Genomic DNA, 111,951 nt, shown 5'->3' with positions numbered 1-111,951 from the left:
CGATTGTCGAGGTCGAACGCACCGACGGCGCCTGGACCGGGGCCGGGCAGACCGAACAGCAGCACGGCGTACCAGACGAACATCTGGAGCAGCAGCGGAATGTTGCGGACCAGCTCGATATAAAGACCAGAGAGGCTCGCAAGCAGCCAGCTGGAAGACAGGCGCGCCATACAGACCGCGAGGCCGAGGAGGGTCGAGAAGATGATGCCCAGCGCCGCTATCAGAAGCGTGTTGAGCAGCCCCACGGTCAGCGCAGCGGCATAGGAGTCGCCCGGCGCGTAGCTGATCAGCGTTTCACCGATCGCGAAGCCCGCCCGGTCGAACAGGAAGCCGAATCCCGTCCGGATATTCCGGTCCGCCAGATTGTCCGCCAATGTCGCGAACAGGCCGTAGGCGGCCACAAGCCCGCCCGCCAAAAACAGCCAGGGCAGCGCAGCGATCGCGAGCCGTCTCGGCGCCGCGATCATCGCATCGGCAGCGGGTAGATCAGCCCGCCGTCCCGATAGAGCTTATTCTGCCCGCGCTCGACGCCGAGCGGCGTAATGTGCCGGTTGAAGATCTCACCATAATTGCCCGTCGCCTCGATCGCCCGATATGCCCAGTCATCATCGAGGCCGAGTGACTTGCCAAATCCCGGCAAGCCGCCGAGCATCTTGCGAACTTCAGGGTCGCGCGAGGTTATGCGCATGCGCGCCGCATTCGCCCGGGTGACGCCCATTTCCTCAGCCGCGAAGAGCGCGTTCAGCACCCATTTGTTAATCTCGAACCATTGCTCGTCGTCGCTGCGCACGACGGGGCCGACCGGCTCCTTGGTAAGCCGCTCGGGCAGCACCACATAATCGTCCGGACGCGCGGCATCGGCGAGGCGGATCACGGTCAGCGTGAAGGCGTCGGTGGTCATCGCGTCGCAGCGCCCGGCAAAGAAGGCAAGCTTTGCTTCCTCGGGATTCTCGAACACGACCGACTGGAAGCGCAACCCCTTGCGCTCGAAATATTCAGCGGTGTTGAGTTCGGAAGTCGTCCCCTTGGTGATGCAGATCGATGCGCCCTCGAGATCCGCTGGCAGCCGCACGCCCGATCGCCGGGGCACCAAGAAGCTCTGCCCGTCATAATACATGGTGCCGACGAAATTTACCCCGAGGTCGGTATCGCGGGTCAGCGTCCATGTGGTCGTCCGCGAGAGGACATCGGCCTCGCCCGTCTGCACGATCGTGAAGCGCTTGTTCGAGGCGACCGGCATGAAGCGGACCTTGCGGGCATCGCCGAGGACCGCAGCGGCGAGCGCCCGGCAGTAGTCGACGAAGAATCCCTGCCAGCGTCCCCGTTTGTCGAGGTAGGACATGCCAAGCTGACCCGTATGAATGGCGCAGTTAAGCGTTCCGCGCGAGCGAATCCGCGCGAGCGTCGATCCCTTCGCCGCGGCAATCTCGTATCCGCCGGTAGCCGCCGGCTCGCTGTCGCAGCCGGCAAGTAGCACGGCGCTGGCGGCGAGCAGCGCCGGAAGCCAGTGGCGCCGAGCATGCGACCTATTCATGAACAAGGCTTTCGATGCTAGTGCCATAAGAAATAGCTATAGGGAGCAATGTCCGATGAACCTCCGTCACCTCGAAGCCTTCAGGGCCGTGATGCTCTCGGGATCGGTCACCCAGGCCGCGCAGTCGCTTAACCTGTCGCAACCCGCGGTGAGCAAAATGCTTGCCGAGCTCGAGCATCAGCTGGGCTTTCAGCTCTTCCTGCGCTCGCGCGGCAGCGCGCTCACCGTGACGCCGGAAGCCGATGCCTTTTTCTATGAAGTCGAGCGGAGCTTCTCGGGAATTGCGGCCTTGAAACGGGTAGCGGAAGACATCCGCAACATGGCGACCGGCACGCTCCGGATCGCCGCTCTGCCGGCGCTCGCGGTCAGTTTCCTGCCGCGGGTGATCGCCGCCTTTCGCGAGACGCATCCCGGCGTCACCGTCCAGTTGCAAACCCGCAGTTCCTCGACGGTGCGGCAATGGATGGCAAACCAGCAGTTCGACATCGGACTCGCGACGCCGGCGCGCGAATTGCCCGGAATAAGTATGGAGCGCTTCCTGCGCTGCCCGGGCGCCTGCGTTCTCCCTGCCGGTCACCGACTGGCCGCCAAGGACGTCATCCGGCCGGCCGATCTCGAAGGCGAGCCCTTCATTTCGCTCGCGCTCGAGGACGGCGTGCGCCACCGCATTGACCGCATTTTCGAGGACGCGGGCGTTCAGCGCGAGATGGTCATCGAGACCCAATATGCGATGACCATCTGCGCCCTTGTCATGCAGGGCGTCGGATGTTCGATCCTCAACCCCGTGACCGCCGCTGATTACGCCGAGCGGGGCCTTACGGTCCGTGATTTCGCGCCGGAGGTCCATTTCGAATATATGCTCTTCACGCCAAAGTTGAGGCCGATGTCCCAAGTCGCTGCGGCCTTCATCGCGGTGCTCGTATCGCACCGCGACGCGATGTTCGGCTCCGACGCCGGTTGAAGACGCAAGACGCCGCACGGCGGTCACGGCCATCAATCAGAAGGAAGCGGTCGCGCGGACGTACCAGAAACCCCCGTTGAACCCGGTCGGCGCGAAGCGGAGATAACGGATCCCGTTGTTGATCTGGGATTGCCGCGCCTCGACGTCGGGATAATTGTCGAAGATATTCTCGCCGCCGACCGCGAGCTTGAGCATATCGCTGACGCGGTAGGACAGCTCGAGATCGACCAGCAGTTCGGCGCCGCCCGTCTGGTCGGCAGTCGGCGCCGCGCCATAATCGGTCCATTTGCCATAATAGTTGGCGCGCGCGACGAAGCCGAAGCGCTCGCCCGCATAAGTGAAGGACGCATTGCCCTTCCACTTCGGAACAAAGCCCTCAAGTTCAAGCAGCCGCTCACGGTCCGCGGTGATCACCGGCGAGGCCTTAATCACGTCGGTCTTGGTATAATTGCCGTTGAGGCCCAACGTGGCCTTGCCGCCGCCAAGGTCGAAGCCGACTGTCAGCACGGCATCGACGCCTTGGGTGCGGCTGTCGAAGGAGTTGGTGAAGAAGCTCACCTGCTGGAAGGAGTCCCCGCCGGGAATGCCGAGCGCAGCAAGCTGTGCGCGCTGCGCCGGGGTGAGATTGAAATTGCCCGACACCGCGATCCGGTCTTCGACCTTGATGTTGAAATAGTCGAGCGTGAAGGTGATGCGATTGGAAGGCTTTACCACGAGGCCTCCGGCGAAATTGAACGAATTTTCGGGCTTAAGCGGCGTCGCGCCAAAGAATTGCGCCACCGGATTGTTCGGCGCGATAATGCCCGCCGTCAGCGGCGCGCCGGTTACGGAGTCGATGTTGGTCTGGACTTGCGAAGCGTTCGACTGGCCAGGCGTCGGCGCACGAAAGCCGGTGTTGACCGATCCCCGCACCGCGAAAACGTCCGAGAAATCATATCGGCCATTGACCTTCCAGGTGAATTTCGAGCCGAAGTCGGAATAATTCTCGTAGCGGCCCGCGAGACCGAATTGGAGCGCGTCGGTGAGATTGCCTTCAAGCGACGTATAGGCGGCCCAGTTGCTGCGCGCGAACTCACCCGCCTGGATGGGGCTGAAGCCCGGGAACCCGTTAGCGCCGACCGGCAGTCCCACGCGGTTCCCGGTATCGGGATCGATAACCGAGGCGAAGGGTCCGACCTGCCATGATGCGATATCGCCGGCCGTGATCTCATAGGTCTCGCGCCGATACTCGAGACCGCCGGCAAGAGTCAGCGGATCAGAGGTGCCGATCGCGATGGGGTAGGTGAGATCGAGATTGAAAGCGAGTTCGCGCTGCTCGAGCTGCCCCGGCTTGAAGGACGTCGGCGACGCGAGGCCAAGTGACGGATTGACCGTATTGTCGATCCGGTAGGACGCATGATTCTGCCCGTAGGAAGCGCTAAGGTCATAGGTCAGGCCCGAGGAGAATTCACCCTTGAGGCCGGCAGCAAGCGCGGCATCGGTCACTGTCGCGCCGAACTCCGGGGTAAAGCCGCCGGGAAAGAACTGGCGGAAGCTGAATCGCTGTCCGCCCGGCGTATTGGTGAGCGGAATCGAGGTGGAAATGAAACTGGCATTGGGATTGCGGTAGAAGAAGGCCGTCGTGCCGCGGCTCCAGCTGTAATTGCCGAAGGTGTAGAACTCCATCTCGTCCGACAGATCGATGCCCGCGTTGACGAAGATACGCGCCGCCTCGCTCTCGGGATTTCCCCAGCGCTGCGCCGGAACCGGGACATCCTGAACGCCGGCGTCGATAAGCGCCTGCGCGTCGGGACGCTGGATGCCGCGCGATGTCGTGCTGGCGTTCACATACTCGCCGCTGATGTTGACGAAACCCGCATCGGTGAAGGGGAGCCCGACATTGCCCTGGACGAGAAAGTCCTCGCCATCGCCCTTGTAGAATTGACCATAGCGGGCGATCAGCAGGCCGCCCTCGCGGTCGCGGCGCAGACCGAAATTCAGGACGCCCGCGATCGCATCCGACCCATAGAGTGCCGACGCCCCGTCGCGCAGGACCTCGAGCTGGCCGATCGCGATCGACGGGATCGCCGAGAGGTCGGGCCCCTGCGATCCGCGAATATAGGGTACATTGGTGAACTGGACCGTCGCGCCGCGATGGCGCCGCTTGCCGTTCACGAGGACCAGCGTCTGGTCCGGCGGCAGGCCGCGGAGCGAGAAAGGCCGGGTAAACACGGCGCCGTCGTTGCTGACGAGGCGCTGGACGTTGAGCGACGGGACCTCGGTGCGGAGAAGGTCGTTCATATCGGCGGTGCCCTTTTCGAGCAGTTCGGCGCCGGTGATGATGTCGATCGGCTGGGCGGAATCGGCCGCCTTGAGGTCGTTCCGCCGCGTGCCCGTCACGACGATTTCGCCCTGTGTCGTTTCCGCTCGCGGCGCTTCTTCGGCGCTATCCTGTGCGATGGCGGCGCCGGCCGACATGGCTGCCAGGACGGCGATAATCGAGCCACTCGTGCGAAGCAATTTCCTCATGGTCCCCTCCCATTTGCGAAAGCTCTCGGCTTCAATACCGAGCTATCTTCACGGCATCGGCATGACCAGAAATAATCACTACTCATCGCTATAAACGAGATGGTTATTCCATATGGTTATATCTCACTTCCATACGCCAAGGCAGGTTCGAACCGCTCTCACCCCGTCAGCACCGCACGCGAAGACGAACGCGTCGGCGCTTCTGTCGTCCTTTTGTGCAGCGGCTGCCGGGCATGGCGATACCAAACAAATCGCGAAGCTTGCCCAAGCAGCGGGGCGACATGCCGTATCGGCACATGCCCTCTTACATTTTGTCCACATCATGCCCGGCATGGGGATCGGTCTCGGGTTCAACAGGTTTGGGCGCGTCCGGCACGACCTTTGCCCGCGGCGGCACAGTCGCTTTCGCGGCGGGTTCCTGCTTGGGCCGGGCTTTCTCCGGAGGCCTTGCCTTTTGGGTCGCTATCGCCGGGTCGGATGCGGTTGACGTCTCTTCCGCGACAGGCGCGGGCTCGACCATGGCCGGGGTCTGAGTGGCAGGGACCTCGCTCGGTTCCGGTGTGGCGTCGCTCTCCTGCGCCGGTTCGGCGCCGCATCCCGCGAGAGCAAGCATCAGCGCGGTGATAGCCGCTAGGGGAATGAATCTCGTCATATCTGTCTCCTTATCTTGCCGGCAGGTCATGCGCGGAATTCAGAAATCTCGCCGTCGCCGCTGAACTGCATCACTTCGAATGCGTCCACGCTTCCATCTGGCATTTCCATCCCCGGAGACCCGCGCGGCATGCCGGGCACGGCGATTCCGCGAATGTCGCGTGGTTTGTCGCGGAGGAGTTTCGCCACATGCCGCATCGGCACATGACCCTCGATCGCATAGCCGCCGATAACGGCCGTGTGGCACGACGCCAGTCGCGCCGGCACGCCATATCGGACCTTGACGGCAGCCATGTCGGCGCGGTCCTCGACGACCACCCGATAGTCAGCTTTGCGCGCAATGTCCGCCCAGGCTTCGCAGCAACCGCATTCGGGATCGCGATAGACGAGCATCTGCCTCGCATTCGCCGTATCGACGCGCGGCGCCCGGGCGGCGTCTTTCTCGCCGGTCGCACTTGGTCCCGACGAAGGTTTGCAAGCCGCAAGCGCCATCCCCGATCCAGCCGCAACCAGACCGAGAAGATGGCGTCGGGTCATCGGGCTTGTCATGTCATTTCCTCGCGAGAATGGTCTTCATCTGTTCGATTTCGGCTGCCTGTCCCGCGATGATGCCACGGCAGAGCTCGCGTATTTCGGCGTCCTTGAGCGATGCCTGTTCGCACATGAGAATGGCGCCCGAATGGTGCGGGATCATCGAACGCAAGAAGGCCGTGTCACCGATCGTCGTCTGCGTCCGGATGAGCGCAAAGCTCCCGAAGAAGGCGACCGCCGATCCCAGCAACAGGACCGCGTTGAGACGCTTCGACGGAAACATGTCGCGCATCGCGACGATCATCAGCACGACCATCGGCGAGACCATCATCAGCGTCATGTAGAGCATGTTGAGATTGTTGTAGAAGCTCGAGAGGCGGTCGATCATGACGAACATCACGAGATACATGATGATCCCGCTGACGATCGTCTGCAGCGCAAGGCTGCGATAGGCTGGTTTCACGGCATTTCTCCTCAACCTGTCGCCACCCCGCGAAACTTCTAGAACCAGGCCCGCACCCCCATCACGAAGCTGACACCATTGGTGTCCTCGCCCGCTGCCCGCGCGAAGCGCGCGGTGTCGCCGACCTTGCGTGCCCATTCGACACCCACATAAGGCGCGAACTCCTTCACGACTTCGTAGCGAAGGCGAAGCCCGAGTTCGACGTCCGAGAGGCCTGAGCCGATGCCGGTCTCGGGCACGTCCTGCAGCGCGAAATTGACCTCCGCCATAGGCTGGAGGATCAGTTTTTGGGTGATGCGCTGGTCGTAATAGCCTTCAAGCCGGGCGAGCAGGTCGCCCTTGTTCGAAAGGAACAGCGCGCCCTCGACTTCGAACCAATAGGGTGCGAGCCCCTCGAAGCCGATGGTCGCATAGGTGCGGTCGGGGCCGGGTCCGAGATCCTGCCTGATCCCTGCCTGCGCGTTGAAATAGGGGCCGATCGCCCGGCTGTAGAGTGCCTGCACCTCGGCGCCCTCGATGCCTTCGCCGAAAACGCCCTCGCCTTCGCTCTTGAGCGTCAGCCGGTTGATGTCGCCGCCATACCAGGCCTCTCCGTCCCAACGGAACCCGTCACGGCCCTTGCGCGCCTGATATTCGGCGAGATTGAAGCTGATAAAGGCGATGGTCTGAGCGCCATTTTCCTTCATCATGTCGTGGCGCGAGTGGTCCATTTCGGCTTTGGGGTAGATGCGATCGGCGTACCAGTCGCCCGGGGGCGCCGGCGCGGTGGCATCGCCCGGCGGCAGGTCGGTGCCGCTCTTTCCGGTCGTGCCCTCGATTCCCCCCATGGCATCCGCGGGTGCTGTTTTCGGTGTGCAGTGGCCCATCTTGGCGTGCTCGGGCGGACAATCCGGATCGGCCGCCGGGACCATGTCATGATCCATAGCTCCCTTATCGGGTTCTTTCTTGTCGGGAGCATCCGCCTCCGGCGTGCAATGGCCCATCGCCGCATGCTCGGGCGAGCATTCCGACGCCCGCGACTCCATGTCCATGCCCTGCATGCTGCCCTGATCCATCTGCTCCATCGGCTTTTCGGCGGGCGCTTCAGGCGCGGGCTGCGCTACCGGGGCAGGGGCCGGGCTGGTTGCGGGAGCAGGCGTCGAGCCGTGCATCGAATGATCCATCGACTGGGCTGCGGCGGGGACTGTGAAAGCGAGCGGCGCGATGCTCGAAAGAAGGAGCGCGATGCGGGTCATTGCATGTCTCCCTTCGGGCGAACGCTGACGACGCGCATCATCCCGGCGTGCATATGGTAGAGAAGGTGACAGTGGAACGCCCAATCACCGACCGCGTCGGCGGTGAAATCGAAGGTCGCGATTCCCCCGGGCTGGACAAGTACGGTGTGCTTGCGCGGCGAACGGTCGCCCTTGCCCGTCACCAGTTCGAAGAAATGACCATGCAGATGGATGGGGTGGCTCATCATCGAATCATTGATGAGCTTGATCCGCACCCGCTCGCCTTCGATGAAGGGAATAGGCTCATGATGGTCGGACATCTTCACGCCATCGAACGACCACATGAAGCGTTCCATATTGCCGGTCAGATGGATGTCGAGCGACCGCTCGGCGGCGCGCACGTCGGGATTGCGTTCGAGCGCCACAAGATCGTGGTAGGTCAGCACCTTGTGCCCGACATCCTCGAGCCCCTGCCCCGGCTCGCCCATGCGATCGACCGGCATAGGCGAGATCGTCTGGACGCTGGGGTCACGCTTGACCTGCGGCGCAACGCTGAAGTCGCGCATGCTGTGCTGCATGCCACCCGATCCATGATCCATGCCCGCCATCGAGCCGGCTTCGCCCGCGGGCGTGCAATGGCCCATCTTGGCATGTTCGGGAGAGCAGGAGGGGTCGCCCGCCGGCATGGGCATGGCGCCCATGTCTTCGCCGCCTGAATGGTCCATGCCGGCCATCGAGCCGCCCGACATATCCATATCGCCCATCCCCATGTCCTTCATGGTGGCGAGCGGCCGTTCGCGGAGCGGCGGAACCTCGGCGACCATGCCGGCGCGCGGCGCGAGCGTCGCACGCCCCATGCCCGACCGGTCGTTCGCCTCGGCGACCAGCGTGTAGGCGCGGTCCTCCACCGGGGTCACGACGACGTCGTAGGTTTCGGCAACGGCAATCTGGAATTCGTCGATCTCGGTCGGCACGACATTGAGCCCGTCGGCCTGCACGACGGTCATCCGAAGGCCCGGAATGCGGACATTGAAGATCGTCATCGCCGAGGCATTGACGATGCGTAGCCGCACACGCTCGCCCGGGTTGAACAGCGCGGTCCAATTGTCGCGCGGGCCGTGGCCATTGACGAGGAAGGTGTATGTGGATCCGTTGACATCCGCGACGTCGGTCGGGTCCATCCGCATCGCGCCCCATTCGACGCGTTCCTTCAGCGACTGGTCCTTGCCCGCGAGCAACCCCGACAGAGTCTGGCGCTGCATATTGAAATGGCCGGGATTGACCTTGAGCTTGCGGAAGATCGCCTCGGGCGAAATCTGGCTGTGGTCCGACAGCACCACAACATGCTCACGGTCGTAACCGATCGGGTCGCCGCCGGCGGGGTCGATGACGATCGGCCCGTAGTGGCCGAGTTGCTCCTGAAGCCCCGAATGGCTGTGATACCAATAGGTGCCCGACTGAACGACCGGGAATTCATAAACGAATTTGGAGCGCGGCCTGATGCCGGGAAAACTGACGCCGGGTACGCCGTCCATCTGAAAGGGCAGGATCAGGCCGTGCCAGTGGATCGAGCTGTCTTCGTCAAGATCGTTGACGACGGTGAGGCGTGCGGTCTGTCCTTCCTTCAGCCGGACAAGCGGCGCCGGCACCGTGCCGTTGATCCCGATGGCACGACTGAGCCTGCCGTCGATCCGCATCGTCTGCCGCGCAATGCGCAGGGTGATGTCGTTGCCGGATACGGTGGGCAAGGGCGCGGTGATCCCCGACGAGACCGGCTGTGCCCAGGCCGGGAACCATGCGGCCATCGCCGCGGCCGCGCCGCCGCCTAAAGCTCCACTGACGAACCGACGCCTTTCCATCTGCATATTCTTTCCGACCGTTGCTGACTGTTCCTAAAGCCATACGCAGGCGAGACGGTCGCCCCTCAATAAAAATGCCACGATGAGGGGCCACCGCCTGAATGAGCGGTCCAAATATCAACCCCGCGCATTCGCGGATGTTCCGGCGAGCAATTCCCTGAGCTTGGTGCGCGCACGGTAGAGGCGGGTCTCGACGGTCTTCTCGCTGACCCGCAGAATCACTGCGGTTTCAGCTTGGCTCACATCATCGACACCGCGGAGAAGAAGTACCTCGCGTAAATTCTGCGGCAGCAGATCAATCGCCCCGCGAACTCTCGCAAGCTCGCGCTTGTCGGTCGCCTCGGAATCGGGTGTGGGGCCATCGCTCGCCACATGCTGCGCGCTTTCGAGCGGAAGCGCGCGGGAGAAAAAGGCACGCACCTTCCGTCGGCGAGCCCAGTCGCGACATTTGTTGAGCGCGATGCGGGCAATCCACGTCCGGAACGATCGATCGCCATCATAGCGATCGAGCGCCGAGAAGCCGGCTACGAAGCTTTCCTGCGTCAGGTCCATCGCCTCGTCGGCATCGCCGATCTGCTTGACGATGAGCCGATAGACGCCTGTCTTGTACCGGCGCAACAATTCGCGACAGGCTTCCTCGCGGTGCGCGCGGGCGAGAATCGCCAGTTCCTGGTCGCTACACTGCGATAGGTCGGCGGTCACCGCGCATCGGCGGTCAGCGCCTTGACCACGCTCTTGTCGAACATTTCCGCCTGATCGGGGGACAGGACCCCGCGCATCGCGAAAAGATGCTGGAGCGTTTCCTTCTGCAAAGTCCCCATCACCTCATGGGTATGGTCAATCGCCTCGGTGACGCGCGGCCCATAGCCATGTTCGGCTTCGATCGCCTGCGCGAGACGGACATTGGCGGCGCGCATCTCGAGCTCGAGCGCCCGGCGGCGCCCTGCGAAGTCGGCCTCGATGCGCTCAAGCTTCGCTTGCTGCTCCGTCGTCATATCGAGTTTGCCGTGGAGAAGCGCATGAAGTTCGGTTTCGCTCGCTCTGGGCGCGTCCGATACGATGCGCCCGACGAATACGCCGGCGATGGCAGCGGCGAATGCAATGAGACCCACGAGCAATAGGCGGCGCGACGGCATCGCTACTGCGTTCCCAGCAAGGTGGAGGGTGCCAACGCGCTAGGCGGACCGAACGGGGTTAGGGGGCTCGCCGCGACCGCTGGCTGGGAGACCGCGCTGCCCACGATAATGCCGCCACCGAGCGAGACAAAGGCCGCCAACGCCATCAGGCGGCGCGTCGCCAACGCTTCGCGCCCGCGGATCGCCAATGCGCCCATGATGCGATCGTCCAGCGCGTCGAGCGCTGCAGGCAGATCGATCCTGTCCAAAATGCGAAGCTCCTCATCCATCGATCGTCTCTTCAAACCTTTCCATCAATGTACATACGCGCCGAAGCGCTCCACCCCTCACAACAGAATATTATCCCAGAATATTTGAGGGCCATGCCGACATGCTGCGTATTAGCAGGACAGACACGCAATTGGAGGTGGTTATGTTCAAGTCTCTTCTCCCCTCAGCAGCGGCGGCTTTCGCCCTGCTCCTCATGCCGGCCGCGGCGAGCGCGCACACCAAGCTCATCGGCTCGACGCCGGCCGCCAATTCGACCGTTTCGAAGGTCACGTCGGTCAATCTCAAGTTCAACGAAAAGGTGGTCGCCTCGACCCTCAAGACCGAGCTTGTCATGACCGGAATGCCCGGCATGGCCAATCATGCGCCGATGAAGGTGCCTTACTCGTCGATGATGGGCAAAGACGGCAAGTCGGCGACGCTCATGCTCAAGCGGCCGCTGACGCCCGGGACCTACAAGGTCAAATGGTCGGCGGCGGGTGCCGACACCCACCGCATGGGCAGCGAATTCAGCTTCACCGTCAAGTAAGACGGTGGGCGATCCCGTCCTGATCGGCATCAGGTTCGCGCTCTATGCGGACCTGATGCTTGTTGCCGGTCTCGCTGCGTTCCCGCTTTATGCGCTGACACGAAGCGAACGCCTTGGGCCGCAACCGATGGCCGCGATCTGGCGCGCCGAGCGATGGCTCTGTGCCGCCGGTCTGCTTCTTTCCGCTCTCGGGATGGGCGTGCTCGCGGCTTCGATGCAGGGCGTGGGCCTATTATCTCTGGAGTTTCAGCCCTTCTGGGATCTCGTTCGTGAGACAGATGTCGGGTGGGGCTGGATCTACCGGAGCGCTGCGCATTTGCTCGCGCTGGCGGCGGCCATCTGGATGACCCGGTGGCCGACAACGGCGGCGGCCATAGTCGCGGCCGCCGGCTCGGTTGCCGTCGCAACGCTGGTATGGTCCGGCCATGCGGGCGCGACCGAAGGCACTGCGGGCACCGTCCACCGGATCAGCGACATATTGCATATGATCGCAGCCGCCGTCTGGGTCGGCGCGATCGGCGCCTTCCTTCTGCTGATTTCGCCGCAGCGCATCCGCGAAATACCGGGCGGACTGAGCATTACCGCGCGGAGCCTCGAGCAATTTTCGCTCGTCGGCACGATCTGCGTCCTCGTCATCGCCGCGACCGGCCTCATCAACAGCCAGTTGATCGTCGGCGTCGATAATGTTGGCCGGTCTCTTGGCTCCCCCTATGGACAATTGCTCCTTGCCAAGCTCGCGCTGTTCGCACTGATGCTTGCGCTCGCAGCGGCCAACCGCTGGCGGCTGACACCTGGTCTTGCGGCGGCCATCGCCAACGCCGATACCGAAAGCGTCGATGCCGATCCCGACCGGGCGATCGCGGCCATGCGCAAGAGCTTGGTCCTCGAAGCAGCGGCAGCACTTTCCATACTCGCGCTGGTCGCCTGGTTCGGCACGCTCGAACCTTTCCCGGTTTGACCCCCAACAACGTTTCCTGGACCGGTTCGATCATGCTCGGGACCGGCTGGGCGTTGATCGATGCGCGCATTGGAAGCAGCCGTCCCCATAACCATCTGGCGCATCAGATCAGCCTCGCTGTCGAGTGCGATCTGGAGATTTCCGGCGACGCCGACATCACGGTGCCGACCGGGCATGCGGTCGCCATACCCTCGCATGTGCGCCACCGCCTGGGACCCGAGGGTGCCGTCGTGCGATCTTTCTATCTCGATCCGCTATTTCGCGCCGATGCGCGCCTATCCGCCGGATCGGCACCCGTGCTGCTGGCGCCGGCGGAAACGGCCGGCCTCGGCGGGATCGCAGGCGCCGCGGATGCGAAGCGCTGGGCGTCCGACTATCTCGCCCGGTCGCAGGCGAATCCGGTAGATGCACGCCTGTCCTTAGCGCTCGCGGACCGCGGCGATGTGTCGACCGCGCGCGCTCTTGCCGATGTCGCCTGCCTCTCGCCCTCGCGCCTTCGTGAAATCGTCAGCCGGGACTTTGGCGTACCTCCAGCGAAATTGCTGCAATGGCTCCAGCTCCAGCGGGCGATGCGAGCGCTGGTCGGCGGCGGGGGCCTCGCCGACGCGGCTGCGGCGGGAGGCTTTGCCGATCAATCGCACTTCACGCGTCGCTGCGCCCAATGGCTCGGGGTGACGCCCTCTGCCGGCCTCGTGGGTTTCGCATTCGAAATCGTGCCCTGAGCAAGTCCCGCGTCGAGTCGCCTTGTTCCGGCGAAACGTTCAAGACGGTGTCCTTGCCTGACCCTATTCGGCTTCTCGAGGCCGGTACGCAATCGCAATCCCCGCGGCAGGCTAAAAGCCCAAAAGGAAACGGACCATGCCCGAAAGGAAACCCTCGCCGCGTTCCTACACGCCGGCGGCAGGCTATCACGTACTTACACCCCTTTATGATTTCGGCTTGGCCGTGACGACGCGCGAGCGCGTGTGGCGCGACCGCCTCGTTTACCACATGGCTCTCACCGAGGGCGAGGTCATTCTCGACATTGGTTCGGGTACGGGCAATCTCGCGCTGGCGATCGCACGCCATAGCCAAGGTGTGCGCTACCTAGGCATAGATCCCGATGAAGCCGCGACACGAATTGCCCGGGCCAAGACCGCGCAGCTTGTTCCGGCGCCGGAATTTCTCGTCGGTTTCCTCTCGGCTTCTACCGTCGCCCACTGGCCGGCACCGGCAAAGATCGCGATCTGTCTGGTCTTGCACCAGGTGGGGCTGACAGAGAAGGCACGCCTGTTGCGCGAGGCTTGGCACAAGCTCGCTCCCGGCGGCGAGCTTTATGTCGCCGATTATGGAGAGCAGCGCAGCCGCTTCATGCGTTTGCTGTTTCGACTGACGGTGCAGCAACTCGATGGCGTCCACGATACACAGCCCAACGCCGACGGGATGCTGCCAGTCCTGATGCGGGAGGCAGGTTTTGGAGATATTCGCGAGATCGAGACCTTTCCGACGCCGACCGGCACGATCGCTATCCTGCGAGCGGGCAAGTCCGACGCCTGATCGGGTATGCAAGAAAATCCGAGGGGCGGGGGCCTTTCTTGCGTATCGATAGAAGCGGCCCCATTTTGTGCCGCGAAGAGACGGCGTCGGTAGGGAGCGAACCCGATCGCAGCGCGGGTGCGCGTCCCCGCCGAAGGGCACGCTTTAGCGACAGGAGCGGTGACGATGCACGATCATCAGGATGCAGACAAAGGCAGCGGGAGCACGACCGATCCGGTCTGTGGCATGGCGGTCGACCCGGCCACCACGCCGCACAGCGCGACGCACGGCCGCGAGCATCATTATTTTTGCAGCGCAGGCTGCCTCGCCAAATTCGAGGCCGATCCCGATCGCTATACCGAAAAACGCGAGCCGACCGCAGCCAATCCATCCGAGGGCGCCATCTGGACCTGTCCGATGCACCCCGAAATTCAGCGTCCGGGACCCGGAAGCTGCCCGATTTGCGGCATGGCACTTGAGCCCGTCATGCCGACCGCATCGGACGGTCCCAGCGAAGAATATCGAGACATGCGCCGCCGCTTCTGGGTCGGGCTGCTTCTCGCCCTTCCCGTGGTCGCGCTCGAGATGGGCGGCCATATGACGGGCCTCCATCAATATGTCGGCCGCCAGACGAGCAACTGGATCCAAATGTTGCTTGCGACGCCCGTCGTGCTGTGGGCGGGCTGGCCCTTCTTCGAGCGCGCCTGGCTCTCGATCCGCAACAAGAGCCTCAACATGTTCACCCTCATCGCGATGGGGACAGGCGTCGCGTGGGGCTACAGCATGATCGCCGCGATCACGCCGCAGATATTCCCCGCCGCCTTCCGCGCCGCCGACGGCTCGGTCGCGGTCTATTTCGAGGCCGCGGCGGTCATCACGGTGCTGGTACTGCTCGGACAGGTGCTCGAACTGCGGGCGCGCGAGACGACAAGCGGTGCGATCCGCGCGCTTCTCGACCTGACGCCAAAGCTCGCAAGGCGCGTCCGCAGCGACGGAAGCGACGAGGAGATCGCACTCGACGCGGTCGTGGTCGGCGACGTGCTGCGGATCCGCCCGGGCGAAAAGGTCCCGGTCGACGGGATCGTCCTCGAAGGCCGCGGCACGGTCGATGAGTCGATGGTCACTGGCGAGTCGATGCCGGTGACCAAAGAGGCCGGCGCCGCCCTCATCGGCGGGACGATCAATCAGACCGGCGGCTTGCTCATGCGCAGCGAGAAGGTCGGGAGCGACACGATGCTCGCCCGTATCGTGCAAATGGTCGCCGACGCACAGCGCAGCCGGGCGCCGATCCAGCGCCTCGCCGATACCGTTTCGGGCTGGTTCGTGCCCGGCGTCATCGTCGTCGCTGGGGCCGCTTTCCTCGTCTGGTCCCTCCTCGGTCCCGCGCCCGCCATGGCTTATGGCCTGATCGCCGCGGTCTCGGTGCTGATCATCGCCTGTCCCTGCGCGCTCGGCCTTGCGACGCCGATGTCGATCATGGTCGGCGTCGGCCGCGGCGCTGAGGCCGGCGTGCTGATCAAGAATGCCGAGGCGCTCGAGCGGATGGAGAAGGTCGACACGCTCGTCGTCGACAAGACCGGCACCCTCACCGAAGGCAAGCCGTCGGTGGTCGCCATCGAAGTCGCGGACGGGTTCGAGGAGAATGACCTGCTCCGGATTGCCGCGAGCCTCGAACGCAGCAGCGAGCATCCGCTCGCGGCGGCGATCGTCAAAGCGGCCGAGGATCGCGGGCTCGCGCTCGTCGAGCCATCGGGGGTCGACCAGCCGGTCGGCAAGGGCATTGTCGGGGTCGTCGATGATAAGGCGATCGTTCTGGGCAATGCCGGCTTCCTCGAAGAATATGACATCGATTTGGGCGCGCTTGCGGAGGCGGCAGACCGCCTTCGCGCGGATGGCGCGACTGCGATCTACATTGCGGTCAATGGTAAAGCAGCCGGCGTCATCGCCATCGCAGATCCGGTCAAAGAGACAACCGGCCAGGCGCTCGCGGCGCTACGCGAGGCCGGAATCAAGGTCATCATGCTCACCGGAGACAATCGCGTGACCGCCGAGGCGATCGCGCGGCGTCTCGGCATCGATGACGTCGAGGCCGACGTCCTTCCCGACCAGAAGAGCATGGTTGTCCAGCGGCTGCGCGAGCAAGGCCGGATCGTCGCCATGGCGGGTGACGGGGTCAATGACGCGCCGGCGCTGGCGGCCGCCGACGTCGGCATCGCGATGGGCTCGGGAACCGATGTCGCCATCGAAAGCGCAGGTGTGACGCTGCTGCGCGGCGACCTTCTGGGCATTGTCCGGGCGCGGCACCTCAGCCACGCGACAATGGGAAACATCCGCCAGAATCTCTTCTTCGCCTTCGCCTATAATGTCGCGGGCATTCCGGTGGCGGCGGGCGTGCTTTATCCGGTCTTCGGGCTGCTCCTGTCTCCGATCATCGCCGCCGCTGCGATGGCACTGTCCTCGGTGAGCGTGATCGCCAATTCGCTGCGGCTGCGGTTCGTGAAAATCTGATCGAAACATCGCGGCGGGCGCGCATCGCGGCCGCCGCACGGAAAGGGAGAATGAGGATGAGATGTATCACATCTGCGGCGATCGGCCTCGCGCTGGTCATGGCGGTTCCCGTCGACGCGGCCCCGGCCCCGGATTATCAAGCGGCGAGTGCGACGCTGGCGCAATATAAGCAGGCGATCGAGAGCCGCGATCTGTCGGGGGTCGATGCGCTGTTCGCGCCCGACGCCCAGATATTCGAGTCGGGCGGCATCGAAGGGAATTTCGCGCATTATCGCGACCATCATCTTGCGCCCGAACTCAAGGCGTTCAAGTCCTTCGCCTTCCGCGACTACAAAGTTTCGGTCCGGGGCGAAGGGGACGTCGCGATCGCAACCGAGACCTATTCCTACACGATCGTCCTTCCGAGCGGCGAGACTGTCGCGCGCGATGGCGTTACAACAAGCGTCCTCAAATGGACCGACGGCAAATGGCAGATCATCAACCTCCACAGTTCATCCCGCAAACCGAAGGCTTGAGCGACCATAGTTGGCGCCGCCGGTCCGGCCGATGGACCGGCGCCTCATGCCCAAAAATCTGTTTGACGATGATTTCAGTAAGGATCATGCTTTCGTCATGAAGCGCTGCTTCTCCCTCCTTCTCCTCTTTGGAGCCCTGCTGGGTCTCCTGGCCCAGGAAGCTGCGTTCGCTTCCGCGCCGGCGATGCCGATGCAGGGCACGGAGATCGCCGCCCCGGTGATGAGCGACGAGTGCGCGGAGATGATGGGGATCGACAGGTTGCAAGACGAGGGGCCTTGTCAGGGGCTCACTCTCGACTGCATCGCCAAGATGGGCTGCGCGCTGCCGCCTGCCGTCGTATCGGCGGCCATACCGCTCACGGTCGAAGCTCATATCCCCGGTTTGCTCGATCCGCTTCCCGTCCGGCGGCTGAATGGCCGGACAATTGGCCCAGAACCCGATCCACCCCTACTTCTCGGCTGAATTGCGCGATGCGCGCCGGCCCGTTCCGGCGTGCATCTTCGAGCTTTTCAACTGAGGAATTCGACATGAAGACGATATTTGCCGTTGCCGCGCTCGCGGCAGCAACGCTTGCCGCCCCCGTTCTCGCACAAGAGGCGTCCGGCGGCCATTATGAATGGCAGACCCGCCAGGTGCCCGGACCGAACAAGGCCAACACGACCTCGCGGGTTCGGGTCTGGGTCAAGGACAGGCCGGCTCAAATGGCCGACTGCAACTGCGACATGATGAAGTCCAATCCGGCCGACTGTATGAAGAAGATGGCCGGCGACCACATGGCGCATCCCGGAGCGTAAAGCTCTCCGCCCCCGGCGCCATTGCGCCGGGGGCGGTCCTGCCCGGTCCACAAAAGGGGGACATCATGCGCTTATTCCTAGCGGCAGCTCTGCTTGCGCTGCCGACGGCCCTTCGCGCCGCACCCATATCGTTCGACGAAGCACTTCGGCTTGCCGAAATCCGTGCACCCGAATTGCGCGCCCGCGAAGCGAGCGTCGACGCGGCCACATCCGCGGCCATCGCGGCCGACCGCTTGCCCGACCCCAAGCTCGATCTTGCGATCAAGGATCTCCCGGTGACCGGCCCTGACGCGGGCCGGTTCAACCGCGATGACTTCACGATGCAGGTCATCGGCATAAGCCAGGAATTCATCAATCCCGCCAAGCGCCGCGCCCGCGCCTTGCGCGCGCATGCCGACATCGACGTTGCCGAAGCCGAGCAGGCGGTCGCAGCCCAGGATATCCGGCTGGCAACCGCGCTGGCGTGGATCGATCTTCACTATGCGAAGAGGCGGCTGAAGGAACTCGATCTGCTCGATGGCGAGCTCGACGATCTGCAGGCAACGGTAAGCGCCCGACTCGCCAGCGGCGCGGCACGTCCGGCGCAGGCGCTCGAACCCGAACAACTGCGCGCCCAGCTCGCCGACAGGCGCAGCGCGCTCACCGCCGATATCGCGCGATACCGGGCGCAGCTTACCCGGTTTACCGGCGATACCGCGGCCGATACGACGGGCGACTTGCCGCCGCTCGCCGTCGATGGCGACGCGCTTCGCGCCGGCCTCGCCGCCTTGCCGCTGCTGCGCGCCTATGACGCACGGACATTGGCCGCCGACGCCGAGACCGGGCTCGCACGCGCCGACAAGCGACCCGACTGGACGGTCAATGCCGCATACGGCCGGCGCGAACCAAATTTTGGCGATCTCGTCACGGTCGGGGTGACGATCGACCTGCCGCTGTTTGCGAAAAAACGGCAGGATCCCAGAATTGCGGCACGCGCGAGCGAAGCGACGCGCGCGCGCCTCGATCGCGAGGCGGCCGAACGCGAGGTCGCCGCGGCGCTTTCCGCCGACCTCGCCATGCACCGCATGCACGACGAGCAGCTTGCCAATGCCCGCACAAGACTGGTGCCGCTCGCGAAGCAGCGCGCCCAGCTCGATCTCGAAAGCTTCGGGGCGCGGCGTCTCGATCTCGGCACCGCGCTCCTGTCGACGCTCGCGCTTGCCGAAGCCGAGGTCGATGCACTGGCACGCGAAGGCGAGGTGGCGCGCGACGCGGTGCGGATCATTTTCACTTATGGGGAGGCACGGCGATGACCGATGCAACGACGGCGGCACGGTGGCGTGCCGCAATATTGGCCGCCGTGCTCGTGGCGGGCGGCGGGGGCTATTGGCTCGGACAGCGCGGGACCAACGAGATGGCGTCGGAGGCGGCCGGCACCGACGGCGGCAAGGTCCTCTATTATTACGACCCGATGTTCCCGAACCAGAAGTTCGACAAGCCCGGCAAGTCGCCCTTCATGGATATGCAGCTCGTGGCGAAATATGCCGACGAAGGCGGCACCGCGCCCGGCGTCGCGGTCGATCCCTCGGCGCGGCAAAGCCTCGGCATTCGCGCGGTTGCCGCCGAAATGGGCAGCCTCGCCGCGACGCTCGACGTCACCGGGACGGTCGATTTCAACCAGCGCGACGTCGCGATCGTCCAGGCCCGCTCGGGCGGTTTCGTCGAGCGCGTTTACCGGCTCGCGCCGGGCGACGTCATCGGCGCGGGCGCACCGATCGCCGACCTGCAATTGCCCGAATGGGGCAGCGCGCAGACCGAATATCTCAGCGTCAAACGGCTCGGCAGGCCCGACCTCACCGCTGCCGCCCGGCAGCGGCTCCGCCTGATGGGGATGCCCGAAGCGGTGATCGCGCAGGTCGATCGCAGCGGTCGCACCGGCGGCACGGTGACGGTGCGCGCGCCGATCGGTGGCGTCGTCCAGACGCTGGGTGCGCGCGCTGGCGTGACCTTGGCCGAAGGCCAGACCCTCGCCGAAATCTCGGGGCTGGGAACGGTGTGGCTGAATGCCGCGCTCCCCGAAGCCCAAGCGGGCGCGGTGCAGGTCGGCCAGCGCGCGACCGCCAAGCTCACCGCCTTTCCGGGCGAAGCCTTCGGCGGCCGTGTCGTTGCCATCCTGCCGACTGCAGCGGCGGATAGCCGGACGCTGACGGTGCGCGTCGAGCTCGCCAACCGCGGCGGGCGCCTTCGCCCGGGCATGTTTGCAAGCGTGGCACTGGGGGGCGATGCCAAGCCCGCGCTGCTGGTGCCGAGCGAAGCCGTCATCCGCACCGGCACCCGCAGTATCGTGATGCTCGAGACGGGCGACGGGCGCTATCATCCCGCCGAAGTCCAGACCGGGCGCGAGGGCGGCGGCAAGACCGAAATCTTGCGCGGCCTCGCGGCCGGCGAGAAGGTCGTCGCCTCGGGCCAGTTCCTGCTCGATTCCGAAGCAAGCCTGACCGGCATCGCGGTGCGGCCGCTGGACGGTGCGAAATGATCGAACGGATCATTCGCGCATCGGTCGCCGCGCGCGGGCTGGTCGTGGCCGCGGCGCTGATCCTGACGCTGATCGGGATCGCCGCCGTGCGGACGACGCCGGTCGATGCCCTCCCCGACCTCTCCGACGTGCAGGTCATCATCCGCACCACCTATCCCGGCCAGGCGCCGCGCATCGTCGAGGATCAGGTCACCTATCCGATCACGACGACGATGCTCTCGGTTCCCGGCGCGCGCGTCGTGCGCGGCTATAGCTTTGTCGGCGACAGCTTCGTCTATGTCCTCTTCGAGGACGGCACCGACCTTTATTGGGCGCGCAGCCGGGTGCTCGAATATCTCAGCCAGGTGCAGAGCCGCCTTCCCGAAGGGGCGAAGGCATCACTTGGCCCCGACGCCACCGGCGTCGGCTGGATCTATGAATATGCGCTCGTCGACAAGAGCGGGCGCCACGATCTGGCTGCGCTGCGCAGCCTGCAGGACTGGTTCCTGCGCTTCGAGCTCAAGGCGGTGCCCGGCGTCGCCGAGGTCGCGAGCATCGGCGGCATGGTGCGCCAATATCAGATCCTTGTCGATCCGCAGAAGCTCGCCGCGTTCGGCGTGACCGCGCAGGATGTGACCGACGCGCTGAAGCGCGCCAATCAGGAGAGCGGCGGCGGGACGGTCGACATGGCCGAAGCCGAATATGTCGTGCGCGCCGGCGGCTATCTCAAAAGTCTCGACGACTTTCGCGCCGTGCCGCTCCGCACCGCAGCGGGCGGCATTCCCGTGACGATCGGCGATGTCGCGACCGTCCAGATCGGCCCCGACATGCGGCGCGGGATCGCCGAACTCAATGGCGAAGGCGAAGTCGCGGGCGGCGTGATCGTGATGCGTCAGGGCCAGAACGCCCGCGAGGTGATCGATGGCGTGCGCGCCAAGCTCGGCGAGCTGAAGCGCGGCCTGCCGCCAGGGGTCGAGATCGTCACCACCTATGACCGGTCGGGACTGATCGATCGCGCGGTCGATAATCTCACCTCGAAGCTCGTCGAAGAATTTATCATCGTCGCCATCGTCTGCGCGCTGTTCCTGTGGCACGCGCGCTCGGCGCTGGTCGCGATCCTCACCCTGCCGCTCGGCATATTGATCGCCTTCATCGTCATGCGGTTCCAGGGACTCAACGCCAATATATTGTCGCTGGGAGGCATCGCGATCGCCGTCGGCGCGATGGTCGACGCCGCAGTCGTGATGATCGAAAATGCCCACAAGCATCTCGAGCATTGGGAAAGAGATCATCCGGGCGAGGAGTTGAAAGGCGCCGAACGCTGGCGCGTGATCACCGATGCCGCCGCCGAAGTCGGACCGGCGCTGTTCCTGAGCCTCCTCATCATCACATTTTCCTTCCTCCCCATCTTCTCGCTCCAAGGACAGGAAGGGAAACTGTTCGGGCCGCTCGCCTTCACCAAGACCTATGCCATGGCGGCGGCGGCGATCCTCTCGATCACGCTCGTCCCGGTCCTCATGGGCTGGCTCATTCGCGGGCGCATCCCGAACGAGCAGGCCAATCCGGTCAATCGCTGGTTGACACATGCCTATCGCCCGGCGCTCGATTGGGTTCTCCGTCGCCCCGGAAGGGCGCTGGCAATAGCCGGGCTGGTCTTTGCGACCAGCCTGTGGCCGCTGACCCAGCTCGGCGGCGAATTCATGCCCCAGCTCGACGAGGGCGACCTCCTCTATATGCCATCGGCGCTGCCAGGCATCTCGGCGGCCAAGGCCTCGAGCCTGCTCCAGCAGACCGACCGGCTCATCAAGACGGTGCCCGAGGTCGAGAGTGTGTTCGGCAAGGCCGGGCGCGCCGACACCGCGACCGATCCCGCCCCGCTCGAGATGTTCGAGACGACGATCCGCTTCAAGCCGCGCGATCAATGGCGCGCCGGCATGACCCCCGAAAAGCTGGTCGCCGAGCTCGACGCGCGCGTGAAGGTTCCGGGTCTCGCCAATTTCTGGATCCCGCCGATCCGCAACCGCATCGATATGCTGGCGACCGGGATCAAGAGCCCGGTCGGCATCAAGGTGGCGGGATCGGACGTCGCCGAGATCGACCGCACCGCGAAGCGGATCGAGGATGTCGTCCGCAAGGTTCCGGGCGTCGCCTCGGCGCTCGCCGAGCGGCTGACCGGCGGGCGCTATATCGACATCGACATCGATCGCGCCGCCGCCGCGCGTTACGGTCTCAATGTCGCCGACGTGCAGGCCATTGTTGGCGGCGTCATCGGCGGCGAGACCATCGGGCAGACCGTCGAGGGGCTGGCGCGATATCCGATCAGCGTGCGCTATCCGCGCGAACTGCGCGACAGCCTCGGCAAGCTCGAAAACCTGCCGATCCTCACGCCATCGCGCCAGCAGATCACGCTGGGCACCGTGGCAAGAGTGCGGATCAGCGACGGCCCGCCGATGCTGCGGACCGAGAACGCCCGGCCGGTAACCTGGATCTATGTCGACGGCCGCGACCGCGACCTGCAGACGCTGGTCGGCGATATCCAGCAGGCGGTCGCGCGCGACGTCAAACTGCCGCCGGGCGTCAGCATCTCCTACACAGGCCAGTTCGAATTCCTCGTTCGCGCGACCGAGCGGATGAAGGTCGTCGTGCCGGTCACGCTCGCGATCATCCTCGTCCTGCTCTACCTGACCTTCCGGCGCTGGGACGAGGCGCTGCTCATCATGGCGACGCTGCCCTTCGCGCTCACCGGCGGGCTGTGGCTGCTCTATCTGCTCGGCTATAATCAGTCGGTCGCGAGCGCGGTCGGGTTCATCGCGCTCGCGGGGGTCGCCGCCGAGTTCGGCGTCGTGATGCTCATCTATCTGAAGCAGGCGCTCGCGGCACGCGGCGACGGTCCGATCGTTGCGGCGGTCCGCGACGGAGCCTTGCTCCGGGTCCGCCCCAAGGCGATGACCGTCGCGGTCATATTGGCGGGGCTGTTCCCGATCCTCGTCGGCACGGGGACCGGCTCCGAGGTAATGAGCCGGATCGCCGCGCCGATGATCGGCGGGATGATCACCGCACCTCTGCTCTCGATGTTCATCATCCCCGCCGCCTATCTGTTGATGCGCCGGCGATGGCCCGATCAACAACCGTTGAAAACCCCGAAGACGTGACATGAAAACAAGGAGAATGAATATGAAATCGATGCGCATTCTGGCTGGCGGCATGGTGCTGCTGATCGCCGTTTCGGCGTGCAGCCCCGCAGCCGACAAACAGACCACCACCGCTCCCAAGGAAGCAGCCGGTGCGACAGCATCTTCCGAAGTGCAGCATGGCAAGGGCGAAGGAACGATCACCGCGATCGACGCAGCCAAAGGAACGGTTACGCTCGATCATGGCGAAATCGCCGCCCTGAAATGGCCGCCGATGTCGATGGGGTTCGAGGCATCGGCGGATTTGCGCAAAGGTCTGAAGGTCGGCGATCGCGTCGCTTTTGAACTCGACTGGAATGGCGCCACGGGCCGCATCACGCGGATCGAGGCTCTTCCCCCGTCCTGATAGCGGTTGCGGCCCGGGCTTCGCGCGTCGCGTCAGTTTCGCGTAGCGCCGCGCATCGGCTCGAGAGTCTGAATGATCTTGCAGTCGCCGACCTTTCCCAAGCGGCAGCCGCCGATGACGCGTGCGAGTTCGTCGCGCATTTGGGACAGGTCGGCGATCTTGCGCTCGATTGTCACGAGATGGCTACTCGCGACCGCATCGACGGCGCCGCAGGGCTGGTCGCGATCGTCGGCGAGCGCAAGAAGCTCGCGGACTTCGTCCAGCGAGAATCCGAGGTCGCGCGCGCGCCGGATGAAGGACAGCCGCAACAGCTCTTCGGTTCCATAGGAGCGATAATTGCCGCCCGTCCGTGCCGGCGGCGCCAGCAGGCCCGCTCCTTCATAGTAGCGGATGGTTTCGACCTTGGTGTCGGTCGCACGCGCGAGTTCGCCAATTTTCATCGCTTGACCCTATAGTTGCTAGAGGGTGCATATAGCTGTCCGACTCGCAACGGGAAAGGACGGATGACATGAGCGATTGTGGCTGCGAAGCCGACGAAAAGCGCGCGGGCGTCGACCCCGCCTACCGGCGCGCGCTCTGGATCGTCGTCATCCTCAACCTCGGCTTCGGCGTGATCGAACTGGCCGGTGGCTTCCTCGCGCGGTCGCAGGCGCTCAAGGCCGACTCGCTCGATTTCATCGGCGATGGCTCGATCACCCTTATTGGACTGATCGCGCTTGGCTGGACCGCCGTCGCGCGTAGCCGCACGGCGCTGGTTCAGGGCTGCTTTCTGGCTGTTCTGGGGCTCGGGATTATCGGATCGGCGATCTGGCGCTCCTTCCATGCCATCGCGCCCGAAGCCGACCTCATGGGGGGCATCGGCGTCGTGGCACTGCTCGTCAACATCTCGGCGGCGCTGGTGCTCAGCCGTTTCCGCAACGAAGGCGATGCTACGGCGCGCGCGATCTGGCTGTTTTCAAGGAACGATGCCCTCGCCAATGTCGCCGTCATCGTCGCGGCGGGTCTGGTTGCCGTGACGGGCGAAGCCTGGCCTGACCTTCTGGTCGCCGGTGTCATCGCGCTGCTCTTCCTCCATTCGGCCTATGATATCATCCGTGACGCGCTTGGTGAGATTTCTTCGCACAAGCCGGGACAGACCGCACAGTAGCGCAGGACGGAAACCCGCCCTTATCCATGCCTGCAATCACGCGGTTTCTTGCGGGGCGCCGCTAGGCCGCGTGCGGCGCCCTCGCCCGGTTGAACCAGAAACCCGCGGCCAAGACGATCGCGGCCGCCAATTGTGCGAGAAGCGTCTGAACCGTCGGGTACACCCCCAGTATCGGGAATCGCGGAAACGCTGCCAGCGGCGTGACGCCGAGCAGGCCCGCTTCCTGCAGCCCGCCAATGCCCTTGCCGGCCAGGACGATCGCCAGCACTGCGATCAGGGCCGCACTCCATGAGAAGAATTGCGTGATCGGCAAGCGGGCGCTGAAGCGGAGCATGGCCCAGGCGATCAGACCCAACAATATGGCGGCCACCGCCGCGCCTGCCAGCATGGCGCCGCCATTTCCCTGCGCCCATATGGCGGCGTAAAAGAGGATGGTCTCGAAGACCTCGCGATAGACAACGAGGAAGGTCAGACCGAAGAGGAACCACGCCGACCGGCGCGACAGGGCAGCGGAGATCTTCTCCTTGATATACCGCTGCCAAGTTTCGGCATTGCTTTTGCCGTGCATCCAGATGCCCACCGAGATCAGGATGATCGCGGCGAAAAGCGAGCCAAAGCCTTCGGTGAGCTCGCGCGACGCCCCGCTGATTCCGATGAAATAGGTCGCGACGAACCAGGTCGCCGCCCCGGCGGCTAGAGCGGAAACCCAGCCGCCATGGACATATCCCATGACGTCAGTTCGCCCGGTTTTGCGAAGGAAGGCCATCATGGCGATGACGATCAGCAGCGCTTCAAGACCTTCGCGTAGCAGGACTCCGAATGCGCCGAGAAAGCTCGACGATGCGCTTGCCTGTTCAGGCGCGAGGGCCGCCTCGGCTTCGACGAACAGGCGGGCCACTTCGGCATTCGCCGCCTTCACCTCCGTGAGCGGGCGACCCTTTCCTATCGCCGAGCGCAAATTCCCCATCGCCATCTCGATCTTCGCCATGAGGTCAGGATCGCGGGCCGCAAGGACCGGCTCGACGGGCTCGAAACCATCGAGATAGGCGGATAGTGCCAAGTCGGACGCGGCGCCACGGTCGCCGGCCGCATAGGCCTTTAGGCTCGCGTCGAGGCGCTGGCGCGACAGCGCCAGCGAGCCGACCGGCTTCGCAACGACGGCCGCCGGCTGGCGGCGCAAAAAGGCGGTCAGCGGCCCGGCCTTTCCGTCGCCCAGTTCACGGGCGATATCCGCGGGAGTCTTGCCGACGAGAGTCGCAAGATCGGGGATGGCGGCACGAACGCGCGCGTCCTTTTCCCATATCTGTCGGCCCTCCGATTGCGACGATTCCGGAAACGCGATGCTTCCGACGTAAAAGGACAGGGCCCAGCGGTCGCTGTCGGGGAGGGCTTCGAAGCTCGCCATCGACGTCCCCTCGAGCCCCTGCGAAATCACCTGATAGAGGGCGAACAGGCTGCGCTCGCGTGCGCGCGCCGCGTCGGTGAAGGCGATCGGGGGCGGATCGAGCCCCGCAGCGCCCGGACCGTTTCCGGCACCGGTCGCGCCGTGACACATGGCGCAGTTTTCTGCATAGAGCTTCGCGCCGCGCGCCAGATCAGGAGCCGAGCGCGGCGCGAGCGGAACGGGATAGCTTGCAAGCAAGGCCCCGGCGAGCCGCCGCGACTGTGTTTCGATGGTAGCCGGTGCAGATTTCGCGGCGATCGATTGGCGCAAGGCTGCGGCCTGGTTGACCAAATTCGGCTTGGCGGTCTTCTGCGGCAGGCGTTTCAAACGCGTTTCGACCTGCGCCGCGAATTCGGTCATCTCGGCATATTCCGCCGGACTGACGACCTTGCCGCCGGACACCGCACCCGGATAATCCACTGCGACATAGTCAAGCAGCCGCCAAATGGTCTGAACCTCGGGCTCGCTCGCGCGCGCTGGCTGGAGAGCGACCAGCGCCAGCAGCAGGAAAGCAAGCGCCCCCCTGCCCAGGGCACGCATCAACGCGAAGGAAACGCTTTTGGAGAAAATCGCCACGCCAGCTGCCTTTATTGAGAATGATTTGCATTGGCCGATCCGAGCGTGGCAATCAACGCAGAATCGGCTCTTGGCAATCTGGAAGTTGCCAGCGACAGCCTCACCCGCAGCAGGATTTGTCGCCGCTCTCCTGAATCGGCGGGCAAGGGATATCGCCGTAGGAACAATAGACGCAGCAGTCGCCAGGCTTGGGCTTGAGAACCGCACCGCAGCCGCGGCAATCGTAGAAATATTGGCACGCGTTGGTCGGCATGGTCTCGGTCGACTGGTGGCCGCATTTCGGACAGGTCAGGGTCGAAAACAGTTGGATCGCCGCGTCAGACATAGGTGTAACCCGCCCAGAGCAGCGCCGCGCCGAGAAGCAGGCCAAAAAATGTGAGAATGCGCATCCAGCGCGGCGTGCACAGGCCGCCGGGGCCGCAGCGCGCGGCAATCAGCTGCTGCCGCGTCAGCAACATGGCACCGACAATGAGGCACAAGGCGCCGATGACGAGCAAGGGCGTTCGATATGGAGCCGCCACGATGGCCACGCCGCCAAGCCACGCCGCACCGATGCCGACCGACGCGAAGAGAAAAGGCAGCGCGCAACAGGCAGCTACGCCGAACGCGGCGGCGAGACCCGCCAGAGTTACGGTGGCGGTAGCGATCCCCTTGGGCTGATTTGGCGGGTCGATCATGGGAGACTCCTTGCGAGGGGCATCGGAGCGCTCTACCATCTGTAGTAACTACAGATTCAAGAGGTATTTTTGCGATGGCGGCGAGCGGCGCGATCCAGATCGGCGAACTCTCGCGCCGCACCGGCTGCAACATCGAGACGATCCGCTATTATGAGAGAATTGGCCTCTTGCCGACGCCCTCTCGTCGGGGCCGTTTTCGCAGCTACGCACGCGAAGATGTTGCTCGCCTCGGCTTCGTGCGACGCGCGCGGGAACTGGGCTTCACCTTGGACGAAGTGCGCGCGCTGCTCGGACTCGCAAATGGCGGCGAGAGCCGCTGTGCCGACGTCCGCGACCTCGCGGCGTCGCATCTGAAGGACGTGCGCGAACGGATCGCGGACCTTGAGAGAATGGAACGCGTGCTGGCGGATTCGGTGCGTGCCTGCGACGCCGGTTTGGAGCCGGGATGCCCGCTGCTCGACGCGCTTGGCGCAGGATCGCGGGACGCAGAAGCCGCGTAGCCACCGCGCGCGCATCCGCTGCAATAAATGAAGAAATGAGGTAGGAACGACGGGGTTGACGGGCGACGGCTTGTCGCATTCACCGGGCGGCAAGGGATTACAAACAGGTATGGGGCGCGCAAATGAAGCTACGATCGCGATGCGGATCGTCATCGATCGGCCCGTCGTTGGCGTGACACACAGCCTTCAAACGAAGGATAATCAACCGATCGATGCAAAATGTTCGGCCGCCGGCGAATCCCTGTCGTTCGATTTTCCAGTCCGCATCGCCCCTGGACCGAAATTCCTTGGCGAGCATGTACGACGCGAAGGTGCCGAAAGACGGTTTGTCTATATCTGCATCGGACAATCGGCCGGGGACGAAGCCTCCCCTTGGACGCGCCGGATGAAGATCGACATCCATGACATGGAGCAGGAGCTTCTGGATCGTGCGCTACGGGGCGGTATCATCGAAATAACGGTCAGTGGAACGGGCAAAGATGGCACACCTGCCTGCGCCACGACCCGGCCGATCGGATGGCGGATCGCCTGATCAAAACTTAGCCCTTGCGCCCTTCATAAATCGAAATCGACCCGCTCGGGGTTTGAATGACCTTTGCCTCGGTCACGCCGGCAAACCCCGCCGCTTCGAAGATGCCGGGCATGCAGCCCTTGGCGTTGGGCTCGGTCATGTCGAAGCCATCGAGCAACTGCACCTGCCGGAATAATGTCCGCATGAGCAGGTTTCGCTGCAGGCCATAGTCGGCGACCAGCATCAGGCCGCCCGAGGTAAGGGCCCGATACATGGCGTGCGCGATCGCTTGCTTGGTTTCGATGGCGCATTGGTGGAAGACGAGGCTCGAGACGATGACGTCGCAGCTTCCCACTATAGCATCGGCCCGGTCGCCCATCGCCTGTTCCCATTGCACCGCGACCCCGGCCGCCTCGGCCTTGCCGCGGGCGAGGTCGAGCGCCGGAGGGTCGGGGTCGATCCCGATGACTTCGGCGTCGGGGAAGGCCTGCTTGATGGCGATAGCGAGCGTGCCTGTTCCGCAACCAATATCGACGATCCGCGCATCGTTTGTCGGCGGGACGCGGCGTATGAGTTCCGAGCGCCAACGCTTTTCGCGTGTCATGAGGGCGATCGCCCGATCATATTGGTCGGTGAGTTCGTGTCGTCCGAGCGGCGGGACATAGTCCTGCTCTTGCGCATTTGTCTGGGTCATGCCGACACGCTAGCGCGCACGCGGCGGACGGGCTTGAACGAAGCGGCTACGTCGCGCGAATTGCTGAGACGCCAGGCCTAGGCCGCGAACAGCTGGCTCGCATTGACGCCGAACATATGTTTGATCGTTCGCGCAAAATGCGCAGCGTCAGAAAAGCCGCCGCCGTGCGCCGCCTCTGTCACATTCTCCCCGGCCGCAAGCCGCTGTGCCGCAAGGCGCATCCTGCGCCAGAGAATATAACGGCGAAGCGGGATGCCTAGCTGCTCGACGAAGAGATGCCGGAAGCGATCGGGCGAAAGGCCTGCGGCGCCGGCGAGCGCTGCGAGACGAACAGGACCAGTCTCGAGCTGACTGTCGAGCAGCCACATAGCATCGATCAGCCGGCGATCGCGCTGCGCCGGCTCTTCCTTCGCCAGCCAGCCCTCCCAGAAGGCGATACCCGAAGGTTGCGAAACGAGCCGATACGGCCCAGCCGAAATCGCTGCAACGAGCTCGGGAAGCACCGCGTGCCTTGTCGGTTCGACGAAATAGAGGTCGGCTAAAGGGCGCGGACGAAGGCGATGCGGAACATTTGGTTCGATCAGGAGCGTCGGCGCTTCAATGACCGCGCCCGCATGCTCGACACTGGCCGATGGCGCGGCGATAACGGCCTGTGCGGCAAAATGACTGTGCGACAGAGAATCGCCGACCGCACCACGCCAGCGCGCCGAAAATTCGCCGATCTCGAGAGTGCCGGGCCAATTGCGCGCGTCCGTCACCGCCATGTCCCTTCCGATCAGTTTAGCGTTTGCTCGCTTCTACTTCGGCACGGACCTGTGCGTAGAGCGGCTCGGGACCGAATTCTGCCAAGGGCTTCCCGTTGACGAAGAAGGTGGGCGTTCCCTTGATGCGGAGCGTGTTCGCGTCGGCGATATCGGCCTCCATATTCGCGCGTGCAATATCGGTTGGCATCGCCTTCGCTTTCTCGACATCGAGGCCGGCCGCCTTTGCAGCCGCCCAGGCGCCGTCCATCTGGCCATCGTGCCATGACGGCTGGGCCTCTAGAATAGCCTCCATTACAGGCTCCAAAACCCCCTGCTGGCGCGCCGCCTCAAGAATGACGATTGCTTCCGCCGATCCCGGATGAAGCGGGAGGTAGCGCATCACGAGGCGGACATCCTTCGGATAGGTGGCGAGGATCTGCTTCACCGCAGGATAGAATGCGCGGCACGCTTCACACGACGGATCGAAGAATTCGACGATCGTCACGGGCGCCTTCTTGGGTCCGATCACGGGCGAGTGAGGCCGGACAAAGGTCTCGGCGGGCAAGGCTGCCGCCACAATCGGCGCCGGCTCGCCTGCGACTGACGCGCTGTATAAAGTGACGCCGGCCGCGAACGCCCCGGCGGCGATCAGTCCCATCAGGACGACAGCGGATTGTCTTTTCATGATTTCGAGTTCCGATAGCAAAATATGAGGAAAAGGATGATGGCGGTGAAGGCGCAGAGCGACAGCAGCGGTATGGGAAGGCTGCCGTATAGAGTCATGGCGCCCTCGGCGCACGATGGTCCGGTGCCGCAGGGCTGTAGCCCTTCAGACACGACGCCGAGATAGAGGAGCAGATGGTATAAGGCGACGACCCAGCCGATCGCGGCTAGCGGCGCGGCATAAACGATGACGCTTCGGTCGGAGCGAAACGCGGCAATGGCCAGGATGATTGCCAACGGGAACATGAAGGCCCGCTGGAACCAGCACAAGACACAGGGGGCCTGCCCCATTACCTCGCCAATAAAAATCGCCCCGAGACTTGCCGTCAGCGCCACAAGCCACGCCCCGATAAGTGCGAGCCATGCGGCAAGAGCGGTCGCGCGCCTTTCCCGGATGATCATGTTCATGGCCGCCGCCCCTTCTTCGCGCGAATGGCTTTCGCTGCCGGGTTGGTCCGCGGCCGCGCGAGATATTGCGTCAGGAAACGGTCGGTCTCGCTCAGAAGCACTTCGAAATTTCGGCGAGTCTTGGGCAGGCTCAAGCGAGCGATCAGCCCCTTGCATCTTATGCTATGGGTCAACCGCGCACCTTCCGGCACCCGCTCGATTTTGAAATGTTCCTCGATCGACAACAGCATCCCGCCGAGTTTCACGTCGAACGCGAGGTGCTCACCTGGGTCGCAATGTGATATGGTTGCCGTGACGCGCCAAAAGCGCGGGTTGGCCGGGTTCATTCGGAAGGCATATTCGACCTCCGCCCCGCGCTCGGGGAGGCCTTTGGGCCGGACATAGGGATTCCAGCGTTCATATTGGTCGAAGTTCGCCAACACCTCCCAAAGCTGCGCCGGCGATCGCGGCAGCAGCGTCTCCCTCGCAATCTCAAACACAGTCACCTCCCAAATTCACTACAGCACTCCGAGGGCGCAGCTACTCGCGGTACGCGAGCAGGCGAAGCGCGTTGGCTACGACGACGAGGGTCGATCCCTCGTGCGCCGCGACGGCGGGGCCGATACCGAGACCGAAGATCGTCGCGGGAACCAGCACGACGACGACGCCGAGGCTCACGACCATATTCTGACGGATGATCGAGCGGGTGCGGCGGCTGAGCCCGATCGCGAAAGGCAGATGCGCGAGATCGTCCGCCATGAGCGCCACATCGGCGGTCTCGAGCGCGACGTCCGAGCCGGCGGCGCCCATAGCGATACCGACAGTGGCGCTCGCCATCGCCGGGGCGTCGTTGACGCCGTCGCCGACCATCGCCACGGGCATCTCGGCGCGTAGCTTCTTGATCGCATCGACCTTCTGCTCTGGCATCAGGTCGCCCCAAGCTTCGCTGATGCCGACTTCGGCGGCGATCGATTCGGCGACCCGCTGATGATCACCGGAAATCATGATCATCCGCCCGATACCCAGTTCGCGCAGACGCGAGATCGTCTCACGCGCGGCGGCGCGCGGCGTGTCCATGAGCCCGATCGCGCCCAGGTCGCGCGAGCCCTTGCGGACTATCATCGTCGTGCGGCCATTCTCCCGCAATCGCTCGATCGCGTCGGCCATTTCGGGCGAGAGGGGGGCAATGCCGTCGGTCCCGAACATCTCCGCCTTGCCGATGCTGACCGTCTCGCCATCGACCTGCGCCTGGACGCCGCGCCCAATCAGGTTTTTGAGGTCAGCGGCAGCAGGAAGCGGCGCATCCTTGAGCATCTCGCGCCCGTCGCGCGCGATGGCCGCGGCGAGCGGATGATCGCTGAGGCTCTCGACCGCAACCGCGACCGCGAGCAGTTCGGTATCGGTCGCGCCGGTCGCCGGGACCACGTCAGTGATGCGCGGTCGTCCTTCGGTCAGCGTTCCCGTCTTGTCGAAAGCAAGCGCGGTCAGCGAGCCGAGGTTTTCGAGCGGCCCGCCGCCTTTGACGAGGACGCCGCCGCGCGCGGCCCGCGCCACCCCGGACAGCACCGCGCTTGGGGTCGCGATGGCCAGGGCGCAGGGACTCGCCGCGACGAGGACGGCCATGGCCCGATAGAAGCTATCGCGGAACGGCTCGTCGACAACGAACCCCGCGAAAAGCAGGAGGAAAACGAGCCCGAGGACGCTCGGCACGAAGATGCGCTCGAACTTGTCGGTAAAGCGCTGGGTCGGCGATTTCTGCGTCTCGGCCTCGTTGACCATCTTGACGACTTTCGCGAGCGTCGTGTCGGTGGAAAGCCGGGTCACCGCGATTTCGATGGCGCCTTCGCCGTTGATCGTGCCGGCGAACACGCGGTGTTTCGCCTCAAGCGCGTCGGCGCGCAACGCGGCTTCTTTCGCGTCGACGACCGGCTCCTTGTCGACAGGCACGCTCTCTCCGGTCACGGGAGCCTGATCGACGCTCGACCGGCCCAGGATCACGAAGCCATCGGCGGGAAGCCGCTCATTGGGCTTCACAATGACGATGTCGCCGACAAGCAGCTCCTCGACCGGCACCTCGCGCGGTTCGCCGTCGCGGCGAACGAGCGCGGATTGCGGGGCCAGTTCGGCCAGCGCCTCGATGGCGCGCTTCGCACGTCCCATGGCATAATGTTCGAGGGCATGGCCGAAGCTGAACAGGAAGAGCAGCAAGGCGCCCTCGGCCCAGGCACTGAGCGCGGCGGCGCCGGCAGCGGCAACGAGCATCAGCGTGTCGATCTCGAACCGCTTGAGCTTCAGATTCTCGATCGCCTCGCGCAGCGTGAACCAGCCACCGAGACCATATGCGGCGATATAGAAACCCAGCGGCACCCAATCGGGGAGCGCCGTCAGTTTCTCGATCGCAAAACCGATGCCGAGAACCACGCCGCACAGCAGCGCGACATAGAGCTCGGTGTTCGCACCGAAGATACCGCCATGGGCATGACCATGATCGCCCTCGCCATGCTCGCCATGATCATGGCCGCTATGGTCGTCTTTCTCGGAATGCCTCTGCTTCGCTAGCATCGGTTCGGCCGCTCCCACAGTCTTCTTCTGGTAGACGCCCATATCGGCGAGCGCCTGACGGATCTGGTCGAGTGAAATATCGCTCGTGCGGAACTCGGCGCGGATCACGCCCGCCGCGCTAGCCTCCGCCTCGACGATGCCGGGAAGCTGACGCAAACGATCGCTCACCGTGCGAGCGCGCCGCGTGTGTCCGAGCCCCTCGACGTCGGTCCAGAGAAGATGCTGATATTGCTCGGTCAGCGCCGCCCCGGCGCTCCGGGCGAGCTGGCGCACCCGTTCCAGCGGGACGATGTCGGGATCATAATGGATGCAAAGCTGCGCGGGCGCGTCGCCCTGCGCGGCTACGACATGCGCCTTTTCGACGCCCGGCCGGCCCTGCAATTCACCTGACAGCCGTTCGATACAGCGGTCCGCCTCGTCGGGCACTTCCGGGAGCAGGAGTTCGATATCGAGCCTGACCGTTTCCGTCATTGTTCAATCCTCAATATTCCAACCATTTGCTGGACCTTTTCTGATAATTCCCAGGCTCCCGGCAACAGCGCTGCCTTTTGTCCGCATGGCGATCGGTTTCACCTGACATCGGCTCATTCGTGGGAGGCGGGCCCGTTGTGTTACGGCAACCAGGTCAAGCATGTATCGCGTCCTCATCGCCACATGCGACGGTCTCGGTCTGAATTGTCGAGTGCTGGATATTGAACTGCGTGCCCAGCATCGCGGCGACCGCGCCGCGCAGCGCCTCGGGATCGGCGCCCGCCGCGAGGACGATATGGGCGGTCAGGCTGGCATCGTCGCCAGCGACCGACCAGACGTGCAGATCGTGAACGCCCGCCACGCCATCGACCGAGCCCATCGCAGCGCGCACGGTGTCGAGATCGATGCCACGGGGTACGCCCTGGAGCAGGATGTGCGTGGTGTCGCGCAAGAGCGACCAAGTGCGCGGCAGCACCCAAAGGCCGATGGCGATGGCCACGACCGGATCGATCCAGGTCTTGCCCGTGAGCCAGATCAGCACCGCAGCGCCGATTACGCCAATCGATCCGAGCATGTCCGCCCACACTTCGAGATAGGCGCCCTTCATGTTCAGGCTTTTCTCGACGCCGCCGGCGAGCAAGCGCATCGCAACGAAGTTCACGATCAGGCCGATGGTCGCAACGACCAGCATGCCCACCGATTCCACCGGCTGCGGATCGACGAAGCGCGACACGCCTTCATAGAGGATATAGGCGGCCACCACGAACAGCAGCACGGCGTTGAAGGCCGCAGCGAGAATCTCGAAGCGGCGGTAGCCATAGGTTCGCTGCTTGTCGGCTTGCTTCTGGCCGACCTTAACCGCCACGAGGGCGATCGCCAGTGCAGCGGCATCGGTAAACATATGCGCCGCGTCGGACAGCAGCGCGAGGCTGCCGAACCAATAGGCCCCGATCAGTTCGGCGACGAGGAAGGTGGAGGTAAGGCCGAGCGCGATGGCGAGCCGCCCCGAAGTCGCACCTGCGCCATGGCTGTGGCCACTCTCGCCGGCGTTCTTGGCGTCAGCGGCGTCGTCGGCATGATCGGGAGCCGCGGTCATGTCAATTCGCCTTCGGCGGGCTTTGGGGCATCGCCTTTTCCCGACGTTCCAACCAGCTTTGCATCACAGCGACCTCCTTTTCCTGCGCAGCTATGACCGATCGGGCGAGTTCGCGCACCTCCGGGTCTTTGCCATATTGCAGCGCGACCTTGGCCATCCCCACCGCGCCCTGATGATGCGGAATCATCGACCGCATGAAGTCGGTGTCGGCGTCGCCCGTCAGAACCACTGCCATATCCTTGTGCATCCTGTCGGCCGCCGCCTCGAACGCCTTGGCCGCCGGCGTCGAGGTGGCCGCAGCCGCATGCTGCATATCGCCATGTCCGGCGCTGTCCGCGTCGGTGCTCGGCTTTCCGGATGAACAGGCCGCAACTAAGAGTCCAAGCAGCAATATGGGGGTCTTCATCACCCTGCCTCCCGGGAAAGCCGATGGCGGCGGTGAGCCGCCATCGGTTTCGTCCTGCGTGGCATGAGGAGCTTGATGCTCGCTCATGCCGGTTTGCCGCCCGTATCGTCACCGGGCAGGAAGACCCGTTCTCCGAGCGCGGTGACGTCGGTGTAGTCGCCGGCAACATGCTTGTTGTGCCGGCCGCGAAGCAGCAGATGGCTGATCGCGGGCAGGACGAACAAGGTCAGCAAGGTCGAAGTGATCAGCCCGCCGATGACGACGATTGCGAGCGGCTTCTGCACTTCGGCGCCGGTCCCGGTCGCAAGGGCCATCGGTACGAAGCCGATCGCGGGCACGATGCCCGTCATCAGCACCGCGCGGACGCGTTCCATGACGCCCTCGCCGATCGCGACATCGACAGGTTTGCCTTCGTCGATGCGCTGGTTGATGCTCGACATCACGACCAGCCCATTGAGCACCGTCACGCCCGAAAGCACGATGAAGCCCACGGCCGCCGATACCGAGAAGGGCAGCCCGGTCAGCAGGAGCGAGAAGACGCCGCCAGCCAGCGCGAGAGGGATTGCGGAATAGACCGCGATCGCCTGGCGCACACCGCCCAATGCCATGAACAGGATGCCGAATATCGCCGCGAAGATGATCGGGATGACGATCGACAGCCGCGCCGATGCGGCTTGCAGATTCTCGAACTGCCCGCCCCATTCGATAAAGCTCCCTGTAGGAAGCTTGACCTGCGCATTCACCTTCTCCTGCGCCTCGGCGACGAAGGAGCCCAAGTCATTGCCGCGGACATTGGCTTGCACCACGACGCGCCGCTTGCCGTTTTCACGGCTGACCTGGTTCAACCCTTCGGAGAAGCCGAACTTGGCGAGTTCGCTGAGCGGCACCGATGCCCGCGATCCGCCCTCGCCGGGAAGGAGCACAGGAAGCGCCCCTACCGCGTCGAGATCGTCACGCGTGGCGCGGTCGAGACGGACGACGATGTCATAACGCCGGTCGCCTTCGAACACGATCCCGGCCTCGCGTCCGCCAAGTGCGGCGGCGACCGTATCGCTGACGTCCTGCAAGGTCAGGCCGTACCGCGCGATGGCATCGCGGTCGAACTGAACGTCGAGCACGGGGAAGCCCGCGGTCTGTTCGACCTTGACGTCGGCGGCGCCCGGAACGGTGTTCAGGATCGCTGCCACCTGCTGCGCAGCGCGGCCCATTTCGTCGAGATCGTCGCCGTAGAGCTTGATCGCGATGTCGCCGCGCACGCCGGCAATCAGCTCGTTGAACCTGAGCTGGATAGGCTGGCTGATCTCGAACGCATTGCCAACGAGCGGTTCAAGCTTCTTCTCGACCCGCGCGATCACATCATCCTTGGTGCTGACGCCATCAGGCCATGCGTCCTTTGGCTTCAGGATGATGAAGGTATCCGACGCGTTTGGCGGCATCGGATCGCTGGCGACCTCGGCCGTACCCGTCTTCGAGTAGATGAAGGCGACTTCGGGGAGAGTCGATACGGCCTTCTCGACCTGTAGCTGCATCGCCTGCGACTTGTTCAAGGATGTCGACGGGATACGAAGCGCCTGCATCGCGAGATTGCCTTCGCCCAGCACCGGGATGAACTCGCTGCCGAGCATGCCGAACACCAATATGGCCGCGGCAAAAGTACCGCCACCGGCACCGATCCACGGCCAGGGGCGCGCGATGACGCGCTTGAGCACGGGCTCATAGCGGGTCTTCACCCAAGCGATCGCGCGCACTTCCTTCTCGGCGACCTTGCCGCGAAGAAGCAGTGCGACCATCGCGGGGACGAAGGTCAGCGATGCAATGAACGCACCGGCCAGAGCCAGCAATACCGTGATCGCCATCGGCGAGAAGGTCTTGCCCTCGACGCCGGTGAAGGTGAGCAAAGGCACGAACACGAGGAAGATGATCGCCTGCCCGTAGATCGTCGGCTTCACCATTTCGCGCGAGGCTTCGAATACCTCGTGCAGACGTTCGCTCAGCGAGAGCAATCGCCCTTCATGATGTTGCCTCTCAGCCAGTCGCCTGAGGCAGTTTTCGATGATGATGATCGAGCCGTCGACGATGAGGCCGAAGTCTAGCGCGCCGAGGCTCATCAAATTGCCCGACGTGCCGGTGATGTTCATGCCCGTCCCCATGATCAGGAACGAGATCGGGATGACAAGCGTGGCGATCACCGCCGCACGGAAGTTGCCGAGCAGCCAGAACAAAACCGCCGCGACAAGCAAGGCGCCTTCGGCGAGGTTCTTCTCGACGGTGCCGATCGTCGCGTCGACGAGCTGCGAGCGATCGAGCACGGGTTTGACGACGATGCCCGCGGGCATGGATTTCGTGACGTCTTTCAAGCGTTCGGCTGCGGCCGATGCCACGATCCGGCTGTTGCCGTTCGCCAGCATCAAGACCGTGCCGACAACCAGCTCCTTGCCATTTTCCGATGCCGACCCGGTCCGCAATTCGCCGCCGATCTGCACGGTCGCAACGTCACGAACCATGACGGGAACCCCGCCGCGGCTTGCAACGGTGGCGCGACCGATCTCGTCGAGCGTGCGGATGCGGCCATCGGCGCGCACGAGAAAAGCCTCCCCGCCGCGTTCGACGAAGTTGGCGCCGACCGAGATGTTGGCGCGTTCGAGAGATTCAGCGAGCTCGGAAAAGCTGATGCCGTAGGTTGCCAATTTTGTCGCATCGGGCTGGACGACGAACTGCTTTTCATAGCCACCGATCGAGTCAATGCCGGCAACGCCGGATACCGAGCGCAGTTGCGGGCGGATCACCCAGTCTTGCACCGTCCGCAGGTAACCGAGCTTGGCCACCTCGTCGGTCAGGACTTCGCCCGTGGGCGTAATATAGGATCCGTCGGGCTGAGGTCCTGGCTTTCCCGCGATCTTGGGCGTTTTGGCCGTGCGGTCGAAATCGACGGTGTACATCAGCACCTCGCCGAGCCCGGTCGAAACCGGACCCATTTGCGGTTCGGCGCCGTCAGGCAGCGTGCCCTTCGCTTGGTTGAGCCGCTCGGCCACCTGCTGGCGGGCGAAATACAGGTCGGTGTGATCTTCGAAGATCACCGTGACCTGGCTGAACCCGTTGCGCGAGATCGAGCGCGAACTTTCCAGACCGGGGATTCCCGCCATCGCGGTTTCGACTGGAAAGGTTACCAGCCGTTCGATGTCGAGTGGCCCGAGATTGGGCTCGACCGTATTGATCTGTACCTGCTTGTTGGTGATGTCGGGGACGGCATCGATCGGCAGCTTCAGGAGCTGGGTAAGGCCATAAGCGGATATGATGAGGGTGAGGATGACCACACCCCAGCGAAAGCGTATCGACGCGTCGAGAAGTTTTTCGATCATCTCAATGCTCCGCCTCGCCCTTGCCGATTTCGGCTTTGAGCAGGAAAGCACCCTTGGTCGCGATGACCGCGCCCGGTTTCACCCCGTCGACAATCTCGATACGGCCGCCGCCGCGCTTGCCGGTAACCACCGTCATGGCCTGGAAGCCTTTGGCGGTCTTGACGAAAACGACCTCGCGGCCTTCGACGGTCTGCACCGCTTCCTCCGGCAGCGCGATCAGGCTCGACCCGGCAGCGTCGCGCGGCTTGATCCGCGCACGCAACCCCTGGCCGGGCGTCAGGCCGCCGATGCCATCGGGGACGAGGACAATCGTCGCCGTCTTGCTTTCCGCGTCGAGGCTCGGGGTTGCCGACCGAACCACCGCATTCACGGTCTCGCCGCCCAGCAGTTCGATGACCGCGGTATCGCCCGGGCTGATCCGCCGCGCATCTGCGGCGAGCACCGAGGCGTTGATCTGGATGCGGCGGGGATCGGAGACCCGGAACAATTCGGTGCCCGCAAGCACATAGGACCCGAGTTTCGCGTCCGACTTGGTGACCCGTCCAGAAATCAGGCTCGTCACCGCCAGCGTGCGGCCGTCGCCCGATACCTTGGCGGCGGCGGCAGCCGATTGCGACCGCCGTACTTCGGACTCGGCCTCTGCGAGCGCCGCCGCGGCGGCCTCGAGATCCTGCTTCGCCGTAATCCGCGCATCGAATAGCTTCTTTTCGCGGGCATAGGTCGAGCGCGCAAGCGCAAGTCGCGCCGTCGCCGAGCTGCGCTCGGATGCGATCGCCGCCGCGTCGCGGCTTTCCATCACCGCGACCGCCTCGCCGGCACGAACCTCGTCGCCGAGACGGCGGTTTATGCGGGTAATCGCGCCGTCGGCGCGCGCCGTCAGCACGGCCTCGCCTTCGGGGGTCGACGCGACGACGCCCTGCGCGAGGATTTCCGAGCCGAGGCCGCCGGCTTGGATCGTCTCGGTGACGATGCCCGCGCCCTTGGCGCGCGCCTCGTCCATCAGGATCTGGCCTTCGACATGGCCTTCCTCTTCTTCCTCGGCAGGCGCCGCAGCAGGTGCTGCGACGGGTGCGGTCATCGACCGGCCGATCAGGATGCCGCCGCCGCCGAGCACGAGTGCCCCGACCGCCACAGCGGCCATCAGGCGATTTTTATTTTCGAAGATTTGCATGTTGTGAGTCCCCTATTGCGCGTTCGCGCGGCCCAGCGCAGCCAAGGCGCGGGCGCGGTCGAGTTCGGCTTCAATGAGTTTGAGATTGGCGCTGGTCAGCGCCTCCTGGGCATCGATCAGCTCGATGAGCGTGAATTTGCCCTGCTGGTATCCGATTTCGGCAACCCGGGCCGCTTCACTCGCCTGGAACAGTCCGGCGCCCGACAAGGCCGTCACACGCTCTGTGGCGGCCGAGAGCATCAGCTCGGCGTCGCGCCGCGAGAAGCGGGTATCGAGACGCGTCTGGGCAAGCTGGGCTTCGGCGGCTTCGCCGCTCGCGCGCGCTGCATAGATATTGCCGCGATTGCGGTTGAAGACCGGAAGCGGGATCGATACGCCGACGATGAACGCGGTATCCTTGCTTTCGCGGAAGTTTCGGACGCCGCCCGACGCGGTGATGTCGGGAACGCCCTCGGCCTGAGCGAGCTGGATCCGCGCCGAAGCGGCATCGCGCTCTGCTGCCGCGAGACGTTCGTCGAGGCTCTGGGCATCGGCCGGCAAGGCGGGCGGCGTCGGAATATCCTGAGCGATGGCCGAGAGCACGGGATCCTCGCTGCCGATGCGCAAGGCCAGTTCCTGCCGCGCCGACAAAAGCTCCGATTTTGCGCGCAGGCTTTCAGCCTTCGCCTCGGCGAGCAGCGCGTCGGCGCGCAGCTTGGTCAGCGGCGGATCGCGTCCGACGTCGACCAGCGTCTCAGCGATGCGTGCGAGTTCGATCGCTCTGGCATAGACGCTGTCGGCGAGCTTCGCGCGATCCTCGGCCGCGCGCAACTCCGCGTGCGACACGATGATGTCATATGCGAGGTCGGCCTCGGCCTTTCGCAGCGCGATTTGCGCAAAGTCCCGCTCAGCCGCCGCGACCTCCTTGCGGGCGCGCCGCTTGCCGCCGAGCTCGAACGGCTGCGACACCGCGACTGTGGTCTCGGTCTGGCGAAAGGTTCGATAGGGTCCGGTGCCGCTGAAATTCTCGACTTCGGCGGATATGGTGGGGTTCGGACGCACGCCCGCCTGCATGGCGCGACCTTCGGCCGCCTTCAGTTCGGCTTTCGCTTTGGCAATTCGAGGGGAGACATCCTGTCCGCGCGCAAGCGCATCGGACAGGGAGACAGGCTCGGCGTATGCCGGTTGACCTGCCATGGCCAGCATCCCTGCGAACAGCAGGGTGCCCAATGATTTAGACATAAATTCTCCTGATCAATGCAAAACGACGCAGGCAAATGCCTGCGCGAAGCAGTGATCAGGCGGCTGGAGGTTGTGTTGGTGGCGCGGTCGCGCGCGACGCGAGCGCCGCAGAGGCACGCGACATATGGCTGTCCCGCGCAAGTACACCCGAGTCTGACAGCGCGGAATTTTCCGCGATCAGGCCGGCCGGGCAGTGATGATGATGGAGCAACTCGCTGCCGCTTCCGGTCGGCGAATTACCATCCGGCGCACCCTCGTTCGAGACTTCGACACAAGTTTGATGGTGCGCCTCAACCAATGTTGCCGGCACATTGTCGAAGGCCATGGCAGGCGTATCCACGCCCGCCAAGAGCGCCGCAATGAGCAACATAAACTGGATGAGGCCATTTCGCATCACCCGCCGGTTAGCAGCCGTGCGAGGCGCAGGCAAGTCGCCGTTCATGACGCATCCTGCAGCACAAAAGGCCGCAAATCCTCGGGCACCGGCATCGGGATGAAAGCACTGACGCGGGCACGCCCCGTGTTGCCGACGGGCAGGCGTCCGGTCAGCGCGCCGAACGGAACAAGCGCTAAGCGGAGCAGCTGACCCGACATTTCCCGCATATCGCGGCGCGAAAACGCAAATGCGAACATCCTCGTATGCGAACCCATGTGCAGCCATAATCTGCGCTGAGCGAGGATATGGGCGCGCTCAAGGTGCCGCCATGCCGCGGCGACCTCGCCGATTGCCCTCGCTGTTCGATATTCCCTCAGTTCGAGAAAATAAGCGGTGCGAACGGGGTCTTCGACTTTGCTTGATGCCTTTGCGATCTTAGCGGGGCGAAGGTCGTTTGCCATGCGCGTTCCTCTCGAATCACCTCGAGTCGGAACATGACCTACACCCTGTAGTCGCTACAGGGTCAAGCGCCTGAATCTAGGACAGTCCTGATCTTGAGGTCATACGCAACGGCTTGGAACGGACTATTGTGCCGACCGAATGGCGCCCGCCGCCGATATTCGACAGCGCAGATTGGGTTTGAATGGGCGTCACCGGCGCTGCGCAACTTCCGAACACGCGCAGCCTCCGTTCGGGCATTGGTTTCGATCCCTGCCGAGGCGGGTCGAGCTGCCGCTTGTCAACGGAAGGGACCGCAACTACACGCGTGGGTGTGCCAACATCTCCCGCCCGTGCAATTGACCGCATGATCGCGACGCTCTGCGTGGCGCTGATGATGTTCTATGCGGCGACAATGCCCGCCAAGGCGGCCGCCCAGATCCAGCATGCGCCGGCCCTCATGGTGGCGCACGATCATCAAGGGGCAGATAATTTCGCGATCGCCGCGGTGCACGACGACCATGCGGCGCCTCATGACGAGCCGGCCGATAGCGGTGATCAGTCCGACGACGATCTGGGTGGCAGTCACCATCATCATGGCGATAGCGGGCCGAACCTGCTCGTTCCCAATGTCGTTGCGGCACCCGCCATAGCGCCTTGGCGCTCACCGCATGGGACGCGGATCGAACGGCCGATTGCCGGCCTGCGATCTCTCGGGCCCGAGCGCCCTCCCAGAACCACCTCGCTGACCGTCTGAGTTCCCGCGCCGCCTGAGGCGTGGGATGTTTCCACGCCTTTCAGCGAGGCTGTTATCTCATGTTATCCCATCATCGCGCGCGCTTCGGCGCGCCTGCTGCCTGTAGAGCCTTGCTCTGCGGGGGCGCCCTGCTGGCCGCCTTCGCGCTGCCGGTCCAGGCGCAGAACCTAAGTCTCGACGAGGCGCTGTCGCGGGTCGCCACCAGCGATCCTGCGGTTGCCGCCAACGCCGCAAGGCTCGAAGCGGCCGATGCCGCCATATTGCAAGCCGACATCCGGCCGCGCGATGTCGTCGGGGTCGACTTCGAGGACTTCGCGGGCACCGGTCCCTATTCGCCGTTGAGCCAGTCCCAGACAACCGGCTGGTACGAGCGGACGTGGGAACGTGGCGGCAAGCGCGAAGCGCGGATCGGCGCCGCGCGCGCCGATGTCGCGATCGTCGGGCAGCAGAACCGCGTTCGCCTGCTCGATCGCCTCGCGCGCGTTCAAGCGGCGTGGGTCGAAGCGCTCGCCGCAGAAGCGGCGATCCCCGTCGCCGAAGCAAGGCTTACGGACCTGAAGCGCGTCGAACTCGACGTCGTCCGCCGGGTGACCGGCGCGCTCGATCCCTGGTTCGCTGCCGAACGTGCCCGCACCAATGTTGCGCAAGCCGAGATCGCGCTCGAACAGGCACGCGAGACAGCGCGAAACGCGCGAGCAAGCCTCGCCGCCTGGTGGGGCGGCTCCGGCGACTATCAGATCGACGCCGCTGTGTTCCAGGCGCTCGATCCGTCGGTGCCCGCTGCGGGCGACTCCGCCGATGTTGCGGTCCTCGCGGCCGAGATCACGGCGGCGGAGGCAAAGGTGAAGCTCGCCGAGACCGGCAATGTCGCCGATCCGAGCGCCCGTGTCGGCCTTCGCCATTTCGGGCAAGGCAATGATCTGGCGGTGATGGTCGGCGGCTCGATTCCGCTCGGCAGCAAGGCCGCCAATCGCGGCAATGTCGAACGCGCGCGCGCCGAACAGCGCGCACTCGAAGCCGAGGTTGCGGTCACGCGCGTCGAAATCGGCCGCGAGATCGACCGGCTGGTCGCCGACCGCCGGCTGATCGCCTCCGAAATCAAGCGTATCGACGAGGAGGTGCTTCCCAGCGCCAGTCGCGCCGTGCGCCTGATCAGCGACGGGCTGGCGCGCGGGGGCACCGCCTTCACCTTCCTCGAGTTCAGCCAGGCCCAGATCGCCGCGCATGACGCACGCTCGCGCCGCGTCGAACTCTTGCGACGCTTCCACCTGATGGGCGTGCGCCTCGACCGCCTGACCGGCCGCCACGCGGCCCTCATCCCGACCATGGAGAATGCTCGATGAGCAGAAAACATCTTATGTGGGCATTCCCACTTCTCACCGCCGCGCTTCTCGTTTCGTGCAGCGACGGTCCTCCGACGAAAGAAGGCGGCGAAGCCGCTGCCAAGGCCGGCGAATATGAGCGCGGCCCGCATCGCGGGCGGATGCTGCGCGACGGCGATTTCGCGCTTGAGGTCACCATCTTCGAGGATGGCGTCGACCCCGAGTTCCGCGTCTATGCCTTCCGGAACGACAAGCCGGTCAAGCCATCGGAGGTCAAGCTGACGATGGAGCTTGGCCGCCTCGGCGGCAAGATCGACCGATTCAGCTTCACGCCGCAGGAGGATTTCCTGCGCGGCAGCGGGGTGGTCACCGAACCGCACAGCTTCGATGTTCGCGTCGCAGCATCGGAAGGCGGGCGCAATCGCAAATGGTCCTATGCCTCCTATGAAGGGCGCACCACGATTACGGCCGAGGCCGCCAAAGCCGGCGGGGTCAAGGTCGAGGCGGCGGGCGGCGCGACCGTCAGCGACTTGATCGACATGGGCGGGCGGATCGAGATCACTCCCGAAGGCAAGGCCGACGTCCGCGCCCGCCTTCCCGGCCTGATCATGTCGCTGAATGGCAAGCTCGGCCAGCAGGTGCGGCGCGGCCAGGTGCTCGCACGGGTGGAATCGAGCCACTCGCTCCAGACCTACAGCGTCACCGCACCGATCAGCGGCACGATCGTCGAGAAGAATGTCAATGTCGGCGACACAACCGGCGACCGCGCGCTGTTCGTCATCGCCGATCCGACCAAGCTCCACGCCGAGTTCTTTGTCTATCCGCGCGACGCCGAACGCGTGCGCGTGGGTCAGCCGGTGAACCTGCGCAGCCTGTCGGGCGAAGCGCGCTTCGCGGGGGTCGTCGAGGCGATCCTGCCGACCGCCGACATCAGCAGCCAGACGTTGATGGCGCATGTCCATTTGCCACCCGCCGCCTCGCGCACATTCCGTCCCGGCATGGGCGTTGAGGGCAGCTTTGCGGTCGCGCAGGCCGACGTGCCGCTCGCGGTGCGAACCAAGGCGATCCAGCGCTTCCGCGACTTCGAGGTCGTCTTCGCCAAGGTCGGCAACACCTATGAGGTGCGGATGCTAGAGATCGGGCGGCGCACGCCCGAATGGACCGAAGTGCTCGGCGGGCTCGCGCCCGGCGAAGTCTACGTCGTCGACGGCGCCTTCCTGATCCGCGCCGACATCGAGAAATCGGGAGCCAGCCATGACCACTGACACCAGCCCCCCGCCGGGCAAGGTTCATTTGCTCGAACGGATGATCGCGGGCGCGATCCGCTTTCGCTGGGCGGTCCTCACCACTGTTCTCCTGCTCTGCGCGATCGGCGTCTGGAGCTTCCAGCGCCTGCCGATCGACGCCACCCCCGACATCACCAACGTCCAGGTCCAGATCAACAGCGAGGCGCCGGGCTTCTCGCCGCTCGAAGCCGAGCAGCGCGTGACCTTTCCCGTCGAGACCGCGATCGCCGGCCTGCCAGGGCTGCAATATACGCGCTCGGTCTCGCGCTATGGCCTGAGCCAGGTCACCGCGGTGTTCGAGGACGGCACGAGTATCTATTTCGCACGCCAGCTGATCAACGAACGGCTGCAATCGGCGCGCGAACAGCTCCCGCCCGGGGTCGCCCCAGAAATGGGACCAATCGCGACCGGCCTCGGCGAAATCTTCATGTACACGCTCGAAGCCGATCCCGGTGCGAAGAAGCCCGATGGCAGCGCTTATACGCCCGAAGATCTGCGCACGCTGCAGGACTGGGTGATCCGCCCGCAGCTTCGCAACACGCCGGGGGTGACCGAGGTCAACAGCATCGGCGGCTATGAACGCCAATATCATGTCACCCCGGTCCCGGCGCGGCTGTCGGCCTATGGGCTGACGCTCGACGATGTGGTTCGCGCGCTGAAAGCCAACAACGACAATAGCGGCGCGGGTTATGTCGAACGCTATGGCGAGCAATATCTGGTCCGCACCCCGGGCCAGGCGTCGGGGATCGACGATCTGAAGGCGATCATTGTCAGCAACCGGAATGGCATCCCGATCCGTATTGCCGACGTCGCCGACATCGACCTTGGCGAGGAGCTGCGCACCGGCGCCGCGACCGAGAATGGCAAGGAGGTGGTGCTCGGCACCGTCTTCATGCTCGCGGGCGAAAACAGCCGCATCGTCGCGCGCGCCGCGGCCGAACGGCTCGAAGTCGCGGCGCGGGCGCTGCCCGCCGGGGTCAAGGCGGTGCCGATCTACGACCGCACCGATCTGGTCGAACGCGCGGTGTGGACGGTGGAGAAGAATTTGCTCGAAGGCGCCTTGCTCGTCATCGTCATCCTCTTCCTGCTGCTCGGCAATGTCCGCGCGGCGTTGATCACCGCGGCGGTCATCCCGATCACGATGCTGATGACGATCACCGGCATGGTGCGTGGCGGCATCTCGGGAAATCTCATGAGCCTCGGCGCGCTCGATTTCGGACTGATCGTCGATGGCGCGGTGATCATTGTGGAGAATTGCCTCCGCCGCTTCGGCGAAGCGCAACACAAAGTCGGGCGCCTGCTCGATCGCGGCGAGCGGTTCGCGCTCGCCGCCTCGGCGACGTCGGAGGTCATCCGTCCGTCGCTGTTCGGCATGCTGATCATCGCGCTCGTCTATGTACCGATCTTCGCGCTCACCGGGGTCGAGGGCAAGATGTTCCATCCGATGGCGATCACCGTCGTGATGGCGCTGACCGCGGCGCTGATCCTGTCGCTGACCTTCGTGCCGGCAGCCATCGCGCTGTTCGTCACCGGCAAGGTCGAGGAGAAGGAAAGCCGGCTGATGCTCTGGGCGCGCAAGGCTTATGCGCCCGCGCTCGACAGCGCCTTGAAGCTGCGCACCGCGTTCGTCGCGGGCGCGGTGGTGCTTGTCGCAATCGCGGGGTTCGCCGCGACGCGCATGGGGTCGGAGTTCGTCCCCAATCTCGACGAAGGCGATATCGCGATGCACGCGCTGCGCATTCCGGGCACCAGTCTCAGCCAGGCGATTTCGATGCAGACGACGCTCGAAGCGCGGATCAAGCAGTTCCCCGAGGTCGACCGGGTGGTAGCGAAGATCGGCACCGCCGAAATCGCGACCGATCCGATGCCGCCCTCGGTCGCCGACACCTTCATCATCATGAAGGACCGCAAGGACTGGCCCGATCCGAGAAAACCGAAGACCGAGCTCGTCCGCGAGATGCAGGCAGCCGTGGCCCTCATCCCGGGGAACAATTACGAGTTCACCCAGCCGATCCAGATGCGCTTCAACGAGCTTCTCTCGGGGGTTCGCGCCGATGTCGCGATCAAAGTCTTCGGCGACGATCTCGACACGCTGCGCGAGGTCGGCGACGCGATCGAGACTGTGGCTTCGGGAATCGAGGGCGCGCAGGATGTCGGCGTCGAGCAAGTCACCGGCCTGCCGGTGCTGCAAATCACCCCCGACCGGGCGGCGCTCGCGCGCTTCGGGCTCAACGTCGGCGACGTCCAGAATGTCGTCGCGGTGTCGATCGGTGGCGTCGAGGCCGGGCAGATCTTCGAGGGCGACCGGCGCTTCCCGATCATCGTGCGCCTGCCCGAAGCGACGCGCGAGCGGGTCGACGAGCTCGGCCGGCTGCGCATCCCCTTGCCGGGTCCAGACAGCGAGATGCGCGGGTTCGTGCCGCTCGCCGACGTGGCGAAGGTCGAGGTGGTGATCGGTCCGAACCAGATCAGCCGCGAGGATGGCAAGCGCCGCGTCGTGGTGACCGCCAATGTCCGCGGCCGCGATCTCGGCTCCTTCATTGAGGAGCTGAGAACCAAGGTCGATGCCGAGGTCGAGGTGCCAGCGGGCTATTGGATCAGCTATGGCGGGACATTCGAGCAGTTGATCTCGGCGGCGAAGCGGCTCCAGCTTGTGGTGCCCGCGGCGCTGCTGCTGATCTTCGGCCTGCTCTATGCGCTGTTCCGCTCGGCGAAGGATGCCGGAATCGTCTTCTCGGGGGTGCCGCTGGCACTTACCGGGGGCGTCGCGGCGCTGCTGGTGCGCGGCATGCCGTTGTCGATCTCGGCGGGCGTCGGGTTTATCGCGCTCTCCGGGGTCGCGGTGCTCAACGGCGTCGTCATGCTGAGCTTCATCCGGCAGCTTCGCGAAGGGGGGAGCGGACTCGATGTGGCGATCCGCGAGGGTGCGCTGACGCGTCTCCGCCCGGTGCTGATGACCGCGCTGGTGGCGAGCCTCGGCTTCGTGCCGATGGCGTTCAACGTCGGCGCGGGGGCGGAGGTCCAGCGTCCGCTCGCGACGGTGGTGATCGGCGGGATCGTCTCCTCGACGATCCTCACCTTGCTCATCCTGCCGGCGCTCTACCGCATGGCGCACGGCCGCCGCGCCAAGGACCCAAATCCCGAGCCCCCAGCGGCCAAGCCTTTACCGGCTTGACCACTCGCCCCGCGCGCCCAGTCGGCGCGCGGGGCACCCATTCCCGACATTCTAGGAGTATTATGATGTCTTTCCGATCCATCGCTCCGCCGGGCGGCGTCCTGCGCGCCGCACTGCTCGCCGCGAGCCTCCTTCTTCTCTGTTTCGCGATCGGCGCAGAAGCCTGGGCGCACAATGTCGCCGAGGGCGACAAGGGCTATATCCAGGAAAGCAGCGGCATTCTCTTCTGGCCGTTCGTCTATCTCGGGGCCAAGCATATGGTCACCGGTTACGACCATCTGCTCTTCCTCTTCGGTGTGATCTTCTTCCTCTACCGGATGAAGGACATAGGGCTGTATGTGACATTGTTCGCGATCGGCCATTCGACGACGATGCTGTTCGGCGTGCTCACCGGCATCAGCGCCAACGCCTATATCATCGACGCGATCATCGGCCTGTCGGTCGTCTACAAGGCGCTCGACAATCTCGGCGCCTATCAGCGCTGGTTCGGCGTCCAGCCCAACACCAAGGCCGCGACCTTGATCTTCGGCTTCTTCCACGGCTTCGGCCTCGCGACGAAAATCCTCGAGTTCGAGATCGCGAACGAAGGCCTGATCCCCAACCTGCTCGCCTTCAACATCGGGGTCGAGATCGGGCAATTGCTCGCGCTCGGCACGATCCTCATCCTGATGGGATTTTGGCGCCGCACCCCGAGCTTCATGCGCCATGCCTTCGCCGTCAACACCATCCTCATGACCGCGGGCTTCGTGCTCGTCGGCTACCAGCTCGCCGGCCTCGCGGCCGCTTAATCGAAGGAAACCACATCATGTTCAATTCACAGCGCCCCCGCCCCGAAGACCTGCCGACCAGCAGCCAGCTGATCCGCGCGACCGCGCTCGCCGCCGTTGCCGCGGGCGCCATCCTCGTCGCCGTCGTGCTGCCCAGCGAATATGCGATCGATCCGACCGGGATCGGCGGCGCGCTTGGCCTCACCGAAATGGGCGAGGTCAAGCTGCAGCTCGCCAAGGAGGCCGCGGCCGACGCGGCCACCGGAAGTGCTTCGGCCGCTCCGGCTGCCCAGGTGGCATCTCCGACAGCAACCGCCGCCAAGGCGGACGCGCCGCAACGCTCGGAAACGATGAAGCTTACCCTGGCGCCAGGACAGGGTGCCGAGATCAAGGCGACGATGGCGAAGGGCGCACGCCTCAACTTCAACTGGTCGGTCGAGGGCGGGCGCGTCAATTTCGACACGCACGCCGACGCACCGGGCATCGCGTACCACGGCTATGCCAAGGGCAAGGATACGACCGGCGAGAGCGGCGAACTTGTCGCCGCCTTCGACGGCAAGCACGGCTGGTTCTGGCGCAATCGCTCGAGCGCACCGGTGACGATTACGCTGCGCACCGACGGCGCCTATAGCGACATCCGCCGCGTTGTCTGACAAGGCAGCAATGATTTGATGGACTCCGGCCCGGTCGCCGACCGGGTCGGAGACGATGCCCCTCTAATCGCCGACAGCGGAGTTCCACCTATGCTCGCCGTTCTTGCCAACCGGACCTACCGCCACCTGTTCCTCGCGCAGATCATCGCGCTCGTCGGCACGGGCCTCGCCACGGTTGCGCTTGGGCTCCTCGCCTTTGAGATCGCCGGCGCCGATGCAGGCGCGGTGCTCGGGACCGCGATGGCGATCAAGATGGTCGCTTATATCGGCGTTGCGCCGGTCGTCGGAGCCTATGCTTCGCGCCTGCCGCGAAAACCCTTCCTCATCGCAATGGATGTGGTGCGCGGCCTCGTCGCGCTGTTCCTGCCCTTCGTCGACCAGGTGTGGCAAATCTATCTCCTGATCTTCATCCTCCAGTCGGCGTCGGCCGGGTTCACGCCAACCTTCCAGGCGACGATCCCCGACGTGCTGCCCGACGAGAAGGATTATACGCGCGCCCTGTCGCTCTCGCGTCTGGCCTATGACATGGAAAGCCTCGTCAGCCCTATCCTCGCCGCCGCGCTGCTTGGCGTCATCAGTTTCCACTGGCTCTTCTCGGGCACCGCGATCGGCTTCGCCTGTTCGGCGCTGCTTGTGCTGTCGGTGACGCTTCCGCGCACCGCGGCCACGGGGCCGAGCGGCGGCATTTACGACAAGACGACGCAGGGCACCCGCCAATATCTGAAGACTCCGCGGCTTCGCGGCCTGCTCGCGGTGACGCTCGCCGCCGCCGCGGCAAGCGCGATGGTCATTGTCAACACACCGGTGCTCGTGCGCGGTCTGCTCGGGCTGGGACAGAGCGAGGTGGCAATCACGCTTGCAGCCTTCGGCGGCGGCTCGATGCTCGCGGCGCTGCTGTTGCCGCGGCTGCTCGATCGGGTCGCCGACCGGGCCGTGATGATTGCGGCAGCGATGGCCATGACCGCCGTCCTGGCAGTGCTTGCAGGGTCATGGTCGATGCACAAGGGGCCGGCCTATTGGAGCTTCCTGCTGCTTGGCTGGTTTGCGCTCGGCGTCAGCTATTCCGCCAGCATCACGCCGGGCGGACGCTTGCTGCGCCGATCGTCGGATGCCGGGGGGCGCCCGGCCCTGTTTGCGGCGCAATTCGCGCTCAGCCATGTCTGCTGGCTTGTCGCCTATCCGCTCGCTGGCCAGGTTGGTGCCCGCGCCGGAATGGGCACGGCCCTCGCCGCAAGCGCGGTGCTGGCGCTTATGGGAACGCTCATCGCCCTGCGTGTCTGGCCGCGCGAGGACCCGGACATCCTGACGCATCGTCATGACGATTTGCCGGCGGACCATCCGCATCTTCGCGAGGATCATGCGACGGGGGAAGCAGAACACGCATTCGTAATTGACGATCTGCACCCCCACTGGCCAGACCGATAGGGGTTCGCCTCTTAACGACTCACGTCCGATTAAGGAGACGATTGTCCTCGAAAAATGGAGCATGCCCTGACACTGTCGAGATCACCGCGCCAGCATGAAACACGGGGGGATCGACCGTCGGCGAGTTTTGTCAATTTTGCGCGCTGGCTTGCTTAACGAAGCCATTCCAACCGTGAAACCTACTGGCGGCTCGATGCGTAGAACATGGCCGCGATGATCCGCTCGCCGCGCAGTTCGTGGAAAAGTGCGCTGACAACATGCCCGATGAGATAAGCCCACATCAACGGGGCCACCGTTTCATGAACTTCCATGAGGGGGCTAGCCGAGGCCACGAAATAGCCAACGACACCGCTTAGCGCCATCACCGAGGCAATGATGAGTCCCAGACCATGAATGGCGCTGGCAAATGGCCGCTCCCTGTTTCCGTCCTCGATCGGTGCAAATAGTCTTTTGGCATCGGTAGCGACAAACCTGAGTTGCTTCGGCGAGAACCAAGGGAAAAACGCAACGAGGCGCGTCTCGCCCGAACGCAAGACACTCCAGATCCAGGATGCCGCGAGCAGCGACGTCGCAGCGATCCCAACCTTTTCATGGATTTCAAAAAAGCTATCTCCGGGACGGTTGCGAGTCGGGCTTTGCATCACCAAACTAAGGCCCAATTGCGTCATGATGGCGAGCGCCACCAACCAGTGCAGAATCTTGGTGGCGGTCGACCGTCTATTTTTCAACACGGCATCGGACATAAATACCCACTCCTGTGTTCGCGAGGTCACTGTTAGCGCCTTTCCAATTGTTCAGAAGCCTAACCGAAGCGCCACCCTCACGGTTCGCGGCCGCAGTGGCGTAATCTGCTTGCCCAGCGCCACGGTGAACGGATTTCCGTAGGAAAAGCTGTTCCCGCTAACATTCAGGAGATTTGTGGCATCGAGCGTCAGCGCCCAGTCCCTTGCCGCGAGCGAAGCGGAAAAATCGAGCTGGGTCGTTTCGCCATGCTCGAGGATGAGCGGCGCGGTCGTCCCAAGGCTCGATGCGCCGATTAGCCTTACGGTCCCGTCGAGTTTCAGGCTCAGCCGGTCGGACAGCGGGCTTTCCCAAGCCGCCGTAAACCGTCCACCGGTTCGAGCGACGTTGGGAAGCGGTCTTTCGTCGGCCTCTTCGAGCCCCTCCACGGGATTGGTCAGCGCGCTGCGATTGATGAACAGCGCACCGTCGAAAAACAGGTGATCGGTTACGTGCCACCGGCCGTTGATCTCCGCACCATAAACCGTGCCGCGTCCGATATTTTCGGTAAAGGGTAGCCCGTCGCTTCCAATCAGGTCGGCTTGGATACTGGTCCAGATCGAATAGAATGCTGTGATGCCGCCGGAAAAACGGGGCCTCGCGCTGTCAGCCTCGCTGCCGAACCGGACCCCGAGTTCGACGTTGTGGATCGAGTCCGAATCGAATCGCTGCGCGGAATTGATCTGTCCCCCCGTGATCGCGATGCCGCCACTGCGGAAGCCGCTTTGGTATCGCAAGAACGTCAGGAGGTCGGACGTCGGTTTCCATGACAGTGCCGCAGTCGGGAGGACACGAATTTGCCGACGCTTCGGTTCGAAATCCTCGCCGGAGCCGCCCATCAGCTCCCCGATCGTCTCGGCAAAGACGACACGCCCCCCAAGCGTTCCGGAAAGGCGTGGAGCGATCCGCTGGGTCGCCTCGCCGAAGATTGCGACTTCGGTCTTCTGGTTTCGCAATTGCGCCAGCGTGACCGGCGCTCCGAGAGGGCCGAGCCGACGGTCGATACGGTCGATATTGCGGACGAGGCTAACCCCTGCGACCCAGCTGTTGCCCGAAGGCATGCCGTGCGAGAGGCGCGTCTCGTGGGTCAGGAGGCGAATCGCCTCATGCCCTTGGAATATCTGGATTTCCGGATTTCCTCCATACCCGGTCGCATCGAAGGTGTCCGACAGGTCATGGTCCACGATCCCGGTGGAGGAGAGCAGCTTGAGATCGCCCCAGTCCTTGGCGATTTCCAGTCCTGTCGCCTTGAAATCATTGTCGTGCGGCTGGGCGATATTGGCCGCATGGGTGCGGAGTGGCTGATCGATGTCGGCATATTGGCCATCGCGCGTATCGATGTTCTGGATGACGGCGTTGAGGTCGATCGTCCAATTATCGCCAGGCTCCACGCGCAGGTTTGCGCGCGCGCCGTCTATGCGCGTCCGGTTGGTATTGCGCATACCGAGCGTCGCATTGTCGATGTAGCCGCCTTCGACTTGGTTGTAGCCGACCACGCGGAGCGCCATTCGGTCGGCGATGACGGGGATATTGAGCATTCCGCCGAGATCATAGCCGGGTTCGGCATCGCGCGTGACGGATCGCCCGACGGTCGCCGAAGCGTGAAACCCGCCATTGTCCGCCATCTTGGGGACAATCCGCACGATGCCGCCGAGCGCGCCCGCGCCATAGAGAGTACCCTGGGGCCCTTCGATCACTTCGATGCGGTCGATGTCGTAGAGGCGCAAATCGGGCTCGGGGGCGTTATAGGTGAGCCGCAGGTCGCCAAGGTAGAGACCCACGGTCGATTGGGTCGGTCCCGAGAAGCTGCTGTCGGCAATCCCGCGCACGAACAATTTGTTGCGGCCGGGCCCAAGATTGGTCGAGGTCAGCGTCGGAATACGGGCAATGAATGCTGCCGTACCCTGATTTTCACCGAGGCCGATCCCGCCGACCGACTGAATATGTGCGGTGCCGGGATAGCTGTCGAGGGCCTGACCCTGCTTGGTCGCGGTCACGACGATTTCGGCGGGCGCCGGGGCCGCGGCGCTGGCTCTCGGCGGCGGCACGGCGGGCCGCGGTGCGGGCCGCACAGGCTTGGACCGCGGCGCCAAAGCGACGATCCGCACGGTCTGCGTATCGACGATCTGGTAGGTGAAACCGGTACCGCGCAGCATCGTCGTCAGCGCCTGGGCGATCGTCATCCGCCCGTGAACGGCTTTGCTGCGCGCGCCGGCGAGCCTCTGATCGATTCCGCCGATCGAGATTTGCGCCGCGTTACCAAGCGTGATCAATGCATTGTCGAGGCGCTGGGCTGGGATATCGAAGCGCTGGCTTTCCGCAGCGGCCGCCGGGCTTGCCGTCCAGATGGCGATCGCCGCTACGGGTATCAAATGGGTCCAGGTCACCGGATCAACGCGTCAATTGCCATCCCTTGGCACTATGACGCGCACGGACACCTAGCAAGGATTCCAGTTGGCGGAAAAGGCGCGCCTCGTCGCGATCGACGCGGATGACCCCCGAGAATCTCCGACCTGCCAGATCCGGCGATATGGTCACAGACGTGCCGAGCGACCGTGACAAGTCAACCGCGATCGTGGCGAGCGGCGCGTCGCGATAGCTCAACCGCCCCTGTTGCCATCCCCCCACGGTGGCCGGATCGACCGCCGACACGAGGACCTTCTTGGTTCCGCGCCGAACGCGTAGCTGTTTGCCCGGCGTGAGCGTCACCGCATCGGAGCCCGGTTGATACTGCACACTGCCTTCGGACACCGCGACTTCCAGACCATCGGCAGATTGTCGCACGTTGAAGATCGTGCCGACGTCGCGAAGGGTGCCGTCGCCGGTGTCGACAACAAAGGGGCGCGCGCTGTCATGCTTGATCGTGAAGATCGCCTCTCCGCTCTCGAGGCGGGCGAAGCGTTCGGCTTTCCGGTCGAACGCGATCGTGGTGCCGCCGTTGAGAGCGATTTTAGACCCATCGGCCAGAGCGATTTCGCGCGTCTCGCCCGGCAAGGTCGTGATCGTTTCCATCCCCGGCGACCTGAAGAATGCAGGAGACAGGAACAGCGCGAGGACGAGGCTGGCGGCGATCGCCAGAAAAGCGCGGCCCCGATACCATGGCAGCGCTCCAGGTTCATTGTCGTTGGAGGCCGGGGACAAAGGCTCGATGACCGTTTCGGTGCCTGCCAGTTCGTCGGAGAGATGCTCGTCCGCCATGGCAACGGCATCATAAGCATCGGCGTGCGCCGAATCGGCTTCCATCCATGCCGTGAACTCGGCCCACAGTGCCCCGTCGGCTGCCGGACCTTGCAGCCGCACATGCCATGCAATGGCGTCGTCAGTGATGCTACCGGTCCCCATCATCAATTCCTTCGGCCCATTGACGTTGCGGCGCGTCGATTTCCACATCGAGCTGCTGCTTGAGGTCCAGGACCGCTCGATACCCCCGTTGCAAATGCTTTTCGACCGCGCTGAGACTGATCCCCATTTCGGCAGCGATCTGCTTTTGCGGAACACCGTCGATCCGTACGGCCCGAAAGGCAAAGGCAGTGCGTTCGGGCAATGTGTCGAGGACCGCATCGACCCGCCTCAGCTGGTCGCGCGCAACCAGCAAGCGATCGGCCGACGGCTGGGCGTCGCGCGGGGCGGCGATGCTGCCCTCGATATGACCCTTGGTCCACTCCTGCTCGCGCGCGTTACGGCGCTGCGCCGAGCGGCGGCGATCGAGGACGAGATTCTCGGCGGCGCGATACAGATAGGCGAGCGGCTCGGCGATCAGGCTCGCATCGATATCGGCGAGCTTCAGCCACAGGTCCTGCAATATGTCTTCGCCATCGCCATCGCCGCGGAGACGAACACGCAAATAGCGCAGCAAGGCCGCCCGATTGGCCAAGAACATCGCTTCTAGCCCAGGGGCTTCGGTCATCAAATGCTGCGCACTTCCATTTTCGCTCACGCGGCTGGGCATGATCACTGCCCGATATCGACGAAATAGGAAAGGCGTGTGACCGTGCGTCGGTGCAGAGGCGAGCGGAGACATCATGAGGCGCGGGCGGTAACCCGCCACAGCGCGGAGCCGAGCAGGGCTGCCGCGATCACGGCCTGCAATAATGCGAGATAGCCGGCGCCCGCCAATCCGGCGGAACCGGTGAAGAACGGCAGCAAGGGCAAGAGGCCCAGTCCGGCGACCAAATTTCCCCCGACCGACAGCCCGGGATGGCCCAATGCGATCAGCGCCGCACTTGTCGGGGGTCCGGCCATTGCCACGACTCTTGCCAACGTAAGCCATATCATGACTGTCGCAGCACCTGCATAGGCGGACCCTCCGATCAGCACCGCCACCTCGCGCGAGAAGAGTGCGAGGAGAAGAACCAGGGGTAGCGCTGTCGCAAGCGCGATACCGACGCAGCGCGCGAGGGCATGCCGAATGGCGATCCTCGCGCGGCCGTCCGCGGCGAGACGCGCCAGCTCGGCATAAGCTGCCTGTCCCAATATTTGAGCGGGCTGCGAGATGACGATCGTCGCGCGGTGCGCGATCGAATAGAGGCCCGCTGCGGCCGGGCCGAGCATTGCGCCGACAATGAGCGGCGTCAGCCTGCCGGTGAGGTCGCCGAGCATGATATCGGCATTGGCCGTCAGCATGAAGCGGCCCAGACCGTCATGCTCGCGCCGCGCGTCCGCAACGGCGCCGAGCAAAGGCTCGTCGAGCATATGACGACGCGCAAGGTAGATGGCCGCGACCCAGAGCGATATGCCCTCTACCAGCGCAGCGACGAGCCAAGCGACGAGAAAGGCCGTGAGCCCGAGATCGAAGGCGATGACCACCAGCGTACCGAGCAACCGCATCACTGGCGTCACGATATTGTGGAGCGCAAGGAGGTCGAAGCGTCGCAGGATCTGCAGATACCCGCCGGGGGTCGCACGCACGGTCGCGAGGACCGCGAAACAATAGGGTATCGCCAGCGCCTGCGCATCCTGCGACCACCCAAGCAGCGGTCCGACGATCGGCACCGCGATCGCCGCGACAATCACCGCGACCAGCCCCGCGGCGAGTTCGATCGCGCCGACAAAGCGGAGCAACCGGATGAGCTTGGCGTGGTCATTTTCAGCCGGCTGGACGCCGTAGCGGACAATCGCGTGCCAACCTGGAAAGGCGATGAGCCCGCCGACGAGCATCGCGAAATAATTGACGAGAACGAGCACGCCATATTGCTCGGGGCCGAGGATGCGGGCCGCGGCGACGACATAGATGAGACTGATCAGCCCTGCCGCCGCCTTGCCGCCGAGCAGCAGGCCGAGATTCTGGTAGATACGAAGAACCGGCCCTGCCGAACCTTTTGCGATGTCAGTGAACAAGACAGGTGTCGGACGATGCGCCCTCGGGCTTGCGACCGCTGGCGAGACAGACGATTGCGCGCGCGGCGCGCTCCGAAGACGGCTCGGCGGTGAGGTCGAACGTATGGTCGAAGAGCCGTCGCTGCACGGCGCGATAGCGCGCCGGATGCTCCGCTACCGCTTCCTCCAAGCCGCGACCAAGATCGACCGCCTTCGAAATGACCGGTCCCGACTGCCAGTGCGCGAAATTCGGATCCTGATCGGGATCGATGCCGTGGCTGTTGAGGAAGAGGCAAGGCCGGGGCGATTTGAGAAACTCATAGACCTGGCTGCTGACGTCGCCGAGATAGATGTCTGCCCCGTTGGTATAGCTCATGTCGGTCAGCGCGGCACTGCCGAGATCGATATGGATATTCGGGGCTGCGGCGTAGCGGCGGTGCAGCGTTCCGGGCAGACCGACGCAAAGCTTGTCGATCGTGACCGCCATTCGCCGCTCGAACATCATGATGTGGGGCGCGAAGATCAGGTTGTAGCGATCGGAGGCAAGGAAATAGTCGAGCACTGCCCTGCCCTGCTTGTACCAGGAGGAGAGATGCGGCGAGACATGCGGATTGTAGAGTACGATCGGCCGATTGCTCCCGCGAAACTTGAGCGGGCGCCCATCGCCGGCGGCGATATCGAACTTCGGATAGCCGGTGATCGTCAATCGCTCGGGACGGACTCCGGCTTCGCTAGTCAGTCGGTCGCGGATCTTCGGCCCAGCGGCCAAGATATGATCGAAGAGGGCGGTGGACGTGCCGAAACCGATCGCCCGATCGCCCGCGCCATGATCGGTCAGGACCATGCGGAGCGATGACAGGCCGTAACGGGACTTCAGGATCAGCGACGTGCGCTCGGTCACTACGAGCAGGTCGAGCGATCGGAAAAAGTCCAGATTGTCCCGGTAAACCAGCAATTTCGCAGCAGGGACGAGGGATCCGAGAGCCGCCTCGATGCCCCGGGATGCAAAAGAGCGCAGCCGGAGCGCGACGAGACGCAGGCCCGCCGGGACCGCGCCGCCCATCAGTCGGAGCGCTTCGCGCGCGAGAAGGTCGCTGGTCGTCGCAATGACGATATCAGCGCCGCTGCCCATTCGCGCCAGCGCTATGGCGACCGGCAGACTGTGCGCCATCTGGTGAATCTGGTCGTGGTTGAAAAGAAAGGCGATCCGCATGGGGGGAATGACGCCGCGGCGGCGCGATATCCGCATCAAGTGCGGAAAAAAGCTTCTGGTGGCGTCCTCGCTGCGGAGGAAAACGCTCATGCCATCGTCCCGTCCGCTTTCGGTCTTCGACCTCGACCGCACCCTCACCATCCACGGAACCTGGTCGCCGTTCCTGTTTTTTGCCGCGCGGAGGCGCAGCCCGTGGCGGCTGATCTTCGTGCCGCTGGTCGTCGCGCTCATGGCCGCTTACAAAGCGGGGGTTCTGACGCGCAAGCAGCTCAAGCAGGCGATGCACCGTCTGATGCTCGGAGGCGCCGTCGACCTCGACGCCGTCACTGACCTTGCCGACGCCTATGCCGAACACAGCCTCACGCGCAATGTCCATGCCGATGCTATTGCGAGCATCGCCGCCGAAACCGCTGCCGGACGGCGAGTGGTCATCGCCTCGGCGGCGCATCTCTTCTATCTTGAGGCAATCGCGTCGCAGCTTGGCGTCACCGATGTCGTCGGTACCGCGTCGATGTGGCGCCGGCGCGATCTCACGCCACGGATCGCCGGTGAGAATTGCTATGGCGAGAGCAAGCGGCGAATGCTGGAACATTGGCTCCGCGGCCAGGAGATCGATCGCACCAAGGTCCATATCCGCTTTTTCTCGGACGATCTGTCGGACCTTCCGACCTTCGAATGGGCTGACGAGGCCGTTGCGGTCAATCCGTCGAAGAAGCTGCTTAATGTGGCGCTCAGGCGCGGCTGGACTGTCTATGACTGGCGCGAGGCCAAGGCGGCGCGCGATGGGGCTCCGCAAGCGCAGGCCAGAGTGACCCCGACCTGACACCGCATCAATCGCTGCGGTTTCGTGTCGCGAAGCGCAGCAGGTTCCACCAGAGCGGCGCGCCCCGCTGCCAAACGAAACGGGCGCGATCGCGTGTCTTGCCTTTCGAAGGCGAGTGCGCCGCGCCCGATTGGCCGACCCGGTGGGTGCGCAAGGTCATTCAGGCGGCCGATGGCGCCGGCCGGCACGCGGCCGGCAACCGCATCATCAAACGATCGACCGGAATCCAGCGCGACAGGTGGCGCGCAGGCCGGCTCGCCGAGAGGAGCGCAGCCTCGATCGCGCCGGGACCCTGGCTGCGCTGAAAGCGAAACAAGGCGAGAGCCGCGAGGGCAAAGCCGAAGACGATCATCAGCTGAAAAAGCGGAGCCAGCGCATGGGCGCTATCTTCGATGGCCACGACGGCCTGAACGAAGCCGACGATGAGAAGGATTCCGGCGCCAAGTCCGAGCGCCGACGTCGACCGCTTCGGGGGAACGCCAAGCGCAAATCCGAAAAAGGGGACGAGGATGATGAAGGCGGCGGTGACAAACCGGCTGCCCAGGGCAGCGCGCGCCGCATTGCGTCCGGCGCCCGTTCGTCCGCCGACAGCGGCGCCGATCAGATCGCCCAGCATGAGGCGATCGTTGCGATGGCGCGCCGTCCCGCGGGCCAGCTTTGGGGCGAGCAGCTGGACGGGCATCTTCAATGCTTTGAAGGACGCAATTTCGAGCCGGCCGGCCGATCGGGTGACGATGACATGGCCGTCGGATAGCCGCAGCAGCACCTCGCCGCGCCCGCCGTTGATGACCCTTCCGGCCCGGGCAGCGACGGTCAGGTCCGGATTGCGAAGAAAAAGACCCCGAAATTCGCCGGTACGCCGATCGACGGCGTCGACGTGAAACACCGTGTCGGGGCGAGGACGAAGAAACTCGCCCGGCGCGATCGACAAGCCGAGGTTGCCGATCGCAATCGATGTACCGAGCGCATCGAGCCGCTGCTCGCCAGCCGGTTCGACATAGGCGCGTAGTCCGGCATGCAGCATGGCAACCGCAAGCGCCAACAGCAGCGGAACGCGGAGCAGCCGTGCAGGCGACAGACCGATTGATGCAAAGATATCGAGTTCGCCGCTGATGGCAAAACTCCGAAAGGCAACCGCCACCGCCACGAACACCGAGATCAGGAGGCCGATGCCGAGATATTCCGGAACGAGATAGACCATGAGCTTGATCAGGACCGCGACCGGCTGCTCGACATTGTCGAGCAAGCCCATCAGCCGCCGACTGTTCTCCAGGCTCAGCAGCAAAATGACCATTGCGCCGGTGGCGAGAAAGGGGCGCGCCAGCCGCCGCGCTATATAGAGATCGATGGCGGACATCAGGCGGCAGAGCGCAGAGGCATAGCGAGCAACTGATAATGGCGGAAAAGAGCCGCGAAATGATCGTCGATGCGCGGTGTGTCGGGCGCGCGCCGGGCGGCGGCCGCGCGTAGCCGGCTGCGATCGCGCGCGAGGAGCCGCCCGATCGCCCGCGCCGCGGCGCTCGCATCGCCAGCCGCGTAGAGCTCGCCGTTGTCGTCGCCGACAAAATCGGACGCGCCGCCCGCATCGGGCGCGATCAGCGGCAACCCCGACGCCGCAGCCTCCGCCGCCACGAGGCCGAAGGTTTCCGCCTCGCATCCATGAATCAGCGCGTCGGCGCTCGCCATGAGCTTGGCGAGAAGGAGACGATCGGCAATCGGGGCAAGAAGATGGACATGCGGATTGTTGCCGATGTGACGCACGAGCCGCCCCCGGTCGCGGCCGTCGCCGACAAGGACGAGACCGATCGGGCGATGTTGCGATGCCGCAAGGCATGCGTCGACGACGAGCGGCCAGCGCTTTTCGGCACTGTGACGGCCGACGCCAATGATCAGGCTCGCGCTTTCGGGAAGTGCGCAGCGCGCCAGAAGATCGCGGCGCAAGTCGGCATCGCGATGCACGGGAGAAAACAGGCCTGGGTCGACCCCCATTGGAATTGTCGCGACGCCTGCCACGCCGCCCGTGAGCAGCCGCGCCGAAAGATGACGATTGGCACTGACAACACAATCGAAGCGCTCGCCGAGGCGGCGCAAATGACGCCAGAAGAGGTCGAAGCTCCTGTCGATCGTTTCACGGCTGCCGAAGCGGCCGAACCAGCGATAGGGATAGGCCGCCAGTGGATCGGCGTGCATGACGAGGGACCGCGGTGCGCTCCCCTGCCAGCCGGCGACGATGCTCGCGGTGCGCCAGGGCGACGAGGCCTCGACGAAATCGGGGCGTTCGGCGTCGAGACGGGCATGCACTGCCGCCACATCGTCGAAATAGCGATAGCGGCGGTCGACGAGCAGTTGCGGGCTCGCGATATGGACGATCCGGCCGCCGCCGGGCCGCAGCTCGACATGATCGTGCGAGCCGGGGGCAATGACGACGACCTCGTGCCCCAGCGAAGCGCCGAGCGCGAGCTTGCGATCAATATAGGTTTTCACGCCGCCGCCATGCGGCGTGTAAAAGGCGCAGACATCGGCGATTTTCATTTGCGCTCCAGGGGGCGATATTTGAGCCCGCTCAGATAGGTCATGACGATCTGGGTGCGTGTCGGCCCCGCTCCCACCAAGACCGAAGCGGCTGCCGCCGTCGGTTTCGACCAGCCGAGCTTCGGATTGCCGCCAAAGCCAAGGCCATCGGATAATTTGTCCCATTTGAGATTACGGTTCCGGTCGTGCAGGACCGACAGGCTGTAGCGGCCGGGTCCCGGCACACGCAGACACAACGTCACCGGCCCGGATGCCGGCAGGACCAGATCGACCCGGCGGAACATTTTATGCGCGTTGATCAGGACAGCATCGTCGGCGAGAAAGTCGCTGTCATTGTCGGGGTAGAGCTCGGCCCGAACCAAGCCCTTGCGATCCTTGAGCCCGGTTATCCCGACAAGCAGGGCCGGGCCGGCCTCATTCGGCCGGCACGCAGCCTCGGCCTTGCCGAGCGACGCATCGGGTTGGACCGGCCCCGCTCCGGCAAGCAGCAAAAGCGAAAGCGGCGCGATTGCGTGTCTCATGCCCGGTGCGCCGTGGCCAGTTCGGTCAAAGTCAGGACGGCGCCGATCGCGAGATGCACGAGCAGCGTCAGGCCGGCGATCATCGCGATCAACGGGCCGAGCGCGCCGTCATGACCGATCAGGAAAATTGCAACGCTGGCGAAAACCAGATCCTTGTTGGGAACGAAGGGGAGCCGCGTCACGAGCAGTTGCAGGGTCGCGAGGATGAGCAGCCAGCCCATCGACACCATCGGCAGCGCGCTGTGCCACATGAGGCCCGACAGTAATGTCGTCAGCAGCAACCGCCCGATGTGAACGCCGAAGATCATGCGCAATTCAGCGCGCGGCAGCGAGAAGATGCGATGCCGAAAGGCGAGGAGCGCGAGCGACATTCCGATCATCAGAGCCGCCGACAGGGCTACCGTGCGACCATGGAATTCAGGGGCCATGCGGCCGATAGCAGGCCAAGCAAGCGCGAGCATGGCCAGGGTCATGAGGTTGCCCGCGACGGCCGACAGGATGCTGACATCCTTGATGGCGCCGAAGGGCGCCGCCGCCATCGTCGCGCGACGCCGCGCCCAGCCGTAGAAATAGGCCTCGCCGCTATAGCCGAACAGGATTTCGTTGCTGACGAGCTTGCGCAACAGGGCGGCAAAACCAGCGGTCGGGATATTCCACAAGCGCCGAAAGATCACCCATTCGGAGGCAGGCAGGGCAAGATAATAAGCCGAAAAGCCTATCCAGAACATCGGCGAGGCGGGCACGCCCCGCAACAGGTCAGTGACGCCGATACTGGCCAGCTTCGAGCCTAGCGCCGCGAGGAGCGCGAGCGACAGGCCCAGGGAGAGAAATTTCTGCCAGGGTTGTCGCTCCCGAAGCAGTGGCCGGAGGCGCTCGGTCCATGTCCCCGGGTTTGTGCGCAAAGCTCGAGAGGCCATCGATCACCTTTTGGCAGCGGTTCCTGGGGGAGTGACGCCAGGCGCGCGCATAATCCGCACCATGGGCTTCGAAAAATCATCCGGGCACAAGATCGCGGTATGGCGATGGCCGATGCGAGCGCGCAAAAGCCGCGAGAGCGCGCGCAATTTCGGCTAGGAGGCGCGGCGAATCGACATCATGCGGGTGGACCGCAAGGCGAACTGTTTGCGCCCGCGCGAGCAGCATCGTCGCAAGCCGAGACCAGAGGATCGAACTAGCGATGCGCACAGGAGAACGGCTGGCATAGGTGACCACCGGTCCCCTCGCGAGAACCGCCGAGGTTTGCGGGTTCCAGACCCGGAAATGATCCTCGATCATCCGTATGTTCTGCGCCGCGAGCGCAGCAATGCTGTCCTCGCTATAAAGCCAGGCTGGCGCGACAAACCCTGCGATCGACCGGCCGATGAGCTGTTCGATCATGTCTCGCCCCTCGGCAATCCTCGTTTCAGCATCGTGGGTCGATAATCCCAGAAACTCTCCTTCGCCGGCGGTCATGCGCGTGGCTTTCCACCGCGCGACGGAACTATCATGCCGGCTCTCGTCAAGATGGGTGAAGCCGTGGAGGAACATCTCGCACCCAGCATCCGACCAGCCGCGCAAGCGGCGCCCGAAACCGGGGTCGGCGGTCAGTAATCCTTGTTTGTGGAAATCGGGGACGACGAGCAGCGCAAAACGCCCTGGCCCGATTGCCTCCTCGACAAGCGGAACGAGGCGGTCGAGGCGCGCGGTATGCACAGGCGTGACGTCATGGATCGAGGCCAGCAGTCGGCGACGCCCGCTCATGCAGAGAGCCGATCGAAGAGCGCCAGATAATTGGTTGCCGATGCACCGAGTTTATGGCGATCGGTCACCTCGCGTACCGCACTGGACGTCGGGCGCGCCCGGCGTAGCCGTGCGACGATCGCCGCGGCGATGGCCTCGGGTTGGCGCTGCCGGACGACGGCGCCCAGCTCGGACGACCGGAAGATTTCGGGCAGAGCGAGCGAGCAATCGGTCGTCACGATCGGAACACCGGCCGCGATCGCTTCGACGAGGACCGCAGGATAACCTTCGTAATGTGAACTCATCAAATAGAGACCAGCTTGCGCCAGATAGGGTGCGATGTCAGGAACATGGCCCGGCATCTCGACCCGCGACGCGACCCCCAGCCGCCGCGCTTCGCGTTCGAGGCGGCCGCGCAGAGGGCCTTCGCCGAGAATGAGCAGCCGCGCTTTCAGCGCGACCGGCAGTTCGGCAAAAGCCCGGATGGCGGTGAGCAAATCCTTTTGCGGCGCCAGTCGCGCGGCGCACAGAATGAGCGGCGCGGGTTCATGGCCGGCGCGGCTTTGCGGTACAGCGATATCGTCCTCAAGGATGGGCTCGGCTATTTCGGCGAGCGCGTGGCCCGGAAACACCGATCGCGCCTCCGCGAGCAGCGACGGCGACATCGCGACCAGCATGTCCGCCGGGGCGGCGGCGAGGCGGATGGCGGCGTCGGCAAGTCCGCGCACGAGGCGCCGGACGCCACCGCGGCGAATCGGGTTGCTGAGCTTGCTGACAAAAACCGGTCTTTTCGTGAAACGCTGACGTCCGAGGAAGGCGAGAATGATGAGGTGAAAATTGCCCGGCGAGAACAGGATGTCGGGGGCTGCGGCGCGGACGAGGCGTGCCATGCGCCAGCCGAGTTGGGCGCGCGACCAGGGGCTGCGCCTTGTCTCGGGCGAACAGGATAGGACCGTTACGCCGGCTCCGACCAATGTGCGCGCCGCGCCTTTCTCGGTGCCGCAGATGATGGTGACGCGGCGCCCCATCTCCGCCCAGCGGTTGGCGAGGCGAATGGCGATCCGCTCGCTTCCTCCGGTCGAGAAATCGTGGAGGATGATCGCAATATGGCGGGCGTTGGTCATGTCAGAATTTCTGCCTCAGGAAGATCTGGACGCGCGCGTCCCGGTGCTGAACATCGCGGTCCTGCTGCTGTCGAAAGTCGATGCCGACCGACAGGCGCTCGGGGTCGCCCGCTGGATGCAAGCTGGCGGTCAAGCCCCAACCGCTTACAGCGTGGGGCGCGCCGCCAGCGAGGTCGGCGATACGCTCGACGGGGGTCCGGTTCTTCGCTGGACCGGCGTCGAACAAGCTCGCAGCGAAATCGAAGCGATTGTCGCGGGACCAGTGCAGCGCGATTGCGCGCTCGTCGGTGCGATAATTTCTGTGCGCGCTGACGATGAACGCGGGACGTCGGCGCTCAACCGCAAAGGTTGCGCCAAGCGACAGCGTGTCGCGCGCAGATATCTGCTGGGCCGCGCCCAGTTGAACCGCCAACAGCCCGAAATGCCGGTATTCGAAACTTTGCGCGGCAGATGTCGCGGGGAGCGAACGGGCGCGCATCGCAGTCAGCTTGAGCTCGCCGCCTGTCCACTCGGCGGTGGCCGACCGGTTCTTCATTGGTCCGAGCGCTGCGATATCGGAAACAGGCGCGGTCGAACCGGTCGGTAAGGACAACATCGACGATGTGGGGACCGGCGCGATGGGGAGCCGCGCCGAGCTAGGCAGTCGATCGCGGGCGATGAGCGTGGCGTGGGTCACCGCAATGCTCGGCGATGCCTCCTGCGCGGGCGCCGCAAAGGGAAGTATCAGCGCAGCCATCGCTGCAGCACGGGCCGCAATCACCGTCATCGCATATCCCCTCGGCAAGCTCGGGCGCCTGCCGGTCAGGCGTCCGGAAGGTCTGACGCCATCATGCCGCGATTCCCGCACCGGCTGCGCAAAGTGCGGATCGCCGCGCACCGCGGCGTCAATCAGCAATTCTCGAAGCGGAAGGGATCGCCAGGATGGAGACGAAGATCATGCGCGTGGGCGGGCTGATGGCGATGGCGCCGCTGCTACTCGGAGGTCTTGCCCCTCGTGCCGCCGCGAGCGAGCCGCGGCGTCCCGCTCCACCGGCGGCCTCCGCACTCTCGATCATGGCCTACAATGTGAAGGGCCTGCCCTGGCCGATCGCCTCCGACCGCACAGCCGACTTCACACGCATCGAGGCGCGTCTGCTCGCGATGCGCGCGCGCGACGCGCAGCCGCATGTGATCATCCTGCAGGAGGCCTTTACCGCGTCGGCCAAAGCGATCGCGCGTCGTAGCGGTTATCGCTATATTGTCGAAGGTCCGTCTCGCGATCTTCAGAGCATGGTGCGGCCGCGCGCGAGCGACCGGCCCTTCATCGACGGCGCGAGCTTCTTCAAGGGCGAGCGTTCGGGCAAACAAGTCGGCTCGGGGTTGATCCTGGCGTCGGACTATCCGATCCTGTCGGTGCATCGCGAGGCTTTCCCCGCCTTTGCTTGTGCGGGTTATGACTGCCTCGCCAACAAGGGCATGCTGATGGTGACGATCAAGGTGCCGGGCAGCGCAACGCCGGTGACGGTGGTCACCACCCATATGAACAGCAAGAAATCCTCCGGTGTTGCCCAGGCTCGTTCGCTCTACGCCTATCGGCGGCAAGTCGAGGCGATCGACGCCTTTCTTACCCGCTACCGCAATCCCGACCAGCCTGTCATTTTGGCCGGCGATTTCAACGCCAGCTCGGTCGAGCGGCGCTCGTACCTAACCGCGCACAGCGCGGCGAACTGGACCACGAAGCGGCGACTGCCGATCGACAATGCCCTCCAGCATTGCCTCAAGTCGGACGCGCCCTGCGGACGCGCGGTCCCGGCTATCGCCGCCACTGTCTTCCAGAAAGGGCGCGATTGGCAATTTTTCTCGCCCGGCTATCGCGCCTCGATCCAGGCGATCGCGATGGCGGTGCCGTTCGGCCGCGAGCACGACGGCACGATGTTTTCGGACCATGTCGGCTATCGCGTGACCTATCGCCTGACGCAGGCGTTCAGGTCCCCAGCACATCGGCGGCGCCCGCTCGCCTGATCGGCCCGGCGTCCGCGGTCAGCCGGCCGGTGCAGGCTCGCGCGGCGCCAGAGCCAGCAGGACGGCCGGCAGGAAGAAGAGCACCAGCGGCACCGCGGCAATCAGGCCGAAAATGATCGCCGTTGCGAGGGGTTGCTGAAGTCCGGCACCGCGGCTCAGCCCGAGCGCGAGCGGGGCGAGCGTCAGCACCGCGATCAACGCAGACATCAGGATTGGGCGCAGCCTCTTCTTCCCGGCTTCGAGCAACAGCGCCGCAGTGATCGGCTTGTCTCGTTCGATCTCGGCGAGGAAGAAGATGACGAGTTCGGCGACCATGCCCACCACCATCGTCAGCCCCATGAGCGCTGAGATATTGAGTTCGATTCCCATGACCCACAGTCCGATCATTACCGCCGCCGCCGTGAGGAGCACCGTCGCGATCGCGGCGGCCGTCCAGCCGGCGCGTTCGAACAGAAGGGTAATCAGCAACGCGCTGAGCAGCAGAGCAGCACCGAACACCAACGCAAGGTCGGCGAAGCTCTTCTGCTGCTCCGCATAAAGCCCGCCATATTCGACGCGGACCGAGGTCGGGAGTTTGAGCTGGCCGACCGCGCTCTGGATTTCTGTCATGGCCGAGCCGAGATCGCGGCCCTCGAGCCGCGCGGTAACCGCGATATAGGGGGCGAGATTTTCGCGCGTGAGCTGCTTCTGTCCGCTCTGGACCGAGACGGTGGCGACCGCCGCCAGGCGAATGCTGCTGCCGTCCGGTGCGACGAGCGGGAGGTTCTCGATCCGTGCGACATCGTTTCGCAGGTCCTGCGGCGCGCGCACCCGAACGTCGATCAGCTGCGCACCGATGCGGACCTGCGTCGCGGCCGTGCCGCCGATCGCGGTTTCGAGCTGCGCGGCGATGCTGTCGGGATCGAGCCCATATTGGGCGGCCGCGCCCGGATCGACGGCGATGCTGATCGCGTCGCCAGCGACGCGCAGGCCGTCGATCACCTCGACGACCCCCGATATCTTGCCGATGCGCTCGCCGATCGTCTTCGCCCCCGCTTCGAGCGCTGCGGTATCGTCGCCGAAGAGCTTCACCTCGATCGGCTGGGGAACGGCCGTCAGATCGCCGATCAGATCCTCCATCAGCTGGATCAGCTCGACCTCGAGCCCCGGCACCTCGGCTGCGATCTTCTCGCGCATACCGGTCATCACAGCCTCGATATCGCGCCGCGAGCCGCCCTTGAGCCGGATGAAATAGTCGCCCTCATCGGCTTCGGTCAGGCCGCCGCCGAGTTGGATCCCGGTACGCCGCGAATAGCTCGCCACTTCCGGGGTCGCGCTGATGATCGTCTCGACACGCCGCAGCAAGGCGTCGGTATCCTCGAGCGACGCACCCGATTGGGCCTTGTAGTCGAGGACGAAGCCGCCTTCATCCATCTTCGGCATGAATCCCGAAGGAACATTGCGCCAGGCGGCATAGCCGCTGACCGCCAGCAGCGCCCCGACGACCGCCGCAAACAGGACAGGCCGGCCAAAGGCGCGCGCGCTCGCGCGGCCGTAGCGGGCGAGCAGCGGGTCGAGGATAGCGTTGGCCCGGTCGGCGGACTCCGCGTCCTTCTGGCGCAGCCAATGAGCGGCGACCAAGGGAATGACGAAGCGCGCGAAGAGCAGGGAAATGAGCAGCGCAGCGACCATCGTGACGGCCAGCGCCTGGAAAAAGCCCCCCGTCACCCCGCTGATGAAGGCAAGGGGAAGGAAGACTACGATCGTTGCCATGGTCGATCCGAGCAGAGGCATGCCCATTTCGGCGGCAGCGCCGAGGAGCGACTGCGGATCGCTCAGCCGCTGCTCCTGCATCCGCCGCATCATATGTTCGAGCATCACCACCGCATCGTCGACGACAAGGCCGACGGCGGCGGCCATGCCGCCCAGCGTCATCATGTTGAAGCTCATCCCGAGCGCGAAGAGAAGCAGACAGGTTGCCGCAAGGACCGCGGGCAACATCAGCCCGGTGATGACCATCAGCCGTCCCGAGCGGAGGAAGACGAAGAGCACGATTCCGGCGAGCACCGCGCCCATCAGTATCGCATCCCGCACCGCATTGGCCGCGCCTACGACAAGTTCGGACTGGTCGTAGAAGGTGGTGACCTTGACCGACGGCGGCAGGCGGAGCGCGGCGAGGCGCGCATCGACCGCCCGCACGATCGCCACGGTATCGCCTTTGAGCGCCTGACGGACGTTGACCAGCACTGCCTGCTTGCCGTCCGAGGTCACCCGGCTGAACGCCGGAGCGGTCGAGGGCGTGATCGTCGCGATCTGCCCGAGGGTGACAACTCCCGAGCCGCCTGCCGCCGCCTTGACCGGGACCGCCGCGAGATCGCTTGCATCGGCGACGCGGTTTTCGAGCAGGACCAGATAGAGACGGTGCCGATCCTCGATCTTGCCGAGACCACGCACCATATTGGCCTTGCCGAGCGTCGCCACGACGTCGCTCAGGCTGATGCCGAGCGACTGCAGCTGCGATGGATCGACCTCGACCGCAAATTCACGGGGGCTGCTACCGAGGATATCGACGCCGGCAACACCTTCGACCGAGGTCAACGCCGGCAGGATCTTGAGTTCCGCAAGGGTCCGAAGCGCCTCGGGGCTAAGACTGTCCGAGGTCAAGGCAAAGCCGGTGACCGGAAAGATCGTGGGATCCGAGCGCCGGACGTTGAAGCGCGTCCCTGTCGGCAGGGTCGGCAGCAACGTGGCAAGCGCGCCTTGCGTCGATTGCGCCGCGGCGACCATATCGTCGCCCCATTGAAAGTTGAGTGCGACTTCGGCGCTGCCGCGGCTCGTGACCGAGCGGACCCCGGTCACGCCCGGGACGGCGCGCAGCCCGATCTCGATCGGGCGGGTGATCTCGGCTTCCATCTGCGCCGCGTCGCGATCCCCGGCATCGACCGAGACGACGACGCGCGGATAGTCGATGTTGGGGAAGAGCCCGACGGGAACGCGGGTCGCGGATACCACGCCTGCGAGGGTGAGCAGGATCACCGCGAGCCAGATCGACCGCGCATGTTTGCTGATGACGTCGGTCACTTCTTCGCGGCCTGGATGCGGACTTTCATGCCGTCCTCGAGCGCGGTGACGCCGACCGTGGCGACGCGGTCACCCGGCTTCAACCCGGACGTAACGGCGATCCGGTCGCCGGTGCGCGGACCGACAACGATATCGCGCCGCTTGGCGACATTCTGGACGATGACGAAAACGAACGGCTGGCCGCCATCGTCGAGCAAGGCAGTATAGGGTATGGTCATGCCGCCGGCGATATTGGCGAGGAGCACGCGGCCGGTCAGGCTCTCGCCCGCACCGACGCCGCTTTCATCGGGTATCTGGACATAGACCGAAGCCAATTTGGTAACCGGGTCGACGACGCTGTCGACCGACAATATGGGGACATTGAAGGCCGCCTTGCTGCCTGCCGCGGTGATTTCGACATAGCTGCGCTGGGGGATGCGCCGCGCGATCGCTGGATCGACGCCGAAGCGGGCACGCAGATCGCCCTCCTTGACGAGCGAGACGATCGTCGCACCGGCGGCGACGAGTTCGCCTGCGCTGGCACCGATGACCTCGACGGTGCCGCTCGCGGGCGCGCGAAGGACCAGTGCGCTATTGCGGGTGGCCAGGCTTGCGCGCGACGCATCGGCGGCCTGTTTGGCAGCGCGCGCCGTCTCGACCTCGGCGTCGCTCACCAGTCCATCAGTCCGCAGCCGCCGCGCGCGGGCATGCGCCAGATCGGCGGCATTGGCCGTCGCGGAAGCCGTCGCAAGATCGAGCCGAGCGGTCGGGCTGGGGCTCAGGCGCACGAGAATCTGGCCGCGCTCCACCTGACTCCCGACTGGCGCGTCGACCGCCTGGACCAGCGCCTCCATCGGCGCCGACAGCGTATATTTACCCGCGCCATTGGCCTCGGCGGCGCCATAAAGCGTTAGCTTTTCGTCGATGGCGCCGGTGATTACGGCGGCGACATCGATCGTCGCGACAGGGTCGGGCGCCGCGGTATCGGCCGGGGACTGGCAGCCACTCAGCAAGAGGCCATAAGCGAGCGGCAGGGCAAGAAGTTTGCGGCTGATCATAGGGTCCAAGCTTCCTGGGGGGCGCCGACAAGCAGTTCGAGCGCGATGGTCTGTTCGGCGATCGCCTGTTCGGACTGGAGGAGCAGCAATTGGCGGTCGCGCAGGCTCTGCTCGGCGACCTCGGCGGTCGCGAGCGCGAGATCGCCGCGCTGTGCGGCCCGGCGGCTCGCCAACGCGAAGGTCGCGAGCGCCGGCATCCCGGCGCGCAGGAGCGCATATTGCTGGCGCGCGATCGCAAGCCCCGATGCGGCGGCGGCGATATCAGCGCGGGTCTGGAACAGGCGCGCGTCATATTCCTGCCGCAGCGCCTCACGGGTGGCTTCGGCGACGGCGATGCCGCCGCGGTTGCGGTTCCACAGCGGCAAGGTGAAGCCGATCGAAGGGCCGATGAGCTTGTTGCCACCGGTATCGCGCGCGCCGCTGATGGTAAGATCCAGAGTGGGGAACTGGTCAAGGATAGCGCGGCGAACAGCCGCCTCCTGTGCATCATAGCCGGCGCGCAAGGCGGCCAGATCGTCGCGGTCGGCCAGCGCGAGAGCGAGGAGACGATCGGCATCGGGAACCGGCGCCGGGAGCGACGCGGGCGCCAGCCGCAGCGCGTAGGTCGGCGGCAGCCCGAGCAAGCGATGCAGTTCAGAGCGCGCGGTCGCGAGAGTCGTCTGGGCGCTGCGAAAATTGCTCTGGGCATCGAGCGCTGCAATGCGCGATGACTGGACCTGATCGGGGGCGATGTCGCCGCGGCCCGCCGCTTTCAGATAGCGCCCGAGCAGCGCCTCGCTGGCATCGGCGCTGGTGGCCGCATTGGCGAGCGCCTGCTCGAGCGCCAAGACGCGCACCGCCTGCAGCCGCGCGTTGCAGGCGGTCTGCCATTCGGCCCAGGCGAGGTCGAGCCGCACTTGCCGCGCCTCGGCGACCGCTTGGGCGCGCTGTACCCTTTGCGTGCGCAGCGCATTGAGGCTGAAACCGAGCGCGCCGGCGATATTGTCGAGCGGATCGGGACCCGAGAGGATATGATCGACGCCGAAACTGAAGCTGGGATCGGGAAGCAGCCCCGCAGCGAAGACTTGCGCGTCCCGCACGCCGGCGCGGGCGCGCTGCGCCTTGAGTTCCGGGTTGGCGATCACCGCGAGTATCGCGATGCCATTGGGATCGAGCGGGGCCGACAGGTCGAGCGCCACGGGTTTCAGATAGGGCCGGTCGATATGCGCGGCGTCGCGCGACAAGAGGTCGGCGATTGGCGCCTGTAGGGCCGGCGCGGACATGGGATCGGCAGCGAGTGGTCGCGGTTCAAAGTGGGCGCAAGCCCCCAGCGGCAGGAGCAGTAATAGGGGCGGTGACAGCCGAAACCATTTGGTCATGCTCGAACGATAGCCCCTTCGCTTCCGGCTGCCCACCACTAACGCCTCGACATCATGCGGGAATGCTGGAGCGTGCAGAGTGGACATTGGGCTGTTGACGCCGCCAGGCGAGAAAGCCCGCATCGGAAAAAGAAAATCCGCCGAAGTCTGAAGCCTCCGCCATTTGGCGCTTGCCGCGCGAGAAGCTGTTTGAGCGGCGCACACATCGATCAAGCGACGCGGAGGCAACCGCAGAGCGTCGCCGTTCGTCGACAATGGCCGCAAGGATTGCAACGGCGGGTGCCTCGTCCATGTTCAATATGCCTTCGAGCGCGACTCGTGCCGGCGGGGTGTGGTATAAGCCATTTCGCCCGCATTGGTTCGACCAGCCGAAGAGGAGCTCGGCTGTTTATATGGGGACATTGCGTATTACGCGCATCGCTTGCGGAATTTATCGACCGCGAGACAGCAGCACCCTCGCATCGCCGCCATCGAAATCCCCCCCACCCAAGGAGCATCCTCATGATCAAGCCCGGCTTAGCAATATTTGCGACAGCGCTTATGCTCTCGGCCTGTGGCGGCAAGAACAACACGGGCGGGAAGGCCGAGATGCCGGAATCGGCGCCAAGCCAGGCCATGGCAAGCAACCAAGCGAAAGTTGCCGCGGCCCTGTCGGCAGCGGGCGAACCCTTCGAGACATTGACCGAGACGGCATTTACCGCGACGCCGGCCGAGCTCGACACGTCGATACTGGCGGCAGAAGCGGCGGCTGGCACGTTGAAGCCCATGGTTCCCGCTGCCTTGTCAGCGAGCCTGCAAACACATCTTGCTGCGGTCCGCCGCGCGCGAAAGTCCGACCAGAGAGTCGATCTCGCGCTCGCCTCGATTGAGGGCTTTCGCAGAATTGTGAGCGCGGTTCCCGGCACACCTGCGGTGCCGATTGATGTCAGCCTGCTCGATTATGCCGGCTTTCGTTATGATGCCGATGCACAGGCCAAGCCGCCGCGTTGGGACGACATGGCAGCAGCCACCACTTATGCGCGCGAACGGTGGGCAAATATTTCCGGGTTGGCGCCTCTCGCCAAGCTGCGGACCCGGTTTGACGATGGGCTGACTGCGATGGAAGCGGCGGTCAAAGCGCACGATGTCACCCGGGCCCGGGCGGCGGCGAAGGCCGAGCTGGACATGGTCGATGAGCTGGAGACCGCATTTCAAGCACCCAATTGACTTTCCAGTACGGCCGTGATTTTTGCGTCCCGTTCAAACGCTGACAACGACCGTTAATCGGATCGTGTCGCAGTCAACTTCGCCAGACGTCGTGGCAGGTCTGATGCGATCTTCTGTTGCTGATGCGGCCGGGCCTTCTTCCAGCTCCGGCATTCCTGCTTGGTGCGGCCGCAGGCGCGGCACCAACCGGTGCGCCCGTCAAAAGAACAGATTTCGACGCACGGCGATTTCATCGGATCTCGACCGTGAGATGGGCGAGTTCATGCACCGGCTTGAGCCGCCCCCGGATCATTTCCTGATCAATCCCGGGTCCGGGCGCGACACTGACAATGCCGGCATGCGCTTCCGGTCCAATTCTCCAGACGTGCAAATCGGTAATGCGGGCACCGCCCGGACCGTCGTCCAGCAGGTCGCGCACCTCGCCCGCGACCTGCTCATCGCTTGCGTCAAGCAGCACCGACGCGGTGTCGCGCATGAGCGACCAGGACCAGCGCGCGATCACGATGGCACCGACAATACCCATGACCGGATCGAGCCAGATCCAGCCGAGATATCGACCGGCCAGCAGGGCCGCGATCGCAAGAACCGAAGTAAGCGCATCGGCGAGCACATGGGCGTAGGCCGATCGCAGATTATTGTCCTGACCTTTGCCACCATGCCCATGATCGTGCCCATGATGATCGTGATGCCCATGACCATGTGAATGACCATGGGCGTGGCCACCGGACAGCAGGAATGCGCTGACAATGTTCACGCCTAGCCCGACAATCGCGATCACCGTGGCTTCTCCAAACGCGACACGGATCGGCTGATACAGACGCAAGACGGATTCGATCCCGATCCCGAGCGCAACGAGACCGAGAATGAGCGCCGAAGCAAAACCGGCAAGATCGCCGACCTTACCGGTGCCGAAGCTGAAGCGACGGTCGAACGCGTGGCGCTTGGCGTAAGAATAGGCGACCGCCGCCACGCTCAACGCGCCAGCGTGGGTCGCCATGTGGAAGCCGTCGGCCAGCAGGGCCATCGAGCCCGTCACATAGCCTGCGATGATCTCGCCCACCATCATGACCGCCGTAAGCGCGACGACCCACAGGGTGCGCCGCGCATTCTCGTCATGCGACGCGCCCAGGAAGACGTGATTGTGCTCGAGAGTGTCGATGTTGCCCGTCTCTGCCATGGGTGGCTCTACTTCACGTACCGACGGATGACCGTCATCAGTTCTTCAGCGCCCTTTTTCCGCTCGGCGTCCGACAGGCCAGGCTTGGCGACATGCTCGTCGAGATGATCGACGACGATTTCGTCGAGCAGGCCATTCACGGCGCCGCGCACGGCGGCGACGAGATGCAGAATCTCCGCGCAACCCGCGTCCCGATCGAGCCCTCGCTCGACGGCCGAAACCTGGCCGGCGATCCGTTTGACGCGGGCCAAGAGGTCGCCCTTCTTTTCGATCATATGTCCCATAGGGTAGCCCCCTAGCCTATATGGGAACATGGCGCCAGCCGATATCGCTGCAAAACTCCACTAGGGCTGCGAATGCGCCGCGGCCCCGGCCCCGTCCGCAACAATGCCAGCAAGGAGCCGCGCGCTCAAAGTCCGAATGCTGCGCCGCAGCTTCCAAAGCGCGCAGCGTGTTTAGCAAGATTGATCGAGATCCACGGCATGTCCCTAAAAAAATTGGCCTCTGGCCCGAGAAATCATCCGTTGGTCAGCCGCTCAATTGGAGGTTAGATGCCGTCAGGAGAAATTTTCCGGTGGCGATCCGAGGTGAGGAAGCAGGACAATGCGGAATGCGGGGCGGATCGGAGTTTCATTGCGGCGAAGCCTGACTCTAGCAGGCCTTTTGTGCGTTCAAGGCTTCGTTGTTGGCTGCAGCGAGGCTGAGACGCTTATCTCTGACGCTAAGGGCCTGACAAAGGTGACCGAGGCGGCAAGCGTTGAGGGCAGGAAGGAGGGCGTGTGGCAACCCCCGGCGGGCCATCAGCAGACGCCATTGTGGCCTGGAGCCGCGCCGAACATGGAAGATGTCAAACTTCCTCCCGAGTATAGCGAAACGGCAACGAATCCGAAACGCTTCGCCGGGCGTCCGGTTACCGGCGTCTTCAACGTTACTGTGCCCACTCTCACGGTGTTTCCAGCCAAACAACCCGGCAATGGCGCCGCGATGCTGGTTTTTCCCGGCGGAGGATTTTCCAAGCTCGCGATCGATCTGGAAGGTAGTGAAGTTTGCGATTGGCTGACTTCAAGAGGCACTATCTGCGTGCTCGTCAAATACCGCGTTCCCAAAAGCAACCACCATTATGATGAAGGCTGCCATTGTGCAGTGACGCCCAAGCACCTCCTTGCGTTGCAGGACGCCCAGCGTGCGATACGCCTGGTGCGCTCGCGCGCCAGTGAGCTCAAGATCAACCCCCGCAAGATCGGTGTCATCGGCTTCTCGGCGGGAGGGTATCTGGTCGCGCAGACCAGCAATATATTCGAACCTGCCTATCAGCCAGTCGACGAAATAGACAAAGTGAGCAGCCGGCCCGATTTTGCCATCGCAATGTTCCCGGGCCACCTGTGCAGAGCGGGGGGCTCGCTTGATCCTGGAATCAAAGTCACCAAGATGACCCCGCCGACATTTCTTCTTCAGGCTTGGGACGATCCTGTCGATCCGATTTGCAACAGCACCGTCTATGCGCGAGCGCTGGACGAGGCAGGCGTTCCAGCAGAAGTCCATCTCTTTGCCAAGGGAGGTCACGCCTTCGCCATGCGCCCGCTGGGTCATCCCGTTGAGAGATGGCCGACGCTCGTGGAAGATTGGCTCAAGGACACAGGAATTCTTTGAGAAAATGGGGCAAGCAATCGTGCTCGATGAGCGCGCCTGCACTTCATCTCCCCGGAATGTTTGCTACTCAGGGAATTCGCTGGTCTTGGCCGATCGGAGATCACCGGGCTTCTGGCTGAAACCAATCGAACGCCGACATCGGTTTGAACTCCGGGGTATCTTTTGGCGCTGCCGTACAATTATCGGTCGGCTCGCGACGCTATCCGCGCCGTGCGACCCAGAAGAGCTCTTCCTTTCAGGGAACAGAGATCTTCATCTGACGCCCGCACGGTTTCGATCGCGCGGGCGTCTTTTTTGGCGCACAGCCGTCAGCGGTTTGAACGAACAAAATATGGGCGATCAAGCCTGACCGACGCGAGGATGACGCCGCCGTTCCGTCGCAAATCCACGATCGGTCGCGATAAAGCGCTCGATCATCGGCACCGCGATCTTTTCCGGCGCCATAGGCGCCGCGAGGCCATTGGCCTTCGCATGCACCTCGGCATAGACGAGCAATTCGCGATGGAGGGATCCCGGCAATTCGATCGTAAGCTTCACCGGCTTGTCGTCGGCGATCGGACCAAGTCTGAGCCTGCTCACGACGCGCCTCCTTCAGGCTCAAGGATCAGATCGCGGGTTACGAGGACGCGCAGCGCGAAGCCGGGGCGAATGGTGAGGGTCGGCGGGACATTCATCTGGCGCTCGACGAGGCGCCGGCCCGACTGGTTGACCGTATCCTGCGACCCGTCGCGAAGCGCACGCACGATCGCGTCATCGCCGTCGGAGCCAAGTTCGGCGCCGACACCGAGCAAAGTGGAAATGAGCGCGGCGCGCAGCATCGATCCCCAATGATGGTCGGTGCGATCGGCAACTCCTGCCATGCCGCGTGCATCGGCGCCGGGCTGGCGATCGAGCCGAATCGACCGGCCGCCGGGCAGTATCAGCCGGTCCCAGGCAAGCAGCACGCGCTCCTGCCCCGAAGCGATTTCGCTGTCATATTCGCCGATAAGCCGCGCGCCCTGGGGAATGAGCAGGATGCGACCGGTCGGGCTGTCATAGACATTTTGCGTCACCTGCGCGGTCACCTGTCCCGGCAGATCGGACCTTATTCCGGTAATCAACGCTGCCGGGATCAGGCTTCCGGCTTGGAGGATATTGGGCGAGCTCGGCTTGCGGATACGTTCGGCACTTTCGGCGGGCGTCCGGGCGCTGCCTTCGATAAAGGCGCGGCGTGCCGTCGTCGCGGTTCGCGCGCGCGCCTCGGGTGCCGCCGGGTCGCCGACCGGACGATCGATCAACCCCGGTAGCGCGTCGGCCACTGACGCAGGCGACGAACCGCCGCCAAGAAAGAGCCGGCTCGTCTGCGCGCTCTCACGCTCCTGCCGCGCGCGCTCGCGCGCTTCGTCGGCCAGCGACCGTCCGTCGGGCGGCGTCTGTCCGATCGGCGGCACGGGGACGATTTCCCCGTTCTGCTGCGCCGCCACGATCGGTCTGCCAAGGTCCCCGGGCAGCGGCGGCCCAAGCTTCGGCACCTTGCCATAGTCGGCGGGCGCGCCCGTGACGACCTCGGCGGGGTTGGCTGTATAGGCCGAATAGAGATTCTCTGCCGTCTTGGGCGCCGAGGGTTGCAGCGCCCAGAGCAAGGCGCCGCCGATCGCAATGCCGCCGACCGCACCGATGCTCGCCAGCGTCTTGCGCGACAGCCGCATCACCCGCGGCGGGTCGCCGCGCAGGCGGAAGGCGTCGATGCCCGGCGGCTGCGCAGCGCGATATTCGTCGCCCGGCTCTTCGGCGGGCGGCACGGCCGGATCCTCGCGCTCGGTCATGACCGGCCCCGGCGGCGCGGTATCTCGCGCTCGATCCGGACGGTCCGCGCCTGTTTCCCGGCCCCCAAGCGGAGTTCGCCGCGCTCGAACAGGCGGTCGACGATCATGTAGCGCCCCTGCACCCGGTAGTTGACGAGTTCGGCTTCGCCGCTGCGGCCGATGACGAACAGCGGCGGCATGTCGCCCGATGCGATATCTGCGCCAAACTCGATGAAGAGCTGGCGCGTGTCGTCGAACGCGCGGACCGGGCGCCAATCGACCTTGTCGCCCGCAATCCGGTAGCGGAAATTGAGCGCCGCCAGATCGATCGCCCCGGCTACGGGCGCGGCGCGCGCCGCCTCGGCCTCGGCGACTTGCAAGGCGATGAGCTCGTCGGCGGGATAGGTCCAGGAGACCGACGCCATATAGGATGCGGCGGTCGCGCGCAGTTCGACATGATAGGTGCGACGGTCGGTGTTGATGATCATGTTGGTCATGATGTCCGAGCGGGTTGGCTTCACGAGGATATGGACGCGGCGCCGCGCCCCCGCACCGCTCACCGTGTCGCCGATGATCCAGCGCACCGTGTCGCCCGAGGCGACTGGCCCCGGGCCGACGAGCTGCTCGCCTTCCTGCAGCACGATGTCGGTGATCTGTCCCGGCGCCGCATAGACCTGGAAGAGTGCGCCTTCGGACCATGCATATTGCTGGATGGCGTTGCGATAGCCTTGGCGATCGGGCTGGACACGGGCTTCGGCATTGGCACGGCCAACGCGCTGGCGGGGATCGGCCGGATCGCTTGCCGCGGCGGGCGCGGCGAGCACGACAAGGGCGGCCCCGAGCGCGATCGGGAGGGGAAGTGGCGTCGTCATTGGCTGAGTTCCTTTGACCAGTTGATGGCGGTGACAAAAAGCCCGAGCGGATTTTTCGTGATCGCGTCGGGGGTGCGCGGCGGATTGAGCGTGACGGTGACGATCGCCGACCAGCGCGAGCGCTCGATTAGGCTTCCGTCCTGATAGCGGCGCTCGGTCCAGGCGATGCGGAAGCTGTCCTTCGAGGCGCGAATGACGCTCGAAACATCGACCGCGACCTGAAATTTGCCGACCTCGGCGAAGGGATCGTTGGTCCGCGCATAGTCATTGAGCGCCTGCGCGCCGGTGGCACTCGCGAAATCATAGGCACTGAGCCAGTCGGCGCGGAGCACGACCGGATCGGCGGGGATCGAGCGGAAATGCTCGATGAAGCGCGCGAGGTGGAACGCGATCTGCGGATCGGTCGGCCGATAGTCGCCGTCGGCGGCCGCGACGGCCCGCGCGGCGCCAAGCTTGTCCACCTCGACGACCCAGGGCGTGATTGTGCCGCGCGCGGCCTGCCAGACGAGCCCGCCCGCTAGTCCGCCCGAGATCAGGAGCGCACCGAAGAAAGCGAAGCGCCAGTTCTTCGCCTGCACACGCGCCGACCCGATCCGGTCGTCCCAGACCTGCGCGGCGCGCTGGTATGGCGTGACCGGCTCGGGGGAGCGGCCATAATGATTGGAGGGCCTTTTGAACATGGGATCAGTCCTTTTCGCTGATGTCGGGCGCCGATCCGGCGCCATGGCTGTCGCCGCCCTTCAGGGTCTGGGCGCCGATCGTCGCGCCCTGCGTCATCGTCTGTCGCCGCCGCATCGCGGCCGCCCAGGCCGGGGGTCCGTCCGCGCCGCGCGCGGGCGCAGTGCTAGCGGCCGCGTCGTCGCGGCCGGCGGCGAAGTTGGATTTGATGCGCTCGGCCATGCTGCGAACCGGAGCAGCAGCGCCGCTGGCCGCGGTCCGCGCCACATTGGCGAGCCCCGCCCCAAAAGCCTTCGCCCCGCTCTTCCCGGCTGATCCCGCGGCATAGGCGGCCGAAGCACTGCCCGCTCCGCGCGCGCCGGCGGCAGTGGCTCCTCGCGCCGCCGTTGCAGCAGATCCTGTTGCGAGCGCTGCTCCCGCCGCCCCGGCAGCGAGCGTCGCGCCGGCCGCGACCGCGGTGCCTGCCGCCGCGCCAGCCCCAAGCTGCGGGCCGCCAGCGACGATGCCATTGGCGATCGAAGGACCGAAGATGCCGAGGCCGAGCAGGGTCAATGCGCCGAGTGCGATGGCCATGACCTGTTCGATGTCGGGCTCCGGCCCAAGCCCCGCCTGCATGAAGCGATCGAACAGGGTCACGCCGATGCCGGTGATGACCGCGAGCACCAGCACCTTGATGCCGGACGAGACGATATGCCCAAGCACGCGCTCGGCCATGAAGGCGGTGCGGCCGAAGAAAGCGAAGGGCAGCAACACGAAGCCGGCGAGGGTCACCAACTTGAATTCCAGGATGGTGACGAAGACCTGCACCGCGAGAATGAAGAAGGCGAGCACGACGATCACCCAGGCGATCAGCAGGATCATGATCTGCACGAAATTGGTGAACAGGCCGACGGGCCCGACCAGGTCCGCCGATGCATCGAGCAGGGGCTGCGCCGCATCGATCCCGGTCGCGGCGACGACGCCCGGGCGCATGAAGTCGCCGATCGCCATGGCGCCGCCACTCGCTTTCAATCCAAGGCCGGCGAAGCTTTCAAGCAGGATGACGGCGAGGGTCTGGAAATTGCCGATGATGAAGGCGAAGACACCGATGTAGAGCGTCTTCTTGACGAGGCGCTGGATGATGTCCTCGTCGGCGCCCCACGCCCAGAACAGCGCGGCGATCGTCACGTCGATGACGATGAGCGTCGAGGACAGGAATCCGACCTCGCCGCCGAGCAGGCCGAAACCGCTGTCGATATAGGTCGAGAAGACCGCCAGAAACTGGTCGATCACGCCGGTGTCTTCCATGCGACTAGTCCTTCTGTCCAAAGAAATGGCGACGCTTCGCCTCCCAGGCGGCGGCGCATTCGGTGTCGGCCACGGTCAGCGTTCGGCAGCGCTCCGAAACGGTCGAAGCGACGGGGCTTGCGTCTCCCCCAATCCTGGTCGGGGGCGATGTATCGGGCGCGGGCGGCGAAGAGAGGTGCAGGATCGCCAGCGCCATAAGCACGCCACCGAGCACCGCGACCGCAGCGATCTTTGCCGCCCGGCCCATTTCAGTCAGCCTTGCGGAAGCGGCGGAAGCGTTCGCGGCCTTCGGCCTCGGCGGCGGCGCTGCGCGCGGCGTCGAGCATTTGCGCGCGGCCCTGCGCCGAGATCGCGGCGGCGAGATCGGAGAGCTGCTGCGACTGGACCGCGAGGATCTGGTTGCCGGCCTGTGCCGCCTGCAAGGCACCGGTCGCCGACTGGCTCGCCGAGACGAGGGTGCCGATCGACTGGCGCGTGACCCCCATATTGGTCACGACGCCGGCCTGCACCTTCATCGCGTCCTGAAACGCGCCGACACTGTCGTTCCAGCGCGCCTCGGCATTGGCGACCATTGCGGCCTGCGAGCCGGACAGGGCCGCGCCCTTGTAGCGCGCATCGAAGGCCGTCTGGATATCGCCAACATCGAAGGCGACGCGCTGCGCCTGCCCAAGCAATTGGCGGGTGCGATCGACTTGACCCTGTAGTTCCTGCAGCGTCGAGACCGGCAGGCTTGTCAGATTGCGCGCCTCGTTCGCAAGCGAAGTGGCTTGGTTCTGCAGCATGCTGATCTGATTATTGATCTGTTCGAGGGTGCGCGCGGCGGTCAGGATATTCTGCGCATAGTTGCGCGGGTCGTGGACGATGCCGCCGACCTGCGCCGCGGCGGGGGCGGATGTACCGATCGCGGTCACGGTCGATCCGGCGAGCAGGGCGGCGAACAGCGCGCGGTTGATCACATTTTTCATGGCATTCACTCCTTCAAGTGGTCGGGGGTTTCGAGATTGGCGAGGAGATCGGCGGCCCAGTAGAGTCCGCGGTGGCGGAGCCAGAATTCGGCGAAATCGGCATGGCCGCGCGTCTCGACCAGCTCGCCGATCTTGATCTGGTCGGTTCTCGAGGAGGCGGCGGTAAAGGCGAGCGCCACATCGCCAAGGCCGAGTTCGAACAGTCGATTGCCGCGCCGCGACTGGCAATAATAGTCGCGCTTCGGGGTCGCCCGGCTCAGTATCTCGATCTGGCGATCGTTGAGCCCGAAGCGTTCGTAGATGCGCGCAATCTGCGGTTCGGCGGCGCGTTCATTGGGCAGGAAAATGCGTGTCGGGCAGCTTTCGACGATCGCCGGCGCGATGCGCGAGCCTTCTATGTCGGCAAGGCTCTGCGTGGCGAAGATCACGCTCGCATTCTTCTTGCGGAGCGTTTTCAGCCATTCGCGCAGTTGCGCCGCGAAAGCGGGGCTGTCGAGGACAAGCCAGCCCTCGTCGATGATGATCAGGGTCGGCGAGCCGTCGAGCCGGCCTTCGATGCGGTGAAACAAATAGGCCAGAACCGACGGCGCGGAGGATGCGCCGACCAGCCCCTCGGTTTCGAGCGCCTGCACGCGCGCCGTCCCAAGATGCTCGGCCTCGGCATCGAGCAGCCGGCCCCAGGGGCCGCCGACCAGATAGGGCGCGAGCGCGAGCTTCAATTCCTGCGACTGGAGCAGGACGGCGAGACCGGTCAGCGTTCGTTCCGACAAAGGCGCGCTTGCCAGCGAATTCAGCGCCGACCAGAGATGCTCCTTGGCGGCGGGATCGACATCGACGCCTTCGCCCGCGAGCAGGGCGGCGAGCCATTCGGCTGCCCAGGCGCGTTCGGCCGCTTCGTCGATGCGCGCAAGCGGCTGCAGGGCAACCGATCCGGCGCTGCCGGCATCGTGCAGCGCGCCGCCGAGATCCTGCCAGTCGCCGCCCATCGCGATCGCCGCGGCGCGGATCGAGCCGCCATAATCGAAGGCGAAAATCTGGCTGGCTTCGTAGCGGCGAAACTGGAGCGCCATCAGCGCGAGCAAGACCGACTTGCCGGCGCCGGTCGGCCCGACGACCAGCATATGGCCGACGTCGCCGATATGAAGAGAGAGGCGGAACGGGGTCGAGCCTTCGGTCTTGCCGTAAAGCAAGGGGGCATCACCGAAATGCTCGTCCCGTTCCGCCCCCGCCCACACCGCCGACAGGGGAATGAGGTGGGCGAGATTGAGGGTGGAGACCGGGGGCTGGCGGACATTGGCATAGACATGGCCGGGGAGGCTCCCGAACCAGGCCTCGAGCGCGTTGACGCCTTCGACCGTGCAGGTGAAGTCGCGGCTCTGGACGATTTTCTCGACGAGCCTGAGCTTCTCGGCCGCGAGCGCCGGATCGCGATCCCAGACGGTGATGGTCGCGGTGACATAGGCGATACCCGCCTCGTCGGCGCCAAGTTCCTGGAGCGCCATGTCGGCGTCGGCCGCCTTGTTCGAGGCGTCGCTGTCCATGAGAACCGACGCCTCGTTGGTCATCACCTCCTTGAGGATCGCCGCGATCGACTTGCGCTTGGCGAACCATTGCCGCCTTATCTTGGTGAGCAGCTTGGTCGCATCGGTCTTGTCGATCATGATCGCGCGGGACGACCAGCGATAGGCGAAGGCCTGGCGATTGAGTTCGTCGAGGAGGCCGGGAAAGGTGACGCTCGGAAAGCCGGTGATGGTGAGCGTGCGCAGATGATGGTCGCCGAGCCGCGGCTCGAGGCCGCCGACCAGCGCCTCGTCGGCGAGAAGCGCGTCGAGATAGGCGGGGGTCTCGGGGACGCGGACGCGCTGGACCTTGGTCGAGATGCAGCTGTGGAGATAGGTCAGCGTGTCGCCGTCACCCAGCCATTCGGCCTCGGGCATGAAGCCTTCGATGAGGTGGAGCATGCGCCCGGTGCGGTCGATAAAGCTTTTCAGCAATTCCTTGGGGTCGACGCCGGTCTTCGAGCGGCCTTCATAGAGCCAGGCCTCGGCGCGCGCGGCTTCCTCCGCGGGCGGCATCCACAGGAGAGTGAGATAATAGAAGCTCTCGAAATGCGCGCCTTCCTCGCGGAATTGCTCGCGGCGTTCGACATCGACCAGTTCGGACACCACATCGGGAAAGTCCGACACGGGATAGGACAGCGCGGGCACGCGCTGCGCTTCGACGAACACCGCCCATCCCGAACCCAGCCGGCGCAGCGTACTGTTGAGCCGTGCGGTCACCGCGACGAGCTCGGCGGGCGTCGCGCTGTCGAGATCTGGGCCGCGGAAGCGCGCGGTGCGCTGGAACGAGCCATCCTTGTTGAGGACGATCCCCTCGGCGACCAGGGCCACCCAGGGCAGGAAATCGGCGAGTGAAGCGGATTTGGTACGATATTCGGAGAGGTTCATCATGGCTGCATCCAGACGGGATATTTGAGATGACGCCGGGCGACGTCGACGAACTGCGGGTCGTGGCGCGCGGCCCAGACCGAGAGGGCATGGCCGATCGCCCAGATGGCGAGACCGGCGAGCCAGAGCCGAAGGCCCAGGCCGATCGCACCGGCGAGCGTGCCATTGACGATCGCGAGGCTGCGCGGCGCGCCGCCGAGCAGGATCGGTTCGGCCAGCGCCCGATGGACCGGAGCGAAGAAACCCGGCACCTCGCCGTCGCGGCTCATCAGACGAGCGCCCCGCCGCCGAAGGAAAAGAAGGACAGGAAGAAGCTCGACGCGGCGAAGGCGATCGACAGGCCGAAAACGATCTGCACGAGCCGGCGGAAGCCGCCCGACGTGTCGCCGAAAGCAAGGCTGAGGCCGGTGACGATGATGATAATCACCGCGACGATCTTGGCGACGGGCCCTTCAATGCTCTCGAGGATCGACTGGAGCGGCGCCTCCCAGGGCATCGACGAGCCGCCGGCGTGAGCCGGCGCCGAGAGGGTGAAGGCGATGGCGAAGGCGGCAGCGCCCAACAATGCGCGATTGGGACGGGCAAGTTTCATGACAGGTCTCCAGCGGGAACAGAGGGAATGAGGCGGTATTCGCCGGTCGCCGGATCGAGTCCGTCGACGCGCGTGAGTTCGGACAGGCGGCGGCCGGTGCCGTCGCGGACGAGCACCGCCACAAGATCGATCGTCTCGGCGAGCAAGGCGCGCGGGACGGTGACCACCGCCTCCTGGATCAACTGCTCCATGCGGCGGAGCGCGCCGAGCGCGCTGCCTGCGTGGATCGTGCCGACGCCGCCCGGATGGCCGGTGCCCCAGGCCTTGAGCAGGTCGAGCGCCTCGGCACCGCGCACCTCGCCGATCGGGATGCGGTCGGGGCGCAGCCGCAAGGACGAGCGGACAAGATCGGAGAGCGTAGCGACCCCGTCCTTGGTGCGCATCGCGACGAGATTGGGGGCAGCGCATTGCAGTTCGCGCGTGTCTTCGATCAGGACGATGCGATCGCTGCTCCCGGCGATCTCGGCGAGCAGCGCGTTGGTGAGCGTCGTCTTCCCAGTGCCGGTCCCGCCCGCGACAAGGATATTGAGGCGATCGCGAACAGCGGCGCGCAGAACCTCCGCCTCGTCGGCAAGCATGATGCCGGTCGCGACATAGTCTTCGAGCGAGAAGACCGCGATCGCGGGTTTGCGGATGGCGAAGGTCGGCGCCGTCACGACTGGCGGCAGCACGCCTTCGAAGCGCTCACCGCCCTCGGGCAGCTCGGCCGAGACGCGCGGGGCGGCGGCATGGACTTCGGCGCCGACATGATGGGCGACGAGCCGGATGATCCGCTCGCCGTCCGCAGCGGTCATGATCTGACCGCTGTCCGCGATGCCCTCGCCCAGCCGATCGACCCACAACCGGCCGTCGGGATTGAGCATGATTTCGATGATCTGGGGATCGGCGAGCCATTCGGCGATCGCATCGCCGAGCGCCGTGCGCAGCATGCGCGCGCTGCGATGACGTGCCTCCAGCCGGTTCGGTTCTGTGCCCATCGGGGACCCCGTTTTCAGGGCCGGGCGGACATGCCCGGCTCGACGGGGACGAGTAAGAGACGCAGAAAAGCCGGCAGTTCAACAAGCTTTTCGTGTCGTCGTACAATGGGATAGAAAGACAGGGCGTGGCGTAGGCGGCGCGCACGTAACATCGGGCAAGCAACCGCGAATCGGATCGCGTAGCTTGTGCTCGGCGCATTTTTGACAACAGTGTAAGGATGACTGATTCGGGGTCGTACCCATCGGACGAGGCGGCGCGCTGGGCGCGCCTGACCGACAAGCAGCGCGCTTGTCTCGATTTGCTGCTCGAGCGGCAAACATCGAAGCAGATCGCGCGGCGTCTCAATATCTCGAAGCAGGCCGTTGATTTGAGGCTCACGACCGCGCGCGATGTCCTTGGCGCGGCCAATCGCGACGAGACGGCGATTCTCTACGCACGGCTCCGGTCGACCTATGATCGGATACCATGTGATCCGGTCATACTACCGCCGCGCCCCGAATTGGTGCCATCCGATTTCCCAGACGGAAACCCGGCCGATGTCCTGAAACTGCATGACAGGTCAGCGGCAAAGGCGGGGCCATCGGGCAGCAGCCCGCCGTTCGGGATTTTTTGGAGGCGCGACTATCGACCATCGACCCGTGTCGCGATCATCATGGCAATGCTGATCGCAACGCTGCTCATGATCATCGCGGGTCTCGCGATCGGCCATTCGCTGACGCGGCTGATCTCCGGCTGATCCCTTCCTTTTGTCGAAGCAAAGAACCGGGAGTTCATGCGCCCCGGAAAGGAGAAGCTATGCCTGATCAATTCACCCTGACCGCCGAGCGCCTGCAGCTGGCGGTCCCCGAAGCCGAAGCGCGCGTGGATAGCGCCATCATCGCCATGGCGTCGCTGATGACCGAGGTCGTGACCGCGCGCGGGGCCATTCCCGGTGTTCCGGCGACAAAAGGCCATGCGACCGTCCACCGGATAGCCAGAGCCCAAATGGCACTCGTCGGCGTGAGCGGCGATATCCTTCGCGTCCATGGTGATCTCGTCGAAATCGGCCGCGAGACCGCAGGCCTCGACCTCCATGAATGCCCGGCGATTGCGGCGGGCGCGCCCGCAAAGCTCGCCATCGTGCGCTGAGCGACATTGACCGGGGCCCATCAGCATGGTCTGTGATCGCGATGCTACGGATCGCAATCTTCGTGACATTGTTGCTGCTGGCCCTGGCCTATGCCCTGAGGAAGGGCGGCGGTCCGGAGCGGGCAGTGGCTGCGATCTTGATCCTCATGGCGCTCGCCGATCAGGCGCTCCACCTGTTCGTGCCGGTGGAATTTCTGGCAGTCGACACAGGGCATCTGATGATCGACCTCGCAGCGGCGGCTGCGACGATGGCGGTTGCGCTGACGGCCTATCGCTTCTGGCCGATGATCGCGGCGGTGCTGCAATGCCTGCCGCTCCTTGCTCACACGACGCGCGCGATCGATATCGGGCTTCATCCGGTGGCTTATCTGACGATGCAGGTCGCTGCATCCTGGCTTCTCCCGCCGCTGCTGGTTGCGGCAACCTGGCAGCATCAGCGGAGGCTGGCCTTGCACGGCAGCGATCGGTCCTGGCTCGGCTCATCGCCGCCATCGATCCGTACCGAAGCGACGCCCTAGCCGAGCAACTGCTCCGAGAATTCCACAGCCTAGGCCGCATCTGGTCGCAATCGCCCGAAGCCCTCGGCCGCATTCTCGGGGCGGATTCGGCAGTGGTGACGCTCCTGATCGGCGCGCGCGACATGATGGTCGAGGGCATGCGGGGCGACCTTCGTGCCAAGGTGATCGACCCCTTCGACCCGATGCTGCGTCAATATCTGATCACGTCGATGGGCTCGCTCCCGATCGAGGTCCTGCGCATCCTGTTTCTCGACCGGGGCCGGCGGCTCCTCGCCGACGAGCAACTCCAGCATGGAACACTTGCGCAGCTTGCTATCTATCCGCGGACGATCTTCCGGCGCGCGCTCGAACTCAATGCCGCTGCGATCATTCTCATCCACAATCATCCGAGCGGCGATGCGCGCCCGAGCGAAGAGGATATCGCGGTCACCCGCAAGCTCGATCAGATCGGCCGGGCGCTCGACGTCGAGATATTTGACCATATCGTCGTCACCTCGGCTTCCACCCATCACATCGCCAACCGCGATTGCGTCTCGGGCCGGCCGACAAAAGATATGTCGTTCACGCTGCGCTCTTCCGGGAATGGGTCGGCCCAGGTTCGCGATGCCGTCGACAATGCGCGCGCGACGATGCGCCGCCGCATATTGCGGCGCCAGCTGATCGGCGCCGAGGAGCTGTTCGGCGAACCCGCTTGGGAGATGCTCATCGATCTCTTCATCCATGAGGGAGAAGGCAAGCCGCTATCGACCAGCGATCTTTGCGTGACCTCGACGATTCCGATGAGCAGCGCCCTCCGCCTCGTCCAGAAGCTTTGCGATGCGGGCCTCGTCGATCGAACGCCCGATCTAATGGACGCTCGCCGCAGCTTCGTCCGGCTGCGGCCGGACACCGCACATCGCTTGCACGCCTATTTCAGCGAAGCATCCGAATAATTGCTCGCGATGCTGCGATTAGTGATTAGACCTCGGCGGCCGCAACCATCTGATAACAGGCGACCGCGTCGCCGGGAATGTTCTCTATGCCAATCACCCGCCGCAAGCTCGTACCCGACCGCGCATTGGCCGCGCTGTTCCGGGACTTCGAGGAACATACCGAACTCTCCGAACAGGGGCTGAGCTATACGAGGCACGACTTCCAGGAACTCTATGAGATTCTCCCCGATGCCTTTTCGGTAGCGCCTTCGATTAGTCGATCGGAAGCAGTCCAATTGTTCAGAAAGGCGTTAATTCGATGTCGCCGTGCCGGACCACTAACAGCTGACGCCATGATCGAACACGCAGGCGCGATCCATCGCGTCGCCTTGGCCGTTCCCCGACGCAAATTCACAATGTGGACCAAGTTCCGAGCGCAGAATATGTTCCATACGCCCGGATTTCGGCTCGAGTGGGACGGCGTCAGCATACGGAGTGCCGCGAGCCTCCCGCCTTGGCTCCGGGTTGAAGAGTATCTCCTGAGCGGCGTCGGCAGGATTTACCCGAGGAGGCCCGAGCAGTTCGGCCACATCATCCTCTCCTGTGACGAGCGCGAAGAACAGCGGGCCGTCGATCGGATGATGGACGCCCTTCAACTCGTTCTCGGGCTAGCCAACCTCTACGAGACGTGGGGTCGCTATTATGAATGGGGCGGGAGAAACTGGACCGAGGGAGGATTGTGGCTGGGCCCGAACCAGTTTGTTTTCGAGCGTCGATCTTTCCGGGGCGACGACCGCATTTGGTACAATCCCGATTATGACGAGGAAAGCTGGAACCGGCATCCCCTAAGGATGTCACGCGTTCTCGAGATAATTCCCTATGTGCGCCGGGCCTTGGTCGCACTTGCAAACCATCCTTTTCGCGACGTCCTCGTTCGCGCGACGATGCTGTTGCAGGACGGCTTCGCCTCGCGTGACAGCAGTCACCGACTCCTCCGCTACTGGTCGGCGCTGGAGCAGCTTTATGTTGAGGCCGATGCGAAGGGGGGATCGAACGAAAAGGTGCTCGACCGAGCCCTGTTTGCTGAAGGCGATCCGACATTGTCCAGGTGGAAGCTCGAACATATCGCGCGGCTTCGGAACGACTATGTTCATGCCGGTGGCGCCGGCGATGATCTCCACCACCAATGTCAGTTTCTGCGAATGCTGCTTTCGCGGCACATTAATCACTGGATATTCGAAGGGCAGGATCTCGCCGATCACAAGGCGCTGCTGTCGTACATCAAGCTATCGGGAAACCGAAATCAGCTTGAGGAGCAACGCCGGCTTATCGACAGACGAATTGCGTTCATCGACAGCGCGCTTCCGCCAGCCTCCGATTAATCAGACTGCCCGCTTTGGCCTGACAGGAGGCTGTAGCTGCCAATCATATCGGAGCTCGCCGAATACCGAAGTAGAGACCGCCTCGGGGAAGAGTATCCCGTAAATTTTGCGCTTATTGTCCCAGCCTGGCTGCGAGTCTTCCATGATATGTCCCACGGTATTGCGGTTGGCAGGGGTCAGATGATCCATAATTTCGATGATGAAGGCATGCATCGCGAGATAATCATCGACGACGCCCTTGGGATTATATTGGTCGATTAGCCGCAGCCAAAGCTGACGGATTCGGTCGCCGCCCGATTTGTAGAGCGGGCGCTTCCCATGAAAATACACCACTTCCAGCGCGTCGCGAACAGGGTCCAAATTGCCGTGCAGGAGGTCATTCCTCCGGTTCACCACGGACCAGTATCGACCGAAGACAGGATTGTTCTGCTCGATCGGCCGTGCAAACCCGCGGCAATTGTCCGCCAGGCGCTCGAGCTTCTGATTGAGAGGGAGCCGGACAAATGCCGTGAAGGCCGCCTGGTCGCGCTTGATCTCCGGCCGGATGAAACCGGCGACGATCAGGCCGATGAAAGATTCGAACATGACGGGTATCAGGACCGAAAGCTCGGTCGGGGCGGTGGTAATTGCGGCCATCAGCTTGCCATGGGATCTGTTGCTCTTTTCCCGAGCCAGATTCTGGGTAGCGAGATTGTCTGCCACCATCTTCTTTTCGATCTTCGGCAGGGCCTCACATATCGTGTCATAGAGCTCTGCACAGCGGTTCGCGATGGCGAGGTACTGGTTCGGGAAGATGTTCCATTTTTCGAGCGAGGACGCGAACCTCCCCTTTTCTTGGCTGACACGGCCGAAATCGGCTCGCATGTTTGCGATGAAAGTCAGGCAATCGGCATCGGAGAATCTGCCTTCGAACCAGACATGCACTTCTTCGGTTGCACCGATGAACTGCAGGATCGCGTCGCCAGCCTTGAGATAATAATCCCAGTGGAAGAGATTGTCGGAATCGTTTCGCGCCAGGAAAGTCTGAAGGCCGTTCGGCGCACCAAATCGCGCGTGGAGATAAGTGTAGGCATCAAAGGGCGAAATCGTCTTTTGAAGCACAAGGACAGGCCTGTTGCCGCCCTTGCGACCGCCGCGCTTCTTCGCGCCCTTTTTTGATCCCAGCTCAGCCAGATAGGCGCTCATCTCTTCTGTGGTAAACGCGCGCCAGGTGGTCGGATCAAGGTAGGACATGGGTCAAACTGGCAGAAATCGCGGCAACTGGAAATGACAGGCTGCCCATAGCGCGTCCCGGGCATAGGCAGTCCCCCGCGTGATTCATTTAGAAAAGCTGTTGCCTACGTCTCTAGACAGTTCTTCGGCGAGTTTCGGGCCAGCCTCCATGCGGCGGCTTAGCGACTCCACAAATCCTTCCCATCGCTTGCGTCCCGTCGCCTGCGCGGCGGGTAAAGCCGTATCCGGAAGCGGCGCCGTGCTCGTCAGCCAAAAGCGGACAAAGAGCGCGAAAGCCTCGTTCGACAGGTCGAGGTTCCATTCGAGCCGCTCGAGCCCGCGCGCCAGTTTGTCGATCCGCTTCGTAAGCGCTGCCTCCAACCGTTCCTCATGATCGGCAGAGAGTAGCGAAGCGAGCGCCGCCTCTACAATTTCGGTGCGCGTCACCCGTCGTTGCCGCGCCCGCTCCGCCACGAGGCGAACAAGCTCCGCGTCGAGGCGGAAGGTCTGCTTGATGCTCGCCTTGGTCACAGGTCGATCCCGTCATTTGGGTCGAGCGATGCCGTGCGGGCGTTTCGCGCCATGCGGCGATCGGCGGCCTGACGAAGGCGAGCGGCGTCGCCTTGGCTATCCTCCTCGCCAAAATCAAACTCGCCTGCGGGTGCCGGTGGAACCGGCGCGATATCTTCGTGGAGCGGCAGTTCGGGTTCCTGCCGAATGCCGGCGTTCTCGGTGTCGCTCGCTTCGCTTACCTCCTCATCGGCCTTCGCTTCTTTGGGAGCCGGCCTCTGCGGCTCCGGCAACAGCGACCAGTCACCGGTGCGTGGCTTCGGCGTTCCGCCGACGGCTGGAGGCGGAAGGACCCTAGCCATCAATCGGCGATCGCGAAAATAGCGTGCCTTGCGCGCGCGGATCGGCGCAACGCCAGCCGCCATGACAATCTCGTCGTCGGGCGGGAGCTGCATGACCTCGCCGGGCGTCAGTAACGCGCGCGCCGTTTCGGTGCGCGAGATCATGAGATGGCCGAGCCATGGCGAAAGACGGTGGCCGGCGTAATTCTTCATCGCGCGCATCTCGGTCGCTGTCCCGAGCGCGTCCGAGATTCGCTTGGCGGTTCGCTCGTCATTGGTCGCGAAACTCACGCGGACATGGCAATTGTCGAGAATCGCATTGTTGAGGCCATAGGCCTTCTCGATCTGGTTGAGCGACTGCGCGATCAGGAAGGCCTTGATCCCGTAGCCCGCCATGAAGGCGAGCGCGCTCTCGAAGAAATCCAACCGTCCGAGCGCCGGAAATTCGTCGAGCATCAGCAGCAGGCGCCGCGATCGATCGCGCGGCCCGAGTTCTTCGGTGAGACGGCGCCCGATCTGGTTGAGGATGAGCCGGATGAGCGGCTTCGTCCGGCTGATATCGCCGGGCGGTACGACCAGATAGAGCGACACGGGCTCCGGACCTGCCAAAAGATCGGCGATCCGCCATTCGGACGATCCGGTGACCGCCGCGATCACGGGATCGCGGTAGAGGCCGAGAAACGACATGGCGGTCGACAGAACGCCCGAACGTTCATTCTCGCTCTTGTTGAGCAGTTCCTGCGCCGCCGCGGCGACGACCGGGTGGGGCCGGTCGTCGAGATGGCGGGTCGCCTTCATCCGGTGGAGCGTCGCGGCAATCGGCCGGCGCGGATCGGACAGAAAGGCCGCGACCCCGGCGAGGCTCTTGTCGGGTTCGGCGTAAAGAACATGGAGGATCGCGCCAACGAGCAGTGCGTGGCTCGTTTTTTCCCAGTGATTACGCTTCTCGAGGCTGCCTTCCGGATCGACAAGCACGTCGGCGACGTTCTGCACGTCGCGCACTTCCCATTCGCCGCGCCGGACTTCGAGCAACGGATTATAGGCGGCAGAGGCGCGGTTGGTGGGATCGAAGAGCAGGACGCGGCCGTGCTGCGCGCGAAAGCCCGCGGTGAGCTGCCAGTTCTCGCCCTTGATGTCGTGGACGATGCAACTCCCCGGCCAGGTGAGCAATGTCGGGACGACGAGCCCGACACCCTTGCCCGATCTTGTGGGCGCGAAGCAGAGAATATGCTCGGCGCCATCGTGGCGGAGATAGGCGCCGCCCATGCGACCGAGAATGACGCCATCGGACCCGAGCATGCCGGCCTTTCGGATTTCGCGATCGCTCGCCCATCGCGCCGAGCCATAGGTTTCGGCGCGCCGCCGCTCGCGGGCACGCCAGACCGACATGGCGATCGCGACGATGATCGAGAGGAAACCTCCCGATGCGGCAATGCCGGCGCCCTTGAGGAAGATGGCCGGCGCATAGGCGTCGAAGGCAAACCACCACCAGAAGAAGGCGGGCGGCGGATAGACCGGATAGCCATCGATCCGGAACCAGGGCGCGCCAAGTTCGGGCTGAAAGCCCAGCGAGGCGGCGGTCCACTGCGTCGCTGTCCAGATCGCGGCGGTCACGATCGCGCCGACTGCCGCGATCTGGCCCCAGAGGATTCGATCGTTCATTGCATCAATCCTTTCATCCAATGCCGATCCCGCGACCGCGCCCGAGCGACCAGTCGATCGAACCGCCTGCTGCCATCGTGCCGGCGACATGCTGCCCGAGGTGCCGATCAAGCGCCGGCCGCCAGGGAACGAGCTGGAAGCCAAGCCCGTCGTCGATCATCGCGAAGCGCCCCGAAGCGAGCGACACGCGTTCGCGATAGATGCCGCTGACATGTTCGCCATTCGCCGAGGGCTGATGCGCGAGACCGGTTCGCGCGGCGATGGCGGCATGCGCCGCGTCGAGGTCGCGCTGCCTCAATGTGTCGATGAGACCGCTCGTCATGACGAGCCTCTCGCCTTGCCGCCGGGCGAGGCCTTCGCCTTCGAGAAATGTGGCGCGCGCGTCCATCGCATCGCGCACCGCCAACCCGAACCCCGATCCCGCGAGGACTGTGCCCGGCGCGACGAGCTGGCGATCGAGCCAGGTTGCCCCGCTCGCTTCGATCTGCTCGGCAAGCGGGAGATCGGATCGCACCGCGAGCGACAGCCGTGCAGTGCCGCCGCGCCCTTCCCAGCTGCGCAGTTCAACGATCGCGCCCGACTTCGCATCGCCGGTCCATTCGATGTCGTCGAAGCGGATATGATGGGTGCGGCCATCAACGCCGTCGACGATCGCGAAGGCGTTGCCGGCGAGCTCGTCGTCGAGGCCGCGCGCGACGAGGCGACCGACGATCGGATCGCCGGGCGTCTCGCGGTGCAGCGCGAGCGCCGACGTGTCGAATGCCATTCCGCTCCGCTGCATCGCGCGGTGCATCGTCTTGATGATGTCGCCGCGATCGGCGAGATCGCGCAGCGCGCGTTCGGCGCCCGGATCGACCATCCACATTGCGGGGCCAAGGCGCTCGGCCAGACCGAGCCGCTCGAGCGTCGCCGCGCGGCCGCGCAGCATCCGGTCCGACGCCTGATCGCAGACGGGTGCAGGGCGGAGATCGAGAAGGCCGCCGCTCTCGGCGACCGCGCGTTCAATCTGCCGGTCGAGGCTGGTCCAGCGCTCGGCATCGACTTCGCGTTCGATCGCCTGGGTCATCTCGCGCTCGCTTCTCAGGCCGAGCTCGAGTGTCACGCGTTCCTCGGCGCGGAAGCGGATGCCCTCGCTCACATAGGCGCGATCGATGACAAGATCTATCCCGTCATCGGCGACGCCGCGAACCAGGATGTGGATGTGCGGATTGTCGGTATTCCAATGGTCGATCGCGACCCAATCGAGGCCGGTCCCAAGGTCGCGCGACATGTCCTTCATCAGGTCGCGGGTAAAACCGCGCAGATCGTCCATCGCACCAGCGTCTTCGGGGCTGACGATGAAGCGGAAATGGTGCCGGTCGCCGTCACAGCGCGCGGCGAAGGCGCCGCGATCTGCCGCGTCGCCCTGGGCGTCGAACAACGACGCATCGCGCCCGTCGCGCGTGACGCCGTCGCGTTCGAGATAGGATATATGCTTGGCGAGCGGCGCGGCGCGAAAGCGCATGCCCTTGTGCCGCACGACGCGCGCCTTGACCACGACGCGGCGGCCATTCGCCCGAAAGCGCGCCACCGCTACGGCGCGCCGTCCGCGTCCGAGGCGTTGCGTGCCGCCGCGGCCACCCTTGCGCAAAGGCGTGAGGCCCTGCCGCGCGGCGGCGCGGCGAACCTGCGCCGCGAGCCGCTGCCCCTTGCCGCCCGACCCCCGGCCCGCGTCGCGCCCTCTTCCCGGCCGAATCCGAAAATCGCTGTCGCCGGAGCTCATTGGGCGGCTGCCAGACGGCAAGTCTTTGCCCCATAAGGATTTTCAGAAGAGATGTATGGCAGGGGCGCGCCAGAGCCATATGGGATTATCGCATCAAACCAACCACCTACGTGCCGGAAGCTGGCACGTCTTTTATCTCGCCCTCCCAGATTTCCCCTCCAGCCACCGAAAAATGCCCCGAACAGGCAGACGATCACTCCACCCGGGCGCATAGCGACCCGCGTCATTCGGCTGGCCCAGACAGCGGAACGAACAACGGATTCGACGGAGCAATGGGCATGGTCCGTACAGGCGGCGGGGCGGCTTCGTCGCGCAATGTCGGAGCAGCGACCGTGCGCGTATCGGCCGTGTCGGTGAGCTGTGGACTCGCGGCGAACAACGATGCGTTGCGCCAGCCGGGCGCAGCGAGGGCAGGCGCGGGGACGGACGAAGGCCCGTCCGAGACGCCGAGTTCGGGCGCGATCTGGCGGACATAGGCGATGGTCTCGGCGGGCAGGCCGCGCCTTCCCGCCGCATAGGCATCGGCGCGTCCGGGCCCGGCATTATAGGCTGCAAGCATCAGCCGCACATCGCCATAGCGGTCCCACATTGCGCGCAGATAGGCCGCGCCAGCGAGGATATTCGCGCGCACGTCGAAAGGGTCGCCGCCGAGGCGATGGCGTGCCGACAGCATCGCCCAGGTCGGCGGCATGATCTGCATCAGCCCCATCGCTCCGACGCGCGAAACTGCGCGTTGATTGCCGCGACTTTCGGCGTGCATGACGCGCCATATCCAGCGTTCCGGAATGCCGAAGCGCTGCGATGCTTCGGCGACGGGCGCTGCATAAGGGTGGCTGGTTTCCGCTGTCGCCGCTGTCGCAGCTGTGCAGCTCGTGGGCACGCTGAGCGCTGCCAGCAGGGCACCGCATGGACATGCCCAGCGGAGCACGAAGCCGGTACGAGCGCGAAGAGTGCGCGCCATGGTTCAGCCCTTCTCGCTCGCGTCGGCACGCGACCAGAAGAGCAGATGCGGGCCGTCAAGCTGACGCGAATCGAACAAATTGGCGCTGATCGGTGCGGCGAACAGTGGATCGTCGATCTGCAACGCAAGATAGATTCCGCGCGATCCGCAGCGCGTCCAGCCCGCCCCGATCTCGATGCCGGCCTCGGCGTCGCCGAGATAGACGCGCCACGTCGGCGCGTTCTCGGTCTCCGATATCTGCGCGCGCGCGATGTTGATCTCCGCATCAAAAGCGAGCGTGCGGATGTGGCCGGCGTAGCCATCGTCTTGCCGACGGAATGTTCCGATAATCATGCGTGATCTCCTATTCAGCTTGGGATGAAGTCTGGTCCGGGGAGGGCCGGTGGGCGCTAAGCGGCGCACCGGAAGCCGGGCGGGTCATGACGGGATGTGCGACGCCGAGCAGCCCGGCGGCGGGCAGCGGTCCGAAATAGCGCCCGTCGAGACTGTCCGGCGCGGCATTGAGGAGGAAGAGTTCGTCGGGGCCAACGATCCGGCAGCCGAGCCAGAACGGCAGTGGCCGGCCGAGGCGATCGCGCGCCATGGCGCGCGCGGCGGCAAGGCCGTCGATCGTCACGAAGACGCCTGAACGGCAAATGCGGGCTCCTGGAAGGGCCGCAACGCGCTTCAAAAGCGGCACGCCAGCGGGGAGATACTGGCGCTCGGCAAGCCAGGCGCCGAGCGGCGGCGACGGCCGGATCGCGACCAGATCACCTGCTCTCGGCGTCGCACCCGGGTCGATCCGATACAGCCCGATCGGAGCACTCGCGCTGGCATTCCAGAGCAGGCGCGGCGCCGGCGCCAGCCAGGCGACCGCTACAAAGAGAGTGCCGAAGAGCGACGCGGCGGCAACCGTCGCATGGAGATAGCGGCGGTTCATGCCTCGATCGCCCGGCGGCGAAGCCATGCCGAATGGCGATCTGACCCATAAGGGCGGAACGGCATTCCGGTCGCAATGCGGTTGCCGACATGACGCCAATGGTCGGGCGCCGCATCGCAAGCATCGACGCCGGTCGCCTCGACCGCATCGATGGCTTGCAGGACCTGCTGAACCTTTTGCCAGCCGTCGATGCGGAGCAGGAGATCGGCACCGGGGCGAACGAATGGCAGCGTCGAATAGGGCGCGCCCGTAGCAACCGCAGTCGCGATCACAATGCTCGAATGCACCGTGCCATAGTCGTTCGACGTCCAGCGGACGAAGGCGAAGGTCGCGCCCGGACGGAAGTCGACCCGCTTGGTGCTGCGGCTCAGGATGCGCTCGGCGGCGATACGGCCGAAGCGAATCCACTGCTCGAGGCGCCCTTCGATCCAGGTCAGTTCGACTTCGGTCAGGCTGTCCTGCGGCCCGCCGGGCGGCGGCGCAGCGCAGCCAGCCGTCCCGCTCGAAGCCTGTCCGCTGCACATCAGCGCTGCACCGGGCGCGCGGGGAGGATGGTGCCTTTGCCCGGATCGGAGGTCGAATGACGCCGGCCGATTTCGGCCCAGGCGTTCAAATCCTCCATCGCATAGACGATGCGGCCACCGAGCTTGCGATAGACCGGGCCGGTTCCGTAGCAACGATGCTTTTCGAGCGTGCGGGCCGACAAGCCGAGATGGACGGCGGCGTCGGGTGTTTTCAGAAATCGCGGGACAATGGGGGCGGCGAAATCGCTCATCGAGGGTCTCCTGATGCCGCGCCGGACACCCGAGAGGGGGCCGGCGGGCAGGCGGCGACAATCGAAAATCGGGGCGCGATTCGGGAACGGACAAAGTGACGGGCTGCGGAATGTCCCGATCAGCCGCCCGCGAGCAGGGCGAGATAGCCGCCGTCGCGCATCGCGATTGCGCTATGCTGCCAGCGCGCGAGGCGGCGGCGCTCGCTCGACGCATCCCATTCGGCAGCGGAATAGGAGCCGGCGTCGGGCAGGATGAGGGTCGCGGCGAGGTCGCGCGGGGCTATGTTTTCATCGAGCGCGTCGAGCAAGCGCAGCCACTGCACCAGCCGCCAGCGCTCGGTGGGGCCGGGCTGACCCGGCGGGACCGAAGCGGAGCACGCCATGATCCATCCGTGGAGCGCCTCGGTCGCTGCCTGGCGTTCAGCGATATGATCGTCGGCCGGCACCACATAGGCGAGCGCCTCATTGTGCAGGCAATCGGCGATCCAGAGCCGGTAGCGGCGGCCGCCGATGGCGAGCACGAGATGCCATTCGCGGTATGCGAGCCATTCGGCGGCGATGCCGCCCGAAGCGGCGACGTCGGACAAGGCGGGTCCCGGGAAACCGGACGGGGCCGGGGCCGCTATGGTGATCGACGGACAGAGTTCGGGGCGCCAGAGGGCGGGCGCCTGCTCGGCCCGGGCATCGGGATCAACGGCGAAAGACCAACCCCCAGTGGCGGGCGAGCCTGCGAAGCGCGGAGCGCGACCGCCCGGACGCGGCGCCGGCACGATAGGCGGCGCGATAGCGCGGATTGCGGCGCAGGAATTCCTGCGCGAAGTCCGCGCGATCATATCGTTCAAATATCTTCAGAAAATCCTGGGACCGCCAGTCGACTATGGGCTGCATGCGCACCTCCCGAAGCTAAGTGAGTGCAAGGCAAAGATAATCTGCCGATTTCCACAGCGACCCAGCTTCTGGTTATCGGCGTATAAAGCACAGATACTTAACCCATCGCTTGCCGATTTCGCCGGGAAAAGGCCTCAAATTGAGACTATCGCCGCCCGGTGGGTGCCGGGCGGCGATGGCCTGCGGGTCAGTTGCCGCGCCGGGTCGGACGGCTCCACACCAGGTCATGCGCTTCACCCTCGCCCGCGAAGAGCTGTGCGAAGATCGGACCGGAGAAGGTCGGGTCATCGAGCTTGACCGAGAGATAGGGGCGGTCGTCCTGGGTGGATTTCGGCCAGGCGGCGCCGACTTCGGCCTCGCCGATGAGGACGCGGTGGCTTGGCGCGTTGCCGCTGGCATTGGCGTCGGGGACGATGCGTACCGATTGGGCCTGCACCGAAAGGGTGACGATCTCGCCCTGATATTCGCCGGAGGCGGTCTTCGTGAAGCTGCCGATCTTGGTCATGATGCTGTCCTTTCCTTGGGCTCGAGCCGCACCAGCGCGGCCTCGATGCGCATCGGTGGGCAGCAAGGGGACGGCGCCGCAGCCCGAAGGGCACGCAGCGCAGCGAAGGACGGCGCGATCCGGCTTTCTTGGCTCGCGAGGAACGGCGGTACGCCGGGGGAAGAAAGTCGAAGATGCGCCGTTGCGGCAAGCTGGCCCAGCGTCAGCGGCTTGCTGCCAGATCGCGCATGTCGATAGGCCGTGCTGGTGCCCGGAAGAAAGGAAAGGGTTGCCGGGACGGGAAGGAAAATGAGGTCTAGGCCTGCGGCGTCGAAGGGTTGAGCTCTTTTGACTGCGGGTCTGGTGCCGATAGTCCCGATGCCGGCGCGGCGCCCGCGAGACTGCGCCATGCGGCGGAGGCAGTGGCAAGACCGGCAAAGAAGGCCAGGCAGTTTGTCCAGATGCCGTCCTCGATCATCAGCCCGAGCAGCCCCGTCATCGCCTGATATCCCGCAAAGCCCGCGGGCACGGCGAACAATAGGGCGACAAGGAATCGGAGGAGGGGAGACCTGACCGAGACGAAGACCGCCTGACCCGTCAGATAGACGATCAGGCCGGTGGTGAAGCCGGCCAGCAGCATGGCGGCGGTTCCATAGCCTTGGGCGTGAACAAAGAGGCCCGCGCCGACCGCGGAATAGACCGGCAGGGCAAAGGTCGCGAGCCGGAACAGGAGCCAGATGAGATAGAGGGCGGCTACGCCGCCCAGGATGATCATCAAAGTCACAAGCGTCCTCCCGTCGGACGCGCTCGCCACCTCCACCACAGCGCATTCTGCCTCCCGATCATAGCAGCGGCGCCCCGAAGGCGGAACCGCAACTGGAACCACCTTGGGGGTTTCTCGCCGATGTCAGCGAGCGAAGGGATCATATTCGCAGACGATGCAGCTGGGATCGCCGTCGAATTCATCGAGCGGCATCACCGAATATCCTTGTGCGGTTTCGATCAGGACGATGATGGTCATCATCGTGCGGGCGAGGTTCCAGCCGAGCGATTGGGCGGTGGAAAGCGGCATATCGAGGCTCCTGTCCGGGAGCGGGTCCATTCCCGCTCGACAGTCGCCCCGCCGGACGGGGACGGGCCGCAATCACCGCAGCGCAGCGGAGGCCCAAGCGCAGCGCAGGGACCCCTTGCGGGTTGATTGAAGGAGGCATGGCCTCGACCAAGGGATTAGCGGCAATCGAGAGCGGGATGAGATCCGCAGAGCTGGAGTCAACGCATCGCCGGTGCCGTCGTCTCATACCAAAGCTGAATGATCCAAAATGCGCGCCAGTCGATCTTCGCGCCTTGTCCCCGATTGGCTAGCAGTGATATCCTGCACGCATGTGGGGCAGTGCAGCGATTACCGAAGCGCCATTGGCACCAGCGCGTTCGGTTCCTCGTCCGGCGATTGCGGAGGTGCTCGACCTCGACACAGGCGAGTTCATGGAGTCGAGGGGTTTTATAACAAGCTTCCTCTATCAGGAGCTGGTCAAAGAGCGCGGGATCATCCTCGGCCGTATGCATCGGGACGAACCACGGTTCGTCTGTGCGGACTGTATGGTGCCTGTCTATCTCGTTTCGCGGCCCGAAGAGCACATCTTCTTCTTCCGCCACCGGCATGAGGATGGATCCTGTCCCGCACGGACGCGCTCGCCTCTTTCAGAGGAAGAGATTCGCGCCCGAAAATATCATGGCCTGCGCGAGAGCGAGCCGCATAAGCAGCTCAAGGCCATGCTGCTCAGGTGCCTCGATGCGGATCCGAGCTTCTCCGATATTGCGACTGAGCAGCATTGGAAGAGCAGTACCCGCGAGAAGGCCTATCGCAGGCCCGACGTCCAGGCCGAGGACAGCAGTGGCAAAATTGCCTTCGAGGTCCAGCTTTCGACGACATTTTTGCGGGTTGTGGTGGGGAGGCGAGATTTCTACCGCGAAGAGAGTGCCTTGCTAATTTGGTTGTTCAGGGGATTTGATCCTTCGTATCGCTTGATGACCACCGATGACCTTCTGTTTCCGAACAATTCGAATCTCTTTGTCATTGATGACGAGACAGTCCGGATTTCGCTGGAGCGTGAGCAACTTCACTTCCGCTGTCATTTTCGTCGACCGATAAGGTCGGGCTATGAGGTAACCGATCGCTTCGAGAGCGAAATTGTCGCCTTCTCGACGCTGACCCAAGACCGCGACGGCCAACGCGCTTTTTACTTCGACTATGATGGAGCAGAGGCCGAGATACGCGTCGCAATCGCTGCGGATCGAGCCGAGGCCGAGGCTGCGGCAGAAGAGCAACGCCTCGCAGAGATAGCGCGGTTGGAGGCGGAGGCTGCGAGGCGGCGTGGCGAGCTAGACGCGAATGACCGGAAGGATTTCTTCGAATTCTGGCTCGAATATGGCGGGACGTTTCGGCATACGAGCGAAAGCCGGGGCGCGTGGCTCGGCTTGCGCGGCCGTTTCGCATGGAGAGCCATTCCGCTGCCCGAATACCCCGACACTTCTGCGGAGGTCAGGGCGATGGTCAGCGCTCTTTACAGCGCTCGCGAGGGCAAGCCAGTCGGATGGAACTACGATAAATTGGTGCAGGTCGCGCATCTACTGGCTCAAAGTCACCCGCGCCTGATCCTTGCGTTCGGATATGCCCTCGAGATTCACCAGCGCATGCCGCAGATCGAGCGAGAGGACGTGTCAGGCAAGTGGCTTAATCGGAAATGGGACATCGGCGCACGTCTGAAAATTCGCGACGAGGCCCTGCTGCCAGATCCCGAACTTTTTCCCCTCATGCGCTTCCTGTTCCCGGAGGTTGCCGAGCGGGTCGAGGGCTATTTCGAGCGAGCCACGCGGAGCGACGGCTCGTCCTAGGCGATTGGCCCCGCACCCAAGCGGGGCCAGATTGCTGTCACGATGGCGGATTCCAGATCAAAACCTTCTTCGACGCGTCATCGCCCGGCGCGTTCGCAATGTTGCAGTAGATCGTTCCAAGTTCGGGGGCCGACAGCGACACCGAGACATATTCGGCACCGGTCGTCTGCGAGGTCCGAACCCAGCCAGCACCGAGTTCGAAGCCATTTTTGCGACTGACGACCCGATAATCGGGTTCGCTGTCCTTGGCCTTGCGACCGTTGGGGATGATCGCGATCGGTGCGGTGACGCTGAGCGTGGCAAGCGTGCCTTCGAAGCTGCCGTCCGTCTTAACGGTGAGATTTGCGATGGTGGCCATGTAATTTCTCCTGAATCGTCGGGGCCTATCCCCGATGGCGCCCAAGGGAGGGCCCGCGAGCGGCCGTCACCGAGCGAGAGCGAGGGTGAACCCCGAACGGGGTTGACGGCACAGGCGCGTCGAGGCCCGCAGAAAGGCGACTGAGGGGGAAGGTGCAGGTCGATCGGAAGGCGGATAGCCAACATTCGAACCGTCACGGCGGCTATTCTTCAGGCTTTTTGCGCCAGGCCGTCACCAGCCCGGCAAGTGCGGACAGCAAGGCGGCCAATGCGCCCAACAGCGCGACGAGGTCATTCACTTCCATCATAGCTCCTTTCATCGGGAACTATGGCAGGTCGCTTTCCGGCGTCGCAGTGGGCAATTTCGCGCACATTTTTGGAGACACAAGCTCGACCATCAGATCGGGAGCGATCATTGGCATGCGAGTCCAGCCGGAGAGTATCCGCCATCGCTCTGCATGTTCGATGGCTTCCCAGATCCAGATTTCGCAGTTCCAAAGCAGGACGAGCAACCAGTCCGCATCGCCCAGCGCGTAAAGGTCCTTTTCATGATCCTCGAGTATCTGGTTGATGCCGTGAACCATGTGGATGACGGGCCGCGATTGCACAAATCCGCGCGCAACCAGATCCCTTTCTTTCTGGATCGGGTCTGCCGGAACGACACTCTCTTTCAGATCGAAGCTCTCCGACCATCCGGGTAGATTGTTTCGAATGATGCGCCGTGCGCTTGGCATGGCTCGCTGCCAGATGTCGGTTCGAAGGGTTGCGTGTCCTCCCGTGTGGCTCCGTTCGAACGGATCCTCGCCCGCGCTTTTCATTCGGTAGGCGATATCGTTAGCGTTGAACATCGCGCTCACCATCTGGCTTCCGACGATGTCGAATGCCGCGAAGCGGCGCATGATACGGCGGCGGCCACGTTCCACCGCGCCTTCGAAACGGCGCTGGCGGGGCGTGTTGAAGCGGGGCGCGGCGAGCGCGGCACGGACCTCGCGCAGACCGCGAACCCGCCTCCAGTTCCACATATAATATTCCCAGAACGCCTCAGTGAGGCGGCATCCTCGTTCGCCGGGCTGGCCTTCGCCTAGCTCGGGGTAAGCCATCAGCGCGAGGTACATTCGTGCTGCTTCGAAGGCGTTGTCGGGAAATTCGACCTTCGGCTCGAAGGCGATTGCGCCGCGTTCAGCCATCGGTCGTCGCCCGATCCATTCCGTCAGCGTCAGCCCTGCGAGACTTCGGCATATCGCTCGGCGTCCTGCATGGTGAACGGCGCCCCAATGAAATGGCCGTCTTTCGGGAAATTGTGTGAGGCCCCGATCCACCAGCCATTGAAACCAAGGACTTCAAGGATATCGCGAATGACGGGTCCAGCATCGAGACTTGTACCGCCTCCCCATGCAAGCAGCATTTCTGCCGCAGCGTCGATTTTCGCCATTTTTTCTCCTGGCACCGTCAAGCGAAAGAACCGCTTGAGCTGTTCGCGATCCGCGTCGGTGCCCGCACCGCCGGGTGCGATGGCAGACAGATATTTGAGGAACAAATATCCGGTTGTCGCCACTTTCGGTTTCATCCGTTTGAGTTCGGTGCGGACGCTCTTGTAGGTTTGTCCATCTGAATCGCAGTAAAATTTGGATGGATCGAGCCCCGCAGCCACGAATGCCGGGAACATTCGATGATGCTGAAGCTCATTGTCAAGCGCCTGCACGACATGTTGGACCATGTCGTTGTCATCCACACGTAGCATCGTCAGATGTTGGCGAAATCCCTTCAGCTTCAAGTCGGCGTGGAGGAGTTCGTGCATCAGGCTTTCGGAAGGGTGAGCCGTGCGCGCCACGGAGATGGTCGTCCCCAAGGCGGTTGTCTCGCTGCCCCAAGTCTCCTCGGGAGAGACGTCTATGGTAATGGTGGAGCGCGCGTCGACCGCCTGATAGAGGACGTCGGTCTGGGGATTGGCTGCGCGAGCATCCGCAACCAATTTCAAAGCGTCGTTCAGGTTCATATTTGCTTGGTGGACGGCTGCGATCGGATTGACAACATATCTGATAACCTCGCCATGTTTCAGTGAAAATCATGACTCCGGATGCGGAGCGGCGCATCGCGCGAATCCGGTCCTCCTCCGTTCCGCGCGCCATCCCCGCGACCGGGTGCGATCGACACTTCACCCTGCGCGATCGACCGCAGCATCGCATCATGATCGACGATCCGGTCGCAGATGATGTGGATGACCTCGCCCTCCTTCTGGAGCCGACCGCGCATCCCGATCATCGAGGCCGACATGACTTGGCGCCGGAAGATGTCGAAGCGATGCCGTTGGCGATCCCCGTCTCGTCCTCGATCGTAACGAAGAGCACACCCTTCGCCGACCCGGGCCGCTGTCGGACGAGAATGACGTCGGCGACCTCGATATTGCGCCCGTCTCGGATCGACGCGAGATCGGCGCAGCGGAAGATCCCCATCGTGCCGAGCTTATCGCGCAGGAAACTCAGCGGATGCCCTCCAGAGAATGACGCGCTCTTGGCGAGCCCGCAGCGGGGCGGCGTGCGATGCGCGTCAGTGCCTAGCCGCCGCCCCGCAAGGAAAGCGAGCCGAGTGCGCCGCGCGGCCCGACATCAGCGCGCCCCCTGGCCGAGCGTGCCGAGGCCAGAGCGCGCTCATCAGATGCCGCGCTCAGTTGGGGGCTTTCAACCGCCTGAGGCGCTGGTAGACTTTGTGTTCAAGAGGAGCGAAAACGATGCCGACTCTATTCGAGCTATCCAAACCGGAAAATCAGGCGCGATTTCACAGGGAACTTGCAGAGCAATTTCCGGACGCGCTGTACGGTTCGAGACGAGATTTTAGCGCCAAGCTGGCTGGAGAATTCGATGCCGCTTTGGCCACAGGGTCGGAAGAGGCGATGCAAAATATAATCGAGACGCATCCCTACCTTCTGCAATATGCATTCCGGACGACTGGTCATCACGGGACATGGGCATATGCCAAACGGTGGATTCGGACCAATCAGGTAAACGGCCAGCGCGGTCTCATTCCTGACTTTATAGCGGCCATGAGCAACTCGCTCGGCTATAGTTGGCAGATCATCGAGCTAAAACGGCCTGACGTCCAGTTCGCGAACAAGCGCGGCGACGGGCTTAGTACGGAAGCACATAAAGCACTTGCTCAGTGCGGCGAATATATGAGCCACTTCGCGAACTACATCGAGAATGTCCGCGTGAATGTCGGAAACGAACGCATAAAACAGCCGGATGGTGTGACGATCGTGATGGGGGATTCTCGCCTGGAGAATGAAGCGCAGCGAAAGGTAAGGGTAGGCTTCCAAGACCTAAGCCCGAAGATATCGATCGCCACCTATGATCGTCTGCGGCGTGGACTGCTGAACGATGTGATGCCGTCCGCGCTCGAAACGCCGACATACGAGGGGGCGCAAACAGCCGATTTTCTGGGCGGACGACCCGCCTGAGCACCAGTCGGCCATCAAGTATTTTGCGCCTAAGGCCTAGTCCGAGTGCCTATCCGATAAAAAGGGCTGAGCCGCAGACCAAATCCTCAAACACTGCTGCGACCACCACGAAGGATCCAGCTCAAACGGGTGACGCTGCTCGCCCACACCGAGATCATATCGGCCGCGGTCCCGGGTCACGATCACCGCCGGCCATTCAAATTGATCCCCAGAGATGTCGATGATGAGGCCGTTCCATTCGAGCCATGCATGGCTGGTCTCGCGGTCGCCCGAGTCAGAATAGAATTCGCGGCAGACATAGTCGGCGGTGATTCCGAAGCGCTCAAGCAGGAAAAGCGCCAGCAGCTCGGAACAATGGCCGCAGGCACCACGCGGGAAATGATCAATGTAGACGGCTCGCCAATGCCGATCGTCGATAGCGTCCAGCGCAGATCGAAATTCGGCCGCTGCCTTGCCGATTGCCGCATCGTCCGGCTTCATCGGTTCAACTTTTGGCGGTAAGATGTGATGTCAATATCTCTTCGAGGAGCGCGCGAGGCCAAACACGCCCCAACTGCGCGTCGTCGACGTCTTCGGTATGGAACCGACCAGAATAAATTCCGACGAAGTTGAACGCTCCATCGCCATTCCCAACAGTGCCGATACGGCCGTCCTCAAGCTCAATGTTTCCATGCGCGCGCTGGATCACGGGCGAACCCGACATGCCCGGCCGCGAGGCTGAATCAACGATAAAATAGGGTTTGTCGAGGTGAGGGGCGAGGCAGGGTTCGCTCGCGAACGTAGCCTGCTTCCAAACCGGCATTCCCATTCCCGTTCGACCAAATGGAAACCCGAGTATGAAAACCGGCATACCGACACGTTGCTTGAGACTGACCATCGGCATCGCATTCAGCGGCATGAGACAGAGATTGGGCGGCGGCACGAATGCCAGCGCCACAACATCGACTCCTCGTCCTAACGTCGGATGTTCGGTCCACAGGGGCCGACCCTCAGCGTCCATAGTGGCAACCGAAACGATATACGGTGCGTCGCTGCGCTCGTTCTGAGGCACATGAACCCGCAGATGATCGGGAACGCCCGCCATCGGATGCAAACATGCATCGGTTTCATGATTTCGCCCCGCGGCGACATGCCAGTTGGTAATGAGTGCGAGGCTTGTGTCAGGCAGGAGCCATGGAAAGGCCGTTCCAACGCCAAGACGCTGGTCACGGAAGTATGCTTCAACGAACAAAGGAACGAGCGAACAGCTATCGACACCGGGCGCCGTCACGGTTTGTGATCAATCTTTTTATCGATCTCAGCTGCTTTCTTCAAAAGTTCCTCGGCTTGGTTCACGCTAACGATTCTGGCTGCCGACATGGCGGTCCCTCCGCTAATTGGTATCAATGCAATTCCGCAATTGCCTGCACGCGAGTCTGTTATCGAGAGCGGTGGTAGGGAGATCAAATGACACAGAGCCCATTCACTATCGATCTTACGTCAGAAGAAAACGACTTCGTCAACGCGATCCAATTTGATCCACGGAATACTCTCGGTGACACCAAGTCATTTCACGCCAACGGCGATCTGGTGATCCGACTCACGGAGAGTCTGTTGAAGCGCAAGGCAATCCCGACCCAGCGTCTAAACTTCTTTTCCGACCCGGACTATCATGTGGCGGGGAGAGGCAGCTCGCGCCAAGAATTGTTCATGAGGAAAGTGCGCTCCCACGAAGAGATGGTGCGCCATGGCCATTTCCTGAAATATCTCCACTATTTCATCTACGGCGCCAAACTTCCCGCACCAGCCATCCAGGCGTTCAAGGCCGCGGTTGACGATTGCGGCGCCATCACTTCCGGTGACATCGCGCCGCTAGAGACCGTTGCGCGGCATCTCGTCCGAGCCAATCACCTCGCGCCAAAGGAGGTGGCAGACGAATTCTACAAGCTGTGTCTCGATCTCGATTTGGATCCGAGCGATGCGGCCTGCATTCGCTCCGCCGTACTCCAGCTTCCCCGATAAGTATCCGATGGCATTTTTCACTCAGGACCAGTTGAAAGCCATTGCCGATGCTCTTGGCGACACTGAAGCCGGTCTGACGGGCACCGAGATTCAGCATCTTTTCGCGACATGCAATTTGAATGATCCTGGGCCAATCACGAAACGTGTTCGGATCTTCAATGCATTTGCCAAAAGCCAGAACGACAAGCAGAACCGAACACATATCCTTGAATTTGTCCGTCAGGCGATGAAGCCCGCGCAATATAGTCGCACGCCGGAACGCTACGAACCGATGAGGGCTCTCGTGAATCAAGCGTTGGCTTTCGCCGGACTTGTGGTGGACCAGACGGGTGCGATCTCTGTAGTCGAGGCAGCGCAAACCTTACCGGAGGCGCAGCGGCGGGCTCGGGAATTGCGGGCAGATCTGGAAGGGCGGGGTGTCCATGCGGACGTTTTGAAATTCTGCCGGGCCGAACTGCTCGCCGACGATTATTTTCACGCCGTGCAGGAAGCGGTTAAAAGTGTCGCCGACAAGATGCGTTCACGCACTGGGCTGACCGACGATGGTGCGTCACTGGTTGATCGGGCACTTGGAGGTGAACCGCCCCTGCTCGCAATAAATGCGCGGACGACCGGTAGCCAGCGTAGTGAACAGAGCGGATTTGCAAATCTCGTGCGCGGAGCCTTTGGCATGTTCCGTAATCCTACCGCCCACGAACCACGCATATATTGGTCGATGACAAAAGAGGACGCCGAGGATTTGCTGACAATCGTGTCGCTTATCCATCGCCGATTAGATTCGGCGCACATGCCGCCTAGGGTTTGAGATCGATGCGCACGAGCCCTGAAGATCCTCTTTGGACAGCGCCGAAATCGGGTTTTGACTGGCAAGACAGTAATGTTCTTTTAGCCTGCGCGTGGTTCGCCGAACTCGCCAACAAAAGGACCTGGGAACAGCGAAAAGAGGAAACGCGCCGGTCGTTCCTTATTGCGAAAGAGAGTTGGTCGCGCGGCGAGCCAGTCCCATTCTACAATCCCGCTGACACGGCCTCTTGGTATCTTTTCCAAGGCAACGCATATGCAACCGATCGTATGAACTGGGTGCCCGAGGAAGCGGTGCGCATCGTTCCAACGCTTACTCGCATCGGAGAAGAGCTGACCAAATTGCTCGCTATCCCAGGAGCAGAGGATCGAGCACGCCGACTTATGAATGCTGATCGCAGTCAGCCGGATGGCGGGCTTTTTGAACTGCTCGTTGCGCTCGCATATTATCGCGATGGCTGGGAAACTGCATTCGCGCCCGAGCGTCCCGGGGTCGCAAAAACCCATGATCTCAATGTGCGCAAAGGAAGAAGCAGGTGGGCGGTCGAGTGTAAGCGTATGGACCGCTCGAGCTATGAAGCGCGCGAGCGTGTCCGAGGCGAAGAACTCGCGCGACCCGTACATCGCCTCGCGCTTGCCGCCGGACGCTCGATTTACATGCAGATCGCCTTCGATGCCGAACTCGACGCTATCCCGGACGATTATCTCGCGTTGCATGCGTCCGCCTATTTGGGCGCCGCCGGCGCAAATTATTGGAGCGATGAGCATGGAATTGGCACGATCCGAGAAATCGACTGGACGCTAGCCCGCGAGGTCCTCGCGGAAGACGATGTATATTATGGTTCAAGCCGGATGGTCGAACTGCTCATCGGCCGTTACGATCATGATTTTGCGCATTCGATGTCCGGCAAGTGGCTGCCGAGCCGCACGCGCCCCTTCTGGGCAAGTGCAGTCTACCAGGCGAGCGTTGTCGGGTGGCGCAATCAATCAGCTACGGCGATTCGCAAGAAAGCGAAGCATTTCCGTGCGACAGTCGCGAAAGCGACAGCACAATTGCCAACCGATCAGCCGGGAGTTGTCCATGTTGGCGTGGAAACGTGGGCCGGCAGCCTCGCCGATGGCGTTCGACATCTTCTCAACAAGCTGGAGATGATGGATTTTGACCCGGGTATGTCGCGCTTGCGATGGGTTTACGGCGAATATTTCGCGCCCGAGGTATCAACTCGCTCTGATGAAAGTTGGGCCATTGAGGAGACGTCCGCATCCTATCGCGTGGGCAGCCATCGCACGCGTGAACCTCTGCCGTATCACATGCTGCTCACGCCTGAAGCGAAGACCAACCACGGCGTCCATTGGGATCCGGCAAACCAATACCCGCTTAAACGTCCGCGGACATAGGTTCTTCTATCCAGCGTCTCGTGCCGTTTCCTCAAGCTGCGTAATGCGCTCGGCACAAATGGTCCCGACAAGTTCCGCCAATACCGACACCCTTGCGCCCAGCCAGGAAAGCTCATCTTCGGAAATGCGATAGTGCTTCGAGTAGCGGGCCTTGATGTAAGCCTCCTTCAGCTTCTCGAACCGAGATCGGTCAGCTTTCACTTCACGGGGCCAAACTTCGATTAACCGTCGATCAATCTTCTCAGCCTGAGTTCGCAAGAAGGCTAAGTTATGGATGTGGGGCGAATAAAATGTGCAGACCAGCAAGGCACAATGATAATATCGCTCCGTCGCTTGGTGCATGAGGAAGGCTGCGAGCTTAGTTTTCCCGCGCTTGATTGCATCGTTTGCGCTGTCGAAGAAGTCCGTCGCAGTGGAAAACCATTCGTCGTAATATTCGCGCGCCATCTCAAGCGCCGCATGTGGCGTCTTCGGCTGCGGCTCGGGCAATTCATCATCGACGGCCTGATAAATCGCGATCCCATCGCGGGCGACGTCCATGAAGAAATAGCGTCCCTGCGACAGCCCGGCATTCACCTCATCGACACTGTGGACGATGAAATTCACCGGCGTG

Annotated in this window: 116 protein-coding genes and 1 pseudogene (2 of these 117 only partly in view); 37 read left to right on the top strand and 80 right to left on the bottom strand. The window is 64.1% G+C overall.

Annotation, left to right across the window (positions count from 1 at the left end):
- Both CVO77_RS12860 and CVO77_RS12855 read right to left on the bottom strand, forming a co-directional pair.
- On the bottom strand, window positions 1-467 hold the beginning of the coding sequence (locus CVO77_RS12860; RefSeq protein ID WP_088440018.1) for an ABC transporter permease subunit. The gene continues 1,723 nt to the left of window position 1, outside the view; the window shows 467 of its 2,190 coding nt (coding positions 1-467); the start codon lies at window positions 465-467; its stop codon lies off the left edge, out of view.
- Window positions 464-1,342, bottom strand: a complete 879-nt coding sequence (locus CVO77_RS12855; RefSeq protein WP_242445931.1) for an amino acid ABC transporter substrate-binding protein — start codon at window positions 1,340-1,342, stop codon at window positions 464-466. Before CVO77_RS12855 ends, CVO77_RS12860 begins: the two co-directional genes overlap by 4 nt.
- Before the next feature lie 19 nt (window positions 1,343-1,361).
- On the opposite strand from CVO77_RS12855, the gene CVO77_RS12850 reads away from it, so the two are divergent.
- Window positions 1,362-2,495 (top strand): LysR substrate-binding domain-containing protein, encoded by a 1,134-nt coding sequence (locus CVO77_RS12850; protein ID WP_242445930.1) that lies wholly within the window; start codon window positions 1,362-1,364, stop codon window positions 2,493-2,495.
- Window positions 2,496-2,531: 36 nt separating this feature from the next.
- On the opposite strand, the gene CVO77_RS12845 is transcribed toward CVO77_RS12850, so the two are convergent.
- The 9 genes from CVO77_RS12845 to CVO77_RS12805 all read right to left on the bottom strand — a co-directional run bounded on the left by CVO77_RS12845 (window position 2,532) and on the right by CVO77_RS12805 (window position 11,126).
- Window positions 2,532-5,003 carry a TonB-dependent receptor plug domain-containing protein gene (locus CVO77_RS12845; RefSeq protein ID WP_088440021.1) on the bottom strand — a complete coding sequence of 824 codons (2,472 nt, stop codon included), beginning with the start codon at window positions 5,001-5,003 and terminating at the stop codon, window positions 2,532-2,534.
- A gap of 304 nt (window positions 5,004-5,307) precedes the next feature.
- Complete coding sequence (locus tag CVO77_RS12840) at window positions 5,308-5,655, bottom strand: hypothetical protein (RefSeq protein ID WP_144035681.1); 348 nt, start codon at window positions 5,653-5,655, stop codon at window positions 5,308-5,310.
- Between the two features lie 26 nt (window positions 5,656-5,681).
- Complete coding sequence (locus CVO77_RS12835; protein ID WP_229667236.1) at window positions 5,682-6,191, bottom strand: DUF411 domain-containing protein; 510 nt, start codon at window positions 6,189-6,191, stop codon at window positions 5,682-5,684.
- Between the two features lie 13 nt (window positions 6,192-6,204).
- Entirely contained in the window at window positions 6,205-6,594 is a 390-nt protein-coding gene (locus CVO77_RS12830; RefSeq protein ID WP_229667245.1) for a DUF305 domain-containing protein, read from the bottom strand.
- A 92-nt stretch (window positions 6,595-6,686) separates the two neighbouring features.
- Complete coding sequence (locus tag CVO77_RS12825) at window positions 6,687-7,883, bottom strand: copper resistance protein B (protein ID WP_088440025.1); 1,197 nt, start codon at window positions 7,881-7,883, stop codon at window positions 6,687-6,689.
- Complete coding sequence (locus CVO77_RS12820) at window positions 7,880-9,727, bottom strand: copper resistance system multicopper oxidase (protein ID WP_088440026.1); 1,848 nt, start codon at window positions 9,725-9,727, stop codon at window positions 7,880-7,882. The genes CVO77_RS12825 and CVO77_RS12820 overlap by 4 nt, the downstream gene beginning before the upstream one ends.
- A 111-nt stretch (window positions 9,728-9,838) precedes the next feature.
- The gene (locus tag CVO77_RS12815) at window positions 9,839-10,423 is read right to left on the bottom strand and encodes an RNA polymerase sigma factor (protein WP_088440027.1); all 585 of its coding nucleotides are present in this window, start codon (window positions 10,421-10,423) and stop codon (window positions 9,839-9,841) included.
- A complete protein-coding gene (locus tag CVO77_RS12810) occupies window positions 10,420-10,857 on the bottom strand; it encodes a periplasmic heavy metal sensor (protein WP_088440028.1) in 438 nt (145 codons plus the stop codon). The genes CVO77_RS12815 and CVO77_RS12810 overlap by 4 nt, the downstream gene beginning before the upstream one ends.
- Window positions 10,858-10,859: 2 nt before the next feature.
- On the bottom strand, window positions 10,860-11,126 hold the full coding sequence (locus CVO77_RS12805) for a hypothetical protein (RefSeq protein WP_105999382.1): 267 nt from the start codon (window positions 11,124-11,126) through the stop codon (window positions 10,860-10,862).
- 143 nt (window positions 11,127-11,269) lie between these two features.
- Between CVO77_RS12805 and copC the strand changes: the two genes are divergently transcribed.
- The 12 genes from copC (at window position 11,270) to CVO77_RS12745 (ending at window position 23,975) form a co-directional block, all read left to right on the top strand.
- Window positions 11,270-11,653: a copper homeostasis periplasmic binding protein CopC gene (copC, locus tag CVO77_RS12800; RefSeq protein WP_088440030.1), complete on the top strand. Its 384-nt coding sequence runs from the start codon at window positions 11,270-11,272 to the stop codon at window positions 11,651-11,653.
- Window positions 11,604-12,611, top strand: coding sequence for a copper homeostasis membrane protein CopD (gene copD, locus CVO77_RS12795; RefSeq protein WP_242445929.1), 1,008 nt, complete (start codon window positions 11,604-11,606; stop codon window positions 12,609-12,611). The genes copC and copD overlap by 50 nt, the downstream gene beginning before the upstream one ends.
- The gene (locus CVO77_RS12790) at window positions 12,608-13,333 is read left to right on the top strand and encodes a helix-turn-helix domain-containing protein (protein ID WP_242445928.1); all 726 of its coding nucleotides are present in this window, start codon (window positions 12,608-12,610) and stop codon (window positions 13,331-13,333) included. Before copD ends, CVO77_RS12790 begins: the two co-directional genes overlap by 4 nt.
- Window positions 13,334-13,469: 136 nt before the next feature.
- Window positions 13,470-14,147, top strand: coding sequence for a class I SAM-dependent methyltransferase (locus CVO77_RS12785; protein ID WP_105999381.1), 678 nt, complete (start codon window positions 13,470-13,472; stop codon window positions 14,145-14,147).
- 165 nt (window positions 14,148-14,312) lie between these two features.
- Entirely contained in the window at window positions 14,313-16,634 is a 2,322-nt protein-coding gene (locus tag CVO77_RS12780; RefSeq protein WP_088440033.1) for a heavy metal translocating P-type ATPase, read from the top strand.
- A 56-nt stretch (window positions 16,635-16,690) separates the two neighbouring features.
- The gene (locus CVO77_RS12775) at window positions 16,691-17,149 is read left to right on the top strand and encodes a YybH family protein (RefSeq protein WP_088440034.1); all 459 of its coding nucleotides are present in this window, start codon (window positions 16,691-16,693) and stop codon (window positions 17,147-17,149) included.
- A gap of 46 nt (window positions 17,150-17,195) precedes the next feature.
- Window positions 17,196-17,612 (top strand): hypothetical protein, encoded by a 417-nt coding sequence (locus CVO77_RS12770; protein WP_242445927.1) that lies wholly within the window; start codon window positions 17,196-17,198, stop codon window positions 17,610-17,612.
- Window positions 17,613-17,677: 65 nt separating this feature from the next.
- Entirely contained in the window at window positions 17,678-17,944 is a 267-nt protein-coding gene (locus CVO77_RS12765) for a hypothetical protein (RefSeq protein WP_105999380.1), read from the top strand.
- A 65-nt stretch (window positions 17,945-18,009) separates the two neighbouring features.
- A complete protein-coding gene (locus tag CVO77_RS12760) occupies window positions 18,010-19,236 on the top strand; it encodes a TolC family protein (RefSeq protein ID WP_088440036.1) in 1,227 nt (408 codons plus the stop codon).
- Window positions 19,233-20,459: an efflux RND transporter periplasmic adaptor subunit gene (locus CVO77_RS12755; protein ID WP_088440037.1), complete on the top strand. Its 1,227-nt coding sequence runs from the start codon at window positions 19,233-19,235 to the stop codon at window positions 20,457-20,459. The genes CVO77_RS12760 and CVO77_RS12755 overlap by 4 nt, the downstream gene beginning before the upstream one ends.
- Window positions 20,456-23,590, top strand: coding sequence for an efflux RND transporter permease subunit (locus tag CVO77_RS12750; RefSeq protein WP_088440038.1), 3,135 nt, complete (start codon window positions 20,456-20,458; stop codon window positions 23,588-23,590). Before CVO77_RS12755 ends, CVO77_RS12750 begins: the two co-directional genes overlap by 4 nt.
- A gap of 22 nt (window positions 23,591-23,612) precedes the next feature.
- The gene (locus tag CVO77_RS12745) at window positions 23,613-23,975 is read left to right on the top strand and encodes a copper-binding protein (RefSeq protein WP_088440552.1); all 363 of its coding nucleotides are present in this window, start codon (window positions 23,613-23,615) and stop codon (window positions 23,973-23,975) included.
- Between the two features lie 32 nt (window positions 23,976-24,007).
- Here CVO77_RS12745 and CVO77_RS12740 read toward each other — a convergent pair whose 3' ends face one another.
- Window positions 24,008-24,415, bottom strand: a complete 408-nt coding sequence (locus tag CVO77_RS12740) for a MerR family transcriptional regulator (RefSeq protein ID WP_088440039.1) — start codon at window positions 24,413-24,415, stop codon at window positions 24,008-24,010.
- Window positions 24,416-24,483: 68 nt separating this feature from the next.
- Between CVO77_RS12740 and CVO77_RS12735 the strand changes: the two genes are divergently transcribed.
- Complete coding sequence (locus tag CVO77_RS12735) at window positions 24,484-25,122, top strand: cation efflux transmembrane domain-containing protein (RefSeq protein WP_088440040.1); 639 nt, start codon at window positions 24,484-24,486, stop codon at window positions 25,120-25,122.
- Between the two features lie 61 nt (window positions 25,123-25,183).
- Here CVO77_RS12735 and CVO77_RS12730 read toward each other — a convergent pair whose 3' ends face one another.
- The 3 genes from CVO77_RS12730 to CVO77_RS12720 all read right to left on the bottom strand — a co-directional run bounded on the left by CVO77_RS12730 (window position 25,184) and on the right by CVO77_RS12720 (window position 27,819).
- Window positions 25,184-27,106, bottom strand: a complete 1,923-nt coding sequence (locus tag CVO77_RS12730) for a cytochrome c/FTR1 family iron permease (RefSeq protein WP_088440553.1) — start codon at window positions 27,104-27,106, stop codon at window positions 25,184-25,186.
- A 136-nt stretch (window positions 27,107-27,242) separates the two neighbouring features.
- On the bottom strand, window positions 27,243-27,395 hold the full coding sequence (locus CVO77_RS21820; protein WP_275541970.1) for a GDCCVxC domain-containing (seleno)protein: 153 nt from the start codon (window positions 27,393-27,395) through the stop codon (window positions 27,243-27,245).
- 64 nt (window positions 27,396-27,459) lie between these two features.
- The gene (locus tag CVO77_RS12720; protein ID WP_088440042.1) at window positions 27,460-27,819 is read right to left on the bottom strand and encodes a mercuric reductase; all 360 of its coding nucleotides are present in this window, start codon (window positions 27,817-27,819) and stop codon (window positions 27,460-27,462) included.
- A 74-nt stretch (window positions 27,820-27,893) separates the two neighbouring features.
- Here CVO77_RS12720 and CVO77_RS12715 point away from each other — a divergent pair, with 74 nt between their 5' ends.
- Together CVO77_RS12715 and CVO77_RS12710 are read left to right on the top strand one after the other, a co-directional pair.
- Window positions 27,894-28,319 (top strand): MerR family transcriptional regulator, encoded by a 426-nt coding sequence (locus CVO77_RS12715; RefSeq protein ID WP_088440043.1) that lies wholly within the window; start codon window positions 27,894-27,896, stop codon window positions 28,317-28,319.
- A 109-nt stretch (window positions 28,320-28,428) separates the two neighbouring features.
- The gene (locus CVO77_RS12710) at window positions 28,429-28,851 is read left to right on the top strand and encodes a DUF5990 family protein (protein ID WP_088440044.1); all 423 of its coding nucleotides are present in this window, start codon (window positions 28,429-28,431) and stop codon (window positions 28,849-28,851) included.
- 7 nt (window positions 28,852-28,858) lie between these two features.
- Here CVO77_RS12710 and CVO77_RS12705 read toward each other — a convergent pair whose 3' ends face one another.
- From CVO77_RS12705 to CVO77_RS12650, 13 genes are all read right to left on the bottom strand, one after another.
- Window positions 28,859-29,524, bottom strand: coding sequence for a class I SAM-dependent methyltransferase (locus tag CVO77_RS12705; protein ID WP_088440045.1), 666 nt, complete (start codon window positions 29,522-29,524; stop codon window positions 28,859-28,861).
- 77 nt (window positions 29,525-29,601) lie between these two features.
- Window positions 29,602-30,288 carry a helix-turn-helix transcriptional regulator gene (locus tag CVO77_RS12700; protein ID WP_088440046.1) on the bottom strand — a complete coding sequence of 229 codons (687 nt, stop codon included), beginning with the start codon at window positions 30,286-30,288 and terminating at the stop codon, window positions 29,602-29,604.
- 16 nt (window positions 30,289-30,304) lie between these two features.
- A complete protein-coding gene (locus tag CVO77_RS12695) occupies window positions 30,305-30,925 on the bottom strand; it encodes a DsbA family protein (protein ID WP_242445926.1) in 621 nt (206 codons plus the stop codon).
- 23 nt (window positions 30,926-30,948) lie between these two features.
- Window positions 30,949-31,398: a disulfide bond formation protein B gene (locus CVO77_RS12690; protein WP_229667480.1), complete on the bottom strand. Its 450-nt coding sequence runs from the start codon at window positions 31,396-31,398 to the stop codon at window positions 30,949-30,951.
- Complete coding sequence (locus tag CVO77_RS12685; protein WP_158213759.1) at window positions 31,395-31,877, bottom strand: SRPBCC family protein; 483 nt, start codon at window positions 31,875-31,877, stop codon at window positions 31,395-31,397. Before CVO77_RS12685 ends, CVO77_RS12690 begins: the two co-directional genes overlap by 4 nt.
- 40 nt (window positions 31,878-31,917) lie before the next feature.
- Complete coding sequence (locus CVO77_RS12680) at window positions 31,918-34,410, bottom strand: heavy metal translocating P-type ATPase (protein WP_088440049.1); 2,493 nt, start codon at window positions 34,408-34,410, stop codon at window positions 31,918-31,920.
- A 154-nt stretch (window positions 34,411-34,564) separates the two neighbouring features.
- Window positions 34,565-35,506, bottom strand: coding sequence for a cation diffusion facilitator family transporter (locus CVO77_RS12675; RefSeq protein ID WP_105999379.1), 942 nt, complete (start codon window positions 35,504-35,506; stop codon window positions 34,565-34,567).
- 1 nt (window position 35,507) lies between these two features.
- On the bottom strand, window positions 35,508-35,912 hold the full coding sequence (gene copM, locus CVO77_RS12670) for a CopM family metallochaperone (RefSeq protein ID WP_188682406.1): 405 nt from the start codon (window positions 35,910-35,912) through the stop codon (window positions 35,508-35,510).
- Window positions 35,913-35,995: 83 nt separating this feature from the next.
- Complete coding sequence (locus CVO77_RS12665) at window positions 35,996-39,271, bottom strand: efflux RND transporter permease subunit (protein ID WP_088440052.1); 3,276 nt, start codon at window positions 39,269-39,271, stop codon at window positions 35,996-35,998.
- 1 nt (window position 39,272) lies between these two features.
- Window positions 39,273-40,442, bottom strand: coding sequence for an efflux RND transporter periplasmic adaptor subunit (locus CVO77_RS12660; protein ID WP_105999378.1), 1,170 nt, complete (start codon window positions 40,440-40,442; stop codon window positions 39,273-39,275).
- A 12-nt stretch (window positions 40,443-40,454) separates the two neighbouring features.
- Window positions 40,455-41,663 carry a TolC family protein gene (locus CVO77_RS12655; RefSeq protein WP_105999377.1) on the bottom strand — a complete coding sequence of 403 codons (1,209 nt, stop codon included), beginning with the start codon at window positions 41,661-41,663 and terminating at the stop codon, window positions 40,455-40,457.
- A gap of 55 nt (window positions 41,664-41,718) precedes the next feature.
- Window positions 41,719-42,105: a hypothetical protein gene (locus tag CVO77_RS21035; protein ID WP_146130869.1), complete on the bottom strand. Its 387-nt coding sequence runs from the start codon at window positions 42,103-42,105 to the stop codon at window positions 41,719-41,721.
- Complete coding sequence (locus CVO77_RS12650) at window positions 42,102-42,500, bottom strand: DUF3703 domain-containing protein (RefSeq protein ID WP_105999376.1); 399 nt, start codon at window positions 42,498-42,500, stop codon at window positions 42,102-42,104. Before CVO77_RS12650 ends, CVO77_RS21035 begins: the two co-directional genes overlap by 4 nt.
- A 344-nt stretch (window positions 42,501-42,844) precedes the next feature.
- On the opposite strand from CVO77_RS12650, the gene CVO77_RS12645 reads away from it, so the two are divergent.
- The 7 genes from CVO77_RS12645 (at window position 42,845) to CVO77_RS12615 (ending at window position 51,862) form a co-directional block, all read left to right on the top strand.
- Window positions 42,845-43,234, top strand: a complete 390-nt coding sequence (locus CVO77_RS12645) for a hypothetical protein (protein WP_105999375.1) — start codon at window positions 42,845-42,847, stop codon at window positions 43,232-43,234.
- 59 nt (window positions 43,235-43,293) lie between these two features.
- Entirely contained in the window at window positions 43,294-44,577 is a 1,284-nt protein-coding gene (locus tag CVO77_RS12640; RefSeq protein ID WP_105999374.1) for a TolC family protein, read from the top strand.
- Complete coding sequence (locus CVO77_RS12635) at window positions 44,574-45,821, top strand: efflux RND transporter periplasmic adaptor subunit (RefSeq protein ID WP_105999373.1); 1,248 nt, start codon at window positions 44,574-44,576, stop codon at window positions 45,819-45,821. The genes CVO77_RS12640 and CVO77_RS12635 overlap by 4 nt, the downstream gene beginning before the upstream one ends.
- A complete protein-coding gene (locus CVO77_RS12630; protein ID WP_105999372.1) occupies window positions 45,811-49,017 on the top strand; it encodes an efflux RND transporter permease subunit in 3,207 nt (1,068 codons plus the stop codon). The genes CVO77_RS12635 and CVO77_RS12630 overlap by 11 nt, the downstream gene beginning before the upstream one ends.
- A gap of 65 nt (window positions 49,018-49,082) precedes the next feature.
- The gene (locus CVO77_RS12625) at window positions 49,083-49,805 is read left to right on the top strand and encodes a HupE/UreJ family protein (RefSeq protein ID WP_106000814.1); all 723 of its coding nucleotides are present in this window, start codon (window positions 49,083-49,085) and stop codon (window positions 49,803-49,805) included.
- 17 nt (window positions 49,806-49,822) lie between these two features.
- Entirely contained in the window at window positions 49,823-50,437 is a 615-nt protein-coding gene (locus CVO77_RS12620) for a transmembrane anchor protein (protein ID WP_105999371.1), read from the top strand.
- A gap of 90 nt (window positions 50,438-50,527) precedes the next feature.
- A complete protein-coding gene (locus CVO77_RS12615; protein WP_105999370.1) occupies window positions 50,528-51,862 on the top strand; it encodes an MFS transporter in 1,335 nt (444 codons plus the stop codon).
- Window positions 51,863-52,041: 179 nt separating this feature from the next.
- Here CVO77_RS12615 and CVO77_RS12610 read toward each other — a convergent pair whose 3' ends face one another.
- From CVO77_RS12610 to CVO77_RS12585, 6 genes are all read right to left on the bottom strand, one after another.
- On the bottom strand, window positions 52,042-52,605 hold the full coding sequence (locus CVO77_RS12610; RefSeq protein WP_105999369.1) for a cytochrome b/b6 domain-containing protein: 564 nt from the start codon (window positions 52,603-52,605) through the stop codon (window positions 52,042-52,044).
- A gap of 51 nt (window positions 52,606-52,656) precedes the next feature.
- Window positions 52,657-55,029, bottom strand: coding sequence for a TonB-dependent receptor (locus CVO77_RS12605; protein ID WP_105999368.1), 2,373 nt, complete (start codon window positions 55,027-55,029; stop codon window positions 52,657-52,659).
- A 4-nt stretch (window positions 55,030-55,033) separates the two neighbouring features.
- A complete protein-coding gene (locus tag CVO77_RS12600; RefSeq protein WP_242446189.1) occupies window positions 55,034-55,984 on the bottom strand; it encodes a FecR family protein in 951 nt (316 codons plus the stop codon).
- Entirely contained in the window at window positions 55,971-56,522 is a 552-nt protein-coding gene (locus CVO77_RS21685) for a sigma-70 family RNA polymerase sigma factor (protein ID WP_242445925.1), read from the bottom strand. Before CVO77_RS21685 ends, CVO77_RS12600 begins: the two co-directional genes overlap by 14 nt.
- Window positions 56,523-56,662: 140 nt before the next feature.
- Window positions 56,663-57,979 (bottom strand): lipopolysaccharide biosynthesis protein, encoded by a 1,317-nt coding sequence (locus tag CVO77_RS12590; protein ID WP_242445924.1) that lies wholly within the window; start codon window positions 57,977-57,979, stop codon window positions 56,663-56,665.
- Window positions 57,969-59,171: a hypothetical protein gene (locus CVO77_RS12585; protein ID WP_105999366.1), complete on the bottom strand. Its 1,203-nt coding sequence runs from the start codon at window positions 59,169-59,171 to the stop codon at window positions 57,969-57,971. The genes CVO77_RS12590 and CVO77_RS12585 overlap by 11 nt, the downstream gene beginning before the upstream one ends.
- Window positions 59,172-59,259: 88 nt before the next feature.
- Between CVO77_RS12585 and CVO77_RS12580 the strand changes: the two genes are divergently transcribed.
- Window positions 59,260-59,994 carry an HAD family hydrolase gene (locus CVO77_RS12580; protein ID WP_158258062.1) on the top strand — a complete coding sequence of 245 codons (735 nt, stop codon included), beginning with the start codon at window positions 59,260-59,262 and terminating at the stop codon, window positions 59,992-59,994.
- A 160-nt stretch (window positions 59,995-60,154) separates the two neighbouring features.
- Here the strand turns inward: CVO77_RS12580 and CVO77_RS12575 are convergent, their stop codons facing one another.
- From CVO77_RS12575 to CVO77_RS12545, 7 genes are all read right to left on the bottom strand, one after another.
- Complete coding sequence (locus CVO77_RS12575; RefSeq protein WP_105999364.1) at window positions 60,155-61,351, bottom strand: LptF/LptG family permease; 1,197 nt, start codon at window positions 61,349-61,351, stop codon at window positions 60,155-60,157.
- Window positions 61,351-62,526, bottom strand: a complete 1,176-nt coding sequence (locus CVO77_RS12570) for a glycosyltransferase (protein WP_105999363.1) — start codon at window positions 62,524-62,526, stop codon at window positions 61,351-61,353. Before CVO77_RS12570 ends, CVO77_RS12575 begins: the two co-directional genes overlap by 1 nt.
- Entirely contained in the window at window positions 62,523-63,047 is a 525-nt protein-coding gene (locus CVO77_RS12565) for a DUF2141 domain-containing protein (RefSeq protein ID WP_105999362.1), read from the bottom strand. The genes CVO77_RS12570 and CVO77_RS12565 overlap by 4 nt, the downstream gene beginning before the upstream one ends.
- Window positions 63,044-63,790: a hypothetical protein gene (locus tag CVO77_RS12560; protein ID WP_242445923.1), complete on the bottom strand. Its 747-nt coding sequence runs from the start codon at window positions 63,788-63,790 to the stop codon at window positions 63,044-63,046. The genes CVO77_RS12565 and CVO77_RS12560 overlap by 4 nt, the downstream gene beginning before the upstream one ends.
- Window positions 63,791-64,040: 250 nt before the next feature.
- Window positions 64,041-64,787 (bottom strand): DUF2334 domain-containing protein, encoded by a 747-nt coding sequence (locus tag CVO77_RS12555; protein WP_105999361.1) that lies wholly within the window; start codon window positions 64,785-64,787, stop codon window positions 64,041-64,043.
- Window positions 64,784-65,890 carry a glycosyltransferase gene (locus CVO77_RS12550; protein ID WP_105999360.1) on the bottom strand — a complete coding sequence of 369 codons (1,107 nt, stop codon included), beginning with the start codon at window positions 65,888-65,890 and terminating at the stop codon, window positions 64,784-64,786. Before CVO77_RS12550 ends, CVO77_RS12555 begins: the two co-directional genes overlap by 4 nt.
- 1 nt (window position 65,891) lies before the next feature.
- Window positions 65,892-66,767 (bottom strand): hypothetical protein, encoded by an 876-nt coding sequence (locus tag CVO77_RS12545; protein WP_146130867.1) that lies wholly within the window; start codon window positions 66,765-66,767, stop codon window positions 65,892-65,894.
- Between the two features lie 44 nt (window positions 66,768-66,811).
- Here CVO77_RS12545 and CVO77_RS12540 point away from each other — a divergent pair, with 44 nt between their 5' ends.
- Window positions 66,812-67,891: an endonuclease/exonuclease/phosphatase family protein gene (locus CVO77_RS12540; RefSeq protein WP_105999358.1), complete on the top strand. Its 1,080-nt coding sequence runs from the start codon at window positions 66,812-66,814 to the stop codon at window positions 67,889-67,891.
- An 18-nt stretch (window positions 67,892-67,909) separates the two neighbouring features.
- On the opposite strand, the gene CVO77_RS12535 is transcribed toward CVO77_RS12540, so the two are convergent.
- From CVO77_RS12535 to CVO77_RS21030, 4 genes are all read right to left on the bottom strand, one after another.
- Window positions 67,910-70,951: an efflux RND transporter permease subunit gene (locus tag CVO77_RS12535; protein ID WP_105999357.1), complete on the bottom strand. Its 3,042-nt coding sequence runs from the start codon at window positions 70,949-70,951 to the stop codon at window positions 67,910-67,912.
- Window positions 70,948-71,988 carry an efflux RND transporter periplasmic adaptor subunit gene (locus tag CVO77_RS12530; protein ID WP_105999356.1) on the bottom strand — a complete coding sequence of 347 codons (1,041 nt, stop codon included), beginning with the start codon at window positions 71,986-71,988 and terminating at the stop codon, window positions 70,948-70,950. The genes CVO77_RS12535 and CVO77_RS12530 overlap by 4 nt, the downstream gene beginning before the upstream one ends.
- On the bottom strand, window positions 71,985-73,250 hold the full coding sequence (locus tag CVO77_RS12525; protein WP_242445922.1) for a TolC family protein: 1,266 nt from the start codon (window positions 73,248-73,250) through the stop codon (window positions 71,985-71,987). Before CVO77_RS12525 ends, CVO77_RS12530 begins: the two co-directional genes overlap by 4 nt.
- A 148-nt stretch (window positions 73,251-73,398) precedes the next feature.
- On the bottom strand, window positions 73,399-73,638 hold the full coding sequence (locus CVO77_RS21030) for a hypothetical protein (RefSeq protein WP_146130866.1): 240 nt from the start codon (window positions 73,636-73,638) through the stop codon (window positions 73,399-73,401).
- A gap of 209 nt (window positions 73,639-73,847) precedes the next feature.
- Between CVO77_RS21030 and CVO77_RS12520 the strand changes: the two genes are divergently transcribed.
- A complete protein-coding gene (locus CVO77_RS12520) occupies window positions 73,848-74,552 on the top strand; it encodes a hypothetical protein (RefSeq protein WP_105999354.1) in 705 nt (234 codons plus the stop codon).
- Window positions 74,553-74,605: 53 nt separating this feature from the next.
- Here the strand turns inward: CVO77_RS12520 and CVO77_RS12515 are convergent, their stop codons facing one another.
- Genes CVO77_RS12515 through CVO77_RS12505 form a run of 3 tightly spaced genes read right to left on the bottom strand, consistent with a single transcriptional unit; the run spans window position 74,606 to window position 76,013 of the window.
- Complete coding sequence (locus CVO77_RS12515) at window positions 74,606-74,785, bottom strand: DUF1289 domain-containing protein (RefSeq protein WP_105999353.1); 180 nt, start codon at window positions 74,783-74,785, stop codon at window positions 74,606-74,608.
- Window positions 74,782-75,729, bottom strand: a complete 948-nt coding sequence (gene dmeF, locus CVO77_RS12510; RefSeq protein ID WP_105999352.1) for a CDF family Co(II)/Ni(II) efflux transporter DmeF — start codon at window positions 75,727-75,729, stop codon at window positions 74,782-74,784. The genes CVO77_RS12515 and dmeF overlap by 4 nt, the downstream gene beginning before the upstream one ends.
- 8 nt (window positions 75,730-75,737) lie before the next feature.
- Entirely contained in the window at window positions 75,738-76,013 is a 276-nt protein-coding gene (locus CVO77_RS12505; RefSeq protein WP_105999351.1) for a metal/formaldehyde-sensitive transcriptional repressor, read from the bottom strand.
- A gap of 454 nt (window positions 76,014-76,467) precedes the next feature.
- On the opposite strand from CVO77_RS12505, the gene CVO77_RS12500 reads away from it, so the two are divergent.
- Entirely contained in the window at window positions 76,468-77,379 is a 912-nt protein-coding gene (locus tag CVO77_RS12500; RefSeq protein WP_197709628.1) for an alpha/beta hydrolase, read from the top strand.
- 339 nt (window positions 77,380-77,718) lie between these two features.
- Here CVO77_RS12500 and CVO77_RS12495 read toward each other — a convergent pair whose 3' ends face one another.
- Genes CVO77_RS12495 through trbB form a run of 11 tightly spaced genes read right to left on the bottom strand, consistent with a single transcriptional unit; the run spans window position 77,719 to window position 86,981 of the window.
- Window positions 77,719-77,958, bottom strand: coding sequence for a DUF2274 domain-containing protein (locus CVO77_RS12495; RefSeq protein WP_105999349.1), 240 nt, complete (start codon window positions 77,956-77,958; stop codon window positions 77,719-77,721).
- Entirely contained in the window at window positions 77,955-79,184 is a 1,230-nt protein-coding gene (locus CVO77_RS12490; protein ID WP_105999348.1) for a TraB/TrbI/VirB10 family type IV secretion system protein, read from the bottom strand. The genes CVO77_RS12495 and CVO77_RS12490 overlap by 4 nt, the downstream gene beginning before the upstream one ends.
- Complete coding sequence (gene trbG, locus CVO77_RS12485; RefSeq protein WP_105999347.1) at window positions 79,181-80,035, bottom strand: P-type conjugative transfer protein TrbG; 855 nt, start codon at window positions 80,033-80,035, stop codon at window positions 79,181-79,183. The genes CVO77_RS12490 and trbG overlap by 4 nt, the downstream gene beginning before the upstream one ends.
- Window positions 80,032-80,715 (bottom strand): conjugal transfer protein TrbF, encoded by a 684-nt coding sequence (trbF, locus tag CVO77_RS12480; protein WP_105999346.1) that lies wholly within the window; start codon window positions 80,713-80,715, stop codon window positions 80,032-80,034. Before trbF ends, trbG begins: the two co-directional genes overlap by 4 nt.
- A 4-nt stretch (window positions 80,716-80,719) precedes the next feature.
- A complete protein-coding gene (gene trbL, locus CVO77_RS12475) occupies window positions 80,720-82,000 on the bottom strand; it encodes a P-type conjugative transfer protein TrbL (protein ID WP_105999345.1) in 1,281 nt (426 codons plus the stop codon).
- A 4-nt stretch (window positions 82,001-82,004) separates the two neighbouring features.
- Window positions 82,005-82,247 (bottom strand): putative entry exclusion protein TrbK-alt, encoded by a 243-nt coding sequence (gene trbK-alt, locus CVO77_RS12470; protein ID WP_105999344.1) that lies wholly within the window; start codon window positions 82,245-82,247, stop codon window positions 82,005-82,007.
- A gap of 1 nt (window position 82,248) precedes the next feature.
- Entirely contained in the window at window positions 82,249-82,965 is a 717-nt protein-coding gene (trbJ, locus tag CVO77_RS12465) for a P-type conjugative transfer protein TrbJ (RefSeq protein ID WP_106000810.1), read from the bottom strand.
- 5 nt (window positions 82,966-82,970) lie between these two features.
- Window positions 82,971-85,415: a conjugal transfer protein TrbE gene (gene trbE / locus CVO77_RS12460; RefSeq protein ID WP_105999343.1), complete on the bottom strand. Its 2,445-nt coding sequence runs from the start codon at window positions 85,413-85,415 to the stop codon at window positions 82,971-82,973.
- On the bottom strand, window positions 85,412-85,681 hold the full coding sequence (locus CVO77_RS12455; RefSeq protein WP_105999342.1) for a VirB3 family type IV secretion system protein: 270 nt from the start codon (window positions 85,679-85,681) through the stop codon (window positions 85,412-85,414). Before CVO77_RS12455 ends, trbE begins: the two co-directional genes overlap by 4 nt.
- Window positions 85,681-86,004 carry a TrbC/VirB2 family type IV secretion system protein gene (locus tag CVO77_RS12450; RefSeq protein WP_105999341.1) on the bottom strand — a complete coding sequence of 108 codons (324 nt, stop codon included), beginning with the start codon at window positions 86,002-86,004 and terminating at the stop codon, window positions 85,681-85,683. The genes CVO77_RS12455 and CVO77_RS12450 overlap by 1 nt, the downstream gene beginning before the upstream one ends.
- Window positions 86,001-86,981, bottom strand: coding sequence for a P-type conjugative transfer ATPase TrbB (trbB, locus tag CVO77_RS12445; protein ID WP_105999340.1), 981 nt, complete (start codon window positions 86,979-86,981; stop codon window positions 86,001-86,003). Before trbB ends, CVO77_RS12450 begins: the two co-directional genes overlap by 4 nt.
- Window positions 86,982-87,199: 218 nt before the next feature.
- Between trbB and CVO77_RS12440 the strand changes: the two genes are divergently transcribed.
- From CVO77_RS12440 to CVO77_RS12425, 5 genes are all read left to right on the top strand, one after another.
- On the top strand, window positions 87,200-87,718 hold the full coding sequence (locus tag CVO77_RS12440) for a helix-turn-helix transcriptional regulator (protein ID WP_105999339.1): 519 nt from the start codon (window positions 87,200-87,202) through the stop codon (window positions 87,716-87,718).
- Between the two features lie 59 nt (window positions 87,719-87,777).
- The gene (locus CVO77_RS12435; protein ID WP_105999338.1) at window positions 87,778-88,110 is read left to right on the top strand and encodes a hypothetical protein; all 333 of its coding nucleotides are present in this window, start codon (window positions 87,778-87,780) and stop codon (window positions 88,108-88,110) included.
- Window positions 88,059-88,628, top strand: coding sequence for a hypothetical protein (locus CVO77_RS21300; RefSeq protein WP_158258061.1), 570 nt, complete (start codon window positions 88,059-88,061; stop codon window positions 88,626-88,628). Before CVO77_RS12435 ends, CVO77_RS21300 begins: the two co-directional genes overlap by 52 nt.
- Window positions 88,629-88,720: 92 nt before the next feature.
- Entirely contained in the window at window positions 88,721-89,560 is an 840-nt protein-coding gene (locus tag CVO77_RS21295) for a JAB domain-containing protein (protein ID WP_158258060.1), read from the top strand.
- 86 nt (window positions 89,561-89,646) lie between these two features.
- The gene (locus CVO77_RS12425; protein ID WP_105999336.1) at window positions 89,647-90,921 is read left to right on the top strand and encodes a hypothetical protein; all 1,275 of its coding nucleotides are present in this window, start codon (window positions 89,647-89,649) and stop codon (window positions 90,919-90,921) included.
- On the opposite strand, the gene CVO77_RS12420 is transcribed toward CVO77_RS12425, so the two are convergent.
- From CVO77_RS12420 to CVO77_RS21420, 14 genes are all read right to left on the bottom strand, one after another.
- The gene (locus CVO77_RS12420; RefSeq protein WP_105999335.1) at window positions 90,922-92,154 is read right to left on the bottom strand and encodes a hypothetical protein; all 1,233 of its coding nucleotides are present in this window, start codon (window positions 92,152-92,154) and stop codon (window positions 90,922-90,924) included.
- Between the two features lie 84 nt (window positions 92,155-92,238).
- Complete coding sequence (locus CVO77_RS12415; protein WP_105999334.1) at window positions 92,239-92,664, bottom strand: ribbon-helix-helix protein, CopG family; 426 nt, start codon at window positions 92,662-92,664, stop codon at window positions 92,239-92,241.
- The gene (locus CVO77_RS12410) at window positions 92,661-94,646 is read right to left on the bottom strand and encodes a conjugal transfer protein TraG (protein WP_105999333.1); all 1,986 of its coding nucleotides are present in this window, start codon (window positions 94,644-94,646) and stop codon (window positions 92,661-92,663) included. Before CVO77_RS12410 ends, CVO77_RS12415 begins: the two co-directional genes overlap by 4 nt.
- Window positions 94,647-94,659: 13 nt before the next feature.
- Entirely contained in the window at window positions 94,660-96,408 is a 1,749-nt protein-coding gene (locus CVO77_RS12405) for a relaxase/mobilization nuclease domain-containing protein (RefSeq protein ID WP_105999332.1), read from the bottom strand.
- A 223-nt stretch (window positions 96,409-96,631) separates the two neighbouring features.
- Window positions 96,632-97,168: a lytic transglycosylase domain-containing protein gene (locus CVO77_RS12400; RefSeq protein ID WP_242445921.1), complete on the bottom strand. Its 537-nt coding sequence runs from the start codon at window positions 97,166-97,168 to the stop codon at window positions 96,632-96,634.
- A 204-nt stretch (window positions 97,169-97,372) separates the two neighbouring features.
- Entirely contained in the window at window positions 97,373-97,702 is a 330-nt protein-coding gene (locus CVO77_RS12395) for a DUF736 domain-containing protein (RefSeq protein WP_105999330.1), read from the bottom strand.
- Window positions 97,703-97,712: 10 nt separating this feature from the next.
- Window positions 97,713-98,288, bottom strand: a complete 576-nt coding sequence (locus CVO77_RS12390) for a S26 family signal peptidase (protein ID WP_105999329.1) — start codon at window positions 98,286-98,288, stop codon at window positions 97,713-97,715.
- Window positions 98,285-98,812 (bottom strand): DUF2840 domain-containing protein, encoded by a 528-nt coding sequence (locus tag CVO77_RS12385; protein ID WP_105999328.1) that lies wholly within the window; start codon window positions 98,810-98,812, stop codon window positions 98,285-98,287. The genes CVO77_RS12390 and CVO77_RS12385 overlap by 4 nt, the downstream gene beginning before the upstream one ends.
- A complete protein-coding gene (locus tag CVO77_RS12380) occupies window positions 98,812-99,063 on the bottom strand; it encodes a helix-turn-helix transcriptional regulator (RefSeq protein ID WP_105999327.1) in 252 nt (83 codons plus the stop codon). The genes CVO77_RS12385 and CVO77_RS12380 overlap by 1 nt, the downstream gene beginning before the upstream one ends.
- A gap of 119 nt (window positions 99,064-99,182) precedes the next feature.
- Window positions 99,183-99,650: a DUF2285 domain-containing protein gene (locus CVO77_RS12375; protein ID WP_242445920.1), complete on the bottom strand. Its 468-nt coding sequence runs from the start codon at window positions 99,648-99,650 to the stop codon at window positions 99,183-99,185.
- Between the two features lie 103 nt (window positions 99,651-99,753).
- Window positions 99,754-99,951 (bottom strand): transcriptional regulator domain-containing protein, encoded by a 198-nt coding sequence (locus CVO77_RS12370; RefSeq protein WP_105999326.1) that lies wholly within the window; start codon window positions 99,949-99,951, stop codon window positions 99,754-99,756.
- 187 nt (window positions 99,952-100,138) lie between these two features.
- Window positions 100,139-100,456 carry a DUF736 domain-containing protein gene (locus CVO77_RS12365; protein ID WP_105999325.1) on the bottom strand — a complete coding sequence of 106 codons (318 nt, stop codon included), beginning with the start codon at window positions 100,454-100,456 and terminating at the stop codon, window positions 100,139-100,141.
- Window positions 100,457-100,751: 295 nt separating this feature from the next.
- Window positions 100,752-101,210, bottom strand: a complete 459-nt coding sequence (locus tag CVO77_RS12360; protein WP_105999324.1) for a hypothetical protein — start codon at window positions 101,208-101,210, stop codon at window positions 100,752-100,754.
- A 132-nt stretch (window positions 101,211-101,342) separates the two neighbouring features.
- Complete coding sequence (locus tag CVO77_RS21420) at window positions 101,343-101,507, bottom strand: hypothetical protein (RefSeq protein WP_192878823.1); 165 nt, start codon at window positions 101,505-101,507, stop codon at window positions 101,343-101,345.
- Window positions 101,508-101,815: 308 nt separating this feature from the next.
- Here CVO77_RS21420 and CVO77_RS12355 point away from each other — a divergent pair, with 308 nt between their 5' ends.
- A complete protein-coding gene (locus CVO77_RS12355; protein WP_146130864.1) occupies window positions 101,816-103,327 on the top strand; it encodes a DUF6035 family protein in 1,512 nt (503 codons plus the stop codon).
- Window positions 103,328-103,364: 37 nt separating this feature from the next.
- Here the strand turns inward: CVO77_RS12355 and CVO77_RS12350 are convergent, their stop codons facing one another.
- The 4 genes and pseudogenes from CVO77_RS12350 to dnaE2 form a co-directional block, all read right to left on the bottom strand.
- A complete protein-coding gene (locus CVO77_RS12350; protein ID WP_105999322.1) occupies window positions 103,365-103,685 on the bottom strand; it encodes a DUF736 domain-containing protein in 321 nt (106 codons plus the stop codon).
- 325 nt (window positions 103,686-104,010) lie between these two features.
- Window positions 104,011-104,871, bottom strand: coding sequence for a hypothetical protein (locus tag CVO77_RS12345; protein ID WP_105999321.1), 861 nt, complete (start codon window positions 104,869-104,871; stop codon window positions 104,011-104,013).
- Window positions 104,872-104,900: 29 nt separating this feature from the next.
- Entirely contained in the window at window positions 104,901-105,680 is a 780-nt protein-coding gene (locus CVO77_RS12340; RefSeq protein ID WP_146130863.1) for a hypothetical protein, read from the bottom strand.
- Window positions 105,681-105,739: 59 nt separating this feature from the next.
- A pseudogene (gene dnaE2, locus CVO77_RS21995) lies at window positions 105,740-106,173 on the bottom strand (error-prone DNA polymerase); the annotation flags it as partial.
- Between the two features lie 239 nt (window positions 106,174-106,412).
- On the opposite strand from dnaE2, the gene CVO77_RS12330 reads away from it, so the two are divergent.
- The gene (locus CVO77_RS12330; protein ID WP_105999319.1) at window positions 106,413-107,138 is read left to right on the top strand and encodes a Shedu anti-phage system protein SduA domain-containing protein; all 726 of its coding nucleotides are present in this window, start codon (window positions 106,413-106,415) and stop codon (window positions 107,136-107,138) included.
- 36 nt (window positions 107,139-107,174) lie between these two features.
- On the opposite strand, the gene CVO77_RS12325 is transcribed toward CVO77_RS12330, so the two are convergent.
- Both CVO77_RS12325 and CVO77_RS12320 read right to left on the bottom strand, forming a co-directional pair.
- Window positions 107,175-107,618: a hypothetical protein gene (locus tag CVO77_RS12325; RefSeq protein WP_105999318.1), complete on the bottom strand. Its 444-nt coding sequence runs from the start codon at window positions 107,616-107,618 to the stop codon at window positions 107,175-107,177.
- Between the two features lie 4 nt (window positions 107,619-107,622).
- The gene (locus CVO77_RS12320) at window positions 107,623-108,408 is read right to left on the bottom strand and encodes a trypsin-like peptidase domain-containing protein (protein ID WP_105999317.1); all 786 of its coding nucleotides are present in this window, start codon (window positions 108,406-108,408) and stop codon (window positions 107,623-107,625) included.
- Between the two features lie 176 nt (window positions 108,409-108,584).
- Between CVO77_RS12320 and CVO77_RS12315 the strand changes: the two genes are divergently transcribed.
- Genes CVO77_RS12315 through CVO77_RS12305 form a run of 3 tightly spaced genes read left to right on the top strand, consistent with a single transcriptional unit; the run spans window position 108,585 to window position 111,338 of the window.
- Window positions 108,585-109,139: a hypothetical protein gene (locus tag CVO77_RS12315; RefSeq protein WP_105999316.1), complete on the top strand. Its 555-nt coding sequence runs from the start codon at window positions 108,585-108,587 to the stop codon at window positions 109,137-109,139.
- A gap of 7 nt (window positions 109,140-109,146) precedes the next feature.
- Window positions 109,147-109,944 carry a TIGR02391 family protein gene (locus CVO77_RS12310; RefSeq protein WP_105999315.1) on the top strand — a complete coding sequence of 266 codons (798 nt, stop codon included), beginning with the start codon at window positions 109,147-109,149 and terminating at the stop codon, window positions 109,942-109,944.
- Between the two features lie 5 nt (window positions 109,945-109,949).
- On the top strand, window positions 109,950-111,338 hold the full coding sequence (locus CVO77_RS12305; protein WP_146130862.1) for a hypothetical protein: 1,389 nt from the start codon (window positions 109,950-109,952) through the stop codon (window positions 111,336-111,338).
- A 6-nt stretch (window positions 111,339-111,344) separates the two neighbouring features.
- Here the strand turns inward: CVO77_RS12305 and CVO77_RS12300 are convergent, their stop codons facing one another.
- On the bottom strand, window positions 111,345-111,951 hold the 3' portion of the coding sequence (locus CVO77_RS12300; RefSeq protein WP_105999313.1) for a HEPN domain-containing protein. Its footprint extends 323 nt past the window's final position; the window shows 607 of its 930 coding nt (coding positions 324-930); its start codon lies beyond the right edge, outside the window; its stop codon occupies window positions 111,345-111,347.

It is taken from the genome of Sphingopyxis lindanitolerans (assembly GCF_002993885.1).
GTDB classification, from domain to species: domain Bacteria; phylum Pseudomonadota; class Alphaproteobacteria; order Sphingomonadales; family Sphingomonadaceae; genus Sphingopyxis; species Sphingopyxis lindanitolerans.
Note: the sequence above shows the minus strand (reverse complement) of the source record. Positions and strands in the feature narration are given on the sequence as shown.

Coding starts and splice junctions, on each gene's coding strand:
- CVO77_RS12760 (WP_088440036.1), top strand. CDS start 18,010: ATGCGCTTATTCCTAGCGGCAGCTCTGCTTGCGCTGCCGACGGCCCTT.
- CVO77_RS12770 (WP_242445927.1), top strand. CDS start 17,196: ATGCCCAAAAATCTGTTTGACGATGATTTCAGTAAGGATCATGCTTTC.
- trbE (WP_105999343.1), bottom strand. CDS start 85,415: ATGATGAACCTCTCCGAATATCGTACCAAATCCGCTTCACTCGCCGAT.
- CVO77_RS12700 (WP_088440046.1), bottom strand. CDS start 30,288: ATGGCGGTGACGGACGCGCGCAATTGGCCCGGCACTCTCGAGATCGGC.
- CVO77_RS12705 (WP_088440045.1), bottom strand. CDS start 29,524: ATGACCCAGACAAATGCGCAAGAGCAGGACTATGTCCCGCCGCTCGGA.
- CVO77_RS12785 (WP_105999381.1), top strand. CDS start 13,470: ATGCCCGAAAGGAAACCCTCGCCGCGTTCCTACACGCCGGCGGCAGGC.
- CVO77_RS12455 (WP_105999342.1), bottom strand. CDS start 85,681: ATGAGCCGCGACGGCGAGGTGCCGGGTTTCTTCGCTCCGGTCCATCGG.
- CVO77_RS12625 (WP_106000814.1), top strand. CDS start 49,083: ATGTCTTTCCGATCCATCGCTCCGCCGGGCGGCGTCCTGCGCGCCGCA.
- CVO77_RS12345 (WP_105999321.1), bottom strand. CDS start 104,871: ATGGCTGAACGCGGCGCAATCGCCTTCGAGCCGAAGGTCGAATTTCCC.
- CVO77_RS21300 (WP_158258061.1), top strand. CDS start 88,059: ATGCCCGGCGATTGCGGCGGGCGCGCCCGCAAAGCTCGCCATCGTGCG.
- CVO77_RS21035 (WP_146130869.1), bottom strand. CDS start 42,105: ATGAACGGCGACTTGCCTGCGCCTCGCACGGCTGCTAACCGGCGGGTG.
- CVO77_RS12640 (WP_105999374.1), top strand. CDS start 43,294: ATGTTATCCCATCATCGCGCGCGCTTCGGCGCGCCTGCTGCCTGTAGA.
- CVO77_RS12660 (WP_105999378.1), bottom strand. CDS start 40,442: ATGCAAATCTTCGAAAATAAAAATCGCCTGATGGCCGCTGTGGCGGTC.
- CVO77_RS12365 (WP_105999325.1), bottom strand. CDS start 100,456: ATGACCAAGATCGGCAGCTTCACGAAGACCGCCTCCGGCGAATATCAG.
- CVO77_RS12570 (WP_105999363.1), bottom strand. CDS start 62,526: ATGAAAATCGCCGATGTCTGCGCCTTTTACACGCCGCATGGCGGCGGC.
- trbF (WP_105999346.1), bottom strand. CDS start 80,715: ATGTTCAAAAGGCCCTCCAATCATTATGGCCGCTCCCCCGAGCCGGTC.
- CVO77_RS12635 (WP_105999373.1), top strand. CDS start 44,574: ATGAGCAGAAAACATCTTATGTGGGCATTCCCACTTCTCACCGCCGCG.
- CVO77_RS12710 (WP_088440044.1), top strand. CDS start 28,429: ATGGGGCGCGCAAATGAAGCTACGATCGCGATGCGGATCGTCATCGAT.
- CVO77_RS12425 (WP_105999336.1), top strand. CDS start 89,647: ATGCCAATCACCCGCCGCAAGCTCGTACCCGACCGCGCATTGGCCGCG.
- CVO77_RS12680 (WP_088440049.1), bottom strand. CDS start 34,410: ATGACGGAAACGGTCAGGCTCGATATCGAACTCCTGCTCCCGGAAGTG.
- CVO77_RS12490 (WP_105999348.1), bottom strand. CDS start 79,184: ATGACCGAGCGCGAGGATCCGGCCGTGCCGCCCGCCGAAGAGCCGGGC.
- CVO77_RS12690 (WP_229667480.1), bottom strand. CDS start 31,398: ATGAACATGATCATCCGGGAAAGGCGCGCGACCGCTCTTGCCGCATGG.
- CVO77_RS12315 (WP_105999316.1), top strand. CDS start 108,585: ATGACACAGAGCCCATTCACTATCGATCTTACGTCAGAAGAAAACGAC.
- CVO77_RS12370 (WP_105999326.1), bottom strand. CDS start 99,951: ATGCAGCCCATAGTCGACTGGCGGTCCCAGGATTTTCTGAAGATATTT.
- CVO77_RS12340 (WP_146130863.1), bottom strand. CDS start 105,680: ATGAACCTGAACGACGCTTTGAAATTGGTTGCGGATGCTCGCGCAGCC.
- CVO77_RS12805 (WP_105999382.1), bottom strand. CDS start 11,126: ATGGATGAGGAGCTTCGCATTTTGGACAGGATCGATCTGCCTGCAGCG.
- CVO77_RS12765 (WP_105999380.1), top strand. CDS start 17,678: ATGAAGACGATATTTGCCGTTGCCGCGCTCGCGGCAGCAACGCTTGCC.
- CVO77_RS12855 (WP_242445931.1), bottom strand. CDS start 1,342: ATGTCCTACCTCGACAAACGGGGACGCTGGCAGGGATTCTTCGTCGAC.
- CVO77_RS12695 (WP_242445926.1), bottom strand. CDS start 30,925: ATGGGACTGATCGCCGCCGGGGCGTTCGCGGCCGGCGTCACTTTATAC.
- CVO77_RS12740 (WP_088440039.1), bottom strand. CDS start 24,415: ATGAAAATTGGCGAACTCGCGCGTGCGACCGACACCAAGGTCGAAACC.
- CVO77_RS12825 (WP_088440025.1), bottom strand. CDS start 7,883: ATGACCCGCATCGCGCTCCTTCTTTCGAGCATCGCGCCGCTCGCTTTC.
- dmeF (WP_105999352.1), bottom strand. CDS start 75,729: ATGGCAGAGACGGGCAACATCGACACTCTCGAGCACAATCACGTCTTC.
- copM (WP_188682406.1), bottom strand. CDS start 35,912: ATGAAGACCCCCATATTGCTGCTTGGACTCTTAGTTGCGGCCTGTTCA.
- CVO77_RS21420 (WP_192878823.1), bottom strand. CDS start 101,507: ATGCCGCTTTCCACCGCCCAATCGCTCGGCTGGAACCTCGCCCGCACG.
- CVO77_RS12410 (WP_105999333.1), bottom strand. CDS start 94,646: ATGAACGATCGAATCCTCTGGGGCCAGATCGCGGCAGTCGGCGCGATC.
- CVO77_RS12350 (WP_105999322.1), bottom strand. CDS start 103,685: ATGGCCACCATCGCAAATCTCACCGTTAAGACGGACGGCAGCTTCGAA.
- CVO77_RS12310 (WP_105999315.1), top strand. CDS start 109,147: ATGGCATTTTTCACTCAGGACCAGTTGAAAGCCATTGCCGATGCTCTT.
- CVO77_RS12845 (WP_088440021.1), bottom strand. CDS start 5,003: ATGAGGAAATTGCTTCGCACGAGTGGCTCGATTATCGCCGTCCTGGCA.
- CVO77_RS12555 (WP_105999361.1), bottom strand. CDS start 64,787: ATGAGCGGGCGTCGCCGACTGCTGGCCTCGATCCATGACGTCACGCCT.
- CVO77_RS12360 (WP_105999324.1), bottom strand. CDS start 101,210: ATGATCATCCTGGGCGGCGTAGCCGCCCTCTATCTCATCTGGCTCCTG.
- CVO77_RS12755 (WP_088440037.1), top strand. CDS start 19,233: ATGACCGATGCAACGACGGCGGCACGGTGGCGTGCCGCAATATTGGCC.
- CVO77_RS12620 (WP_105999371.1), top strand. CDS start 49,823: ATGTTCAATTCACAGCGCCCCCGCCCCGAAGACCTGCCGACCAGCAGC.
- CVO77_RS12305 (WP_146130862.1), top strand. CDS start 109,950: ATGCGCACGAGCCCTGAAGATCCTCTTTGGACAGCGCCGAAATCGGGT.
- CVO77_RS12520 (WP_105999354.1), top strand. CDS start 73,848: ATGATCAAGCCCGGCTTAGCAATATTTGCGACAGCGCTTATGCTCTCG.
- CVO77_RS12505 (WP_105999351.1), bottom strand. CDS start 76,013: ATGGGACATATGATCGAAAAGAAGGGCGACCTCTTGGCCCGCGTCAAA.
- CVO77_RS12580 (WP_158258062.1), top strand. CDS start 59,260: ATGCCATCGTCCCGTCCGCTTTCGGTCTTCGACCTCGACCGCACCCTC.
- CVO77_RS12610 (WP_105999369.1), bottom strand. CDS start 52,605: ATGTCCGATGCCGTGTTGAAAAATAGACGGTCGACCGCCACCAAGATT.
- CVO77_RS12645 (WP_105999375.1), top strand. CDS start 42,845: ATGATCGCGACGCTCTGCGTGGCGCTGATGATGTTCTATGCGGCGACA.
- trbL (WP_105999345.1), bottom strand. CDS start 82,000: ATGGAAGACACCGGCGTGATCGACCAGTTTCTGGCGGTCTTCTCGACC.
- CVO77_RS12330 (WP_105999319.1), top strand. CDS start 106,413: ATGCCGACTCTATTCGAGCTATCCAAACCGGAAAATCAGGCGCGATTT.
- CVO77_RS12600 (WP_242446189.1), bottom strand. CDS start 55,984: ATGGGGACCGGTAGCATCACTGACGACGCCATTGCATGGCATGTGCGG.
- CVO77_RS12650 (WP_105999376.1), bottom strand. CDS start 42,500: ATGGCAAACGACCTTCGCCCCGCTAAGATCGCAAAGGCATCAAGCAAA.
- CVO77_RS12565 (WP_105999362.1), bottom strand. CDS start 63,047: ATGAGACACGCAATCGCGCCGCTTTCGCTTTTGCTGCTTGCCGGAGCG.
- CVO77_RS12585 (WP_105999366.1), bottom strand. CDS start 59,171: ATGCGGATCGCCTTTCTTTTCAACCACGACCAGATTCACCAGATGGCG.
- CVO77_RS12840 (WP_144035681.1), bottom strand. CDS start 5,655: ATGACGAGATTCATTCCCCTAGCGGCTATCACCGCGCTGATGCTTGCT.
- CVO77_RS12655 (WP_105999377.1), bottom strand. CDS start 41,663: ATGTCTAAATCATTGGGCACCCTGCTGTTCGCAGGGATGCTGGCCATG.
- CVO77_RS12395 (WP_105999330.1), bottom strand. CDS start 97,702: ATGATTATCGGAACATTCCGTCGGCAAGACGATGGCTACGCCGGCCAC.
- CVO77_RS21820 (WP_275541970.1), bottom strand. CDS start 27,395: ATGCCGACCAACGCGTGCCAATATTTCTACGATTGCCGCGGCTGCGGT.
- trbK-alt (WP_105999344.1), bottom strand. CDS start 82,247: ATGGGCCGGGCGGCAAAGATCGCTGCGGTCGCGGTGCTCGGTGGCGTG.
- trbB (WP_105999340.1), bottom strand. CDS start 86,981: ATGGGCACAGAACCGAACCGGCTGGAGGCACGTCATCGCAGCGCGCGC.
- CVO77_RS21685 (WP_242445925.1), bottom strand. CDS start 56,522: ATGTTCTTGGCCAATCGGGCGGCCTTGCTGCGCTATTTGCGTGTTCGT.
- CVO77_RS12820 (WP_088440026.1), bottom strand. CDS start 9,727: ATGCAGATGGAAAGGCGTCGGTTCGTCAGTGGAGCTTTAGGCGGCGGC.
- CVO77_RS12440 (WP_105999339.1), top strand. CDS start 87,200: ATGACTGATTCGGGGTCGTACCCATCGGACGAGGCGGCGCGCTGGGCG.
- CVO77_RS12450 (WP_105999341.1), bottom strand. CDS start 86,004: ATGAAACTTGCCCGTCCCAATCGCGCATTGTTGGGCGCTGCCGCCTTC.
- CVO77_RS12540 (WP_105999358.1), top strand. CDS start 66,812: ATGGAGACGAAGATCATGCGCGTGGGCGGGCTGATGGCGATGGCGCCG.
- CVO77_RS12780 (WP_088440033.1), top strand. CDS start 14,313: ATGCACGATCATCAGGATGCAGACAAAGGCAGCGGGAGCACGACCGAT.
- CVO77_RS12775 (WP_088440034.1), top strand. CDS start 16,691: ATGAGATGTATCACATCTGCGGCGATCGGCCTCGCGCTGGTCATGGCG.
- CVO77_RS12810 (WP_088440028.1), bottom strand. CDS start 10,857: ATGCCGTCGCGCCGCCTATTGCTCGTGGGTCTCATTGCATTCGCCGCT.
- trbJ (WP_106000810.1), bottom strand. CDS start 82,965: ATGAAAAATGTGATCAACCGCGCGCTGTTCGCCGCCCTGCTCGCCGGA.
- CVO77_RS12735 (WP_088440040.1), top strand. CDS start 24,484: ATGAGCGATTGTGGCTGCGAAGCCGACGAAAAGCGCGCGGGCGTCGAC.
- CVO77_RS12530 (WP_105999356.1), bottom strand. CDS start 71,988: ATGATCAGCCGCAAACTTCTTGCCCTGCCGCTCGCTTATGGCCTCTTG.
- CVO77_RS12745 (WP_088440552.1), top strand. CDS start 23,613: ATGAAATCGATGCGCATTCTGGCTGGCGGCATGGTGCTGCTGATCGCC.
- CVO77_RS12400 (WP_242445921.1), bottom strand. CDS start 97,168: ATGCACGCCGAAAGTCGCGGCAATCAACGCGCAGTTTCGCGCGTCGGA.
- CVO77_RS12420 (WP_105999335.1), bottom strand. CDS start 92,154: ATGTCCTACCTTGATCCGACCACCTGGCGCGCGTTTACCACAGAAGAG.
- CVO77_RS12665 (WP_088440052.1), bottom strand. CDS start 39,271: ATGATCGAAAAACTTCTCGACGCGTCGATACGCTTTCGCTGGGGTGTG.
- CVO77_RS12850 (WP_242445930.1), top strand. CDS start 1,362: ATGGCGCAGTTAAGCGTTCCGCGCGAGCGAATCCGCGCGAGCGTCGAT.
- CVO77_RS12830 (WP_229667245.1), bottom strand. CDS start 6,594: ATGTATCTCGTGATGTTCGTCATGATCGACCGCCTCTCGAGCTTCTAC.
- CVO77_RS12715 (WP_088440043.1), top strand. CDS start 27,894: ATGGCGGCGAGCGGCGCGATCCAGATCGGCGAACTCTCGCGCCGCACC.
- CVO77_RS12525 (WP_242445922.1), bottom strand. CDS start 73,250: ATGTCCGCGCCGGCCCTACAGGCGCCAATCGCCGACCTCTTGTCGCGC.
- CVO77_RS12435 (WP_105999338.1), top strand. CDS start 87,778: ATGCCTGATCAATTCACCCTGACCGCCGAGCGCCTGCAGCTGGCGGTC.
- CVO77_RS12390 (WP_105999329.1), bottom strand. CDS start 98,288: ATGAACCGCCGCTATCTCCATGCGACGGTTGCCGCCGCGTCGCTCTTC.
- trbG (WP_105999347.1), bottom strand. CDS start 80,035: ATGACGACGCCACTTCCCCTCCCGATCGCGCTCGGGGCCGCCCTTGTC.
- CVO77_RS12630 (WP_105999372.1), top strand. CDS start 45,811: ATGACCACTGACACCAGCCCCCCGCCGGGCAAGGTTCATTTGCTCGAA.
- CVO77_RS12515 (WP_105999353.1), bottom strand. CDS start 74,785: ATGAAATCGCCGTGCGTCGAAATCTGTTCTTTTGACGGGCGCACCGGT.
- CVO77_RS12675 (WP_105999379.1), bottom strand. CDS start 35,506: ATGACCGCGGCTCCCGATCATGCCGACGACGCCGCTGACGCCAAGAAC.
- CVO77_RS21030 (WP_146130866.1), bottom strand. CDS start 73,638: ATGGACGAGGCACCCGCCGTTGCAATCCTTGCGGCCATTGTCGACGAA.
- CVO77_RS12355 (WP_146130864.1), top strand. CDS start 101,816: ATGTGGGGCAGTGCAGCGATTACCGAAGCGCCATTGGCACCAGCGCGT.
- CVO77_RS12750 (WP_088440038.1), top strand. CDS start 20,456: ATGATCGAACGGATCATTCGCGCATCGGTCGCCGCGCGCGGGCTGGTC.
- CVO77_RS12385 (WP_105999328.1), bottom strand. CDS start 98,812: ATGTGCAGCGGACAGGCTTCGAGCGGGACGGCTGGCTGCGCTGCGCCG.
- CVO77_RS12405 (WP_105999332.1), bottom strand. CDS start 96,408: ATGAGCTCCGGCGACAGCGATTTTCGGATTCGGCCGGGAAGAGGGCGC.
- CVO77_RS12550 (WP_105999360.1), bottom strand. CDS start 65,890: ATGACCAACGCCCGCCATATTGCGATCATCCTCCACGATTTCTCGACC.
- CVO77_RS12730 (WP_088440553.1), bottom strand. CDS start 27,106: ATGCGTGCCCTGGGCAGGGGGGCGCTTGCTTTCCTGCTGCTGGCGCTG.
- CVO77_RS12615 (WP_105999370.1), top strand. CDS start 50,528: ATGCTCGCCGTTCTTGCCAACCGGACCTACCGCCACCTGTTCCTCGCG.
- CVO77_RS12720 (WP_088440042.1), bottom strand. CDS start 27,819: ATGATCGACCCGCCAAATCAGCCCAAGGGGATCGCTACCGCCACCGTA.
- CVO77_RS12325 (WP_105999318.1), bottom strand. CDS start 107,618: ATGAAGCCGGACGATGCGGCAATCGGCAAGGCAGCGGCCGAATTTCGA.
- CVO77_RS12835 (WP_229667236.1), bottom strand. CDS start 6,191: ATGACCCGACGCCATCTTCTCGGTCTGGTTGCGGCTGGATCGGGGATG.
- CVO77_RS12575 (WP_105999364.1), bottom strand. CDS start 61,351: ATGTCCGCCATCGATCTCTATATAGCGCGGCGGCTGGCGCGCCCCTTT.
- copC (WP_088440030.1), top strand. CDS start 11,270: ATGTTCAAGTCTCTTCTCCCCTCAGCAGCGGCGGCTTTCGCCCTGCTC.
- CVO77_RS12380 (WP_105999327.1), bottom strand. CDS start 99,063: ATGAGCGATTTCGCCGCCCCCATTGTCCCGCGATTTCTGAAAACACCC.